This window comes from Pseudomonas salicis, from assembly GCF_057128705.1.
The window spans coordinates 398,745-513,151 of the sequence record NZ_JBSKHU010000001.1 but is presented as its reverse complement, the minus strand read 5'-3'; the positions used below and the strand labels follow the sequence as shown (position 1 = coordinate 513,151).

The following is a 114,407-nucleotide window of genomic DNA, read 5'->3' as shown; positions in this document are numbered from 1 at the left end:
GATAAAAATGCCGGTATCGCGGCAGTTTACTGGCAGTTGGACCGCCTTGCTCGGCTATCGATCCGTAACCGCTTGAGACAATTGCACGGGCCGACCTACAGCTGCCACCACGTCGGCAACAACTGCTGAATCTTGTGCTCGGCAAACCGGTCGTCGATCAGCATCACCACCCCACGATCATCCTGACCGCGAATCACCCGCCCTGCCGCCTGCACCACTTTCTGCAGGCCGGGGTAGAGATAGGTGTAATCGTAACCGGCGCCGAACAACAGGCTCATTCGCTGCTTGAGCTGTTCGTTGACCGGGTTGATCTGCGCCAGGCCGAGGGTCGCGATGAACGCGCCGATCAGCCGCGCCCCCGGCAAATCGATCCCTTCACCGAACGCGCCGCCCAGCACCGCGAAGCCAATGCCTTGGCTCTCAGGGGTGAAACGGTCGAGGAATGCCTGCCGATCACTTTCGGCCATGCCCCGTGACTGCTGCCACAGGGGCACGTCGGGGTGGCTGGCGCGCATCAATTCCGCCACCTGTTGCAGGTAGTCGAAGCTGCTGAAGAATGCGAGGTAGTTGCCAGGGCGCACCTGGAATTGCTCGGCCATCAGCGCCACGATGGGCGCCAGCGACGCCTGTCGATGGGTGTAGCGGGTGGAGATGCGGCTGACGATGTGCACGTCCAGTTGCGCCTTTTGAAACGGCGACTCGACATCGATCCACGCCGTGTTCTCCGGCAGACCCAGCAGGTCGCGGTAAAAATGCCGGGGGTTGAGCGTGGCCGAGAACAGCACCGTGCTGCGGGCGGCGGTGAGGCGCGGGCGAATGAATTCGGCAGGCACGACGTTGCGCAGGGTCAGTTTCGACAGCGCCTTGTTGCCCCTCGCCTCGCGCTTGCTGATGTCGAACAGGTAATGCTCACCGAACAGCTCGGCAATCCGCCCGAACTGGATCGCTTCGAAATAGAAGCTTTGCAGTTCGCCGTTGGCCGCGTGGGGATGATCGTTGAAATAATCACCGAACGCGGCGACGCACAGGTTGAGCGCCGAGAGGAATTTGCCAGGGGTCGCGGGATAGGCCTGGTACGGCGCGACCTGTTCCTTATGCAGCGCGTTCCACTCGCGATTAAGCCGTTGCAGGGATTTTTTCAAGGGCTCCGGCGCGCTCTGCCGGACCTGATTCAAAACGAATTGGTCGAGGCTCGCGCTGTACATCTGCCGAGCACGCTCGACCATGTTGTGTGCCTCGTCCACCAGCACCGCGACGCGCCACTGATTGAACTGGCACAACCCGAACAGCAAGGCGCTGAGGTCGAAGTAATAGTTGTAGTCGGCGATCACCACGTCCGACCAGCGCGCCATTTCCTGGCTCAGATAATAAGGACAGACGTCGTGCCGCAAGGCCACTTCACGCAACCCGGGCTGATCCAGCCAGCGGTGGGCCACAGCCTCGCTGCGGGCGGCGGGCAAGCGGTCGTAAAACCCTTTAGCCAATGGGCAGGAATCGCCGTTGCAGGCGTTGGCGGGGAATTCGCAGGCCTTGTCCCGCGCGACCATTTCCAGCACACGCACATCCAGCTCGGGGGCGCTGCGGGCGATCACACTCAAGGCATCCAGCGCCAATTTGCGGCCCGGGGTCTTGGCGGTGAGAAAGAACACCTTGTCGAGCTTTTGGGTCGGCGTCGCCTTGAGCATCGGGAACACCGTGCCGATGGTCTTGCCGATGCCGGTCGGCGCCTGCGCCATGAGGCAACGCCCGGTGCTGACGGCCTTGTACACCGACTCCGCCAACACCCGCTGGCCCGCTCGGAACGCACCGTGAGGAAATTTCAGATCGGTCAGCACGTCGTTTCGCGTTTGAACATGGGCCATTTCCTGACGTGCCCAGTGCAGAAAAATCTGACACTGCGCCTCAAAGAAGGCCTTGAGTTCATCAGCGCTGTGCCGTTCGCGAATCAGGGTTTCCTGCTCGTTGATGATGTTGAAATACACCAGCGTGACGTTCACTTCGGCCAGCTTCAACTGCTGACAAATCAACCATCCGTACACTTTGGCCTGGGCCCAGTGCAGCTGCCGGTGATTGGCGGGCATCTTGTCGAGGTCGCCGCGGTAGGTCTTCACCTCTTCCAACTGATTGAGCGCCGCGTCATAGCCGTCGGCCCGGCCTCGGACGTTCAATTCCTGGTAGGCGCCGGACAGGGAGACTTCCGCTTGATAGTCAATCCCGCGACGGGACGCCACCGTGCGATGTCCGGCGATCCCCTCTTGGGCCGTGGGCGATGGCGTGAAACGCAGATCAAGGTCTCCGACCTTGGCCGTGAACTCGCACAAGGCCCGCACCGCGATGGCATAGCCGTGCTGCGGATCGACCGCTGGCTGCACAGGCCCGGGCGGCGATGCATCCGGGTCGGCATCGACAGCGGGTTCGGGGGAAAGGATGGCGGTCACGGGAAGAGGCAACAGGCAGTCTGAATACTGGACGGGCATACAGATAGCAGGTGCGCGGTGGGTCTGGCAAACAGAAATGGATCGGCGGCGCCCTGGACCAGAGCACCGCCGCGAACTTGATCGTCCGCTACGAACGCCCTACCCCAACCGCTCCTGCACCAGCGCATTCCTGACATGCACCAGCATCGACTCGATGTTCTGGGTCCAGTCCGCTGCGCCGCTCAGGCACAGGCTCTGTTGGTGCAACCCGCGCACGCTGAACAGCTCACCGGGGGCGATGACGATGCGTTGTTCCAACAGCCGCTCGAACACCCGCCCCATGTCCACGCGATGCTTGCTTTCCAGCCAAATCGTCGCGCCGCCCTGAGGCCGTTCAAAGGTGACGTCGTCTCCCAGGAAGTCATCGATCATCAGCCCCAAATGCTCTACCCGCTGCTGCAAACACAGGCGCAAGGCGTGCAGGTGTTTGTCCAGTTGGCCCGAGTTGTACAGGCGGGCGATGGCTTTCTGTCGAATGGGTGGCAGGCGAAACGAGCGCAGCAACAGCTGGCGGTGCCACAAGGCGCGGGAATGGCGGGTCAGCAGGTAGCCGAACGGCGCCTCCAGGCCGATGGTCTTGTCGAAGGCGCCGACGATCAACAGCCTTTCCGGATCGATCAAATCCCGCAACGGCGTGAATTGCTCGTCGAAGCACAGGCCGCCCTGGCTGTCGTTTTCCAGCACCCAGACGCCGTGCCGATTCAGCACCTCGGCCAACCGTTGCCGCTGTTCCGGCGCCATGATCCGACCGCGCACGGTGTCCATTCGCGACGACAGCACCGCCATTTTTACCTCGCTGTGGCGCAATAAGCCTTCCAGCTCATCGGGATCGATCACGCCGTCGGCATCCGTACACAGCTCGATCACCCGAACGCCAAACGATTGCAGCGTGCGCAGGATATTCCAGCCACACGGCGACTCGACCAATACCGCGCAATCCCGCAATTGCAGCGCCTTGAGCACCGTCTTGAGCACGCCGGTCTTGTCCGGACCGATAAAAACGTTGTCCGGGTGCCAGCAATGCTCGGTGGACGACGTGTAATACGCGGCCAGCGCCGTGCGTAATTCGATGTCGCCAAACGGCTGATAGCGTGGGTCGGACTGGCAGGGATAATGCCGCATCAGGTCGCGCTCCACGCTCAGCAACGGGCCGTCCAGCGACTGCAACAGCGTGGGCTCATCGGCACCGAAAACGAACATGTCAGGGCGCCGCGTCCCGGCCTGAAACCGCGCCAGCAAATCTTCTCCCTCGCAGTGAACGTCGTTGCAGGGCTGAGGCAACGCGTAATAACCGGACTTGGGCACCGAACAGATCCGCCCTTCCTTCTCCAACAGCGAATACGCGTTTTGAACGGTTGAAATCGACACCCGCAGCCGTCGGGCCAGCAGTCGCAGGGACGGCAATTTGACGGCCGGGCCTTCGGGCAATTCGTGGGTCAGCCGCGACAGGTAGCGGTACACCATCTGGTAGGCAAAATCGGTCTTGTCGTTATTCATCGGACACACCCCATCCATGCGTAAAACGCAGGGTCAATGAAAGAAAATGCAGCCGCGCAGCAGGTCGCTCATGGCCTGCGACGCCCCCTTCAGCGGCCGGAAACCCGTTCCACCGCCGGTTGGCCCGTGGCGGGGTCGACGGTCGTCACCCAAGCCTTGTCCGGGTCGCTCGCGCGTACGCGGGCGATGATTGAGTGTTTGTCGCCAAAGTCCACGCGTGACCGCGCATAGAGGTTTTGCAGGCCTTGCAGGCTCAAGCCGCTGACGTCCACCAGCCACTGCACCACTTGATCGGGCGCCGGCTGACCCGACAACGCCCGGTGCAGATCGGCCTGCGCCACCAGCATGCCGGGATGACAAGCCCGCAAAAACACTTCCAGCTGCGCGCCCTCGTCGACAAAAGGTGCAAACAACAGGCACACCAGTTGAGCCTCATTGAGGCCGAACGCTTCTTGGGCGTAACCGTCCGCCAGAGTGCGTCGCAGGTCGACTTTTTCCGGCTCGTCATAGGCCGCCAGCGCTTGCTGAATGAGGCGCTTGGGCATGCGTTTGCGGCGCATCATTTCGGCGCCGAGCACCAGGTATTCGGCAATGCCCTCGGCGTATTCCCGGCCTTGAACGAATTGCGCCATGAGCCCGCGCATATGGGCCATGAGCAAAGGGTTCGCGCAATCGGATTCGCTGAAACTGAATGCCAGATCGTCGAAACGGAATCCCAGGAAATCCGTGAGCAACGCCCAATGCTCTTCAGTCTTGAAACCGATCAGATCCGCGACGGGCAAAAATGCAGGTCCCCTGTTCACGTGCGCAAATTCTGGCGCCTTCAGCATGAAATCCATGGGCATTGACTCCTCGCCATACAGCTCGCGGTAATACACGCGGCCGATACGGTCGATGGCGCTGATGGCCTGGCTGAAACCGAGGGGGTTCCAGCGTTCCACGTTCTGGCCGCTGCGCCCGCTCAAGCGCGCGATCCAGGTGGCGTATTGCTTTTGTTCTTTGAGGGTCTCGCCATTGACGACGGCGCTGACGCCGTCTCCCCAATTCGCCGCCCGACCCAGGCACTCGGCCATGCTCAGGTAACACGCGTTGCAAAAGGTGGTCCGGGCATCGCCCGCCGTCAGGTGCCCACCGAGCAGCATGTCGGATCGGTTCTGCTCACGTCCTGCCGCCGAAAAGGGCAAATCGGGTTCGAATGCCTGGACATACCGATGATCAACGACCAGCAACTCCACGCGAGGGTCGTCGTGAAGAAACAACGCCGAATAACAGCGGTGAATGTTGGCCATGACCGCGGACGTCATGCCCGCGTGGCGCATATTGACGACCCGCAACTTGAACGTGGCGGGCGAACGCCCCGCGATACTCAATTGCGCGGCCCGGAGCAACGCCACGGTATAGGCACTGTCCTTGCCACCCCCGAACGCCACCAGGACCCGATAGTTGCCAATCTGTTCGATACCACCAGCGGCAACGATCAGGCGTTGAATCAATAATTGCAGTGCCGTTCTCTCGGCCCGATTGAAATAACTCAACAACCGCTGCAGCACCTGTTGATAAACATAGTTCATCGCTTGTTCGTGAATGGAACTCATAACGTCGACACCTGAAATACTCAGTCCAGCCATAACATCCGAACTTTCCACGACGTTCCGCCGTCGAGGAAAAGCCAATAACCTGTGCCACAAGAACAGCTCGATCCTGGCTCAGGTCAACGATCAAGGGTTCCGAGCCCTGCCCCACAGCCGCCGGAGAGCGCGGGGACGGGCAGAAGACAGGGAAGGATTTCGAACACAGGCGCCCTGCACAAGGTATCGAAAAGGCGCAGCGGAAAGTGTGACATGACTCATTCCTTGAGTTGTATTGACTGAACTATTATCGGTGTCTCGATAATATTTACAAGGTACAGATACCGACTCGAATGGCGCCAGATTTAAACTTCCCTCGCGTTCTTTTAAACACAGTTGTTTATTCAAAACAGTATTCAGTCACAGCAACGGTGTCAGGCACGCGGCACTGACGAATGCAACAGGCTGTTTAATAACACGTCACCCATAAACAAAAAAGCCTTCCAGATCGCGTCAGGAAGGCTTTGTCGGGTGAAACATGGCCGGTAAAAAACGGGACGGGCACCTTGAACCGGCGACCGGATCCACTCATACGACGCTTGGCCACAGCGTCGATCATTCAGCCAGCGCGATGATTTGCGCTCAGGCAGACTCGACTTCCACCACTATGCGACCGCCTACAGGGCAGCCATCCATCAAGCGGTGCGCTTCGACCAGTTGATCGAACGCAAAGACCTTGGTGATCTGCGGGACCAGCACGCGGTCAGCGGTCAGTTGGTTGATGTCACGCAAGGCACGTTTCACGGCTTCTTCGTCTTGAGCGATACCCAGTTCGGGCTTGCCGGTGAAATTGCCCACACAGTGAACGAAGAACTGAATGTTTTTCTGGAACGCTGCACACGCCGGGAACGGCGTCTGATTGCCGCCCTGCAAGCCGTAAAGAATCAGGCTCCCACGGGGTGCAAGTACGTCGCCCAACATGGACATCTGCGGGCCGCCCAAACCGTCCAGGACGATGTCGACACCCCGATTGTCGGTGTACTTGTTGATCGCCATGAGCAGATCCTGCTCTTCGGTGTTCACGACCTTGTCGGCACCCAGCTTCAACAGGTATTCACGGCACGATTCGGTCTTGGTCGCGGCGATGACCTTGATACCCAGTGCCTTGCCCAGTTGCAGGAACGCAGGGCCCGCGCAATGGCTGGCATCGGTCACCAGGGCGGTCTGCCCCGGTTTGGCGCGAGCCAGGTCGACAAAGGCAAAGTACGCCATCAGCAGCGGCGTGTAATGTACGGCTGCCTCATTAGGCGTGAGAATTTCCGGATAACGGGTCACGGAAGTGGCGGGCAGTGTAATCAGCTCGCCATAAACCGGGTGCACGTTAGGGTCTGCAGAGGGGAAGCTGGCCACCTTGTCGCCAACGTTCAGATCAGCCACGCCATCACCGACAGCGGTGATCACGCCTGCCATTTCAGAGCCCAGACCGGCCGGCAGCCGCGCCTGAGAAGAAGCCAGATTCTGGCGCCACAGCACGTCGTACCAGGTAACGCCGATCGCCTGTACGCGCACTTGCACCTCGCCGGGGGCAGGCAACGCGACGGGCACCTCTTCTACCTTGAGTACCTCGGCCGGGCCGAACTGATGAAAACGGATCGTGCGGGACATTTCGAACCTCGCCTTATGAACCTTGATGCCATGAACTCTATCCGGGCTCTGCCGGTAACACTATCAGTGGCTATTAATAGTCGACATGCCTGTCATCGATTCTGTTGTTGAAAGGCGGCCATTAGATAACCATCGAATGCTCACGTATTCAAGGCGGACATTGTTCTTTTCTCACCCGGACTTTGCAACCCGATGCGCACATTCCGGATGAACGTCAGCATGACTGGCACGAAATCCCCCCGGGTCGGGTGGCTCGATCTCTCACGCCTCTTCAGTTGGGTGTCCTGAAATTGCCCAAGTTCAAGGCAAATTATCGATGGTCGTGATGGGTAACACGTTTGTATGCTTGCGCATGCATTCAAGGCTGATCAGAATCGGCATCATTCCGTAACATTCGTTCCCGAGCTGAACACTGGCAAGGCCTCTCTGGCCGCTCATAACCGACCATGTCCCTGAGACCCCCGTCATGAATCGCAACGACCTGCGTCGCGTCGACCTCAATCTGCTCATCGTGTTCGAAACCCTCATGCATGAACGCAGCGTGACCCGTGCAGCGGAAAAGCTGTTCCTGGGCCAGCCGGCGATCAGCGCGGCGCTCTCGCGTCTGCGCGGGCTGTTCGACGACCCGTTGTTCGTCCGCACCGGCCGCAGCATGGAACCCACGGCACGCGCCGTGGAAATCTTCGGCCTGCTGTCCCCTGCGCTGGACTCCATTTCCACCGCCGTGAGCCGCGCCGCCGATTTCGATCCGGCCACCAGCACTGCCGTGTTCCGCATCGGCCTGTCCGATGACGCCGAATTCGCGCTGCTGCCTTCGCTGCTCAAGCGCCTTCGCTCCGAAGCCCCCGGCATCGTGCTGGTGGTACGCCGCACCAACTACATCCTGATGCCTGCGCTGCTGTCATCCGGCGAGATTTCCATCGGTGTGAGCTACACCGATGATCTCCCGGCGAACGCCAAGCGCAAGGTCCTGCGCCGCAGCAAACCCAAACTGCTGCGCGCCGACTCGATGCCCGGCCCCATCACCCTTGATGATTTCTGCGCACGGCCCCACGCGCTGGTCTCGTTCGCGGGCGACCTGGGCGGCTTCATCGATGAATATCTGGAAAAGATCGGCCGCAAACGCCACGTGGTGCTGGCCGTCCCGCAATTCAACGGCCTGGCGACCCTGATCGCCGGCACCGACATCGTCGCCACCGTGCCCGACTACACCGCCGCCGTGCTCACCGCAGCGGGCGGTGTACGGGCTGAAGAATTGCCAGTGGAAGCCCGCACCTTCGAGCTGCACATGGCCTGGCGCGGTTCCCAGGATAACGACCCCGGCGAGCGCTGGTTGAGGTCGCGGATTCAGATGTTTTTCGGCGACCCTGACAGTCTTTAGGTTTCGTCGGGCAGGCTGTTTAGTTGATCATTTCTGGCTTTTCATAGGTCATGAAGGCCCATTCACTTCCAGACTATTGCTACATTGGTGGCATATCTGAGGGCATGCTTTGGATGGTTTGAAAAGGATGCCCCCACCTTTACGAGGCTATTGAGAATCGGTAAGCCGGTACTTTCCGGCCTCAATCTTCACCATGAGCTTCTGCCCACAGAGACTGCCTATCGCGCGGCCCGCAAGGCTCTCGATGGAGTCATCTAGGTCACTGGTTACCAACCCATCCCGCAACCATTGCACTACCTCGGATTTGGTGGCAACGGTCGCATCATTGCGCATCCGAAACTCGACGATCGTAGTGGCGAGGAATAGGACAGGGACTTCACTAATCCCATGCACTGGGTCATTAGAGCGCGGAAATTGAAAATTGCCGACCAGTGCGGCCACCTTGATTAAAGACTGCCCGCGCCTCATTGATCGCGCAGCACCCAATTCAACCGCCTGCTGGGCGACCTCAAAAACCTTGGCCTCGTCCAATGGCTCCGCGAGGCAAGTCAGACATGCGCCGTACATGTTATGCGGTGTCATCGTATTGCATTCGGTGCAGGGCTTGAGATAGCCCTCTGTCAGTTCATTACGCACAACGTCGATTCCAGCTATGGGAAGACCTGTCGATAGCGATATCCACCAGCCCCAAAGCTGAACTCCGCGATTGCTCCACCTGCCGCCGCCTTCATATACCCACCGCCTCCATCGGCTTGCGTAAACAAATCCTTCGCCGAAGATTTCGTGTCTTCCGTACAAGTCGCCGTATTTTCGCATTCTGTTAACGATAAATCGTGGGGCCGGAGCACGGGCATCCTGATCGAGCACTGATTTACGATCAATATTCTCCAAGCCTTTGCGCAGGAAATCTGATTTTACGCTGCTCTGACCCACAAGCAGTTCGATAGGTACGATGATATAGGCACGAGTGGTAGCTCGCCCGAGAGCGCAAGCCAATGTGATGTCATCCATTTCGAAGCCTGCTACGACGATGACGACTGGCGCCTCCATACCGCGATACGCCGAGATCGTGGAGCGTGGAACTTTGATCTCCCCAAGCGACGAGGAGAACTGACTTAGCACGATCAAGTCCTCGTTCATCACACCTGATTTAGCAAGGCTCGCCATCATGGTCTGGATTGTCTTGGAGACATCCCAGCTAATGCTTCTGGACAAGTCCTCCACGGAGATCGGCCGAGGGCAATTCACCTCATGTCGTGGCGGTAGCATCTCCATCATCGTCTGAGTGATGCCTCCGGGATTCCGGTAGACCGTTGCCAAATAGAAGAATCGCTCGCCATAGGTATCCTCCAGAAATCGATAGGAACTGCCTTTTTCGATCCCGGGTAGGACCTGGAGCTCATCAGCAAAAACGAACTTGCGTGCGTTGGCGAAATGGTCGCGCAGCGCCAAGTGATCGGCCTCATTGAGCGCCTGGGCCTCATCGACGATCAACGCCGCGTACTGTTGATCTACCGACCCATGCAGGGCTAGGTGATGCTCGTCATAGTTGGGCTCGCCGGAGCTGTTTTCCCTGTTCGGCTTGCCCTGGGACTCGCAGTAGGAATGAAAGGTTTGAACAGTCACCGCCCGGCCAAACTGGCTCAATTGAGCGGCCACCTTATGCGTAATCTGGCGGTTCTTCAGAAGGAACAGTACCTTGAGGTCCCGAGCGACAAACTGCTCAGCAAGAGAACGAGCTATCAACGTCTTGCCGCTGCCCGAAAACCCCGCGATCAACCTTTGATCAGAGTCGACGCACAATGCCACCTGATTCGCCTGCTTTTTGTCTAATTGAAGCCACAACTCGCTGTCCACAACGATTTTCCGGCCAAGAGCCCCTTCCCGTAATTCCCGCGGCCAGACGGAGTCGAGAAATTGTTTGATTTCATGGCTGAAATTATCCTTGATGTCGTAGTTTAGTGCGGACTTCCAGTGCGCCATCAATTGCATGATGCGCGAAGGCATGTCCTGACGGTGCTTTTGGAGGATTAGAATACCGTCGGGTAACTGCCGGTCGAGCGGCACGTATGCATTGGCGATTTGCGAGCTCTCCAGATCGAAGTCTGGAAAATGCACTGCATAACCGACTGGGCACTTCATCTGCCACGATTGCAACATATCGACGAGGACGAAAGCGTTGTCCTTGACCTGATTCAGAGGATCGATTTCATAACCGTCACGTTCGTGAATGAATCGAACGCCCGACGGCTGATACAAACCTGACTTCGTCTCTATGCAAAGCATACCCAGCCCCGCATGTAAGATTACGAAGTCCACCTCGCCAGACAGGTGCCTTCTCTCTAAGGAAACTCGCAGGTAGTCCTGCAGATCCTGCGAGTACACCCGCTTTGTCCGGCCGCGTAGCCAAGGTAGCGAATGGATGACGACAAACCCATCGTCAAGTGCCGCTAGTTCCCGAAAAAGCGTAAATTCGCCTTTGCTGCGGAATTCCGCATGATCGAGTGCTGGAAAGAATTTGGCCATTGATGGAAGAAACGCTATGTCAGTTGGGGCATAGTAAGGCACTGGGTGCACCCGTGTCCTCTCATCCACCAACCTATCAATGGTACCGCTCCGATCAGACCAGACCGGGCGGAAATAACGGAATCGATAGTCACGTTGTACCCTACCCACTTTGGGGTTCATCGTTCGGGAAATGGATTCGCTATCGAGCACGTTGGTGACTGGTTGCAAATCGACGAGACAACGTCGTCATCAAGGCTGAAACGGGTGGAGAAATCGAGTCGGTACCAATCGCAGACTTTAGGTCAGTGGCCCCACAGCACTGCGGACACAGTGAAAAGGATTTTCGTATGAATGAGTATTTGCTCCATGACCCCTCTTGGAATGGCCCACTGATAGTCGCCGTACAGCGAGCGATCACCGAGACGTTCTCCAAATTCGACTGGAATGAGATTGGGCACCTCACAGGGCTGCACGCCTATATCACCGGCCACAAGCGGCTTTTGCGGAGCCTCGACTGGCGAGACCCGGATTACAGTGACTGCGTGTTTGAAGTAATCACCCGTTTGCAGCATCACAACGGCCAGGCACTGGCGCTACTGATTGAGCATCCGAAGGTACTCCCCCTTTTAGAAGTATCCGTGCCGCACCATCTCCATCAATTAGGAATCAGCGTCGATCACGTCCGAGCAGTTGCGCCCTCGTTAAGCGCTTCTGAGGTTGTAAGGCGGGCGCTCACGGACGCTGATCAACTCATCGAGACGAATGGTGCACAGAGCGCCGTGGATCGCCTCCATACCGCAATGCACGGCTACCTGAAGGCCGAGTGTGCAACAGCCAACATTGCAATTCCCTCCGATGCAACCCTGACCCAGGCTTTCAAAGCACTCCGCACCAATCACCCGGCATTGGCTGATTTGGGTGCCCATACGACAGATGTTGCCAAAGTACTTCAGTCATTCGCCTCTGTACTGGATACACTGAACACCGTCCGCAACCACGGAAGCGTCGCTCATCCAAACGAACACCTCATCGAGGCGCCAGAAGCCTTCCTGTTCGTAAATGCGGTCAGAACGCTTTTTCATTACCTGAACAACAAGCTTGGACACTGATTCTGTGCACCGGTGAAGGCCGGTGGACCGGGCCACCCTCATTGAAAAGGACAACCATGAGTCAGAGATCGCCGGAGCTAATACCGCTCCTCGACTATTTGCGGATTCATCGTGTCATCCGCAGCGTGCTGGACTCGTGTCAGGCAGACACTGCTCACGCCTGCTGGTACTTCAGCATGGCGGGCGCTGCAATTCTCCGTAAGCACTATAGGAGGGAGGCTCACCCCCTCGCGGGCGCAATGTGCCTGATGACGAATGTCGAAGACTCGAAGGTCATGTGCTTCGCAACAATTGAAGATGGCGAAGCCCATAGCAGCACCAGCGCCTTCCACGCGATGGTTGCGTGCGACGGCTATCTAATCGATTTTATGAGCCCGATTTTTCCTGAGACGGCTAAATCTTCCCACCACGCATTTACCCCACCAGCCAAGTCCTTTCAGCGAAAATTCGACACCATGAATCCATCGCCCATGGAACTCGAACAGGCCGGTGATTTTTTCTTCGATCCGAATACAGTGCTGACCGACAAACTTGTGCGGAAAGTCCTGGAAAGCCGATTTCTCAGTGACGTGATAAATGGATGCTGTGACTGGTACAGGCGCCCCCCGAAAACAATCCCTCCGACTATCACGGTGGGTGATGAAGAAGGCCGGATGAGCACCGTGAAGCTCAAGGATGTGTCAGTAGTCGGTTCTTGGTAAGCAAAACAGGGTTGGGGCCATTCGCAAGGTGGTCCTCGCTGAGATGAACCCCACTCCTCCCACACTGCCCTGGCGACTTTCCGCGTAGCGAGCTACGCGCTCTGCCTGATTGAACAGCAAGGGCGAACAAGATCTCTACACCAGCTTCAAGACGGGGCTAGACGAATCACAGTTACGGGAGAAGGCAGACGGTAGGACGTCATCGCACCTGGCGCAAGCGGTTGCCATGTGCCACCACTCAAGTCAGAATGTGCTCAATGGAGTTTCGGTTAGGTCAGATTGAGCATGGAAAGGCTGCCAGCACGAGCGCAAAGTACAAGGGTGATCTTCGCCCTAGGTGTATCCGTCGCAGCGCCGCTCATCTCGCGCCTCCCCACTGGCATCAAACATCGCACCACGACTCCCCACTGCAGAAGCACCAACAACCGAGCTCCTTTCACTCCAGCGCGGCCCATGCCCTCATGCGAGAAAGCGGTCGAATCCCACGCGAATCTGTTCTTGTGCCGGCGGCGTTCCCACACGCTCACCCTGCACCATCAAGCCTTCACTCGCAAGACATGATGGCTCCGCAGGCAAGGGCTCGCAGCCACTCAGACGGCAATAGCCAACCACTACACATCAGGCGTTGCTTGTGGCGTATACGACCGCATCAGAAGGCGTTCGATAGACTCGGCTCGCCCCCATCTCAGGCCCAGCAGACCTGGGATGAACAACCTTGGAACATGGGCTGAATTATGACCTCTGTAGCAAGCAACGACTCCGCAGACCAAAAGAAAGATAGCGATCCCTACAGCGCTGGAGAACAGGGGCTGGGCTACATCTTCCAACCTCGCTTTGCACTGTACCAGGCATTAGAGCTTCCAGAGGACACCGCGATCCTCATCGAGAAGGAAGATGACCTCGATTTCCTGGAGTCCTCCGGAAAGAAGACACTGGCCTCTCTCAAGCACAAAGCTGTCGGTGAACGCCTGACTGACCTGTCTGTCGACTTCTGGAAGTCGGTCAATATCTGGCTAACTCGTTACCAGGCCAATGGGAGGGTTGAGTCTGACTATCAGTTTTTCCTGTTCACCACCTCGTCCGTCGCGCCGGATTCATTCTTGAAATTCTTTCTGTACGGCGCTGATACAACGCAGGCTCAGCCCAGCCTTTGGCAACTGACAGAGAACACACTCGCCACCAGCAAGGCGAAATCGTTCACCAAGATCAAGGAGTTGCTCTCGAAGCTGACAGCGCTGGAGAAAGAAGACTTCGTATCGAGAATCACGATTATTGACAGCACGCCTCGGATTGGCGATCTCCCAGCACTCATTAAGGCCCAGAAAATGCGGCCAATCCGTGCTGAGCACAGAGATGCAATCTTTGAGCGCCTGGAGGGGTGGTGGAATGACCTGATCATCCAGATGCTCTGCGAGCCGCAGAGCGAGCCCGCATATGCCCGGGACGTTTCGGAGAAGCTGTTCAACTTCAGTGAGGAGTACAAGGATGACAATCTTCCGATCACCTTCGAGGACGCGACACCCACATCCCCCATTGATATAAGCATCGATAACCGGCTGTTCGTAAGTCAACTCCGTGAGTTGAAACTGAGCCCCAGCCGCATTCGAAATGCGATCTTGGACTACTACCGAGCATTTGAGCAGCGCTCAGCCTGGGCAAGGCAGCGCTTGGTGGGCGCTGAAGAAATCATGAAGTATGAACGCCGGCTGACGAATGAGTGGGAGCGCACCAAAGACGTCCTATTCGACGATGATGCACTCGGTGCGTCAATCGAGGACTGCTCTGACCCGGAACTGATTGCCGTTGCCAAGAAGCTGTATACCTGGGCTGAGACAGAAGCCCAGAAGCTTGATCACCTGAAAATCCGGGCACGTGTGACAGAGCCTTACGTACTTCGCGGCAGCTTTCAGATTCTCGCTAACAAGCGCCCCTATCCCACCGTTTACTGGCATCCACAGCTTCTGGATCGCCTATCAAAGGCTGCTGGAGAGACCGAATGATTCGCTGGGACGAGCGTCCGTTCGAGACCAAAAATCTGTTCAACCCTGCCTTCTGCGCGATTGTCTTGATCCGTGCGCTCAAGGCCTATGCGGTGATAGATCCCAAGGGGATGCCCTTTTCGATGTCACTGCTTGTATTGCCGCTAAGCCTCCACCACGAATCTCGAAACGCACTTCTCAAGCACTACAAGGGCTACCTGCTCAAAACGGTAGAAACCTATCCCCAGATGCAAATCGGACTGGCAGAGAGGGTAACTGAAATGCTGCCGTTCACTTTCGAGGCATTTGCGTTGGCGCACTACACCGATTGCTTCGAGGTCACCACGCAGGGACGACTCCTCCCGAAAGCCAGGAGGGTTAAAGCAGACATCGAGGGCACCGAGGAAACAGTGGCGTGCCAACGTGCAGCGGCTCTGTTGGGGAGAGAGTTCGCCAAGATTGCAGACAGGGTTACGGTGTACACCGCTTTTGGAATTCGACCATGAAAATCAGCTCCATCCATGTATACAGCCACGATGGCCAGCGCCGCGATGTCAACTTCGAAGTCGACGGACTCAACATCATTACGGGCCGCTCGTCGACAGGTAAATCCGCCCTTTCGGATATCATCGAATACTGCATGGGCCAATCCAACTTCAACGTTTCGGATGGTGTTATCCAAGACAAAGTATCCTGGTTCGCAGTGATCTATCAATTTCCCGACGTGCAGGTCATGGTGGCGAAGCCGGCCCCACGGTCAGGCGGCGCGAGCTGCAGCCTGGCCATGACGCGTACCGGGGAGTTCGTGCAGCCCCTTGAGTTTTCCGAGCTTGTGGTCAACACGGACGACGTCGCCGTCACCTCGTTGCTGTCACGCCAACTTGGCATTCCGGAAAACCGCACAGAGGTTGCTGAGGAGCACACGCGTAACAGCTACGAAGCGTCCATCAAGCATTCGTACTACTACCTCTTCCAAAGGCAGGGCCTAGTCACCAACAAGGATCAGCTTTTCTATCGCCAGAACGAGCCGTTCCAACCCCAGGCGATCAGAGATACGCTTCCCATCCTGCTCGGCGCGTCAACCAATGAGCGATACGAGCTGCAGACTAGGCTGCGGACAGCTCAGCGAGACCTGAGAGCCCAGACAAAGCTGCTTGAGCAGGCGAACCAAGCCGTGGGCAACAACCGAAACCAGGCCATCGCACTACTGACTGAAGCCAAGTCCGTAGGAATACTCCCTCCAGAGTCCCCCATTGGGGAGGTCGAGGAGATTATTACCGCGCTCAAAACAGCAGCACAATGGACTCCCGCCAAACCGCACTCCCAGCCTGATGACAAGGTACCCAAGTTGGAAGTTGAGCTGGTCAAGCTGAGGAAAACCAAGCGCGAGGTCAAATCCAAAATTGAGGCCGGCCAAGTGTTCGAGCGGCGTGCCGGCGGCTTCCAGAGCGAGGCATCGGAACATATCGACCGCCTCTTATCCATCAAGTCGCTTCCGAAGAATGCAACAACAGGCGAATGGCAGTGGCCTTTTGCAGAAAAGAACTTGGCGATGGACACCCCGATAGCCCAAGCGCTCATCGGCGAACTGGCGTCTCTGGAGGCAGAAATGCAGACAGTGATGGGGCAACGTCCGCAGATTCAGGGCTACCTAGCGGAGGAAAACCAACGCCTTCAGGACACGACCAAGTCGATTGTCGAGAAGGAAGCGGAGCTGACAGCCGCCATCGCCGCCAATACGGTGCTGGCGAACGCACAGAAGCAAAGCGACGCCGCCAAGCATGTCGTGGGGCGCATCAGCTTTTTCCTTGAAGGCTTCGTCCCTGACAGTTCGCTGAAACAGCAAGAGGCTGACTATCGCCGTCGGGAAATGCGCGTTCAGGAGCTGGAAAAGGCGCTGGCAGATGTCGATCTGGATGACCGCCTGGCGTCGATCATGAACAGCATCTCGGCACAGTTCAATCTCTACAACAAACGATTCGAATCTGAATTCAGTGCCTATCCTGCCCGATTCGACCTGAAGAAGCTGACTATCATTTTCGACCGCCCTGAGCGCTCTGTGCCCATGGCTCGGACAGGCGGCGGCGAAAACTACCTGGCCTATCATCTCTCCGCGCTGCTCGCTTTGCATTGGTACTGCGCCAAGAGCAATCGACCCATGCCGCGCTTCTTGTTGATCGATCAGCCGACCCAAGTGTATTTCCCTTCAGAGGAATCCTACAAAGCGGTCGACGGTACGGTATTGAACACCGAGCAATCCGATGCCGATATGGACTCGGTATGCAAGCTATTCAACTTGCTATACCAATTCACGGTCGAAGACGTACCAGGCTTCCAGATCATCATCACCGAGCACGCCAATCTACGGGATGACTGGTTCCAGAAGTCTCTGGTCGAGGCACCTTGGAGCAAACCTCCGGCGTTGGTGCCTGAGGGCTGGCCACTCAAGAGTGAAGTGACGTTCTGACGAGCTGTTGAATGCGCCGCTTCTCTTGGCGATGGGTACCAAATGCATCCACTTGAGTTGCATCGAACCTAGGCAAAACCGAAAGCTTGAGTGAGTCCTGGCCCCTCGTGCTAGGACAGCCTTCCACTAGGAGTTGCCATGACCCGTCTCCGCTTCATCCCCATTCAACTGACACGCTACCCACACACGAACGAAGCGCTGTTCGCCATTGCCCTATGGCCCGTATTGTTCGCGATCGGCTGCTGGCGAACGCCACAAATCGTCCAGTTTCTGAACGGAACGCTCAGGGGGTTGAGATCAGCATGCTGCAGGTCTTTCTGGCGGGCTTTGGCGCCTAACAACACCAGCCTCAGCGAAGGTACCTGGCAAGGACACATCTTTCAGTATGCACGTTTCCAAACGTGGGCAGAGGTGCTGATTTTCCTGGTGGAGGTCTCTCTGCCGCTGCTGAAGATCAACCTAGTTGAGTGGGCAGCAGTGAAGGCAGACCAGGATTTTTTTTGTTCAATCTGTCACGGCTCTTCGCTGACGGTAGTGAGGCGGAAACCTGATCTTGGGCTTGCTAAGTATGAATGCGGGCAATGCACTCACAGCTTCTGGAGAGATGAAAAGGGGAGCGGATCCATTCTGACGACAGTAACCTTCATCGACGCATGAATCGACGCCAACTTGGTGGACTTGAGCGTTATCTTGATACACCACGGGATGGCGATTATACAGATAGATTCACGTCTATCCGACAATGACCAAAAATGACCACTAACGCTGGCGTGCTCATAGCAACAAGAAGTTAGGGTTACGATGACCTATGGAGCGGTTATGGACGAAGTATTTGCCACGTGCATCATCTGTAGAAATGAAAAAGCTCAGAAATGCTTTAACGACGAGCATGTAATCCCCGACTCTCTAGGCGGCTATTACCATATCCGCACAGTTTGCATGGATTGTAACTCCCGTGTCGGAAGAAAAGTTGACTCTCCCCTGGTCAATCACAAGCTTTCGGAACTCTACCGTTTCGGACAGGAAATAGAAGGCAAGAGCGGGAAAATACCCAACCCATTCGCTGGAACTTTTTCACAAAAAGACTCACCCGAAAAGAAGGCCCGGCTGGATGTAGGAAGCGATGGTAGCCTGAAACTTTATCGGCCACCTGAGCTGAAGTGGGGCGAAGAAGGTAGCAAGCTTATCCTTAGCATTTCTATAGACCCGAAAGATGAGAAAAAACTTGACGACATTGTCGCCAAGGCCCTTGCCCGCAAACAGATTTCACCTGAAACAGTTGCGAGGGGTGAGAAAACGCTTACGCTCGAGAAAGCCGCATACACATGCAGTTGGAAAATAGACGTACAGAATTTCAAACTTGGGTTGCTCAAAATCGCCTACGAATTTTCGGTCGATACCTTGCCTGATTATTTTCATGATGATACAGCGGTCACCATCTCTCAGATCTTGCGAGATGGACGCTATGAGGATGCTCTAGAGTACGTCAAGATTGGAAATGGACTTCAGGGCAAAATTTGGGATCCATTCAATCAATTCTTGGATTTGGATAGCAGAACTCACTATTTGGCATTGGCCTCAACTGACGATATGGGCTTGGTCTGCCTCATAAAGCTACATGACCTGTTCGCCATTGGCGTTATTCTTTCTCCAAAACGATATTTGGATGAAGGTGAAATGCATATAGGCATTAACTCCCTTGACAAAAGGAGCTTTATTCGGATAACCGGGCATGAAATGGTCAATCGATGCTTTGGCCCTCGACACTGCCGACCCTTGTTTGATCTAGGCCTGAACCCTATGCAGGATGCCATTAGCGAAATAACTAGCCTAAGTTTTGTGTACGAGGGGCAGGCTAACGAGCATGTGCCGCTGTACTCCCGCCAAGGGCATTTGATTTGTTACCTCAAAGAGGCGATTCTTCAAGCGCAAATCGAACACAAGGTTGAAGGGAAAATCAATACGGACACTTATTGGTTTGACCCGCGCTTAAAATATTTCGTGAAAGCCGTTAACACTGGAAATCTCTATCGCATCGTCGCGTACGAGATGGTTCGAGAGCAGATTAAGAAGCTGTGAGCAATAGCCTATAGATTAGTAACGCCTGCCTCCTTGGCGACTGCGTGGATCAGCGCGTCAGCCTCATGCCCTATCGCTTGCATCTCACTCACCAGAGATGCTAACTCCTGTAGGCAAACTCCGTAAGGCTTCGCATCGAGTCATCATCGCCTGGTCGGCGGAACGATGGAGATGCATCCGGTGACAAGTGGGTCGGCCAGAAGAAGGTGCCGAGCTGCTCCTCGTCATGTGAACCGAAGTGAGCGCGCGCGACATGGTCAACGCGATCTTGGATACGTGCACCTGTGCGCACCCAGCCATGCGCACGGGCTATACGTCGGGCCAGAACTGGGCTTTCGTCATTGACGACGCGGGAGATCATGCTCTGCAAAATCGGCGTATAGGCCGAATCGAAGAACTGATCAGAGCTATTCCCTTCCACCGCTTGGGCAGGATCCGTACCCCGATAAACCGGATAGCCCACGAGTTCGTATGGTACGTACTCCGCAGCGGCATCTACGGTGGCCACCTTCGCGTACTTTAGCTCCTGGAAAGAGCCAGCCGGATCATTGGCAGGCATCCCCTCCTCTCCTGCCACCACCTAACTGACCTGCTCCACCACTTCGATGACCTCGGCCACTGCAGCATCCGCTCTCATCCGAAACAAGAACCAAATCGATTGCACGCAGATGGAAGACTGCTGCCGGCGCATTGCAGCATAAAAATACTGCAACGCGCCGCGGAAGCAGGATGAGGACAGTCACAAGAACATTAAATACTGACTTCAGGGCGTACACTGAAAGCCAGCCAAAGCCACACTGGTTTTTATCAGGAATCGCCGTTCGCGATCGCTTGAACACCCGGTGCGAATGGGGGCAAAAATGGGGGCATAACTTGATTTTTTTAGCTGAAAGCACCGTCCTATAGCCAAGTCAAAATGTTTTTTGGCGATCCGGACAGTCTTTAACGCTGTTTGCTGGCCTGTCCGCTTACCGAAGCAGCCGGATATTCTCGTTGATACGGTGCTGAACCATCTGCCGGGTGGCCAAGGTAATGGCGTTCGGGTATTGCTTCTGTGCCAAGGCTTCGAACCCCGCTCCAACATCGCACACGCGATCAATCAGGGCAGCAGCGACGTCCGCCGCAAGCTCGGCTTCTCTGGCAAGACCGAGCATGGCCGCACGGTCGATCGCCAATGCCTCGCCCATGACGTCCATCTGGTGATACCCCCCGGGCCCTTCGCAAAACGTAACGTCGTAAGCGGGCGCCAGGGTCCAGGCGCCGGTTGATGACATCACGTACGCGAAATTCTTCGGGTGATCGTCCCGGTTGTTGAACACCACATTGAAGACGGCACGTTCGAATGCGAGCGCTTTCCCGCGCATGTCGTTGGTGCACAGTTGCGTCGCCCGAAGGAAGTTGACGTAGTCCAATGAGCCCGGCGATGTGAAATCTGCTCCCGTGAATGCCGCAAGGCTCTGCATCGGCACGCGCAGGCCGTTTTTTCGATCAAAGCGCCGACTGGCGAAAGCCGCGAGCCCGTTGGGCAGTTCGAAATACAGGGTATCGGGCGTCGAGATGCCACACATCCGCAGGCACTCGGCATACAACGTCTCAATCGCGCACACTTCGGGATGCTCGCCCCGTGCAGGAAACTTGACCAGCCAGGCCTCGAAGGCCGGATTGACCGCCGTTGTGAAGTGGCCGGTCTGCGGGTCGCGGTACACGAGGGCCTTGGGCCTGGCCCCCTGCGGAGAGCCACCCACGAGCATCAATTGCGCCAGAAACTCGCCACCGTCGCCATTGAGTACGTGCCGGACTTCAGCCGCCAGCGCGTCAAGCGAGACGTGTTGCCGGGCCTCCTCCCCTTCGGGTGCCACAGGCTCGAACGTCATCGCGCCCATCGCGTTGTCCCCTACGTACGCAAGTCGCTCCAGAGGCCCGATCCGGGCGGTGTTGAGATGGCGGCGCCTGAACAGCCGATCCATCAGCAGCATGCCCCAGCCATCGGGCAAGGCATCATAGACCGGGCCCGGCAGGCCTAGCTGATGAGGCGCAAACCCTTTGCGCAAGGTCTCGCCTTTAAGCGGGAGGGTGAATGAAGACAGCTCCAGCCCCCGCTTCTTCGCCTCCGCGCTGTATTCGAAAACGATCTGCGGACGCCCGTTGATCGCCGCCGTGGAGACCAGCGTGCCCCACAGCCAACGCTCGCCCCAACCTTCATAGAAAACATGCACTTGCTCAAGCATCAGTAGGTGCCCGCTTCACTCGTTGACGCCGCGTGCTGCGTTCATAACGGCGAATGTCATCAACACTTTCCAGGCGCGGCAGGAACAGCGCTTCGAGTTCCTTGCTTCGACCCAGCACCACAGCGATCCGGACAACGGTCTCCATGCCAACGTTGCGTCCGGCTTCAAGGTTCGACACAGTGGTGACCCCTACGCCAGCGCGCCCGGCCAGATCGCTCTGTGTCATCTGCTGGGCCAGACGTTCGGTGCGCAAGCGCTCGCACAGCTGTTTCACAATCTCGTCCGGTTTACTGAAGTTGAAATCTGACACGATCATGACTCCGCAGTGATAGATGCTTCAGCAAGGAGGATAGGAGGGTGTGCGCCACATATCAATTCTAAATCCATTATATTGGACCTTATGACGAATATTATGAGATAAGCGACACTATAATGGAGTTACCAAGCAGACCTTGATTGACTGCGATCAACGTGGCCATAGAACGACGCCCATTATCGTCCCAACCCCCGTCCCAGAGCCTTTGTAACCGGAAATATCATTCCCGCTGATATTTACCTTCGCCGTATTCGATTCGTGCAATAGAACCCCCGAGAACAGAATCCGCCCATCTCAATAACATCGGCGGATTTTCCCATGGTTCAGTCACTTACTCCCTTGCGCTATCCCCTTGCCGCGCTGGCACTGGTGGTGCTCAGCGCGTGTGGTAAAGGCCCTGAGACGGCAGCGCAGGCTCCGGCGGCAGCCAAGGTCAACGTGGCCAAGGTGCTTGAGCAGCCCGTCAACGAATGGGATGAAGTCACGGCGCGTCTGGAAGCTCCGGAAACCGTGCAGGTTCGTCCTCGTGTTTCGGGTCAGATCGATGCCGTTGCGTTCACCGACGGTGAGCTGGTGAAGAAAGGCGACCTGTTGTTCCAGATTGACCCGCGTCCGTTCGAAGCTGAAGTGCATCGCCTCGACGCCCAACTGCAACAGGCCAAGGCCGCATCGGTTCGCAGCAACAACGAAGCCCAACGTGGCGAGCGTTTGCGCACCAACAACGCGATCTCGGCGGAACTGGCCGACTCGCGGACCACCACCGCGCAGGAATCCAAAGCAGCTGTGGCGGCCATCCAGGCCCAGCTCGATCTGGCGAAGCTGAACCTGAGCTTTACCCGCGTGACCGCGCCGATCACTGGCCGTGTCAGCCGTGCAGAAATCACCTCGGGCAACATCGTCACCGCCGATCAGAGCATCCTCACCAGCGTGGTCTCCACCGACAAGGTGTACGCCTACTTCGACGCCGACGAACGTGTGTTCCTCAAGTACAACCAACTGGCCCGCGACGGCAAACGCGGCGCGACCAGCCCGGTGTACATGGGCCTGTCCAATGAAGCTGAAAACCCGCATCAGGGCCAGATGAACTTCGTCGACAACCAGGTCAACCCACGCACCGGCACCATCCGTGGCCGCGCCGTGTTCGACAACAGCAAGGGCGAATACACCCCTGGCCTGTATGCCCGTCTGAAGCTGGTCGGCAGCGGCACCTACACCGCGATGCTGATCAAGGACGAAGCCGTCGGTACTGACCTTGGCAAGAAGTTCGTGCTCGTTGTCGACAAGGACAACAAGGCCACCTACCGCAACGTCGACCTGGGTCCGAAACTCGAAGGCCTGCGGATCGTGCGCAGCGGCTTGCAGAAAGACGACCGCATCGTGGTCAGCGGCCTGCAACGCGTGCGTCCGGGCTCACCGATCGATCCGCAAGACACCCCGATGGCCAGCGCCGAGACGCTCGCTGCTCTGCAACAACAGCGCCAGGCACTTGAAGCCAGCAACCAACCGAAGCCCCAGTCCAAACTGGATGCCAAAGTTGCCGCTGCTACGCCACGCGGTTAAGGGACACACTCGATGAATTTTTCAAAATTCTTTATCACGCGACCGATCTTCGCAGCGGTGCTTTCGCTGTTGATCCTGATCGCGGGCGCCATCTCGCTGTTCCAGCTACCGATCAGTGAATACCCGGAAGTCGTGCCACCGACCGTCGTCGTGCGTGCCAACTTCCCCGGCGCCAACCCGAAAGTGATCGGCGAAACCGTGGCGGCGCCTCTGGAGCAAGCCATTACCGGTGTCGAGAACATGCTGTACATGTCCTCCCAGGCCACCGCCGACGGCAAACTCACCCTGACCATCACCTTCGCGCTGGGGACCAACCTCGACACCGCGCAGGTTCAGGTGCAGAACCGCGTCACGCGGACCGAGCCGAAACTGCCGGAAGAAGTGACCCGCATCGGTATCACCGTGGACAAGGCCTCCCCGGACCTGACCATGGTGGTCCACTTGACCTCCCCCGATCAGCGTTACGACATGCTGTACCTGTCGAACTATGCCGTGCTGAACATCAAGGATGAGCTGGCGCGTCTGAACGGTGTCGGTGACGTGCAGCTGTTCGGTATGGGTGACTACTCCCTGCGTGTCTGGCTCGACCCGAACAAGACTGCATCACGCAACATCACCGCGACCGATGTCGTCAACGCCATTCGTGAGCAGAACCGTCAGGTGGCCGCCGGTCAACTGGGTGCACCGCCCTCCCCGAGCGCGACCAGCTTCCAGATGTCGATCAACACCCAAGGTCGTCTGGTGACCGAGGAAGAGTTCGAAAACATCATCGTGCGTGCGGGCGAAAACGGCGAAATCACCCGTGTCCGCGACATCGCCCGTGTCGAACTCGGCTCCAGCCAGTATGCCCTGCGTTCGTTGCTGAACAACCAGCCGGCCGTGGCGATCCCGATCTTCCAGCGTCCAGGCTCCAACGCCATCGACATTTCCAACGAAGTGCGCGGCGAAATGGAACTGCTGAAGAAGAGCTTCCCGGAAGGCATGGACTACAGCATCGTCTATGACCCGACGATCTTCGTGCGCGGCTCGATCGAAGCGGTGGTTCACACCCTCTTCGAAGCGCTGATCCTCGTGGTCCTGGTGGTGATCCTGTTCCTGCAGACCTGGCGTGCCTCGATCATCCCGCTGGCCGCTGTGCCGGTGTCGCTGATCGGTACGTTCGCGGTCATGCACCTGTTCGGCTTCTCCCTCAATGCGCTGTCGCTGTTCGGCCTCGTACTCGCGATCGGTATCGTGGTGGACGACGCCATCGTGGTGGTCGAGAACGTCGAGCGGAACATCGAACTCGGCCATAAACCGATGGAAGCCACGCAAATCGCCATGCGAGAAGTGACCGGCCCGATCATCGCGACCGCGCTGGTGCTGTGTGCGGTGTTCGTACCGGCGGCCTTCATCTCCGGCCTGACAGGACAGTTCTATAAACAGTTCGCGTTGACCATCGCCATCTCGACGGTGATCTCGGCCTTCAACTCCCTGACCCTGTCGCCTGCACTGGCGGCGGTATTGCTCAAGGGCCACGACGAGCCGAAAGACGGGTTCTCGCGCTTCCTCGACAAGCTCTTGGGTGGCTGGCTGTTCCGTCCGTTCAACCGTTTCTTCGTCAAAGCCAGTAACGGTTACGTCGGCACCGTCGGCCGAGTCATCCGCATCAGCGGCGTGGCACTGGTGGTGTATGCCGGTCTGATCGTCATGACCTGGCTGGGCTTCTCGACCACCCCGACCGGTTTCGTGCCGCAACAGGACAAGCAATACCTGGTGGCCTTCGCCCAATTGCCGGACGCCGCGAGCCTGGACCGCACCGAAGACGTGATCAAACGCATGTCCGACATCGCGCTGAAGCAGCCTGGCGTCGAGAGTGCCGTAGCGTTCCCGGGTCTGTCGATCAACGGGTTCACCAACAGCCCAAACTCCGGCATCGTGTTTGTGACGCTGAAACCGTTCGAAGAACGCACGCTGGCGAGTGAATCCGCCGGTGCAATCGCCGGGGCGTTGAACGGCAAGTACGCGTCGATCCAGGAAGCCTACATGGCGATCTTCCCACCGCCGCCGGTACAGGGCCTGGGCACGATTGGCGGTTTCCGTCTGCAGATTGAAGACCGTGGCAACCTTGGTTACGACGAGCTTTACAAAGAAACGATGAACATCATCGGCAAGAGCCGCAGCGTGCCGGAACTGGCCGCACTGTTCACCAGCTACACCGTGAACGTGCCACAGGTCGATGCCGCCATCGACCGCGAGAAAGCCAAGACCCACGGCGTGGCCATCAGCGACATCTTCGACACCCTGCAGGTGTACCTGGGCTCGCTGTATGCCAACGACTTCAACCGTTTCGGTCGTACCTATCAGGTCAACGTTCAGGCTGAGCAGAAATTCCGTCAGGACGCCGAACAGATCGGTCAGCTGAAAGTGCGCAACAATCTGGGCGAGATGATCCCGTTGGCGACCCTGCTGCACGTCACCAACACCTCCGGCCCGGACCGCGTGATGCACTACAACGGCTTCATCACTGCCGAGATCAACGGTGCCGCCGGCCCAGGCTTCAGCTCGGGTCAGGCACAGGCCGCGATGGAAAAACTGCTCAAGCAGGAACTGCCGAACGGCATGACCTACGAGTGGACTGACCTGACCTACCAACAGATCCTGTCGGGTAACACCGCGCTGCTGGTCTTCCCGCTCTGCGTACTGCTCGCCTTCCTGGTACTGGCCGCGCTGTACGAAAGCTGGAGCCTGCCGCTGGCGGTCATCCTGATCGTGCCGATGACCCTGCTGTCGGCCATCGCCGGTGTGATCATTGCCGGTAGCGACAACAACATCTTCACCCAGATCGGCCTGATCGTACTGGTGGGCCTGGCCTGTAAGAACGCGATCCTCATCGTCGAATTCGCCAAAGACGAACAGGAGAAAGGCAAGACCCCGCTGGAGGCCGTACTGGAAGCCTGCCGCCTGCGTCTGCGTCCGATCCTGATGACCTCCTTTGCGTTCATCATGGGTGTCGTGCCATTGGTGCTGTCGAGCGGTGCCGGTGCCGAGATGCGGCATGCCATGGGTGTGGCGGTGTTCTCCGGGATGCTCGGCGTGACCTTCTTCGGTCTGCTGCTGACCCCTGTGTTCTATGTGCTGATTCGTAACTACGTGGGACGCAAAGAGGCGCGCAAGGCTGCCAAGGCCCAACGCGTCCAGACCATCGCTCCGGAGGCTCATTGATGAAGGCTGTAAAACTCTTCCTGCCGAGCCTGTTGGTCCTTGCGCTGGCGGCCTGTGCCGTCGGCCCTGACTACAAGAAGCCGGACACTGCGGCGGCCAATATTCAGGCGGCGGCACAGGGCACCTACGACCGCAACCGCACCGAGACCATCTGGTGGCAGCAGTTCGAAGACCCGACACTGAACCAGCTGGTGGCTCAGTCGCTGCAAGGCAACCGTGAACTGCGCGTCGCCTTCGCCCGCCTGAAAGCGGCCCGTGCCATCCGTGACGACATCAGCAACGACGCGATGCCGGTTGTGACCAGCCGCGCCAGCAGCCAGATCGGCCGCGCTCAGGTGCCGGGTGAAACCGAGCACCGGGTCAATCAGGAACGCTACGACCTGGGCCTGGACATGGCCTGGGAGATCGACCTGTTCGGCCGCATCCAGCGCGAACTGGAAGCCAGCGACGCTGATCAACAGGTGGCCGAGGCCAATCTGTATCAGCTGCAAGTGACCATGATCGCCGAGTTGGTGGACGCGTACGGTCAACTGCGTGGCGCACAACTGCGCGAACACATTGCCCGGGACAACCTGAAAAACCAGCAGGACTCGCGCAACGTGACCGTGCAATTGCGCGACGAAGGCGTGGGCAACGAGATCGACGTGGTGCGTGCCGATGCCCGTCTCGCGGCGGTAGAAGCCAGCATTCCGCAGCTGCAAGCCGAGCAGGTTCGTGAACGCAACCGCATCGCCACGTTGCTGGGCGAACGCCCGGACGCCATGACCGTGAGCCTGGCCCCGGCCAAGCTTCCGGCCATCTCCAAGGCGCTGCCGATCGGTGACCCGACCAAGCTCCTGGAAAACCGTCCTGACGTGCGCAGTGCCGAACGGCAACTGGCGGCGCAGACCGCGCGGATTGGCGTGCAGACCGCCGACCTGTTTCCACGGGTCAGCCTCAGCGGCTTCCTGGGCTTCACCGCCAGCCGGGGTTCGCAGATCGGTTCGGGTGCCGCCCAAGCCTGGGGCCTTGGCCCGAGCATCACCTGGGCCGCGTTTGACCTGGGCAGTGTGAAGGCGCGTATTCGTGGCGCCAACGCCGATGCCGAAGGCGCACTGGCCAACTACGAGCAGCAAGTGTTGCTGGCGCTGGAAGAAACCGAGAACGCGTTCAGCGACTACGACAAGCGTCAGCAGCGACTGGTGTCGCTGGTGCGTCAGAGCGAGGCGAGCCGTTCGGCAGCCAACCTGGCGAGCATTCAGTACAAGGAAGGCACCGCTGACTTCCTGGTCTTGCTGGATGCCGAGCGCGAGCGTCTGGCGGCTGAAGACTCTCAGGCCCTGGCCGAGATCGACCTGTATCGCGGGATCGTCGCCATCTACAAGGCGCTGGGCGGCGGATGGCAGCCTAACGCCTGATGACCGAAACAAGGGACAGCGTACCCCGCCGTCTTTTCGAAGCCCCGCACTCACAAGGTTCGGGGCTTTTTTGTTTTTCAGGGTTGAGGCATTGCCGCGCTCGTGAAGTCTGGTGAGACGCCTGACAATGGATACACCCTCACCCCAACAACTGACTCACCACAGCCCGCAATTTCCCCGGCTTGACCGGCTTGTTCAGCAGCGGCGCGTTCAGCCGCTGCAATGACCGTCGACACGCATCGGTGCGGTCCGCCGTGATCATCACGCACGGGATTTCCCGGCCGAAATGCGCCCGGAGGTCCGCGACCACGTCACAGCCCAACACCCCGTGGTCGAGATGAAAATCGAACAGGATCATCTCCGGCGCGCGCCCCTGCAGTACCCGGTAGCAGGCGGCCTGATCGGTGGCCGTCAAGACCTCGCAGCCCCACTGCCCCAACAACGCGGCCATGCTGTCGAGAATGCTGGTCTCGTTGTCCAGCACCAGCAGGCGACGTCCCGGCAGCGGGTTGCCCGTGCCTGGCGCTTGGTGGGCAGCGACGTTGATCGGCACCGGCACTTCCGCTGACAACGGCACGTCGATGGAAAACACCGACCCTTTCCCCGGCCGTGAACGGACCTGAATCCGACAGCCCAGAATGCGGCCAATGCGCTCGACGATGGCCAGTCCCAACCCGACCCCTTTACGATCTGCCGCACGGCCGACGTCCAGTTGGTTGAACTCCAGAAAGATCGACGTCAGCCGGTCGTCGGCAATGCCCCGGCCCGTGTCCCACACCTCGATGCGCAGCGCATCCCCTCGCCTGCGCGCCCCGAGCAAAATGCTGCCGTGATCGGTGTAGCGACAGGCGTTGCTGAGGAAATTGCGCAGAATCCGGGTGATCAGCCGCAGGTCGGTACGCACCGCAAACGGGCCGATACGGGCACGCAGGGCCAAACCCGCCGCCTCTGCCACGGGCTCAAATTCCGACACCAGCGGCGCCAACACTTCCTCAAGGCGATACAGCTCGATGTCGGGCTGAATCGACGCCCGGTCGAGCTTGGCAATGTCGAGCAAGTCGGTGAGCAGGTCCTCTGCCCCTTCCAGCGCCTGGTGGGTGCGCTCCACCAATGTCTGTTCGGCATCGGGCAAGTGACGCTCGCGCAGGGTCGAAATCAGCAGCCTCGCGGCGTTCAACGGTTGCAGCAAGTCGTGGCTGGCCGCCGCGAGGTATTTGTCCTTGCTGCGGTTGGCGGACTCGGCGGCGTCGCGGGCCTCACGCAGCTCGTCGGTGCGCGCCGTGACGCGCAATTCAAGCTGGTCATTGAGTTCCTGCAAACGCTTTTGCGCCAGCTTGCGCTCGGTGATGTCGGCCACAAAACCCTCGAACACGCCGTCTTCGTCGGGCTTGAGCAACAGGTTCATGAGCACGTCGACGTAGCTGCCGTCCTTGCGCCGCAACCGGGTTTCATAACCTTGCAGGCTCTGGTCCCGTTGCAGCGCCCGGGCGATGCTCTGCATTTCCGTCTGACCGCCGACGAACAGCGTGCTCCCCAGATCGTCGAGCACCCGCAGCACTTCGTCAGGATCGCGGTAGCCGAGCATGCGCGCCAGTGCCGGATTCGCCGCTCGCAGCCCCTCATGTAACCGCGCCTGAAAGATGCCGTGGACCGCGTGTTCGAACAGCCATTTATAACGGTTGCGCTCGTTTTCCAGCTCGGCGAGACGCAGGGTCAGCTCCGGATAATGGCTCTTGCGCGTCGAATGATTGCCCAGCCCGAGCAGCGCTGTCAGCGCGGACTGCTGGGTATCAGAGGGCTTCGCCATAGACCACTTCGACGTCGCGCTGGCTGGACGTGCGGGGGTTGGTGAGGATGCACGGATCGCCCATGGCATGCCGAGAAAGGAACGGGATATCCGCCGTGCTGACACCGTGCAATCCGAGGGTTTCGTGAAAGCCCATCTGGTGCTTGAGCGAGATCAGATGGTCCACCAATCGCTTGCTGATCGCCGCGTGATTCAGGCCTCGGCAATCGATGCCCAGGGTTTCGGCGATCACCTTGAAGCGGTCCGGCGCCGAGCTGTAATTGAATGCCACCACGTGTTCGATCAACACGGCGTTGCACAGGCCATGGGGCAGATCCAGAAAGCCGCCCAGGCTGTGGGACATGGCGTGCACTGCGCCGAGAATCGCGTTGGAGAACGCCAGCCCCGCCTGCATGCTGCCGAGCATGACTTTCTCGCGCAGGGCAATGTCCGTGGGGTTGGCAATCATCTGCACCAAATGGCCGTTGATCAGCCGCATGGCTTCCAGTGCGTGGGGGTCGGTCAGCGGGCCATGGCCGGTGGACACGAACGCTTCGATGGCATGCACCAGTGCGTCGATACCGGTGCAGGCCGACAGAAACGGGTCCATGCTCAGCGTGGTTTCCGGATCGATCAGCGACACGTCCGGCACCACCGCCTTGCTGACGATGGAGATTTTCATGCGTTCCTGGCGGTCGGAAATGATCACGAATTGCGAGACGTCCGCCGAAGTGCCTGCGGTGGTCGGGATCAGGATCAACGGCGGGCTGGGCACGCGGATGGTGTCCACGCCTTCGAATTCCAGGATGTTACGACCGTGGGCCACCGCGATGCCGATGGCCTTGCCGCAATCCATCGGGCTGCCGCCGCCCACCGCCACGATCACGTCGCAATGGTGTTCACGATAGAGGTCGGCGCCGAGCATCACTTCCTCGACGCGAGGGTTGGGCGACACGGCGCTGTAGATGAAATAGTCGAGGTCTTGCGCGTGCAGGCTGGCTTCGACGTCCGCGACCCAACCGGCGGCGATCACACCAGGGTCGCTGACCACCATGACCTTGCGCGCGCCGAAGGTCTTGGCGTAATTGCCGACGCTGTGACGGCTGCCAGCGCCGAAGATGATTTCCGGGGCCACGAACTTGCGCAGCATGTTGAGGCTCTGGCTCATATCAGGCGGTTTCTTGTTCTTATCGGGAATTGAGGGCCAGCCTAGAGCATCCGCAGGGGTTTGCAATAAGACCAAGGGCTGACGGTGTGGGCAGGCAGCCACGGGCGGCGATACCGGCCTGAAATCCGCGTGTCTCGGGGCGTTCAGCCGTGTCGGTGACGCATGGGTGGATCGAAATCGTTCAGACCGTCTACGACTTTGGTACTGCTTTCGCTCTCGATGGTCGCATTCACAAAGCAGCGCTACTGACGTGTAATGCCGCTCAGGGCCAACGACAGGCCAGACAATAAGAAAGGAAAGACGCCATGTACAAGATCCTGATTGCCGACGACCATCCATTGTTTCGCGAGGCGATTCACAACGTCATCAGCGACGGTTTTCCAGGCAGCGAAGTCATGGAAACCGAAGACCTGGACAGCGCACTGGCGATGACTCAGGGTCATGAAGACCTGGACCTGATTCTGCTGGACCTGAACATGCCGGGGATGCATGGGCTGAACGGCCTGATCAACCTGCGCAACGAGGCGCCGACCATCCCGGTGGTGATCGTCTCTGCCGAGCAGGACAAGCAGGTGGTGCTGCAAGCCATTACGTATGGCGCCGTGGGGTTCATTACCAAATCATCGCCACGCAAGCAGATGACCGACGCCATCGAGCAGATCCTCAACGGCAATGTCTACCTGCCGCCGGACATCATCCGCAGCCAGAAACCTGGCCACCGCAGCACCCCTCGCGACGCCCAGCAGCTCCAGCCTGAAATGCTCGAAGCGCTGACCCGCAAACAGTTGCAGGTGCTGGAGCGCATGACCAAGGGCGATTCCAACAAACAGATCGCCTTCACCCTCACCATCGCCGAGACCACGGTCAAAGCCCACGTCTCTGCGATCCTGCGCAAGCTCAACGTGCACAACCGGGTACAAGCGATTCTGAGCGCCGGGGATATCGACTTCGCGGCGTACTTGCGCCGGTAACTGCCCAAGTGCCCGCCATGGACTTCAGGCTCACGCTAATTCCTGTAGGAGTGAGCTTGCTCGCGAAGTCGGTCTGCCATTCATTCGGAGGATAAAAAATCGCCATCGCGAGCAAGCTCACTCCTACAGTTTTGCGCTACGTTAGCCCTGCCGTACCGCCCCTTCGAACGCCTCTTCAATGTCACTCATGCGAGTCGGCCTCACCAGTCGCCCGACTTCCTGCCCGTCGCGCATGAACACCAGTGTCGGCCACAGCTTCACCTTGAACGAGCGCCCCAACCTGCGGCCGCTGCCATCTTCGACTTTAACGTGGCGTACCTGCGGATACTCGGCAAACACCTCGCCGATCAACGGCAGGGCTGCCTTGCAGTGCCCGCACCAATTTGTGCCGAAATCGATCACGGACACCCCCGCCAGCGCATCCACTTCAGCACGGGTCAGGGTTTCGGGCAGATAAAGCGCTTCTGTCATCACCAGCCTCCTCTTAGGGTCCGGGCAGTGTAACGCCCTCCTCCACGCTGCCACACCCAGCCGCTTGTCACTTTCATAGCCATAGTGACTTGCATGATGAAAGTCACTTAGCTAGATTATAACCATAATTTTCTCCCGCACTGCCCTCGATAGCCCCGGAGGCTATGGCCATGAAGAAGAAAAGCTTTGCGAACATGCCCTGCCCGATTGCCCTCAGCCTCGAACACGTCGGGGACTGGTGGAACATCTTGATCCTGCGCGACCTGTCCTACGGTTTGTGCCGCTTCGACGAATTTGAAAAAAGTCTCGGTATTGCGCCCAGCACCCTGACACGACGCCTCAACGGCCTGATCGAGTCCGGGCTGGTCGAGCGTCACGCCTACACCGACAAACCGCTGCGTTATGACTACGTGCTCACCGAAAGCGGCCGCGACTTCCGCACCGTGGTGCTGAGCTTGATGAAATGGGGACACAAACACTTCTCCGGCGAGCGCTCGAACATTGAGTTGTTCGACGAGAACACGGGCGTGCCCGTCGATTTGGTGCTGACCGACGGCAATACCGGCAAACGTATCAACATGCACGACCACAGCCTTCGCTACAAAGGCGCGCCGGACAGCCTGTCCGCGTGGCGCCTTGAAACCGGCCGCCCGCGCCGCGACGCCTACCGCAAGACGCTTCCCAAACCCTCTTCCCAACCTCAGCAGAATCACAGGTAAACCGCGATGAACAACCCTCAAACCGTCACCGAGCCTGCCGTTGCGGCCGCACCGCCAAAACCCGCTCGGGGCAAACGTCTGATTCTGTTGCTGCTCGCGGTGGCCGTCGTGGTGGGCGCCGTTTTCTATGGCCTGCATTGGTGGACCGTCGGCCGTTTTCTGGAGTCCACCGACGATGCCTACGTCGGCGGTGATGTCACGGTGATCGGGCCGAAAGTGCCGGGCTACATCACAGAGCTAAAGGTGACCGATAACCAGATCGTCCACGCAGGTGACTTGCTGGTGAAGATCGACGACCGCGATTACGTCGCCGCGTTGAACAAGGCCGAGGGCGCCGTGGCGGCCGAAGAAGCGCTGCTCGCCAACCTCGACGCCACCGAACAGCTGCAACACGCGGTGGTCAGCCAGGCGAAGGCCGGGATCGATGCCGCCAATGCCGAAACCGTGCGTTCCAAGGACGATCAGGCACGCTACAAGGTGCTGTCCGGGCGCTCGGCAGTGTCCATTGAAAGCTTCCAGCGCGCCGACGCCACCTACAAGACCGCCCAGGCCAACGGCGCGAAGGCCCAGGCCTCGATGCTGGCCTCGCAACGCCAGCTGGACGTCATCGCCACCCAGAAACAACAGGCCCGCGCCGCCCTGGAACAGGCCAAGGCTGAACGCGACATGGCGCGGCTCAACGTCGGTTACACCGAACTGCGCGCCCCGGTGGACGGCGTGATCGGCAACCGCCGCGCGCGAGTCGGTGCTTATGCGGCAGCGGGCACGCAATTGCTCTCGGTCGTGCCTGCGACCGGGCTGTGGGTAGACGCCAACTTCAAGGAAGACCAGTTGGCCCACATGCACCCCGGCCAGGCCGTCACCATCGAAGCCGACGTGCTGCCGGGCCAAGTGTTCCACGGCCACCTCGATAGCCTCGCCCCGGCGACCGGTTCGCAATTCAGCGTGCTGCCGCCGGAGAACGCCACCGGCAACTTCACCAAAATCGTGCAGCGGGTGCCGGTGCGGGTTTACCTCGACGGCGAAGACGGCCACCTCGGCAAGCTGCGACCGGGTCTGTCGGTGGTCGCCGAAGTCGACACGAACGTCAACGGACAAAAAGACGCCCCGCAACCCAACGTCGCCAGCGCCGCTGACGGGAAAAAAGCCCCATGAGCACCGCCACCGCCAGCGCACCCGCCGCAAAACCCAAAGGTCCGATAGACGCCGCATCGATGGCCACCGGGGCCAAGATTCTCGCGTTCGCCAGCATGTGTGTGGGGATGTTCATTGCCTTGCTGGATATCCAGATCGTCTCGGCCTCGCTGCGTGACATCGGCGGTGGCTTGTCAGCCGGTTCAGATGAAACGGCGTGGGTCCAGACCAGCTACCTGATCGCCGAAATCGTGGTCATTCCGCTGTCCGGCTGGCTCGCCCGAGTATTCTCCACGCGCTGGCTGTTTTGCGCCTCGGCGGTGGGCTTCACCCTCACCAGCCTGCTCTGCGGACTGGCCTGGAACATCCAGAGCATGATCGCCTTCCGGGCGTTGCAAGGGTTCCTGGGCGGTTCGATGATTCCGATGGTGTTCACCTCGGCGTTCATGTTTTTCACCGGCAAGCAGCGGGTGATCGCGGCGTCCACCATCGGCGCCATCGCGTCTCTGGCACCGACGCTGGGACCGGTGATCGGCGGTTGGATCACCGACGTGTCGTCGTGGCACTGGCTGTTCTACATCAACCTGGTGCCGGGCATTTTTGTTGCCGTCGCGGTGCCGATGCTGGTCAACATCGACTCGATGGACCTCAAGCTGCTCAAAGGCGCCGACTACATCAGCATGGTGTTTCTGGCGCTGTTCCTCGGCTGCCTGGAATACACCCTTGAAGAAGGCCCGCGCTGGAACTGGTTCAGCGACCAGACCATCCTCACCACCGCCTGGGTGTCGGGCCTGTCGGCCATCGCCTTCATCAGCCGTACCCTGATGGTGCACAACCCGGTGGTGGATTTGCGCGCCCTCAAGGACCGCAACTTTGCGCTCGGCTGCTTCTTCTCCTTCGTCACCGGCATCGGCTTGTTCGCCACCATTTACCTGACGCCGCTGTTCCTGGGCCGCGTGCGGGGTTACAGCGCGCTCGAAATCGGGGAAGCGGTGTTCTCGACGGGCGTCTTTCAGTTGATGGCCATCCCGGTGTACGGCTTTCTCGCCAACCGCGTCGACCTGCGCTGGATCATGATGTTCGGCCTCGCGTTGTTCGGTCTGTCGATGTGGGATTTCTCGCCGATCACCCACGATTGGGGCAGCCATGAACTGCTGTTACCCCAGGCGATTCGCGGTTTCGCGCAACAGATGGCAGTGCCACCGGCCGTGACCCTGACCCTCGGCGGCCTGCACCCTTCGCGGCTGAAACAGGCGTCCGGGCTGTTCAACTTGATGCGCAATCTGGGCGGCGCCATCGGCATCGCGGCCTGTGCCACGATCCTCAACGACCGCACCAATCTGCATTTCACGCACCTGGCCGAGCACCTCAACTACAGCAACGAAGCCATGAACACCTGGCTCGCGACCGTGACCGGTAATTTCGCCGCACTGGGCCAGAACGCAGCCGACGCCAGCAATTCCGCGCTGCACCAACTGTGGCTGCTGACCTACCGCGAAGCACAGACCCAGACCTACGCCGACGCCTTCCTGTCGATCATGGTCTGCTTCATCGTCGCCGTGGCCATGGTGCCGTTGATGCGCAAGGTCGCGCCCCCGGCCGCACCGTCCGCCGATGCTCATTGAGAACGCCATGAACACCCAACGCCCACTTTCCGTTTCACGCTTCGAGGACAGCCCCATGATCACCCTGGCGTCTCGTTTCAAACGCACGGGCGTCTTTGCCCTGAGCGCACTCGTCATCGCCCTCGCAGGCTGTACCGTCGGGCCTGACTACCAGCAGCCGAAAAACACACTGACCGCGTCCTACCAGAATCAGACGCTGTTGCAGCAGCGGGTTGGCGACACCCCGGCCCCGGCGCTGGACACGTGGTGGACCGGCTTCAACGACCCGGAACTGACCCGCATCGTTCAACGTGTGCTGGATCAGAACCTTGACCTGGCGAAATCCTTCGCCCGTGTCGAACAGGCCCGCGCCGTGGCGCAACAGGCCGGTGCGATACGCTTGCCTCAGGGTGCGCTGGACGCCAAAGCGATTCGTCAACGCCAGTCCACCGAGAGCGCCCAAGGTCAGTTGGGCAGCGCGTTTCCGGGTTACGACCGCAACCAGACGCTGGAAACCTTCGGCGTCGGTGCCAGTTGGGAAGCCGACTTGGCGGGTGGTCTGAAGCGCGGCGAAGAGGCGGCAGTGGATGAAGCGCAGGCCGCCGAAGCCAGCCATGTGGGCGTGCGAATCTCAGTCGCGTCCGAGGCCGCCGATGCCTACTTCCGCATTCGTGGCGCGCAGCAACGGCTGGCGGTCGCCGAAGATCAGGTCAAGACCCAGAACGGTTTGCTGGACCTGATCAACGACCGCATGGGCAGCGGCCTGGCGACGAACCGCGAACAGGCCCAGGCCAAGGCGCTGGTGTTGCAGGCACGGGCGACAATTCCGCCGTTGCGCACCGAACTGGCGACCCAACTCAACCGGCTGGACGTGCTGATGGGCGCACAGCCCGGCACCTACGCGCTGGAAATGAAAAACAGCGCGCAGACCTACAGCGTGCCGACCATCAGCGATTCCGAAGGGCCCGCCGAGCTGCTGCGTCGTCGCCCGGACGTGATTGCCGCCGAACGCAAACTGGCGGCGTCCAATGCGCGGATTGGCGCGGCGATCTCCGAGTATTACCCGAAGGTCTCGCTGTCCGGCTTGTTGGGGTTCGACACGGCCCACAGCGGCCAGCTGTTCACCTCGTCAGCGTTCCAGCCCCAGGCGATTGTGGGCCTGCATTGGCGGCTGTTCGATTTCGGTCGCGTGGACGCCGAAGTCGCACAAGCCAAAGGCGCCAATGCCGAGGCGCTGGCCGAGTACCGGCAGGTGATGTTGAAGGCCACCGAAGACGTCGAGAACGCCATCGTCACGCTGGTGGAACTGGAACAACAGCGCACGGAAGTGAATGAGGAAGTCGCCGCGCACCAGACCGCACGGGACGCCGCGCAGGATGCCTACAAAGGCGGCGCGATCAGCCTGGTGGAAGTGCTGGATGAAGACCGGCAATTGCTGGTGTCGCGGGATCAACTGGCGCAGTTGCATGCCAATGATGCGAGGGCGGCGGTGTCGACCTTCCGCGCGTTGGGCGGCGGTTGGCCACAGAATAAGGTAATGACCCGCCGCTGACCTGTTGGAGCGTGGCTTGCCCCGTGATCGGCGGGGAACCCGTCGTAAACTCCGCGCGCACGGTGTGCCTGATCCACCCTGCGTCCCCCCTTTACGACTGCTGCGCAGCCGATCGCGGGACAAGCCGCGCTCCTACAAAATCTGTGCCTGATCAGCACTGTAGGAGTGAGCTTGCTCGCGATGCGTCAAGTCGGGTCACGCAACGGGTGGCTGAAAGACCGCTATCGCGAGCAGGCTCACTCCTACAGGGGTACTGGGCCGTTCAAAAATCGATAATTCAGCCCTTGATGAAACCCAACAGAATCTCGTTGATCTCATCGGCCTGCACGGTACACATGCCGTGCGACCCACCCTTCACCAAATGCAGCGTCGAGCTTTTCACCAGCGTGTGGCTCTTCTCGCCCGAAGCTACCAGCGGCACGATCTGATCGTCGTCGCCGTGGAGGATCAGGGTCGGCACGTCGATCTTTTTCAGGTCTTCGGTGAAGTCGGTTTCGGAGAACGCCTTGATGCAGTCATATTCGCCCTTGATGCTGCCGAGCATGCCGATGGACCAGAACGAATCGATAGCGCCCTGAGAGGTCTTCGCGCCATCGCGATTGAAGCCGAAGAATGGCACCGCGAGGTCTTTGAAGAACTGCGAGCGGTCAGCCGTGAAGGCGGCGCGAATGCCATCAAAGACATCGATGGGCAGGCCTTCCGGATTGGCGGCCGTTTTCAGCATCAGCGGCGGCACCGCGCCGATCAGCACGGCCTTGGCCACGCGGGACGAGCCATGACGTCCGATGTAACGCGCCACTTCGCCACCACCGGTGGAGTGGCCGATCATGATCACGTCTTTCAGGTCCAGCGCTTCGAACAGCTGCGCCAGGTCATCGGCGTAGGTGTCCATGTCGTTGCCTTCCCAGGTCTGTCCGGAGCGCCCGTGACCGCGACGGTCGTGAGCGATCACGCGGTAGCCTTTCTGGCCGAGGAACAGCATCTGCGCGTCCCAGGCATCGCCATCCAGCGGCCAGCCGTGGGAAAACACGATAGGCTGACCGGTGCCCCAGTCTTTGTAGAAAAACTCGGTGCCGTCTTTGAGGGTCAGGATAGACATGGGGCGCAATCTCCGGGAAAGGTGCTGGGAAGATTGAGCGTAGACCGGGTTGGCGGATGTGCCTTGTAGATATGTGCTGGTTTGAGGCCCCTGCGGATGGAAGATCGCACCCTTCTGGGCCGGGCCTCTATGGGAGCCAATACCTTCGCGAAAAATTTGCCTGCCAATCAAGATGCATCGGTTAGGCGGGCCATCTCAAGGACGCCACTAAGGCGGAAAAAACGTTAAAGCGTCATTCCGTCCCGCGCCACGATCACATGCCCCGGCAATTCCCTTTCATGGACCATCAACCACGCATCCAGCGCATGCCCCACATGGGTCAACACACCCTGCCCCGGTTGCAAATCCGCGATGATCTGCAACGCCAGATTCAGATCGTTGTGGTTGCGCGGCGTCTGGGGCTGAGGCGGCATCGAACAGTCGAGGATCAGCACGTCCAGCGCTCGCTCACGCAGGTACGCGGCGGTGTCGTTGGGCAAGCCCACGGTGTCGGTGAGGTACGCAATCCGGCGTCCGCCGCCTTCCAGCAGATACCCCAGCGTCGGTTTGGAATGCAATAACGGCAGCGCCGTGACGGACAGCTCGCCAAAGACGCGGGTTTCGAACGCGGCGAACGGTTGGCTGAAATCGAGAATGCCCGGGTGCTTGTAGAGGTCCGACAGCCCTTCCGGGTCCGCCGGGCCGTGCACCGGGATCACCAGTCCCTGCCCCCAGCGCAGATGGAGCAGCCCTTGCGCGTGGTCGGCGTGGTAGTGGGTCTGGAGGATGCCGCTGAGGCTGCGCGGCGGAAAACGTTCGGTGAGGTCAGGCAGCCCGCTGTCGATCAACCAGCGTTGCTCCCCCAGTTCAACCAGCGCCGAACACGGGCGTCGACGCAGGCGCGAATCGGCATGGGCCGCTTCGCATGCAGGGCACTCACACCCGTAGACCGGCACTTGTCGCGCATCCCCGGTGCCCAATAACGTCAGGCGCATGCGTGCTCCCGGTCGAGGCGTTGCAGCAAGCGGGCGACGGTCTGCTCCAGTGCGCCGGAGTTGTCCAGCAAGAGAATCGATGCGCCGTTCGCAGGCCCGGCAGCAGCCAGCAGGTCATCGGCAAACTGCGCGTTGCGCGACAGCCGTGCCTCGACCTCCTGCGCCGACTCACGGCCCCGCGCCAGCAACCGCTGGCGCAAGACCACCTGATCGACACTCAGCAACACCACCCACAAATCGGGATAACGCGCCCGCGCCTGTGGCAGATGCCCCCGCGAACCGTTGATCAGCACGTCGTGACCGTCGGCCAGCCATTGATCGATCTCGTTCGGGATACCGTAATGCAGGCCGTTGGCGAACCAGCTCAGGGCAAACGCGCCCTGAGCCTGCATCTCGGCGAATTGCTCGACGCTGACGGCCTGCGCCGCCTCGCCCTTGGCTTCCGCCGAACGGGTAATGACCCGGCGCACGATCCGGCAGCCCCGAGAGGCCAGGGGTTCGCGCGCGGCATCCAGCAGGCTGTCCTTGCCCGAACCGGACGGTCCGATGAGATAGATCAACCTGCCTGCCATCAGAAAACCCTCTTCGCTTGTCGCCAGACCTGCTGAATCACCGGCAGGTTGCCCACGGCACGGGCATGGATCAGATCGGCGCGCAGGCCGACGCGGATCTCGCCACGGTCCTGCAACCCCGCCGAACGCGCGGGCGCCAGGCTTACGGTGGTGACGGCTTTTGCCAGCCCTGCGCCCGTCTGCGGCTGATCGTCGTCCAGTTGCGCACCGAGGGTGAACGCGGCCTGCAACAGACTCGCCGGATAGTAATCGCTGGAGAGAATATCCAGTAGCCCTTCTTTAGCAAGGGTCGCCGCCGCGATGTTGCCGGAGTGCGAGCCGCCACGGACGATGTTCGGCGCGCCCATCAGCACGCTCATGTCCAGACGACGGCAGGCCTGCGCCGCTTCCAGGGTGGTCGGGAACTCGGCGATGGTCATGCCATAGCCTGCGGACTCCTCGACGTGCTCGACCGTCGCGTCGTCATGACTGGCCACCGACAGGCCACGCGCCAGGCAGATGTCGACGATGGCCTTGCGGTAACGGTCACTGTAAATCTTCGAATTGGCGACCTGCTCGACGATGAATTCATCCATCTGCTGATTGCTCAGGTGGTATTTGCCCATGTAGTACTCACGGTACTTGGATTCAAGGGCGAACTGACGCTGGCCCGGCGAATGGTCCATGGTCGACACCAGTTGCACCAGCGGCTGCTCCACCAGGTCGCGGAACACGCTCAGGGTGTCCGGGTGGCAGACTTCGCAGCGCAGGTGCAGGCGATGTTCCGCGCGGGTGGTGTCAGTGGCGTTGGCACGGGCGATGGCTTCGACCATCCCCGGCAGTTGCTGCATGCGCTTGCCCTTGGGGTTGACGTCGCCGATGGACAGCGCGTCGAACACCGTGGTGATGCCGGCCGCGATGATCTGCGCGTCGTGGCTGATCACCGCCGAGGCCGACGGCCAGTCCACGCCGGGGCGCGGGCTGAGGTGTTTTTCCAGGTTGTCGGTGTGCAGCTCGACCAGCCCCGGCAGCAGGTAATCGCCATCGAGGTTCTGCGCCTGCGGCAGATAGCTCACGCCGGTCTGCACGTCTCTGATCATCCCGTCACGCAGGACGACGGTGCCAGTGAACACCTGATCGGCGGTGACGATGCGGGCGTTGGTCAGGATCTGTTCGTTCAGCATTGCAGCAACTCCTTGGCCGTCAGGTGCTTGTCGGGCAGTTGTTGAGGGGTCATGTCGAGCACGCGGTCGGACACCGCTTCGCGGGCCAGGCGGTCGTGGAAGATGCCGATCAGGGCGGCACCGGCGTGTTTGGCTTCGTTGATCAGTTCCAGCACCACGGCCCGGTTGCTGTCGTCCAGCGACGCGGTGGGTTCGTCCAGCAGCATCACCGGCCACGGCACCATGAAACCGCGGGCGATGTTGACGCGCTGTTGCTCGCCGCCAGAAAAAGTCCCCGGCGCCAGCTGCCACAGGCTTTGTGGAATGTTCAGCCGGGCCAGCAGCAGTTCGGCGCGGGCCTTGGCCTCTTCGCGGCTCCAGCCACGGGCCAGGGCCGGTTCCATCACCACGTCCAGCGTCGCGACCCGGGGGATCACTCGCAGAAACTGGCTGACGTAGCCCAGCGTCTGTTGACGCACTTCAAGCACTTGCCGAGGCTCGGCACCGACCAGTTCCAGCCATTGGTTCTGATGCTTCACCCGAATGCTGCCGCCCGCAGGCAGGTAGTTGCCGTACAGCGTGCGCAGCAAGGTGCTTTTGCCCGCGCCGGAATGCCCGTGCAGCACCAGGCATTCGCCGCCGCGCACCGAGAAATTCAGGCCGCGCAGCACGTTGAGCACCACCCCGTTCTGCTGGTGCAGGGTGAAGGTTTTCGAGAGGTCCTGGACCTCGATCAGCGTGTTCATCAAAGCCACTCCAAAAGTCGGGTCAGGGCTGCATTCAAGGTTGCAGCACGGAAGAGACCAGCAACTGCGAATACGGGTGTTGCGGGTCGTCGAGGATCTGATCGGTCAAGCCGGTTTCGACGACGTGGGAACGGCGCATCACCATCAGCCGGTCGGCCAGCAGACGGGCCACGGCCAGGTCGTGTGTGACGATGACCACCGCCAGGTCAAGCTCACGCACCAGGCCGCGCATCAGGTCGAGCAAACGCGCTTGTACCGACACATCGAGGCCGCCGGTGGGCTCGTCCATGAACACCAGACGCGGGCCGGACACGAGGTTGCGGGCGATCTGCAAACGCTGCTGCATGCCACCGGAAAAGGTCCGCGGCAGGTCGTCGATGCGCGCCGGGTCGATCTCCACCTGATTCAGCCAGTCCAGCCCCGCTGCGCGCAGTTGCTGGTAATTGCGCACGCCCTGAGCCATCAAGCGTTCGCCGATGTTGGCGCCTGCCGAAACCGCCATGCGCAGACCGTCGCGAGGATTCTGTTCGACGAAGCCCCACTCGGTGCGCAGCAAGGTGCGGCGCTGGGCTTCGCTGGCGCTGTAGAGGTCCAGCCAATGGCCTTGCGTGTCGCGGTAATCGATGACGCCGCTGTCTGGCGGGCAACGGCCACTGAGCAGCGAGAGCAGGGTCGATTTGCCCGAACCCGACTCACCGACGATGCCCAGCACTTCGCCGGGATACAGGTCGAAACTCACGTCCTGGCAGCCCTTTTCCGGGCCGTACAATTTGCCCAGGCCCTTGACCTTGAGCAGCGGCTGGCTGCGATCGGTGATCGCCTCCGGTTGCACGTTTCTGGCAGCGATCATGGCTTCGCCCTCCCCTCGTTGACCCGTTGCGCGCAATAGTCGGTGTCGGAACAGACAAAGCTCTGGGTGCCTTGATCGTCGAGAATCAGCTCGTCGAGGAACGAGTCATGGCTGCCGCAGATGGCGCAGTTGTGTGTCCATTTCTGCACTTCAAAGGGGTGATCCTCGAAGTCCAGACTGGTGACGCGGGTGTACGGCGGAATGGCGTACAGGCGCTTCTCGCGACCGGCGCCAAACAGCATCAGTGCCGGGTTCATGTCGAGTTTCGGGTTGTCGAATTTCGGGATCGGCGACGGGTCCGTCACGTAGCGCTCGTCCACCATGACCGGGTAGGCGTAGGCCGTGGCGATGTGGCCGAAGGTGGCGATGTCTTCGTACAGCTTGACGTGCATCACCCCGTAATCGTTGAGCGCGTGCATGGTGCGGGTTTCGGTCTCCGACGGCTCGATGAAGCGCAGCGGTTCGGGAATCGGTACCTGCAAGACCATGATCTGACCGGCGTGCAGCGGCGTTTCCGGCATGCGGTGGCGGGTCTGGATGATCGTCGCGTCCGGGGTGCGCTCGGTGGTTTCGACGCCAGCGGTGCGGGCGAAGAAGCGGCGGATCGACACCGCGTTGGTAGTGTCGTCAGCGCCCTGGTCGATGACCTTGAGCACGTCTTCGGCGCCGAGGATTGCGGCGGTCAGCTGCATGCCGCCGGTGCCCCAACCATAGGGCAGTGGCATTTCACGGCCGCCGAACGGCACTTGGTAACCGGGAATCGCCACGGCCTTGAGCAGGCCACGACGGATCATGCGTTTGGTCTGTTCGTCCAGGTAGGCGAAGTTGTACGCCTCGTCGCGCTGCGGGCGAGGTTGTTGTCGAGGGTCAGTGGCGGCGTTCATTGGGCCGACTCCTTTGCAGGCGCGCGCAGCTTGCGGACCAGTTCCAGTTCGGCCTGGAAGTCCACGTAGTGCGGCAGTTTCAGGTGCGACACGAAGCCCGAGGCATCGACGTTGTCGCAGTGAGCGAGGACGAATTCTTCCTGTTGCGCGGGCGAGACGACTTCTTCGGCGTACTCCCCGGCGCGCAGCGAGCGGTCCACCAGCGCCATGCCCATGGCCTTGCGCTCGGCGTGGCCAAAGGTCAGGCCGTAACCCCGGGTGAACTGCGGCAGCTCGGTGGCCGAACCTACGAACTGGTTGACCATCTCGCACTCGGTGACCTCGATGGCGCCGATGGAAATCGGAAAGCCCAGTTCCTCCGGCTCGATCCACACCTCGACCTCACCGACACGAATCTCCCCGGCAAACGGGTGATTGCGGCCGTAGCCCCGTTGGGTCGAATAGCCCAGCGCCAACAGGAAACCTTCGTCGCCACGGGCCAGCGCTTGCAGGCGCTCGGCGCGGCTGGCCGGGTATTCCAGCGGCTCGCGGGTGATGTCGGCGACCGGCGCACCGGTGTCCGGTTCGTCCTTGATCAAGCCTTCTTTCGCCAACAGACCCGAGACCCGAGGACAGGCCTCGACAGTGGCGTCAGGGCGGGTTTGCGGACCGGGGAACACGCCTTCCGCCAGCAGGGTGAAATCCAGCAGGCGGTGGGTGTAGTCGAAGGTCGGGCCGAGCAGTTGACCGCCGGGCACGTCCTTGAAGGTCGCTGACAAACGACGGCTGATCTGCATCGCCGAGGTGTCGATAGGCAGGCTCGCGGCGAAGCGCGGCAGCGTGGTGCGATAGGCGCGCAGCAGGAAGATCGCTTCCACCAGATCGCCCGCTGCCTGCTTGATCGCCAGCGCGGCGAGTTCGGTGTCGTACAGCGAACCTTCGGTCATCACCCGAGCGACGGCCAGGGGCAGTTGCTGACGAATCTGTTCGACGCCCAGTTCCGCGACGGAGGTGTCACCCCGGCGCTTTTTTGCGAGCAACTTGTGAGCGTTGTCGATGGCCTGTTCGCCACCTTTCACGGCAACGTACATCAGACACCTCCATTCGACAGGACGTGGGTGCTGCGCGGCAGTCCCATCAACTCGCTGCCCGCAACGAAGAACACGTCGATGCCACGGGGAAAATCGTTGCGTGCGCTGCGCTCGGCCCAGAAGGCGTCCTGCAACGGCAGGCTGACGTGGTTTTTGCTTTCGATGCCCGGCCCTTGCCACGCCAACTGGCGACCGCCTTGCAGGCTCGGCAACTGAACCAGCAACGTGCAGGACTGATCGGGGTAGCGGTCGTTGCCCAGGTCGAAGCCGCTCAGGTCATGGAGCTGGCTGTCATCGAGCAAGGCAAAGCGTGCGTTCTGGCGGTCGCTGACGATGGGGCAACCGCAGTGAAAGGTCAGGTTGGCGCGAATCGCCTGGGTGTCGAATGTGGGGGCGAGCCACAGCGGCGTGTCGACGTCCAGCAAGGCAAGGCACAGGGCGTGACTGGCCGAGGCGAGGCCTTCGAGGTGCGGCGGGATTTGCGCCGAGGACAGGCTCTGGGCCACGCCCGGTCCGGCGAGGGCCTTGAGGGCAGCGCGGAAACTGCGCTGGGCGTCCAGCACCGGGTCGGCGAAGGCAGGCTGTAAAAGCGAAGCGGTGGCGAGCGTCGTGTTCATCAGTTTTCTCCTCGAACCAGCGTGAAGAAGTCCACCTTGGTCGCGGCGGTTTCGGCGTGTTGTTGGGACCGGCGTTCGGCGTGGGCCTTAGCCAGGGGTTCGATCAGTTCACGCAGCCAGTGGGCCTGTTGCGCGCCTTGCAGGTGAGCATCGGCCAGGGCGGCCAGTTCGGCGTGGGCCTTGTCGCGCCCGGCCAGGTAGCTGTAACCGGTGCGCCCGTCGCCGAGGCGCACCACGCAGCGGGTCACGGTCATCTCGCCGAGGTTGAACGCCGCCCCGCTGCCGCCCATGCGGCCACGGACCAGGGTCATGCCAATTTCAGGGGCGCGGATCAGCTGATACTCGACGTCGCGCAGGGCGTCTTCGTGAGGCTGCAAATCCTTGCGTTGCGTGCGGGACAACACGCCGATCCAGTGCTGGCGTGCTGCGTGTTCGGGGGGCGTGGTGAAAGCGGATGAAGCAGTCATCGAGGGCATCTCCATCAGGTGACGATCTGATACTGGAAGCGGTCGGAGCGGCTGGTGGAATGGGCAATCTCCACCGGGTGTCCGTCGGCATCACGGGAAAGGGTGAGCACCGTCAGCGCGGGCAAGTGGCGCGGCATCAGCAACACGCCGGCCTCTTCGCGGCTGGGCAGCCGGGCGCCGATCAGGCTGAAGGTGCGGGTCAACGGCAGGTCGCGGGACGCGAGGTACTGGCGCACCGAGCCGTTTTTGTAATCGGCCACCAGGGCGGCACGGCTGGCGCAATAGCGGTGGCGGATCAGGCTCACCGGCTGGCCGTCGAGGCGCCGCAGGGTTTGCAATTCGATCAGCGGCGCGTGTTCTTCAAGGCCCAGATGCTCGGCCTCTTCACGGGTCGCGACACAGTGACGGCGCTGCAGCAACACCGCCTCAACACCGTGCCCCAAGGCCGACAACGACTGGCTGTAGGCACTTTCGGCGGCCACCGGGTACACCAGCGGACGGCCTAGCACCTGCGTGCCTTTGCCCTGGCGGCGCAACAGGCTGCCTTCGCGCACCAATTCGTCGATGGCCCGGCGCACGGTGTGGCGGTTGACGTCGAAGCGCGCGGCCAGCTGGGTTTCAGCAGGCAGGAACTCACCGGCGATGTAGTGGTTCAGCTCGTTACGCAGGGTGTCTGCGAGTTCCCGGTAGACGGGTTCGGATTGTCTAGACAAGTGCATGGCTAAAAAAAGGGTTCGCACCCTCTCCTGTCGTGATCGTTAGATGAACTGCTTGCGCAGGCGCTGGGAGAAGATGTCGATGACGCTGACCACCACGATGATCACCAGCAGCACCGAACAGGTCTGGGTGAACTGAAACGCGCGGATGTTTTCCCAGAGGATCACGCCGATGCCACCCGCGCCGACCATCCCCACCACCGTCGCCGAGCGCACGTTGGATTCGAAGCGGTACAAGGCGTAGGAAATCCACAGCGGCATGACTTGCGGGATAACCCCGAAGATCACTTCCTGCAAGGCGCTGGCACCGGTGGCGCGCACCCCTTCCACCGGGCCTGGATCGATGGCTTCGACGGCCTCGGCGAAGAGCTTGGCCAGCACGCCCGTGGTGCTGATCCACAACGCCAGAACACCGGCAAACGGCCCAAGACCCACCGCGACCACAAATAGCATCGCGAAGACCATTTCATTGATGGAGCGGAACGAATCCATGACCCGGCGCAGCGGTTGATGAATCCACCACGGGGTGATGTTGTCGGCGCAGAGCACGCCCAGCGGCACCGAGCAGACGATCGCCAGCAGCGTGCCCCACAGGGCGATGTGCACCGTGACGATCATCTCTTGGAGGTACGAGCGCCATTCGTGGAAATCTGGGGGGAAGAAGTCGGCGGCGAAGGTCGCCATGTTGCCGGAGTCGCGGACCAGCGCCAGCGGGTTCATCTCGGCGCCGTGCCAGGCCCAGGCCATCATCGCGAAGAAGATGCCCCAGCCCAGGTATTGCGGCCAGGTGCGCTTGCCGACGGCGTCAGCGTATACAGCATGAGTGCTCATGACAGAGTCCCGGTATCTATGGGTTGCAGCAGACGCGACGGTTTGGCCACCGCGCCTGCCGATCGGCCGGTTAGCCGATTAGCCCGCCTTGGCGGTGTTCTGTTTTTCCAGCTCGGTGATGCGGTCTTGCAGCTCGGTCAGGCCGGCGTCGATCTCTTTCAGCTTCGCGCTCTTTTCATCGGCGCTCAGGCTGGTGCTGGCGGTGGTTTCGGTCTTCTGCTTGAACAGTTCCAGCTGGCGGATGGTCAGCAGCTGGTCGTCCGAGGACTTGAGGAACTTGCCCATCTGCATGTTCTTCAGCACAGCCTTTTCTTCGTCGGTATCGCCGTAATTGGCGAAGAAATCGCGGACCTTGTTTTTGGTCTCGTCGGACATGCCCTTGCGCCAGACCATCGGGTCGGCCGGGATGATTGGCGACTTCCAGATCACCTTGAGCTTGGCCGCGCTTTCCGGCTGCGTGACTTCCAGACGGTCCCAGCTCTCGGTGTTGAAGGTGGCGACGTCGAGCTGGCCCTTGGCGACGCTCAGGGCGTTCACTTCGTGGCTGGAGTTCAGGGTACGTTTGAAGGCAGTGGCGGCATCGACGTGGTTCTTGGCGAACACGTAATAGCCCGGCACCAGGTAGCCGGACGTGGAGTTCGGGTCACCGTTGCCGAAGGTCAGTTCCTTGGCGTGCTTGAACATGTCGTCGATGGAATTGATCGGGCTGTCCTTGCGCGCAATGATCACGCTCCAGTAACCCGGCGCGCCGTTGGCGGCAGCGGTCTGGGCGAAGATCTCGCCACCGGAACGGTCAACGGCTTCCATCGCCGCCTTGTTACCCAGCCAGGCCACGTCGACCTTGTTGAAACGCATGCCCTGAATCAGACCCGCGTAGTCGGAAGCGAAGGTGGCGTTGACTTTCAGGCCGGTCTTTTTCGACATGTCGTCGAGGAACGGTTGCCAGACGCTTTTCAGGTTCTGCGACGACTCGGTGGACATGATGCCGAAGTTGAGGGTGCTTTCATCTGCGTGCGCGGCGCCCGTCAGGCAGCCGGCAACGAGAGCGGCAGACGCGAACACGCGACCGATACGGTTCAACATGGAGAGCTCCTGGAACATGGGTTGAGGTGTTGTTGTGGGGTGCTGTTCTGTGATGAACAATCAGGCCCGGGCCAGCGCCAATCGCGGGGGCTGGCTGGGATTGCGGCCCTGATCGGCGAACATCAGGCTGGCGTCGGCATCGGCGCCGTAGAGGTCGTTGAGGAACTGACCGTTAAGGTCGGCGCCATTGCCGTCGAAATGAATGCGGCCACCCTTGAGCGCCACGGCCCGTGGGCAATAGCGCACGGCGTAGTCCACTTGATGAAGGGTGACGACCACGGTCTTGCCGTCCTGACGGTTGATGTCAGCGAGGATTTCCATGACCTTGCGGGCGGACTCGGGGTCCAGTGACGCGATGGGTTCGTCGGCCAGAATGACTTCGGCCTGCTGGGTCAGTGCGCGGGCGATGGCGACCCGTTGTTGCTGGCCGCCGGACAACGTCGACGCGCGCTGCTGAGCGAGGTCTGCCAGCCCGACGCGGTCCAGGTTGGCCATGGCGCGGGCTTTTTCCTCGGCGTTGAACATCCCGAGGCTGCCACGCCAGCGCGGCATGCGACCCAGGCAGCCGAGCAGGACGTTGTCCAGCACGCTCAGGCGGTTGACCAGATTGAATTGCTGAAAGATGTAGCCGATGTCGGCGCGCAGACGGCGGACTTGGCCATTGAGGCGACCCGCCGCCTGAACCTCACGGCCCAGCACGCGGACGCTGCCGCCGTTGTTGCGATCGCAGCAGGCGAGTCCGGCCAGATGTCGCAACAGGGTGGATTTGCCCGAGCCGGAAGCGCCGATCAGCGCCACCATTTCTCCGGGTTGTATAGACAATGCAAGGTCAACCAGAGCGGTTTTGCGGGCAAATGTCTTGTTCAAACGGTCGACATGGATAGCTGGGTTCATGGGGCTTCTCTTGTCATGTGTTTCGGTTCCGGCGTCCTGCCAGGGGTGAATGTCAGCCGCCCGGTCCGTCCTGGAGCGTGCTCGGTGCGACCGACATTAGAGAGACCATGTGGCATTTCCGTGACCCGTGGATGAACCTCGGATAACAGTTCGTTGACCATTTGATGCGAGATTTTTCGCGGCTTTTGTCGACATGTTCGCGCAAAGTGCCGGTTTAGGGCGCACGCGAAATAGACAACCGGCACGCGCCGGGGCACGCTGGTGAACCCTCACTTTCCGGCACGCTCCGATGAACTGGATGAAATCGTTGACCGTTATCGTGCTCGGCGCGCTGCCTCTGCTGGCAATCGCCGACCATCAGGAGACCCACCCCTTGGCTGAAATCGGCTCTGCCCACTACCGCTTCGAACGTCTGAACATCGACTCCCCCGATCATCAACGGCATTACCGGCTGGACATCGGCATCCCGCGCAGCGCACCGCCTGCGTCGGGCTACCCGGTGATGTACTTGCTGGACGGCAACAACGTCATGGCCGAGGTGCAGGACGACTGGCTGGGTGAATTGAGCGCAGGCGCCCCGCCGCTGCTGGTGATGATCGGCTACGACATCGACGGGACCTACGACGGCGAACAGCGCACACGGGATTACACCGGGGAGACGTCAAAAGCGTTTCTGGCGTTGATCCTCACGACAATCAAACCCGAGGTGCAGGCGCAGTACAGCGTCGATCTGAAACGGCAGACCTTGTGGGGGCATTCGTTCGGCGGGCTGTTCACACTCTATGCTTTGCTGCAGCGACCGGAAGCGTTCCAGACCTGGATCGCCGCCAGCGCCTCCCTCTGGTATCAGCCGATCACCTACGACAACGGCATGGCGCTGACCGCGTTTCCCGCTGGCACAACGCGCACGGTGCGGCTGGTCAAGGGAGAACGGGAAGGCAAACCGCCCATCGCGCAATTCGACGGGGGTTCCGAGGAAAGAAGAAAGGCCATGTCAGCGGTGCCCAAAGAGGCCAACCGCTTGTTGGCGGAACACCTGGCGCAACTGCCGGGGACCGAGGCGAGTTACCAGCCATTCAACGGCAGGAACCATGGACAGATGTTCGGCACAGCGTTGCATCTGGGATTGCGCAGGGCTGCCGGGTTGCCTGAACAGCTTTGAGTGAGAGCCCCCTGCAACACAGTTGGCAACACCACCTGTGGGAGCGAATTTATTCGCGAAGGTGGCACGGGCGACACCTCTCCATCGCCTGACGCCCCGCTTCGCGAATGAATTCGCTCCCACAGTTATTACGCGTACACCCGCCAAATACGGCGAGCCATAGCTCGTTAAATCCGAAACGTCCCCACCAGATGCTGCAACCGCGCCGCCTGATGTTCCAGGTGGGTACAGGCGTCCAGCGTTGACTTGAGGTTGTCGACCCCTTCCTGGTTCAGCGTGTTGATTTCGGTGATGTCGACGTTGATCGACTCGACCACCGCTGTCTGCTCTTCCGTCGCCGTCGCCACCGACTGGTTCATGCCGTCGATTTCGCCGATGCGGCGGGTCACGCTGTTGAGGCGTTCGCCGGCCTGGTTGGCGATGGTCACGCTGTTCTCACTCTGACGCTGACTTTCGGTCATGTTGACCACCGCGTCGCGGGCGCCGACTTGCAGCTCTTCGATCATGCCCTGCACTTGCTGCGCCGAATCCTGGGTGCGGTGCGCCAGGTTGCGCACTTCATCCGCCACCACCGCAAAGCCACGACCCGCTTCACCCGCACGCGCCGCTTCGATGGCCGCGTTCAGCGCCAGTAGGTTGGTCTGTTGGGAGATGCCGGTGATCACTTCCAGAATCTGGCCGATGTTGGCGGTCTTGGCGTTCAGCGTTTCGATGTTCACGCAGGATTCGCTGATCTTGTCCGACAGCTGATGCATCGCCTTGATGGTCTGGGTCACGACGCCCTGCCCTTCGCTGGCCAGTTGCGTGGCTTCGCTGGAATGCTGCGAGGCCAACGCAGCGTTCTGTGCGATTTCCTGCGCGGCGGCGCCGAGCTGGTTGATCGCGGCGGCCACGCTGCTGGTGCGGCTGGCCTGCTGATCGGAGTTGCCCATGGACGAGTTGGACGCGCCGACCACACGGGCCGCGACTTCACCCAACTGCCCCGCCGTGGACGCCACTTCGCGGATCGAGCCATGAATACGCTCGACAAACCGGTTGAACGACTGTGCCAGCGCGCCGAATTCGTCTTGCGACACGATCGACAGGCGTTTGGTCAGGTCGCCCTCGCCGTCGGCGATGTCCTGCATGGCGCGACCCATCTGGTGCAGCGGCTGCATCAGCACGCGAATCAACAAGCCCAGCAACACCATGATGATTGCTACGGCGATGACCATCGCGGTGATGGCCGAGGAACGGAATTCACTGAGCATCGAATAGGCGGTGTCCTGGTCGAGCACCAACGCCACGTACCAGTTCGCCGAGGACAGGCCTTCGACCTTGGTGAACGAGATGAACTGCGCCTTGCCACCGGACTCGATCTGGTACACGCCGGGCACGATTTTCGGTGCGCCGTTCGGATAGGCCTCGCTGACGTTCTTGAGCAGCAGTTTGCTGTCCGGGTGAATCAGGATTTTGCCGTCGGCGCTGACGATGTACGCATAGCCGTGCCCCCCGAAATTCAGCGAGTTGATGGTCTTGCTGATGGCGTCCAAAGCAATGTCTGCCCCTGCGACACCGATCATCTGACCCTGCTGACGCACCGGCGTGGCCAGGGTCACCACCAGCTTGCCAGACGACGCGGCAATGTAAGGCTCGGTCACGATGATGCCTTGCGCCGCATCCGCTGCTTTATACCAACCACGGGCGCGAGGGTCGTAATCGGCCGCACGGTTGCCCGCAGGCACTGAGAACATCAGGCCGTCCTTGCCGCCAAAATAGCTCAGCTGGAAATTGTCGCCGTACACCGGCAGGCCAACGATGCGCTGCAGGCTGCTCGCGGATGGACCGTCGGCCGCCACTTGCTGGGCCATGGAGTTGAGGAGTTGAGTCCGACTGTCCAGCCACGTCTGGATGTTTTGCGTGGTCAGACTTCCCAGTTGTTGTAATTCGGCGTCAACGTTGTTCTTGAGAGTTTCACGCTGGCGGTAATCGTTGACCAGGATGAAACAGCTAAAAGCAACAACAACTATCAGTGCAGCGGCCAGCAGGATCTTTCTGCTGAAACCCAGACTTTTGATCATACGATTGTGTCCATAACCAAGAATGACAGCGACGGGAATGCGTGGCCGGTCAGGCGCGCGCCGGGCTTTTTACGGGTTTAAGCGGAGAAAGGGAAGACGCGGCCTGAAATATACTTCGGCCGGTAATGAAAGGAGTTGAGACCGGTCGTCGATGAAACTTATCGGTCACTTTATAGACGTAGAAAGAACATCTTAAAACGCTGAGACATTCATCTAACGATGTTTAGGCGGGATCCAATTATCGCAAGTCTTGAGGTCTCGTTGAGTTCACTGTGGGAGCGAATTCGCTCCCACAGATCGTAGGGGGTCTCAAGACCCAGTTTCAAAGATTCATTTCGCAAACAACTGCCCGATGTCTTTGAACGCCTTGAACTCCAGCGCATTGCCGCAGGGGTCAAACAGGAACATGGTCGCCTGCTCGCCCACCTGGCCCTTGAAGCGCACGTAAGGCTCGATCACGAACTTGACACCCTGCCCCTTCAAACGCTCCGCCAGCGCTTCCCATTCTTCCCAGCCCAGCACCACACCAAAATGCGGCACCGGCACGTCATGGCCGTCCACCGCGTTGCTGCCGGCGTGGGCCTGGGAATCGGTTTTCGGGTGTTCATGGATCACCAGTTGGTGACCGAAAAAATCGAAGTCCACCCAGTGGTCGCTGGAGCGGCCTTCCGGCAGGTTGAACACGCTGGCATAGAAGTGTCGCGCAGCGGCGAGGTCGTACACGGGGATGGCGAGGTGAAACGGCGAGATCGTCCGGGTAGTAGCGGTCACGGTCAATGTTCCTCTTTTCGGGATGCGGCCATCTTTACCCATTGATTCCTTGATTGAAAGATCATAATTTTCGCGTCGAGCCACAATAATTTCGATCAGTGAGTTGCCATGATTCGCGAGCTGAAAACCTTTCTCACGGTCCAGCGACTGGGTACGTTCGTTGCGGCGGGCAATCAGATCGGACTGACCCAGTCGGCGGTCAGTGCGCAAATCCGAACCCTGGAAAAAGCCTTGGGCACGACGCTGTTCGACCGCAGTGGTCGCAGCGCCACGCTCAATGCTGCCGGGCAGCGCGCGTTGCCGATGGCGCAGGACATTGTCGAGCGGTTCGAACGCATGGCGGCGCCGACGGCTGATACCGGGTATTACGGCGAACTGGTGATCGGCGCCATCGCCACCGTGCAGACCGGGCTGCTGCCCGCCGCGCTGGTGCAGCTCAACACGCTGGCGCCGACCGTCGAAGCCAAGGTGGTGCCCGGCGTGTCGCAGACGCTGCTGAACCGCGTCGACGCAGGGGAAATCGACGTGGCGATCCTGATCCGACCGCCCTTTTCGCTGCCCAAGGAACTGCACCTTGAGGTCATCGAGCGCGAGCCTTTCGTCCTCATCGCCCCGGCCTCTGTAAAAGGAGATGACCCACTGCAACTGCTGCGCGAACGGCGTTTCGTGCGCTATGACCGGCATTCGTTCGGCGGACGCCGGGTGACCCGTTTCCTGCGTGAACAGAAGATCGAGACCCAAGCGGGCCTGGAACTGGATGAAGTGGACGCGATTGTGCGAATGGTCGAGGCAGGATTGGGGGTGTCGCTGGTGCCAAGGGCCGGGCTGTGGCTGGAGCGTGCGACACAGATCAGGGTCATCGACCTCGGCGCCCTGACCTTCTACCGCGAATTGGCCGTGGTGATGCGCCATGCCAATCGGCAATTGCCGTTGCAGCGATTATTTCGTGAGTGCTTGAACGTGGTGTAAAGCACCTGTAGCCGTCCGGCCTGGCGGGCAGCTACAGATAGCCCTGCGCGCTAGCGGAAGTTGGTTTTCGCCAATTCCAGCACCTGATCGGCCTTGCCGCTCATCACGGCCTTGAGCATGAACAGGCTGAAGCCCTTGGCCTGGGCCAGTTTGATTTTCGGCGGCAGGCCCAGTTCCTGTTTCGCCGTGACCACGTCCACCACCACCGGGCCCGGATGCTCGAAGGCTTTTTTCAGGGCGTTGGGCAGGTCAGCAGAGTCTTCCACGCGAATCCCCAGAATGCCCGCACCGATGGCGATGTTGGCGAAATTGGTAGCATTGAAATCGGTGTCATGGGGCACGTACCCGCTGGCCTGCATCTCCATTGCGACAAAGCCCAGCGAGCTGTTGTTGAACACCACGATTTTGATCGGCAGGTTGAGCTGGCGAATGCTCAGCAAGTCACCCAGCAGCATCGACAGGCCACCATCACCACACAGCGCCACCACCTGGCGTTGCGGGAACGACGCTTTTGCGCCCAAGGCCTGAGGCATGGCATTAGCCATGGAGCCATGATTGAACGAACCCAACAGCGAGCGTTGGCCGTTCATGGTCAGGTAGCGCGCCGCCCACAACGTCGGGGTCCCGACATCAACCGTGAAGATCGTGTCCGGATCGGCGTAGGCATCGACCATGCGCGTCAGGTACTGCGGGTGAATCGGCTCGCCGTGGGGCGAAGGCGTGGCCAGTTCGTCCAGTTCTTCGCGGGCCTTGGCGTAATGATCCAGCGCTTTGTCGAGAAACTTGCGGTCGGTGTGGGCTTTGATCCTCGGCAACAGCGCGACGATGGTTTCAGCGATCCCGCCTTCCAGCCCGAGCGTCAACGGCACACGACGACCAAGGGCCGCCGCGTCGATATCGATCTGAATGATGTTGGCTTTTTCCGGGTAGAAATTGCGGTACGGAAAACTGCTGCCCAGGACCAACAGCGTGTCGCAGGACATCATCGCGTGATAGCCCGAGCTGAAGCCGATGAGGCCGGTCATGCCCACGTCGAAGGGGTTGGCGTATTCGATGTATTGCTTGCCGCGCAGGGCGTGAACAACTGGCGCGGACAGCTTTTCGGCCAACGCGACGACTTGATCGTGTGCCTCGGCACAGCCAGCACCGGCCAGAATCGTCACGCTTTTCGACTTGTCGAGCAGCGTCACCAGTTGCTGCAAATCCTTTTCGGCGGGGATCACCCGCGCAGGGCTGACGTCGACCCACGCCGGCTTGGCTTCAGGCGCGGGCAACAGCGCGACGTCCCCCGGGATCACAATCACCGCGACGCCCCGCTCACTGATGGCCGCACGCATGGCCCGTTCCAGCACGCGAGGAAACTGCTCGGCGCTGCTCACCGCCTCAACGAAGTGACTGCACTCCTTGAACAGTTCGGTGGGGTGGGTTTCCTGAAAATAGTTGAGACCGATTTCCGAAGACGGGATCTGCGCGGCAATCGCCAGCACCGGCACGCGGCTGCGGTGGCAGTCATACAGGCCGTTGATCAAGTGCAGATTGCCCGGACCGCAACTGCCTGCGCAGACCGCCAGCTTACCGGTCGACGCGGCCTCAGCCCCGGCAGCAAACGCGGCGACCTCCTCGTGACGAGTGTGCATCCACTGGATCTTGCCCAGCCGTTCGAGGCTGTCGGTCAGCCCGTTCAGGCTGTCGCCGCTCACCCCCCATATCTTGGAAACGCCTGCGGCGGCGAGGGTCTGGGCGAGGTAATCGGCGACGGTTTTGCTGGACATGGGGCGGGTTCCTTGTCGAGTCGAAAAGTCGGCGCAACGCAAAAGGCTGCGTCGCGCATCGTTTCAAATCGACCCGCAGGGTGGGTCACAGTTCAGTGGGAATGGGGAACGAACGGCCAACTGCTACAGAGGAAGTCCAACAACCCTGCGTCACACCGGCGGCTGCACCACCGCCTTGCTCGGCGCAGCGATTTGCTGTTTCGGGTTGACCGGCGGCGTCGCGGGCGTGGCGTATTGCTGTTTGAGATGACCGTCCGAATCCAGCAGCCACGCATCAAGAATCTGCCGCACCACCGGGCCTGCCACTCGTCCACCCGCTTCGCCGTTTTCGATCATCACCGCCACCGCGATTTTCGGGTTGGCGGCGGGCGCAAAGCCGACGAACAAGGCGTTATCGCGATGGCGTTCCAGCGTTTTGTCGCGGTTGTAGCGCTCGCCCTGTTTGATCGCCACCACCTGGGCCGTGCCGCTTTTCCCGGCGATCCGGTATTGCGCGCCTTGGGCCGCCGCACGGGCGATGCCCCTTGGGTCGTGCATCACCGCCTGCATGCCGTTGTTGACCTGATCCCACTCGCGGGCATCGCGCAGCACGATGTTCGGCATCGGGTGCTCGTCCACCGGTGGCACGCCGCCGATTTCCTTGGCCAGATGCGGACGGTTCCACACGCCTTTGTTGGCGATCAACGTCGTGGCCTGGGCCAGTTGCAACGGTGTGACCTGCATGTAGCCTTGGCCGATGCCGAGGATCACGGTCTCGCCAGGGAACCACGCCTGACGACGGGTGATGCGCTTCCATTCCTTGGACGGCATCAGGCCCGCCGACTCTTCGAACATGTCCAGCGAGACCTTCTGACCGATGCCAAACATCGTCAGATAATCGTGCATTCGGTCGATCCCCAGCTTGTGGGCCAAGTCATAGAAATAGGTGTCGTTGGAACGCATGATCGCTGCGTACAAATCCACCCAGCCGTCGCCGCTGTGGTTCCAGTTGCGGTATTTGTGGTCGAAGTCCGGCAGCTGGAAATAGCCCGGATCGAACACGCGGGTGGACGGCGTGATGATGCCGCTGTCGAGCCCGGCAATCGCCACCTCAGGCTTGATGGTCGAACCCGGTGCGTACAGGCCGCGCAGCACGCGGTTGAACAGCGGCCGGTCCACCGAATCACGCAGCGCCGAATATTCCTTGAAGCTGATGCCGGTGACGAACAGGTTCGGGTCGAAACTCGGCTTGCTGACCATCGCCAGCACCTCACCGGTCGCCGGGTCGATGGCCACGACGGAACCGCGACGATCCCCCAGCGCTTCTTCGGCGGCTTCTTGCAGCTTGATGTCCAGGCTCAGGGTGATGCTTTTCCCCGCGACCGGGTCGTGGTGGTTGAGCACCCGCAATACGCGGCCCTGAGCGTTGGTTTCCACTTCTTCGTAGCCGACGTGACCGTGCAGCTCGTTTTCATAGAAGCGCTCGACGCCGGTCTTGCCGATGGACTGGGTGCCCCGGTACTCGACCTGGTCCAGCTGCGTTGCTTCTTTTTCGTTGATACGACCGACGTAGCCGATGGAATGGGCGAAATGTTCGGCCAACGGGTAATGACGAACGAACTGCGCCTCGACGTCCAGCCCCGGCAGACGGAACTGGTTCACCGCCAGCAGGGCGATCTGCTCTTCGGTCAGCTCATAGAGCAGGGTGACCGGCACGAAGCGATGGGGCGAGTTTTTCATCGCCTTGTCGAAAATGATCCGGTCTTCGTCGGGCAGGTTGAGGATCTGCATCAACTCGTCGATGACCGCATGCCAATCCCCCGCCCGCTCGCGGGTCATGGTCAGGTTAAAGCTGGGCCGGTTATCGGCGAGGATCACCCCATTTCGGTCGTAGATCAGCCCGCGTTCCGGCGGGATTGGCAATACGTGAACGCGGTTGTTTTCGGAAATCGTCGAGTGATAAGCGAACTGGGTGACTTGCAGGAAGTACATCCGGCAAACCAGGGCAACGCTGAGGATGACGACGAAAAGCGCACAGGCGATCAACCGCTTGTTGACCAGCCGGGTCTCCTTTTCATGGTCCTTCAAGGGGATTGGATCGGGCATTTCTACAGCTACTCGGTGAAAAGATGAACGGTGAACACAGCGTCCATTGGCGGTTCGCTGGACGCAAATGGCGTGCACGATACCAAGAAGCGTCCGGCGTCATGGGCCGTTCTTCATGAAAATCCTGTCATCTTCGCAGAAAGCGCGGAGGAGCATCGGTGAGGTGTCAGGCCGTTTTCGCATGGCGAGGTGTTAAAAAAGAATAATTTTGTTACGCAATGCTCATCAATGCTCGACCCACTCCCGGATCAGTCACTCCGATAAAAAACGGATCAGAATTCGCGGCTTTTTTTGCGTATTGAGGGTGGGGAGACGAAACCCTCCTAGCACAACGGTTACAGCGTTCTTGAACATTTGTGCGGTGGTTTGCGGGGAAACGCCGCACACCAAGATAAAAAACTTACTGTTGCAATATCAGCAACAGTCATTTGCAGAATTCACAGGATGCAACAGCCGGTAACACATCTATGATTGCGCTTCGCGTGGAAAAGATGACCGGCGGTCATGGCGATTCCCTGCTCAGCGTGCGCCTTTCGCCCGCCGGGCTGCCAGAGACCCAATGTCACACCCACCGAAGCAGTGATCCTCGGCACTAAAACAACTCGCCGAACCCAACCGTGAATACGTACGACGCCCCCCGACCGGACCCTCCTCGCGATGGCCCGCGAAGGTGCGTTCTCAGGAGCCTTGCATGACAGAAAAACCCAAGGGCCTCACCCGCCGCCAGTTGCTGAAGTCCTCGGCAACGACGCTGGCCGTGGGCGCTGCTGCCACGGCCAAGGCGGCCACCGTTGTCGGTGTGCCGGAGTGGGTCCCCTTCGACCACAACGGTCCGATGCATTACGACACCCCTGGCTGGCAGTTCTTCAGCGCCGCCGAAGCCAGCGCGGTGGAAGCCATCGTGGCGCGCCTGATCCCGGCGGACGAGTTGAGCGTGAGTGGCAAGGACGCCGGTTGCGCGGTGTTCATCGACCGCCAGCTCGCCGGTGAATACGGCACCTTCAGCCGTCTGTACATGCAAGGCCCGTTCGAGAAAGGCACCCCGATGCAGGGTGACCAGTCCGAACTCGTGCCCCGCGACCGCTACCGTCTGGGCCTGGCTGGCCTTGAAGGTTATTGCCAGAAACAGTTCCAGAAAAGCTTCGCCGCCCTCGCCCCCGAGGTGCAGGACAAAGTGCTGACGGGCCTGGAAAAGGGTGAGGTCGTCCTCGACGGCATCGACGCCAAGCTGTTCTTCCAGCAAGTGCTGGGCAACACCATGGAAGGCTTCTTCGCCGACCCGGTCTACGGCGGCAACCGCGACATGGTCTCCTGGAAAATGATCGGTTTTCCCGGTGCCCGGTACGACTACCGCCCCTACATCGCTCAGCACAACCAGAAGCTGAACCTGGTGCCGCTTTCCATTTCCGGTAGCACCGCCTGGACCAAGAAGGGTTAATTCGACATGGCCAAAAAACTACCTTCCACGGACGTCGTGGTTGTCGGACTCGGCTGGGCCGGGTCCATCATCGCCAACGAACTGGCGGATGAGGGGCTGAACATCATCGGTTTCGAACGTGGCCCGTGGCGCGACACCGCCGCCGACTTCAACATCGCGTCCGCCGCTGACGAACTGCGTTACAACCGTCGTCAGGACCTGATGCTGCGCACGCGCCAGAACACCACGACGATTCGCAACAACGTCACTGAAACCGCGCTGCCGATGCGCAGTTGGGGATCGTTCCACCCCGGTAACGGCACGGGCGGCGCAGGCAACCACTGGGCGGGCATCACCTTTCGCTTCCAGCCCCATGAGTTCCGTCTGCACAGCTACCTGACCGAGCGTTACGGCAAAGAGCTGTCGCCGGAGCTGACCCTGCAAGACTGGGGCACCGACTGGGACGAAATGGAGCCGTTCTACACCAAGTTCGATCGCCTCGCGGGCGTTTCGGGCAAGGCCGGCAACATCAAGGGCGTGATCCAGGAAGGCGGCAACACCTTCGAAGGCGCGCGTTCCGAGGAATACCCGAACCCGCCGACCGAGCAGACCTACGCGCCGACGCTGTTTGCCGAAGCCGCGAAAAACCTCGGTTACAAACCCTTCCCGGTGCCTTCGGCGCTGGTGTCGAAGCCTTACGTCAACGCCCTCGGCGTGGCGATGGGCCCGTGCACCTATTGCGGGTTCTGCACCAACTACGGCTGCGCCAACTATTCCAAGGCCAGCGCCATTACCACCGTATTGCCGGTGCTGATCCGCAAGCCAAACTTCACCGCGATGACCAACTGCGAAGTCCTGCGCGTGACCCTGGACAGCAGCGGCAAACGCGCAACCGGCATCGTCTACATGGACGCCAACGGTGACGAGTGGGAACAGCCCGCCGAACTGGTGGTGATCAGCGCATTCATCTTCGAAAACGTGCGCCTGATGCTGCTGTCCGGCGTCGGTCAACCGTACGACCCGGTCACCAACACCGGCACCACGGGCCGCAATTACGCCTACCAGACCGCCAACAGCGTGCGGATGTTCTTCGATGACAAGAACTTCAACCCGTTCATCGGCGGCGGCGCCATCGGCATGGGCATCGACGAGTTCAACAACGACAACTTCGACCACTCGGGTCTGGGGTTCGTCGGCGGCGGCAGCACCCGGGTTACCCCGATTGGCGCAGCGCCCATCGACTCGCGCCCTCTCCCGCCCGGCACTCCGGCGTGGGGTTCGGAATGGAAGAAAGCCACGGTCAAGAACTACGCCGCCAACATGTCCATCGGCTGTGAAGCGAGCAGTTACGCGACCCGCACCAACTACCTGTCCCTCGATCCGACTTACAAAGACCCGCTGGGCCGTCCGCTGCTGCGCATCACTTTCGACTTCCCGGAGAACGACCGCAAGATGGCGGCCTACGTCACGGGCAAGGTCGGGGAAATCGCCAAGAGCATGAACCCGCGTCAAATGGTGCCCAGCGCACAGACCGGCCACTGGAACAGCTCGCCCTATCAGTCGTCGCACATCGTCGGCGGCTTCATCATGGGCGCCGATCCGAAGAACAGTTCGGTCAACAAATACCTGCAAGTCTGGGGCGTGCCGAACCTGTTCGTGGTCGGTTCGTCGGCCTTCCCGCAAAACCCTGGCTACAACCCGACCGGCACCGTGGCCGCGTTGGCCTTCAAAGCCGCGGATGCCATTCGCACCCGCTACCTAAAGCGTCCAGGGGAGATGATCAGCGTATGAAGACGCTTCTGACTGCCTGTGCGGGCTTGATCGCACTGTCCGTTTCCCTGGCTCACGCCGAAACCGGCGCGGATTCCTACAATCTCGTGCAAAAAGGCCGCTACCTGGCCACGGTCGGCGACTGCACCGCGTGCCACACCCTGCCGGGCAAGCCGCTGTTCTCCGGTGGCGTGGTGCTCGACACCCCGTTCGGCAAACTGGCCGGCGCCAACATCACGCCGGACCCGGTAAATGGCATCGGTCGCTGGAGTTTCGACGACTTCCAGAACGCCATGTCCAAGGGCCACGGTCTGGATGGCAAACGCCTGTACGGCGCGATGCCGTTCACGGCCTACACCAAGGTCAAGCGTGAAGACAACCTGGCCATTTTCGCCTACCTGAAAACCGTCGATGCGTCGGACAACAAGGTCGAAACCAACCAGCTGCCCTTCCCGTTCAACGTGCGCACCAGCCTGATCGGTTGGAACCTGCTCAACTTCAAGGAAGGCGAATTCAAGGCCGATCCGCAGAAGTCCGAGCAATGGAACCGCGGTGCGTATCTGGTCGAAGGCCTGGGCCACTGCGGGACGTGCCACACGCCGAAGAACATCACCGGCGGTGACAAGGGCGATCAGTTCCTGACGGGCGCCAACCTGCAGAACTGGGTGGCACCGAACATCACCTCCAGCGGCCACGACGGTCTGCAGGCCTGGAATGAAAACGACATCGTTCAGTACCTGAAAACCGGCGCCAACCGCTTCGACATCGCTTCCGGGCCGATGGCTGAAGAGGTGGAGCACTCGTCGCAGCACTGGAACGATCAGGACCTGATGGCCGTTGCCGTCTACCTGAAAGACGGCGCCAAGCCGGTAGATGCGCCGAAACCGGTTGCGGCAACCGACGCCTCAATGGGCGCGGGCAAGGCGATCTACGCTGACCGCTGCTCGGCATGCCACACGCCGAACGGTGAAGGCGCTGCTCACCTGTTCCCGAAACTGGCCATGGCCCCGCTGATCAACAGCAACGACCCTTCGTCGCTGATCCGCGTTGTGCTGGCAGGCAGCCGCGCAGGCGCCACCGACGCGGCACCCACCGCGCCGGCGATGCCTGCGTTCGGCTGGAACCTGTCGGACGACAACGTCGCCGACGTCCTGACCTACGTGCGCAACACCTGGGGCAACGCCGCGCCATCGGTGTCCAGTGCCGAGGTGAAAGACGTGCGTGAGGCGTTAACGCCGAAGTAAGTGTCGACGCTGTGCAGCAAACGAAAAATGCCCGACCTCAGAGATGGGGTCAGGCTTTTTTTTGGATTCCAGTTTCTGCCGATGCGGGCGAGTGGCGCATTTTTGCCTTCAGCAAAAACCAACTCACCCTGCCCACGGTCTTCTGCTATCACTGATGCTCACGCTCCCATCACGCAGAGGCCACGACCATGCCGCACTTGCTCTACATTGAAAGCTCGCCCCGCAAACAACGCTCCGCGACGATCGAGGTCGCCAAGGCTTTCATCGATGCCTGGCAGGCGCAGCACACCATTGCCACGGTGGACACGCTGGACGTGTGGAATGAACCACTGCCCGCCTTCGACGGCGCAACGCTGGACGCCAAATACGCGGGCATTCAAGGCGTCGAACGCACACCTGAACAGGCGGCCGCCTGGGCCCGTATCAGTGAACTGGCCGAGCGTTTCGTCAAGGCCGACATCATTCTGTTCGGCGTGCCGATGTGGAATTTCGGCATCCCCTACACCCTCAAGCATTTGATCGACGTGGTCAGCCAGAAAGACCTGCTGTTCACCTTCGATGAACGCGGGTTGAACGGCCTGCTCGGCGGTCGCAAGGTGGTGGTCATCGCCGCCCGTGGTGCGCCGTTGGACCGCGCCGAACACCAGATTGCCTACATGACCACCTGGAGCGAAATGGTCGGCATCGACGAACAATTCAACATCGTCATCGAGAAAACCCTGCTGGGTCCGGACGTAGACGCCGAATCCCGCCAGACCGCGACCAAAGCCGCCATCGACCTCGCCGCCACTTTATAACGGCTCGGCCACTTCAACCCCGCGAGCCTCCCGCGCTTCCAGAATGCGCGGCAGGTTCTGCTCGATCCACGTGGTCAGGCCGTCGACCTGCAACGCCACTTCATTGCCCATGGGGGTCAGCGTGTATTCAACGTGAGGCGGCACGACGGGCAGTGCCTTGCGGTCCACAAAGCCGTCCTGCTCCAGACTTTGCAATGTTTGCGAGAGCATCTTCTCGCTGACCCCGCCGATCTTGCGCCGCAGCTCACTGAACCGGTGCATGCCGTCCAGCAGCACCACCAATACCAGCACGCCCCAACGGCTGCATACGTGATTGAGAATTTCCCGGGACGGGCAATCCCGGGCTAACACTTGGCCCATACGAATGCGCTCAAGCAAGGAAATGTTTTCGCTGGACGGCGCAGAAATATCGTTCATGACACTTACCTTTTTGTACGTACTTACGAAAGGTTAGCATGCCCTTTATGCTGAGCCCACATTCAACGTCACTGAGGAACACATCATGATCATCATTACCGGTGCATCGGGTCAGTTGGGCCATCTGGTTATCGCCGAACTGCTGAAAACAGTCCCCGCCTCGCAGATCGTCGCTGTCGCACGCAATCTCGAAAAAGCCGCCGACCTCGCCGCGAAAGGCGTGCAGGTCCGCCACGGCGACTACACGAAACCCGAGACGCTGGACAGCGCGTTCAAGGGCGCTGAAAAGGTCCTGCTGATTTCCTCCGACGCCGTGGGCACCCGCGTGCCGCAGCATCAGGCCGTGATCGACGCCGCCAAACGGGCGGGCGTGAAATTGCTCGGCTACACCAGCGTGCTGCACGCGGACACCTCGCTGCTGGGTCTGGCAGGCGAACACCGCGACACCGAAACCGCCCTCAAGGCCTCGGGCGTACCGTCTGTGGTGCTGCGCAACGGCTGGTACCACGAGAACTACACCGCCAGCATCCCGCCCGCCCTCGCCCATGGCCAATTGTTCGGCAGCGCCGGTGAAGGCCGCATCAGTTCCGCCGCCCGCGCCGATTACGCCGCAGCGGCCGCTGCGGTGCTGACCTCTTCTGACAATCAGGCGGGCAAGGTCTACGAACTGGCCGGTGATGCGTCCTACACGCTGACCGATCTGGCCGCCGAAGTGACTCGCCATGCGAACAAACCCGTTGCATACATCAATCTGCCGGAAGCCGACTACAAAGCCGCCTTGCTGAACGTCGGGTTGCCCGAATTCGTCGCCGAGCTGCTGGCCAACTCCGACGCGGCCGCTGCCAAAGGTGCCTTGTTCGATGACAGCCGTCAGTTGAGTGCGTTGATCGGTCGCCCAACCACGCCGTTCACTGAAGCCGTAAATCAGGCACTGACGCACTAAAGCTTTAGAACATCGTTTGCCTACGGCGTCTCGGCAGCCCGAATACCGGAGCCTTCCGACGCCGTGGGCAAGCGTGCTTACCAGGCACCCTGCGCAAAACGACTGAATGATCGAGGCCTCTTACGGTCGGACCTTATGACGGCGCATTACGCGCTGGATAAGGAGCTTCGAATGAACAGCAAATCGTTTATCGCTGGCCTGACGATCCTCGGCTGCGTGTCGCTCGCCAGTTTCGCGGTGCAGGCAGAAGACGCCCCTGCGCAAACCGTTCAATCGTCCAAGGACAATCTTCGCGACCTCGAAAAAGGCGACCGCGTGCCGGAGAAATTCCAGCGTCCCGGCGAAGCCATCAAGGACTGGAAAGCCAAAGGCCTCCACGCCCCCGCCGAACAGAGCCAGTGGGTGCGCATCAACAACAAATACGTGCAGGTCCAGACCACCAACGGCCAGATCACCGACATCGCACCGATGAAGAAATAATGCCCCACCCCGGTGCTCGAACCTCCCTCGGGCACCCTCCCCGCGCCAGCCGCTCTAGATCAGGCCTGTCATCCCGAAAAAATGTGTCCTGAGGGCGAGAAAGGTTGGACGCTAACGATTTCCGACTTTAATCTTTGCCGCTTGTTTCAAGCCTCCCTTCTGAGGGTTCTTTCAAACGCCAGGGCCGAGAGTCGATGTCTTCCGTTTTGAATGTTTTGCTGCCGATCTTCGCCTTGATTCTGGTCGGTTACCTGTGCCGACGCACCAACCGGCTCGGCCCGACCGCCGCCTCGGAAATCAACCGAATGGTGGTGTGGCTGTGTCTTCCCGCCCTGCTTTTCACCGCCACGGCCACCGCCACGTGGGAGCAAATCTGGCACCCCGGATTCGTGCTGGTGTTCACCCTCTCGACGATGGTCATGTTCGTCGTCACCTTGCTGTTACGGCGCAAGAAAGCCGGCCACTTTGCCGACGCCAGCATCGACGCCTTGAGTGCTTCCTACGCCAACACCGGTTACATCGGCATTCCGCTGTGCGTGATGGTGCTGGGCCAGAGCGGCCTTGAACCGGCGCTGATCGCGTCGTTGATCGTGGTCTGCGTGCTGTTCGGCATCACGTTGGTGTGCATCGAAATCGGCCTGCAAAGCGAAGCCCACGTGCACCGGATCGTGCTCAAGGTGTTGGGTGCGCTGGCGAAAAACCCGCTGGTGGTGTCGCCGATTCTGGGGGCGTGCTGGGCGTGGACGGGCATGCCGCTGCCGGGGCCGCTGGACAAATTCCTCAGCCTGCTGGGCGCGGCGACCACCCCGTGTGCGCTGATTTCATTGGGCCTGTTTCTGGCGCAAAAACAACAAGGCCCGCGCCATGGCACGAGCCTGTTGGTGTTGATCAAACTGATCGCTCATCCCTTGTTGACATGGTTCCTGGCGTTCAAGGTCTTCCACCTGCCGCCGCTGTGGGCGAACTCGGCACTGCTGCTCAGCGCCCTGCCCACCGGCACCGGGCCGTTCATGCTGGCCGAATACTACAAACGCGAAGCGTCGGTGGTCTCCAGCACAATCCTGATTTCAACCCTGGGTTCGCTGGTGACGCTGTCGTTGTGCATCTATTACATCAACGGGTGAGCGACCTGTCGTCAGACAAACATTCCGCCCGACGCCTCGATGCGCTGCGCGGTGATCCAGCGACCGCCCTCGCCCAGCAGCATCGAAATCGCCGCCCCGATGTCGTCCGGCAGACCGACGCGGCCCAAAGCGGTGTTGGACGCGACCCACGCATTCACATCAGCGTTGTCCCGCACAGTGCCGCCGCCGAAGTCGGTCTCGATGGCGCCAGGGGCCAAGGCGTTCACGGTGATGCCCCGAGGTCCCAGTTCGTTGGCCAGGTAGCGGGTCCAGACTTCGATACCGCCCTTCATCGACGCATACGCCGCGTAGCCCACCGGTGAGAACCGCGCCAGGCCGGATGAGATGTTGACGATCCGCCCACCGTCGGCGATCAGCGGCAAGAGTTTCTGGGTCAGGAAAAACGGCCCCTTGAAATGCACGTTCATCAACTGGTCGAACTGCGCCTCGGTGGTCTCCGCGCAGCTGGCGTACATGCCGATACCCGCGTTATTGACCAGAAAATCAAAGCGCTCCGCCTTGAAATAAGCACTCAGCAGCGCCGACACCTGCGTGGCAAACGTCTCGAAACGGCTGCTGTCGCCCACGTCCAGTTGCAGCATCTTGACCTTGCCACCGAGGCTTTCGATCTCAGCCACTACACGCTGCGCCTCGTCTTCACGGCTGTGATAAGTGCCGATAATGGCCACGCCTTCCCGAGCCAGATGCAGCGCTGCGCTTTTGCCCAGGCCGCGGCTGGCGCCGGTGATGATCGCGATCTTTTGACTCATGGTAATGCCCTCAATTGGCTGTATTCAGTCAGTGGCGACCACTGTATTGTTCGGCGTACCACCAGATAAACCCGCATTGATCGACATGACTGATCGACCACCACGAACAATAGGCCTCCCACGATGAACAAACTCGACCTGCTCAAGACCTTCGTCCGGGTCGCGGAACTGTCCAGTTTCACTTTGGCCAGCGATGCACTGGGGCTGCCGCGCTCCAGCGTATCGGAACAGATTCGTGCCCTCGAACAGTTGCTCGACACCCGGCTGCTTCAGCGCACCACGCGCAAAGTCCAGACCACACCGGATGGCCAGGCGCTGTACGAACGCAGCAAGGATTTGCTCGCACAGATGGACGAACTGGAAGGCCTGTTTCGTCAGGACAACGCCGTGCTCAGCGGTCGTTTGCGGGTAGACATGCCCACCGCCGTCGCTCGTCGGCTGGTCATGCCGCGGGTTCGCGAATTCATTGATCGGCATCCCTTGATCGAACTGGAGATCAGCAGCACCGACCGCCGCGTCGACCTGATACGCGAAGGGTTCGATTGCGTGATGCGGGTGGGTGAGCTGCCTGACACCACGTTGGTGGCGCGCAAGATCGGCCACTTCCAGATGGTTAATTGCGTCAGCGTCGAATACGCCGAGCGGTTCGGCATTCCCCAGACCCTCGACGACCTGCAGCAGCATCAGTTGATCAACTACGTGTCAGCGTTCGGGGCCAGCACGGCCACGTTCGAATACCACCGGGACGGCAAGGACCATCACGTGCCGATGCCCAGCAGCGTCACGGTCAATTACATCGAAGCCTACGAAGCCGCATGCCTCGGTGGGCTGGGCATCGTGCAGGTACCGCGACTGGCGCACGAGTACCAGTTCGAACGCGGCGAATTGGTGGAAGTCCTGCCGGATTACCTGCCCGCCCCGATGCCTGTCTCGCTGCTCTACGCCCACCGGCGGCACCTGCCGCAACGCTGTCGGGTGTTCATGGACTGGTTGTCGAACCTGTTGCTCGAATACGGTGTGGTGGGCTGATTTCAAGGTGACCAGAAGTTTTTTTAAAAAAATCTGCAGAGGGCCGTAACCGATTTCGAATCTCCAGCGAACTACCCCTCGAATCTGATGCACAGCATGGCTGTCATGCCGGTGCCGCGATTCTCTCATTCAAAAACCTGGAGATACCCCTGATGAAAACTCTTTCCCTCGCTGCTGTCGCTCTGGCTTTCGCTTCCATCGCTACTGGCGTCAGCGCTGCTGAAACAGGCTCCGCGCCTGCCATGGAAAAATGCTACGGCGTATCGATGGCTGGCAAAAACGATTGCAAGGCTGGCGCCGGTACCACCTGCGCAGGCACCTCCAAAACCGACTACCAGACCAACGCCTGGAAAAACGTACCCGCTGGCACATGCACCTCCATCAAGACCCCACACGGCACCGGTTCGCTGACCCCGATGTAATTCGTCAGACCTGAAAAGCTGAACGCTTGAACCATCGCAAGGGCAGACGTCGATCATGAACACCCCTTCTACACTGGGCGCGGGACTGGGCCTCAAGGCCGACCACTACGAGGCCGCACACGACTGCGCGGCCACCGGTTTGTGGTTTGAAGTCCACCCGGAAAACTACATGATCGACGGCGGCCCTCGCCTGGCATGGCTGGAAGCAATCGGCAGTCGCCACCCGCTTTCGTTGCACGGTGTTTCACTGTCGCTGGCAGCCGATTGCGTGCCAGACATCGAACACCTGAAACGCCTCAAGGCCCTTGCCGACCGCGTTCAGCCAGCCCTTATTTCCGAGCACCTCGCCTGGTCCACCTGGCGGGGTCAGTATCACCCCGATCTGCTGCCCTTCCCTCGCACCGAGGAAGCTTTGCAGCGCATCGCCGACAACGTGCACCGCACCCAGGCTTTCCTCGGGCGGCGGCTGGCCATCGAAAACCCCAGCCATTACCTCGCGCTGGACGGCCATGACTTCAGCGAAATCGACTTCCTTGCCGAACTGAGCCAACGCACCGGCTGCGGCATGCTGCTGGACATCAACAATGTTTTCCTGAGTGCCCACAACATGGGCTACGACGCCAATGCCTACGTGGATGCCTTTCCCGGTGAGGCCATTCTGGAAATTCACCTGGCAGGACACAGTGTCGATCCCGGCGGCGCGGCGCTGCTGATCGACTCTCACGATGCGCCGGTGGCCGAACCGGTCTGGGCCTTGTATGAACGGCTGATTCGGCGCATCGGCCCTCGCCCGACGCTGATCGAGCGGGACGATAATCTGCCATCGTTCACTGAACTGTTGCTGGAGCGGGACCGGGCACAAGCGCTGCTGGAGGCCGTGTCATGAAACTGCAAGCGTTCCAGGACGCGTTCGTTGAAGCCCTCTATGACCCCCACGCCGTAGCACTGTCGAGGGTGACGGAGCAACCGGGTTTCACGGTCTACCGCAACACCGTGATGAAAGGCGCGGTCGATGCACTGATCGCCAACTTCCCCACGGTCGAGCGCCTCGTGGGCAGTGACTGGTTGACGGCAGCAGCGTCGATTCATGCGCAACAAACGCCCCCTTCGGATGCGCGATTGATCCATCACGGCCGCGCATTCCCTGAGTTTCTCGATCAATTCGAACACACCCGCGACTTACCGTATCTGGGCAATGTCGCCCGACTGGATTTGCTCTGGACCCACTGCCACACCGCCCTCGACGAACCCGGTCTGGACATGAATCACATCGCCCGCCTTGCGCCGGAACAGCTCGCTTCATTGTTGCTGAAACCCAGGGCGGCCGCGGGTTGGACCTGGTTTGCGGACCAACCCGTTTTCAGCATCTGGCGCCATAACCGCGAGGGGCTGGCAATGCCGGAACAACTGGACTGGCGAGGTGAAGGCGCGTTGCTGGTGCGCAGCGAAGGCGCGGTCGGCTGGCAATCGCTGGACGTGGGCGGCTGTGGTTTTCTGGACGCCTGCGCCGCCGGACAGACGCTGGCGCAAGCCGCTGAACACGCCAGCGCCCTGCAACCTTCGCTCGACATTCTTGAACTGCTGACACGACTGGTCAGCGCCGATGTTTTCGCCGCCACTGACCCACATTGATCCATTGGAGGACGCCATGGACACGCTGCACACTGACACCTCGCAATCCCAAACTCTGCGCGGCGGCTGGAATCGCTTCGCTGATCGCCTCTCGCTGATGATCACCGACTCGGTGTTGTCGCTGGTGGCGCGCGTCGCCATCGCAGGCATTTTTCTGATGTCGGGGCGAACCAAAGTCGAGGGGTTTCTGACCATTACAGACAGCACCTACGAACTGTTTCGCAGTGAGTACAAACTGCCGCTGATTCCTCCGGAAATTGCCGCGCACTTGTCGGCGTATGCCGAGCACCTGTTTCCGCTGTTGCTGATTCTTGGCCTGTTCTCACGACTGTCGGCATTCGCCTTGTTAGGCATGACGCTGGTGATCGAAATCTTCGTCTACCCGGATGCGTGGGTTACCCACCTGAGCTGGGCTGGGTTGCTGCTGATCATCATCGGCAAAGGCGCGGGGCCGCTGTCGCTGGATCGGACATTCGGGATTCGGTGATGCCATAGCGCACACGGCTCGCTGGCGATGGTGCCTGAGAAATCGCCACCGCTGGCGAGCCGTGCTGCTACGACTGAACGCTTCGGCCTACCGGCCGAGAGGCGTCCGTTCATGTCAAACCGCCCGCGTATTCATCGCCTGCGCTATAAACTCCGCCTGCCGAATCGCCAACGTCACGATGGTCAACGTCGGATTCTCCCCCGCACTGGTGGTGAACTGGCTGCCATCCGAAATAAACAGGTTCGGAATCTCATGGCTCTGCCCATGCTGGTTGCACACCCCATCCTGCGGCTTTTCGCTCATGCGGCAGGTGCCCAGGTTGTGGGTCGAAGGGTACGGCGGAACGCGGAACGTCTTCACCGCGCCGACCGATGAATACAGCGCTTCACCTTGCTTGAATGCGTGTTCGCGCATCGCCAGGTCATTCGGGTGATCGTCGTAATGCACGTTGGGCACCGGCAGGCCGTACTTGTCCTTGATGCTGTCGTTGAGGGTAATCCGGTTGCTTTCCTGAGGCATGTCTTCGCCGACGATCCACATCCCTGCGAGCTTGCTGTACTGCTCCATCACATCGGTGAAATCCCGGCCCCACGCCCCCGGATTGAAAAACGCCGCGAGGAACGATGGCCCAAGGGAGATCGTTTCCATCTCATAACCGCCGACGAAGCCGCGATCCGGCTTGTGGTGAATCTCGTCGCTGACAATCCCGGCCATGATGGTGCCGCGGTAGAAGTGCACGTCCTCGGGAAACGACGCGAAAACAGTACCGGTGGTGTGGCGCATGTAATGTTTGCCGACCATCCCCGAGCCATTCGCCAGACCGTGAGGGAACTGACTGCTGGCCGAATTGAGCAATAACCGTGGGGTTTCGATGGAGTTACCGGCGACCGCCACCACCCGCGCCTTTTGCCGCTGTTCCTTGCCGAGCCCGTCGAAATACACCACCGCGTTGACCCGGCCCTTGTCGTCGTGCTCGATTTTCGCCACATGGCATTGAGTGCGCAGTTCCAGCTTGCCCGTGGCTTCAGCGGCGGGGATTTCGGTGTACAGCGTCGACCACTTCGCCCCCATCTTGCAGCCCTGGAAGCAGAAGCCCAGCTGCTGGCACCCGGCCCGATCGCCACGGGGTTTGCTGTTGATCGCCATGTGTCCTGTGGAGCATTCCTTGTAGCCCATCTTCTGCGCGCCGTTGTACAGCACCTTGAAGTTGTTGTTACCCGGCAATCCCTCGATGTTATGGGTGCGGGTCACGCCCATTTTGTCCTCGGCGCGGGCGTAATACGGTTCCATCTCGGCCAGAGTGATGGGCCAGTTCAAGAGATTGGCGCCCTGCACCTGGCCGTAGGTGTCCAGTGCGCGGAATTCGTGCTCCTGAAAACGCAGGCTCGCGCCCGCCCAGTGGGTGGTGGTGCCGCCAACGGTTTTACAGATCCAGGCGGGCAGATTGGGGAAGTCCTTGGCCACCCGCCATGAACCTGAAGTGGTGCGCATGTCACCCCAGGACAGTTGCGAAAAAGAAGGCCACTCGTCGTTGATGAACGTGCCCGTGGACTGCCGCGCCCCGGCTTCCAGCAACACCACCGACACGCCCTTTTGGCACAGTTCGTTGGCCAGCGTCCCGCCGCCCGCGCCCGAGCCAATGATCACCACGACCGAATCGTCATCCAGGTTGTACGTTGTCATGATTGCGCTCCTCAGGCAGGGACAGTCGGGCTGGCATCGACAGGCGGGTTGGGCAGCCATTTCAGGTCGTTGAACCCGCGATGGATGTAACCGCCTTTGGGGAAGGACGCGCCTTCATAGCCGAAGTGCTTGTACGCCAGCTCGTTGCTGTAAAGGCTGTTCACCGACACACCGCGCACCAGCGCGAAAAACGGCCCGGTCTGCACTTCCTTGAGAATGCCCACTTGCTTGTCTTCAGCAAGCGAAGCCCAGTCGCCGCCGGCGCGCTGGTCCAGATCGGCCAGACCCTGCTTCAGGGTGTCGGCGACGCTGGGGTCCGCGGAGGCTTTTTCATCAAGGGCTTTGACGGAAAACGCATAGACCGCGTCTTCCATGGTGTCGTGGGGGAAGATGCGCCGGATAACCAGCAAGAGCTTGCTGCCGGTGGCGCTGTCCAGTGTGTTCATCTCCAATGCCCAGGTCCGGCTTGGAGCAAGCAGTGCAACAGGGCCGGAACCGAACACCAGCGTTCCCAGCAACAGCCCGCCGCTTCCTTGCAAAAAGCGGCGACGATCGAGTATCAGGTCACTCATGGCTTTTGTCCTTGTTATTTTTTTTGTCGGTGCAATCAAGCTGAATTGATAGTAGTAGCGCCGTGGGGGGAAAGGTAATAGCGGTCTACTACGTGGTTATAAGCCTGGACAGGGTGCGTGTCGGCAAACGACAACCCGGTAGTAATCCGGTATTACCCGCCCCGCCCGCGGCCTTTCTAGACTGTCGGCTTCACTCATCACGAGCAGCCTGCCATGTCTTTCGTCAGCGAAACCCAACCCGGTGTGTGCCTTACGCCGGACGCCGTCACTCAGGATTACGTGTTCAACCACACGATGTTGCGGGTGAAGGACCCCGAGCGTTCGCTGGACTTTTACACGCGGGTGCTGGGGATGCGGCTGCTGCGCCAAGTGGATTTTCCCGAGGGGAAGTTTTCGCTGCTGTTTCTGGCGATGACCAAAGGCGAGGCAGTGCCGGAGGATGCGTCGGCGCGCATGAGCCATACCTTTAGCCGAGAATCGGTGCTGGAGCTGACCCACAACTGGGGCACTGAAAGCGACGACTCGCAGTACCACAACGGCAACAAGGACCCGCGAGGTTTCGGGCACATCTGCTTTTCAGTGCCTGATATTGAGGCGGCGTGCGCCCGCTTCGAATCCTTGGGCGTGCCCTTCGTCAAACGGTTGGACAAAGGCATGAAACACGTTGCCTTCATCAGCGATCCGGACGAGTACTGGGTCGAAATCGTGCAGGCGGACCTGTTGGGCAATCTGGGGCACTAAGCCGCCCTTTTCCGGGCGGCTTCATCGGCGACGTCGCTAGTCGAGCGCTGCCACCACCGCATCAAAAAACGCCAGCGGCGCGATGAGATTGCGGCGCAGCGGCTTGGGTTGATCGCCAAAGGTGACGATCACCACGTTGTGCGTCGGGTTGATGTAGATGTTCTGGCCCTGCATGCCGATGGCCGAGTAGGCGCCGTCCTTGATCGAGGCTTCGGTCCGGCCCGGCCACCACATGTAGCCGTAATTCAACGGGCTGCCGTCCTTGAGCACCTTGGGAGCGGTGGCTTCCTGAACCCAGCCTTGCGGCAGAATCGACTGGCCGGCGATCTTGCCGCCGTTCATGAAAAACAGCCCGAAACGCCCGAAGTCCCGCAGCGTCGCGCTGATGCCACTGCCGCCGATTTCCTGGCCATTGGGCGAATCCAGCCACCACTTGGCGTCGTGTTCCATGCCGAACGGTCGCCAGATTTTCTGCTCCAGATAGTCGGACAGCGGCATCTTTACGGCGCTGCGAATGACTTCTTCCAGCACTTGCGTCTCGCCCGTGCTGTAGTTGTTGACCGTGCCCGGTTCGGCCGCTTTCGGCAAACTCGCCATCAGCGTCATCGCCGCCCCCGGGGTCTGGGCAATCTGCGCCCGCAACAACGCGCGGCGGTCGGATGAAGGGTCGGTAAACGCTTCGCTCCATTTCACCCCGGACGTCATCGTCAGCACATTGCGAATCGTCACACCCTCGTAAGCGCTGCCCTTGAGGCGCGGCACATAGTCGACCACCGCATCGTCGAGGCTTTTGATCGCGCCGTCATGCAGCGCCACAGCCGCCAGCGTAGAGGTGACGGACTTGGCCATGGACATCGACATCCAGCGGGTCCTGTCGGTGTTGCCGCGCTGGTAGGTCTCGTAGGCGACTTTGCCGTCCTTGATCACCAGCATCGCGGTAATGCTGTCCACCGCGACGTAGTCGAACAGGTCGTACTTCTTGCCTTCGTAGGTGAAGTGGACGTTGTCCAGCTGTCGAGGCGCTTTCGGCAGGGCGTAAGGATGGTCACTGCCGTCGATCGTGCGCGTGGGAAATAGTCGATCGATGTTGCGGTAAGTGCTGACCGCGAGGTCAGGCAGCATCGTGCCTTCGTAAATCTGCTCGACGGTGCCGATGGGTTCGTGGGCGTGGGGGTACTCGTAATCGTCTTTGGCCCAGGCATCGGGCACGGCGCCGAGGGCGAACAGGCCAAGGGAAACGGTGAATGGCTGCAAGCGCAGAAAAGGACGGGAAACCGCTCGTGACAGCATAAAACATCCTTGCTTTTGCGTTGAAATCGGACCGATTGGCCACTGAATCGAAGGTGCGGTTTACCACGGTTCGATGACAGGATTCAAAATCAGGCGCAAAAAAAACCACCGCGCGAGGGCGGTGGCTTCTTTATCGAGCGTGGATCAGATCAGGCTCAGACCTTGACGACCCAGCCCGCCGGGCCTTCGATCTCACCAAACTGAATGCCGGTCAGCTCTTTATACAGACGCTGTGTCACCGGACCCACTTCGGTCTCGCTGTGGAACACGTGCAGCTTGTCTTTGTAGCTGATGCCACCGATCGGCGTGATCACCGCAGCGGTCCCGCAGGCACCGGCTTCCTTGAACTGATCCAGCTTGTCGATGAAGACTTCGCCCTCGGTCACTTTCAGGCCCAGACGGCTTTCAGCCAGCTCGATCAGCGACAGACGGGTGATGCCCGGCAGCACGGAAGGCGATTTAGGCGTGATGAACTGGTCATCGTGGGTGATGCCGAAGAAGTTGGCCGAACCGACTTCCTCGATTTTCGAGTGCGTCAGCGGGTCCAGGTAGATCGCGTCGGCGAAGCCGTTTTTCTTGGCTTCGCTGCCCGGCATCATGCTCGCCGCGTAGTTGCCGCCAACTTTCGCAGCGCCGGTGCCTTGTGGCGCGGCGCGGTCGTAGCTGGAGATCACGAAGTTGTGTGGCTTCATGCCGCCCTTGAAGTAAGGGCCGACCGGGATGCAGAACACCGAGAAGATGAACTCGGGCGCTGCACGCACGCCGATGTTGTCACCCACGCCGATCACGAATGGACGCAGGTACAGCGCGCCGCCCGTGCCGTAAGGCGGGATGAAACGTTCGTTGGCGCGGACCACTTCTTTACACGCTTCAATGAACTGTTCGGTCGGAACGTGAGGCATCAGCAGACGCGAGCAGCTGCGTTGCATGCGCGCGGCGTTCTGGTCCGGGCGGAACAGGTTGATCGACCCGTCCTTGGCACGGTAGGCCTTCAGGCCTTCGAAACATTGCTGGCCGTAATGCAGCGCGGTCGAGCCTTCGCTGATGTGCAGCACGTTGTCTTCGGTCAGGGTGCCTGTGTCCCACTCACCGTCGCGCCAGTGAGCCAGGTAGCGCTTGTCGGTCTTGATGTAGTCGAAACCCAGCTTGTCCCAATTAATGCTTTCGTTACCCATGACACCCTCTATTTCCTGGCCAGCGCGCCCGCAGGTGGGGGCTGGCGTTTCATCAATATGGTCGTGAAGGCTCGGCCGAGGGAACGGCCCCCACCGATGTTGCGCCATATTACTGATTTTTTGCCGGACAAACTGCCTTCAACGCTTAACAAGCAAAAAAGAGCACCAAACCGCCTTTAGGCCCTCTTCAAAAACCGCCGCCAAGCTGCGAACCTGACGCCTGTTGCCGTTGGTCCGCCGGCAGTTCGAGGCGGTGGCGGAACACGCAATCGACTCCACAGAGCCTCGTTCAGCAAGGAAAGCCATGACCGATCTGCCCAAACACGGCGCCGTCCTGTTCGCCAAAGACTTGCCCCGTGTCGCCGCGTTTTATCGCGAACTGCTGGACATGACGCAGACCGTCACTGAAAAACGGTTGATCGTGCTGGAGTCGTCGACCTACCAACTGGTGATTCATGGCATTCCGAAAGCGGTTTCCGACCGGGTCATCATCAGTTCTCCGCCGCAGCGGCGCGTGGACCTGCCCATCAAGCTGGTGTTTCCCGTGAAAAACCTGGCAGACGCCCGCGCAGCGGCGGTCGCGTTGGGTGGGCAGGTGGACGCGCCGGCCGGGCAGTTCACCGCCCGCGGCTTCACCGCCTGTGACGGGTTCGACCCGGAGGGTAATGTCGTACAGTTTCGCGAACCGGCGCCGTGATTGTCAGTAAATGGATGGACATCTGCAGGCGCGAATTCATTCGCGAGCGGCCGATGCGGCCGATAGATCTACATCGTCTGATACATCTTTCGTCGGTATGCCGCCCAGAATGAATTCGCTCCCGCAGGGACTGGGCGTCGCCATGCAGTGCGTCATTTGACGTTCCTGCAGGTCTCGGGGTGTCACAGGGTTCTGTGGATGCACCCGAGATTTCGTGCCGCCTGTATCAAAAGCTTCTCAACCGCCGTGCAGATTCGCCATTTTTGCCTATCGTTGGTAATTCATATGAAACAGGAGCACGTCCATGGGTATCGAGCAACTCTTCGCGGATTTGGGCAGTCTTCCGAGCATTCCCAAAGTGGCTCAAGACCTGATTCAACAGTTCGACAACCCGTCGTCGAACATTGAGAGCATCGCTCGCAACATCCAGAAGGACCCGGTGATTTCCGCCAAGATTCTGCGGCTGGCCAACTCGGCGCGGTTTCGCGGGGCGCGGGAGTCTTCAAGCATCGACGACGCGGCCATGCGCCTGGGCTTCAACACCCTGCGCACGCTGGTGCTGGCGTCGGCGGTGACCGGGGCATTCAAGGCGGGGCCAAGCTTCGACCTCAAGGGCTTCTGGCTGAAAAGCTTTCAAGTGGCGGGGATTTGTCGCCTGCTGGCCAAGCAGTCGGGCGCCGACGCGGAAATCGCTTTCACGTGCGGCGTGATGCATGACATTGGCGAGCTGCTGATCCAGACCGGCGCGCCGCAAGTGGCCGAGCGCATCAACAGCGTCACCAAGACCGGCACCACCAGCCGCGCCGCCATCGAGACCCTGCAACTGGGCTTCGGTTACCCGGAAGTGGGTGCGGAGCTGGCCCGTCGCTGGCAGTTGCCGCCGGTGATCCAGCAGGCGATTGCCTATCAGGCCCGCCCGATGCAGGCACCCGGCGACGCGACCCAAGCCCGGATCGTCGCCCAGGCGCTGACCGTGTCCGATGCGCTCGAAAGCAACGGCGGCGCGACACCGCAGGCGCAGCAGTCCATCGAAGGGCCGCTGTTTGAAGGCGTTGATCTGGATGCGCTGTTCACGGCATTGCCTGCGGTACTGGAGGCGGACAAAGCCTTTGCGGAGTTGCTGAGCTGATTCCCCCTCTCAGGTCTGACGAATGACCTGTGGGAGCGAATTCATTCGCGAATCGGCAGTACAGACGACGGAGAGGTTGCGCCTGTACGGGCCTTTCGCGAATGAATTCGCTCCTACAGAAAGCCCAATGTTCGTCTCGAAAACGGGCGCGCCGCTGAACCTGTAGGAGTGAGCTTGCTCGCGATTACGGTGGGTCAGCCAGATGGGTGATATCTGGCCCACTGCAATCGCGAGCAAGCTCACTTGTACAAAGAGCCATAGCATCGATTTCAAGGCAATACCTGCTCTGCACAAATCCTCCACCTCGTTTAGTATCAGTCCACCCACCACGCTGACGAGGCCCCGCGCATGTTCGATACGCCTGCCCTTTCCCACCTCGAATCCCTCCTGCACTGGATGAGCGGACGCTCGTTCACGGTGTTGACGGGCGCAGGCATCAGCACCTCGTCCGGAATCCCCGATTACCGTGACAGCGAAGGCGTGCGACGGGGTCGGCAGCCGATGATGTTTCAGGAATTCCTCAACGCCCCCGAAGCGCGCCGCCGGTATTGGGCGCGGGCCATGCTCGGGTGGCCTCGGGTGAGGGCCGCGCAACCGAATGCCGCTCACGCTGCATTGGCCGCGTTGCAACAACACGAACTGATCCGGGGCGTGATCACCCAGAACGTCGACACGCTCCATGACCGAGCGGGCAGTCATGACGTGATCGAACTGCACGGCAGCCTGCACTGGGTGCTGTGTCTGGATTGCCGTCAGCGCACCGAGCGCGACGTGATCCAGCTGACGTTACTGGAGCAGAACCCCTACCTGGCCGGTGTCGATGCGGTTCAGGCCCCGGATGGCGACACCTTGCTCGACCCCGCCTTTGAAGAACGCTTTCAGGTGCCCCACTGCCCTCATTGCGGCGGCGAACGCATGAAGCCGGACGTGGTGTTTTTCGGCGAGAACGTTGCGCCGCCCACGGCGGCCAAGGCCATGGACCGGGTGGAAACCTCGGACGGTTTACTGGTGGTGGGGTCGTCGCTGATGGCATTTTCGGCGTTTCGCCTGTGTCGGCGCATCGTCGAGCAAGGCAAACCGCTGATCGCCATCAACCTTGGCAAGACCCGGGCGGACGATGTGCTGGACCTGAAGATCGAAGCGTCCTGCGAAGTGCTGCTGCCCGAACTGGCGCAGCGGCTCATCGCGCATTGAACCGGCTCAGCCCTTGGCCAATGCCCGCGCGCTGAGCACCTGCGCCAACAGCAAGGTGCCGACGCACAACAGCGCGTCGCGCAAGCCGATGAAGTGCGCGGCAAAGCCGATCAGCGCCGGCCCCAGCAGAATCCCGCAATAACCGATTCCGGTGATGACCGCGATGCCCAACCCGGCGGGCATCGCTGTTTGCGCACCGACGATGGAACAGTAAACCGGGAACGTGTTGGACAAACCCAGACCGATCAACGCAAAGCCGAGCAAGAACAGCGGCCACGGTTGTAACAGCACCGCCATGGCAAAACCGAGCATGACCAGCAGGCCGCCGCCGATCAGCAGTTTCACCGCACCGAAGCGCTTCCTCAAGGCATCGCCGGAAAACCGGCCCGCTGCCATGGCAAGCGAAAACACTGCGTAAGCCCCCCCCGCGACCGACAGGTCAATCTGATGAGCACGGTTGAGAAACACTGCGCTCCAGTCAAGAATCGCGCCTTCCACCAGCAACGCAATGAAGCACAGCAGGCCGATGATCAGCACCTTCACCGTCGGCCATGAGAAAGGCGTCGAAGGGTCGTCCGCGCTGAACGGCAGCAAGTGTCGGGCCTGGCTCAGCAACGTGCCCGCGACGATTGCCACCATCACCGACACGGCGAATAACGGCGACGCGCCACTCCACAGCATCAACCCCATGGCGCCCGCACTGACGATCCCGCCCAGACTGAACAGCCCGTGAAACCCTGACATCAGCGGGCGCCGATGATCCTGTTCCACCATCAGTCCTTGCACGTTCATCGCCACGTCGATGCTGCCCAACCCCGCCCCGAAAACCGCCAGGGCCAAGGCGAGCGCAGTGAACGACGACAGCGTGGCAAGCAGCGGCAACATGCTGCAAATCAAGGCCCCGCCGATCAGCGCCACGAAGCGGCAGCCCTTGCGCGTGGTCAAGGCGCCAGCCAGTGGCATCGCCAGCATCGAACCTACGCCGAAGCACAGCAACAGCAACCCCAATTCGGCCTCTTCCAGCCCCGCACGGTCCCGGGCAAACGGCACCAACGGCGCCCACGCCCCGAGCGCCATGCCGGACAGCAGGAACGTCAGGCGGTAGCTCCAGAGGTGAATGAGGGTCGGTCTGTGAGCGGGTTGGGCGATGGACAAGGGAAGTTTCCAGAATATTGAGAGCAGTTCACATTGTGGGAAACGCCGGAGGTTACGACGGCAGCGAAAGCGGTGGATCAGTCACAGACAAACTGCCTGACAGTCCGCTTGGCCGCCGTCGTAATCTCCGGCGCCCCCCACAGGGTTCGCAGCGTTTACATCATCGGCGCCACCATGCTCACGACCCGCAACGCCAAGCCTTCGTAGGCATCCAGCGTAATGGTGAACTCACCCTCTTCCGTCAGATCGCCCTCGACCCGCTCGTTGATGATATCCACCACCGGCCCCGGTGCGATGCCCGGCAGGTGCAGGGTTTCGACGATGGATTCGGCGCTGAAGTTGAGCGCGGTGATCTGCGTGCCTTTCCCGGCCGGCAGTTCGTGGACCATGATCAGCAGGCCCGGATGCTCGACGTCAGGGATCATAATCTGGCGACTGGCGGCGATGTCGTAGGCGCGGCGCACGGCGAGGATTTTCTTCAACTGCGAGGCGAACGAGTCCGGCCGTTGCAGCTGTTCGACCAGGCTGCCGTATAGCGCGGTCGGACGCGGCATGCCGCCCGCTGAGGTTTCAGCGCTGGGGTCCAGGTCCACCAGATCGTAGGCGCCGCGATGAATCCAGCGGGTGTCGCCATCGCCCATCAGGTGCGCGACCTGCTCGGCGGGCAGCGGCAGCGCCCCCACCAAATCCCAGCCCGACAGCGCGAACACCCCCGGCTGCATGGCGTTGAACATCACCAGCAACAGGTGGATGTGCTGAATCTTGTTCACGTCGTCAGCGGTGATGGTGTCCAACTCACGAATGCCCAGCGCCGCTGTGATAATGCTGGCGGTGGTGCACGACACCCCATTGGTCACGAACTTGAGGTTGTAAGGCGCATGTTCGCCAGCGAGGCGTTCATACATCTCTTCGCGAATGTGCTCGCGCAGGATATTGCCGGGAAAGGTCTGGCCCATGTACAGGTATTGATCATGGGCGTGCAGCGTCCAGAAATGCACCAGCTCCAGGGTCAGCTCGTCGTGGTTCTGCAAAGCGTGGATCAGCGACGCGGGATCGATCCCGAAGTCATGGACCTGGCGCAGCATGAGCCGCAAAAACTCGGTGCGGCCGGTCAGCAGCGCGTGCTGGTAGGCCGGACGGGTGATGAAGTCATAGGACAGGTCGGCGCCGCCGTGGGACATGGCAGCGATGTCGTCGATGGTCAGGTTCAGCTCCTGAAAACTGAAGCCCCCGGCCTTGCGGATCGCGCCCGCCAGCAACTGGTTGCCGGTAATCGCCAGCGGATGGCTTTCCGACCACGCGGTGCCATCGGCCTTGCGCTCGACGCCAAGGAAGCCGTTGGCGTCGAGACGCAACACCCGCGCGCCCATCACGTCGATGGCGTGCAGCGCGTCGCCGATGATCATCTGTTGCGCGGCGAAGCTCGGGTCCAGCCAGTTCAGCGACGGTTGGCCTTCCTTGAAGTAATGCAGGTACACCCAGCGCCGGTCTTTGCCGTCCACGCCGGTGATGACAGGTGTGGTGCTCCAGTCGGTTTCCTTGACCCCCGGTTCGAAAAAGATCACCCGCTGCAGCTGACCGACGATGTAATGCTTGTCGCGCAAGGCATCCACGGTCGCGGGCGGCAGGTTGATGGCGTCGCGCCCAGTGGGGACGTCGGGCAGCAGCGACCAGTCTTCTTCTTTGATCTCGACCATGTGGTACAGGCCGGGATATTCCTCGTAGGCCAGCTCGGCCAGACGGAAATCCGCGCCTTTGCCGGTGTGGGACGGGATCACGTCATCGACGATCACCGCGTTGTGCGCGGCGGCGATGCGGCTGAGGCTGAGAAACTGCGCGTCAGTGCCCAGTTCGGCATCGACCTCGAAGCTGATGCGGTCGAAATTGCCGTCGATGCTTGGGGTTTTCTGCCGCCCCTTGAGGCCACCGGAGGCTTTGAGCGGGCCGTTGTGGATGCCTTGAATCCCAATCTCGGACAAGGCGTGCCAGAGCTTTTCATCCCCCAGTGCTTCCAGCACCGAGCCGCCTTCACGGGTGATGATCGACGCCGGGTAGGCGGTGAACCACACCGACGCAATCGCTGAAGCGTCCCGAGGGCGGGCCTGCGCGTAAGGCCGTTGCCAGAGCCGCCCCTGGCCGCCATAGAGCTTAGCGCGTTGTTGTGCGGCGTTGAGCATCGATTGCTCAACCAGCCATTCCACGTACTGCTTGTCCGGTGTGGTCATAGGGTCCAGGGTTCCGTCTTCAAAGGGATTTGGAGAGGTCGTCCCACACGCTCAAACGCGCGGCTGGGGACGATCCTGTCTACGCCGTTGCTTATGTCTATGAGCGCCCATGGACGTAAACGTTCGGTGTTTGAAGAACAGATGGCGCCTCGGTTCGGCTTACCCCCGCGCCGCGTTGACGATGAATTCGTGATACCCGGACACGATCACGAACACAGCGAAGTAACAGAAGATCGCTGCCGACACCCAGTACGAGTATTTCAGCAGCCGATCCCCCAACAATCGCCCGCCATGGCTGGCCGCGAAGCAGATGAACACGCACCAGGCCACGCCCGCGCTGAAGAAACCGGACAGAAAAAACGCGGTGCTGAGGGAGCCGTGTCCGCCCGCCCGCGAGATCAGCGTCCCGCCCACTGCCGCGAACCAGAGGATGGCCGTGGGCGACGACACCGCAAGAAACACCCCTCGCGAAAACTCCCTCAACCCAGAGCGATTGTCCGCCTCCCCGGCCACGGCCAGGCCACCGTGGCTGGACAACGCGGCAATCACCATCTTCACCGCGAAGCCGATCAACAGCACCGAACCCCCGAGCCATAACCCCCAGCGCACCCATTCGTATTGCAACAGCACGGTCATGCCCGCCAGCGCCAGAATGGCGTAGAACAGATCACCGAAACAGGTGCCCAGCCCCAGCCAGAACCCTTGCAGATAGCCCCGTTGCATCGCCAGCGTGATCATCGCGATGTTGGCCACGCCAATGTCCAGGCACAACGAAAGGCTCAGCAAAAAGCCGCTGGTGAACTCCATGTGTGATATCCGTCCGGCTGCATTTGAAAGGGGGTAAAAAAAGCAGCGGGCAGGATAGCGGGTTTGCCCTCAAACCGCAGGCCCCTTGCGAAACCCCACGGCCATGCGATTCCAGCAGTTGATGGTGGCGATTCCCACCGTCAGGTCCACCCGTTCCCGCTCAGAAAAATGTGCGCACAACGCTTCGTACAACGCCGCCGGTGGCCCCTCCGGTGACAACAACGTTACCGCCTCACACCACGCCAGCGCCGCCCGCTCTCGCGGCGTGAACAGGTCCGACGTGCGCCAAACCGTCAGCGCATGCAGACGCTGCGGGCTTTCACCGTTCAGACGGGCGTCGGTGGCGTGCATGTCGGCGCAGAATGCACAGTCGTTGAGCTGCGAGACGCGTAGCTTGATCAGCTCCATCAGCGGTCTTTCAATGCAGAGTTCGAAATTGGCCGCTTCCAGCAGGATGAGCGCTTTGAGCGCTGCCGGGGATGCGGTGTAGTAGTCCAGACGAAGCGCCATGGGAGCTCACGGTTTCTCAATGATCACGGCCCCCAGCCTAAGGGGCGGCGCGGACGGACGCGACGTCCAATCCCGAAGGTTTTCACCGCACCATTGCGCATCGGTCAGGAGACCAATTGCCGGTTTTTTCGCTGCGCAGCTATACCGCTTCCTCGCCCACTGACTAGAATTCCGGATCGTGGACGCTGAGCCTGGGAGCTGTGCGTGGAACTTCACATCGTCATTCAAGGCCGCAAGGACCTGGCGAATCAGCTGTACCAGCAACTGCGCGACAGCATCGAATCCGGGCGCCTGGCCGCCGGGGTTCAACTGCCTCCGAGCCGCCTGCTCGCGGCGCAATTGGGATTGTCCCGCAAGACCATTTCCGACACTTATAGCCGGCTGACCTACGAAAACTTTCTGGTGGGCAAGATTGGCAGCGGGACCTTCGTCAACACCCTGAGCGCTCAACCCCAACGCAGCTCGACTCGCTCGGACCTCGCCAGTCAAAAGGTGGTGAGAAAGTGGCAGGACATCTCGCTGCCCCTGAGACACCCCACGCTGGAGGGCACGCTGCGGTGCGACTTCATTGGTGGCGCCACGGCCAAGACCCAATTCCCCCATGACGACTGGCGACGCTGCACCCAGACGCCTTGCGGCAGATGTCCCAGGCCCGGGGTTTCTACAGCCAGCCAGAAGGCGTCGCGCCGCTGCGTCACGCCATCGCCGGACACATCGCGTTTGCCCGTGGCGTGAAATGCAGCGCCGACGACGTGGTGGTGTGCAACGGCGCGCAGCAGGCGCTCGACCTGATTGCCCGCGTCTTGATCGAGCCCGGTTGCACCGTGGCCATGGAAGACCCCGGCTACACCCCGGCGCGGCTGCTGTTCGCGGCACAGGGCGCGAATGTGGTCAGCGTGCAGGTGGACGAGGAAGGCATCGTCGTCGACGGCATTCCCGAGGACGCCCATGTGATCTACGTCACCCCGTCTCACCAGATGCCCCTGGGCATGCCCATGAGTGCGGCGCGTCGGGAAGCCTTGCTGGAGAAGGCCAGCCGTATCGGCGCGATCATCATCGAGGACGATTACGACAGCGAATTTCGCTACGAAGGGCGCCCCACGGATTCGTTGCAGAGCATGGATCGGTTCGGCGTCGTGGCGTACGTCGGGACCTTTTCCAAAACCCTATTGCCAGAGCTGCGGTTGGGCTATGCGGTGCTGCCGAGCGCCATTCTGGAGGCCGTGATCAAGGCTAAACAGCTGACCGACTGGCACACCAGCACCCTGCCCCAATGGGCCTTGGCGAAATTCATCAGCGAGGGGTTGCTGAACAAGCACATCCGCCGCTGTCACGGGATCTATGCTGGGCGTCGCGAGCGGATACTGGCGCGTCTGGCGGGCGACCTGTCGCCCTGGCTGGAAGCGATTCCGTGCACGGCGGGCTTTCACATGGCAGTGATGTTCAAGGTGCCGATCAACCTGCGGCTGTTGGTGGAGTTGGCGCGCAAGGTCGAGATCGGGCTGTACCCGCTGACCGGTTTCTATCACAGCGCCCCAACCCGGGATGGCCTGATGCTGGGGTTCGGTGCCATCGAAACCCTCGACATCGACCCGGCGCTGGACCGGTTGCGGGATGTGCTGGGGCAGATTGCGTAGGACGCCCGGCCGTCAGCGGAAACACACTGTCAGCCGGTTCCAACTGTTTACGGTGGCAATCAACAACGTCAGGTCCACCCGTTCGGCTTCGCTGAAGCGCTGCGACAGTTGGTCATAATCGGCGTCGGGGGCGTGGCTCGCAGCGATTCGGGTGATGTACTCGGCCCAGTTCAACGCCGCCTGTTCGCGGTCGCTGAACAAGGGAGATTCACGCCACACCGCCACGGTGTAGAGCCTGCGCTCGGACTCTCCTTGCAGACTCGCCTCATGGGCGTAGCGATCCACCGATGCCGCGCACCCGTTGAGCTGCGAGACCCGCAGTTTCACCAACGCCACCAGCGACGCTTCCAGGGGCAAATGACTCACAGCCTGCTCCACGGCTTGCATGGCCTTCATGGCCGTGGGTGATGCCTGATGAATATCGGTTCGGGACGGCATGTCGATGCTCGGAATCGTGGGCAGATGGCGAGGTTATGCGTTGGACGCTGCGGGTAAAACGGCCAATTTGGTGAAAGCTCAGGGGGCCATTGTCGGCGGCGCCCGCAGGATCGCCGCGTTCGGCAAGCCCGCCTGCTACAGGGCACGACGGCGCGCCGGGATCTCGCGTCTGGCCTCGATCTTCTGTGGGAGCGAATTCATTCGCGAAAGGGCCGGTTCAGCCGCTACATCTCCACCGCCTGTCCCCCCTTTGTCGGAATGCAGCCCAGAATAAATCCGCTTCCACAGAGGTTTGCGGCGTGCTGCCATGCTGCGAACGACACAACCCATGCCGCTACCCTTGCGTGTCGGCATCCAACCGGAATCGCCCCTTCCCTTGCGGCCACAAAAATGCAGTTGTATGATGACTGTCAACTTGCGATGACCCGCCCGGCGTTATCGGCGGCACGCTTCACGCACTTTTACCGATTCCTCGTCAGACACCTTGTCCGACCGTTTCGACCCAACAATAACAGGAGAAGCAGATGCCTAATGTTCTCGGCCAGAACTTCATCGGCGGCGCCCGCAGCGGCCTCGGCGAAGCACGCCACAAGAGTCTGGATGCCACTACTGGCGAAGCCCTGCCTTACGCTTTCCATCAGGCCACGGACGGCGAAATCGACGCTGCCGCCCTCGCTGCCAAAGACGCTTTTCTCGACTACCGCCAGTTGAGCCCGGCTCGCCGCGCTGAGTTCCTCGACGCTATTGCCGACGAGCTGGATGCATTGGGCGATGACTTCGTCGCACTGGTCTGCCAGGAAACCGCGTTGCCTGCGGGTCGTATCCAGGGCGAGCGCGGCCGTACCAGCGGCCAGATGCGTCTGTTTGCCAAAGTCCTGCGTCGCGGCGACTTCCTCGGCGCACGTATTGACCAGGCCCTGCCGGATCGAAAACCGCTGCCTCGCGTCGACCTGCGCCAGCTGCGCATCGGCGTCGGACCGATTGCTGTCTTCGGTGCCAGCAACTTCCCGTTGGCCTTCTCCACTGCCGGCGGCGACACCGCTTCTGCATTGGCGGCCGGTTGCCCGGTGGTGGTCAAGGCCCACAGCGGCCACATGGCAACCGCTGACCTGGTCGGTCAGGCCATCGTGCGTGCCGCCGACAAAACCGGTATGCCGAAAGGTGTGTTCAACATGATCTTCGGCAGCGGCGTCGGCGAAGGTCTGGTCAAGCATCCGGCGATTCAGGGCGTGGGTTTCACCGGTTCGCTGCACGGCGGCACCGCCCTGTGCAAACTGGCCGCCGAGCGTCCACAGCCGATTCCGGTGTTTGCCGAAATGTCGAGCATCAACCCGGTGGTCTTGTTGCCTGGCGCTCTGACAGCCCGTGGCGCGACCATTGCCGGTGAGCTGGCGGCGTCCGTCGTGCTGGGCGCAGGCCAGTTCTGCACCAACCCGGGCGTGGTCATCGGCATTCGCTCCCCTGCCCTGACGGCGTTCACCGAACAGTTAAAAGAGCACATGGGTGGCCAGGCGCCACAGACCATGCTCAACGAAGGCGGCCTGCGCAGTTACGGCAAGGGCGTGCAGAAACTGCTGGCGCACCCGAGCGTCACGCACTTGGCGGGCAAACCGCAGGAAGGTCGTCAGGCGCAGCCGCAGCTGTTCAAGGCGGACGTGAGCATGCTGCTGAACGGTGACGAACTGCTGCAGGAAGAAGTCTTCGGCCCGACGACGCTGCTGATCGAAACGGCAGACGACGCCGAACTGAAAGCGGCGCTGCAAGCGTTGCGCGGCCAACTGACCGCCACGCTGATCGGTGAAACCGCTGACCTGCAGACATACCAATGGCTGGTGCCGGTGCTGGAAGAGAAAGTCGGCCGCATCCTGGTCAACGGCTACCCGACCGGTGTGGAAGTGTCCGACGCGATGGTCCATGGTGGCCCGTTCCCGGCTACTTCCGACGCACGGGGCACCTCCGTCGGCACCCTGGCGATCGACCGCTTCCTGCGTCCGGTCTGCTACCAGAACTATCCGGACAGCCTGCTCCCGGCTGCGCTGCAAAACGCCAACCCGCTGGGCCTCAAGCGCCTGGTGAACGGCGAGTGGAGCAGCGACGTCATCGCGTGATGATCGCTTGATCCGCTAAACGAAAACGGCGCGTCTCTCGCAGGACGCGCCGTTTTTTATGCCCCCCAAAGGGTCATCCGGGGGGAGTTGAACGCGTGTCCGCAAATCCGTCCTCTGTGGGAGCGAATTTATTCGCGAATAATCTTCCAGACGATAGACAGGTGTCGGATGTACCGCCCTCTCGCGAATGAATTCGCTCCCACAGTGAACCCCGTCGCGCTGATGAATATTGCCAGCCATGCCCCACGCCATTAGCATCGCCGCCTGCTTCGGTTTCCACGAGAAAGACACCATGAACGACGAACTCCAGATCATCGACCTGCAAGAAGGCACCGGCAAAGTGGCGGTCAAGGGGGCGCTGATCACCACGCAATACACCGGCACGCTGGAAGACGGCACCGTGTTCGATTCCTCCTGGGAACGGGGCAAGCCGTTTCAGTGCGTGATCGGCACAGGTCGAGTCATCAAGGGCTGGGACATCGGAATCATGGGGATGAAAGTCGGCGGCAAGCGCAAGTTGCGGGTGCCGTCCCGCTTGGGTTACGGCGAACGCAGCATGGGAGCGCACATCACGCCGCATTCGAATCTGATTTTCGAGATTGAATTGCTGGAAGTGCTGACACGGGAGGATTGAAACACACCGCACCAACGATCAATAACTTTTTACCTGACACGCCGCATGACCAGATTTTGCTGCCGCTTCGCGACAGATCGCGAGCAAGCTACGCTCCCACGGCCTGCGGCCAGAAGCAGGTCGCGGGTTGCGTTCTACGACGCCACGCCCGCCCCATTCTTCGTCAACACATTCGCCAACTTGCGCGCCAGTTCTTCTTCCTTGTAGGGCTTCTGCACGATCAGTTGCTGATCGACGTCAAGGATGTCGATGTCGGCGAACCCGGTGATGAACATGATCGGCAGCCCCGGATGGTCGCGCCTCACGATCTCGGCCAGTTCGGCGCCGGTCATGTTGGGCATGGCGAAGTCGGTCAGCACCAGCTCGATGCCGCTGTCGATTTTCTTCAGCGCTTCATCGCCATTTTCCGCTTCGACGACCGAATACCCCAGCGAACTGAGCATCATGGCGGTCACCGAGCGCACTTCGGGGTCGTCGTCCACCAGCAGGATCGTGCGATGCAGGTCGTCGGCGTCGGCGTGGCCCGGCATGTCGGACACGCTGACCATCGGTATCGCGGTACGAGCGATGCTCGGCAAGAACACTTTGATCGTGGTCCCGGCGTTTTCGGCGGTGTCGATGCTCACGCCACCTCCGGACTGCTTGGCGAAACCGAACACCTGCGCCAACCCCAAACCGGAGCCTTTGCCCACCGCCTTGGTGGTGAAGAACGGTTCGAAGGCCTTGGCCAGCACCTCTTCACTCATGCCACAACCGGAGTCGCTGACCGACAGCACCACGTAAGCGCCGGGGTCCGGGTCTTCGGGGCGTTGCGGCAAGCGGTAGACGATCTCGTTCCAGGTGCTCAGGCGCAATTGCCCGCCCTGAGCCATGGCGTCCCGGGCGTTGATCGCGAGGTTGAGGATGATCATCTCCGTCTGCGTCGGGTCCACCAGCGCACTCCACAGGTCATCCGCCAGTTCGGTCTCCACCCAGACACTGCCGCTCAAGGCCCGGGCCAACAACTCGCGCATGCCGCCAATGGTGTCGTTGAGGTTCAGCGCCACCGGCTCCAGCCGCTGACGGCGCGAGAACGACAGCAACTGGCTGGTGAGCTTGGCGCCCCGCTCGCCCGCCGAGCGAATGTTTTGCAGGCGTTGGGGCGATTTGGTGAACACGCCTTTTTCCAGGTCGCGGGCGAGGAAATTGGCGCTAGTGAGGATCACCGTCAGCAAATTATTGAAGTCATGGGCCACGCCCGCCGTCAACTGGCCCACCACCTCCAGACGTTGCATCTGCTGCAACGCCGCTTCGACCCGCTCGCGCTCACGAATCTGGTCACGCAAACGTTTGTTGGTGGCCGCCAGTTCATCGACCACCGCCCGTTCGCTGGTGATGTCCCGCACGGCGGCATACATCAGGCCCTCGTCAGGCACGATGGTCCAGGACAGCCAGCGGAAACTGCCGTCGGCGTGGCGCATGCGATTGACGAAACGGGTGGTGACATTGCCTTGGGCAACGCTGGCGGTCTCGCGCAAGGTCGCTTCGAGGTCGTCGAGGTGAATCAGCTCGCCCAGCGATTGCGCGTGAAAATCAGCGCGGGTCCAGCCCAGCGTCGCTTCCCAGGCAGGATTGAGCGCGATAGGCGTCATGTCGAAGCGCAACACGCCAAGCAATTCCCGGGACAGTTCCCAGGTGCGGTCGCGTTCACGGGTGCGCTGGACCACGCGCTCACCGAGAATTTCATTAAGCTGATGCAGCGCCTGCGTCGCCTGCTTGCGTTCGCTGATGTCCTGCATCACCCCGGTGAAACGCACGCATTTACCGTCTTCGAACAGCGAGCGACCGTTGGAAAACACCCAACGCTCGGTGTCTCCCTCGACCAGCAGGCGGTGTTCGATCTGGAAGCCGGTATCGGCGGCAAGGGCTGCCATGACCTTGCTTTGCAGCAGGTCGCGGTCATCGGGGTGGCAACGGGAAAACATGAACGCCATGCTCACCGGCGCGTCGGCCGGGACGTCGTAAAGCGCCTTGCAGCGCTCGTCCCACAGGAGGGTCTCGGTACGCGGGTCGTAGGTCCAGACGCCCATTTCCGCCGCTTCAATGGCCAGATGAGCACGGACCTCGGCATCCTGCAACGTCGCCTCGGCGCGCTGGCGTTTTTCCCGTTCGTGGACCTCGGAGACCGCACGAATCACGGCCTTGGGCAGCATTTTCAGGTTTTGCTTGAGCACGTAATCGATGGCGCCCATGCGCATCATCTCGACCGCGTGCTGTTCACCAAAGATGCCGGAAAGAAAAATGAAGGGCGTCTGCGGCGCAAGACGCAACGCGCTATTGAGCACTTCGGGCCCGGAGGAACCAGGCAGCAGGTAATCGCTCAGGATCAGGTCGAAACGGCGGACCAACAGTTCCCGCTCCACCTCCTGGTGGTTGTAGACCAGGGTGGCGTCGATTTTCAGCCCACTGCTTTCCAGCGTGAGCAAGGTCAGTTCGGCGTCGTGCGGACTGTCTTCAACCAGCAGCAGTTTGAGAAGCGATAGCGGCATGAATAGTCGTCGTGTATTGCGCAAAAAACCATCGCCGCCAGCATTTCGCGGGACAGATCAGGCCATGGGAACGGGTGAATCAAGACCCCGGACGGCGTGTCAGTCGCAGTGAGCCAGGCGGCGGCTCGTTGAGAACGGCCCAGAAAATCCCGAGATCAGAGATGGCTGAGACGAATTCCTTGAATTCGACCGGCTTGACCACGTAAGCGTTCACTCCCAACGCGTAGGCGCGTTGCAGATCGGGTTCTTCGCGGGACGAGGTCAGCATCACCACGGGAATGCTGCGCAAATCCTCGCTCTCACGGATGGCCTTGAGCACTTCAAGACCGTCGAGTTTCGGCAGCTTCAGGTCCAGCAGCAGCACAGCAGGATTGCCGGCGACGCGATCACTGTAGGCATTGCGGCGGAAGAGATAGTCCAGTGCCTCGGCGCCATCGCGCAGGACGATCACTTCGTTGGCCAACTGGGTGCGCTCCAGCGCGACGAGGGTCAACTCCAGATCGTTGGGGTTGTCTTCTACCAGAAGAATGGGTTTCAACATTGGGCGTCTCCTCGGACACTCAAAGGGTTACAGAGAGGCTGCGCTTGGGTAGCGCAAAATAGAATGTGGCGCCCTGCCGGAGCTCGCCGTGCGCCCAGACCGAACCGTCATGCCGTTCGATGATACGCCGCACGCTCGCCAGGCCGATCCCCGTGCCTTCGAATTCTTCCATCCGGTGCAGCCGCTGGAACACGCCGAACAGTTTGCTGGCGTATTGCATGTCGAAGCCCACACCGTTATCGCGGATGTACACCACGACTTTGTCGTCTTCTTCGTAGCTGCCGATCTCGATCACCGCCGCACTCTGGTTGCGGGTGTACTTGATGGCGTTGGACAGCAGGTTGCGCATCGCGAGATGCAGGAACGCCGCGTCGGCGATCACGACCGGCAAGGGCTCGGGAACGTGCCATTGCAGGTCACGGTCCTGGTAATCCGGCAGCATCTCGCGGCGGATCGCGTCGACCATCGCGTTCAGATCGACTTCCGAATAGCGCATCGCCGAACGGCCCATCTGCGAAAAGCTCAGCAGGTTGTCCACCAGCGTCCCGGCAAACCGCGCGGACTCACCGATGTTTTCCAGAAACCGCACGCCCCGCTCGGACAGCTTGCTGCCTTCGATGTCGCCCAGCAGCTCGGCGTACCCGGCGATATGCCGAAGCGGTGCCCGCAGGTCATGGGAAACGCTGTAGGAGAAGGCTTCGAGTTCCTTGTTGGACTTTTTCAGTTCGTCCGCAAGTGCCGCCATTTCTTCGGCTTTTCGCAGCACGATGCCGAGCACGGCGGCCCGCAGTTCGACGACGCCTTCGGTGTCCAGCTCATCCCATGGACGGGAGAAGCCGCGCACGGTTTCCTGCCAGAGCGCAAAGCTGTGACGAGGGCTCAAGGAGCCGCTGTCGCTGACGGATTTTTCCGGTTTGCCCGCCCAGTTCACCACGCGGGTCTGTTCAGGGCGGAACCAGATAATGTAGTTCGAATGCAGCTCGGAAATCGCCATGGCCAGCACGCCGCTCACCGACTCGGCGAGTTTCGGCAGCTCTGGAATATCACGTCCGACATTGTCCGACTGGAACACGTCGTGGGTGCCGCGCTTGCTCAGCCATTGGGTCAGGGCCTGGATCTGTTCGCGTTTCGGGGTTTCGCCGTAGACGTCCAGCGTCGATTCGGAAATCACCGCGGCCCCGCTCGCCTCGACGAACGCCAGCAGCACATCGGGCATGGCGCGCAAGCCGCCGATGACGCTGTCCAGATCGGCCATGGCCGCCAGCATCTGCACGATCTGCCGACGCAGAATGAGCATGCGTTGGTTCTTCGCCTGGGCCTCTTTGGTTTCGATCTGCAGGGACAGCACGCTGCCGAGCAATTCGCAGGCGGTGCGGGTCTGGAAACTCACGGCGCGAGGAGTCAAATGGTGACAGGAAATCAGGCCCCACAACTGGCCACGCACAACGATGGAAATCGACATCGACGCCAGTGTCTGCATGTTGCGCATGTACTGCAAATGCACTGGCGAGACGCTGCGCAACGTGGCAAAACTCAAATCCAGCGGCGCACCGGTGACGGGGTTGTTGACCGGCACGAGCGGCGACGCTTGATAGTCGGCGTCTTCGATCACGCGAATGCGGTTGGCCAGGTACAACGCCCGCGCCTGAGCGGGAATGTCAGTGCCTGGAAAGCTCAGCCCGAGGTAGCTCGGGTAGCCTTCATCGGCGACTTCGGCATTGACCAGCCCGTTACCGTCGGCATCGAATCGGTAGACCTTGACCCGACCAAAACCGGTGATGCGCTTGACCTCTGATACCGAACGCAGGCTCAGCGCTTCGATGGTCTCGGTCTCTTCCATCTGGCTGATGAACGTGCGCATCAGCGGATAGACGTTGCCGTAGGCAGAGCCCATGTCGCTCGCAGGTTCGAATTCGGCGATCAGCACCCGGTCGTGGCGGTGCACCATCATGGCCGTCGGCTTGCCGGCACGGGAGCCTTCAAGGAAGGACACATCACCGACATGGAACGGGTTCTGGTCGTCTTCAGGCAGTGCGGCCAACCGGTCCAGCAGGCTCGGGCAATCATCGAAGATGCGGGGCAACGCCATGCCAATCAGGGATTCAGGCGCCATGCCCAGCCACGTGCTGACATTGGCGCTGACCTGAACGATGGTCATCGCCGCTTCGTCGATCACCAGCAGAAAGCCCTGGGGCTGAATGCTGCCAGGAATCTGGATGGGTTCACGGGCGCAGTTGTCGATTGCGCTCTGGTGAAGTTCCGGACTAAGGGTCAAAACAGGTTCTCCTTCACCTTCCGCACAGATGCTCGACGAAGGTGGGCGCCAAACGGATAGCGTCTGACACTCAAATGAATTGGCGTAAACAGTAACAAAAATCTACACCGCATTGGTCGCTCGTTGCGAAAAACGGTGAAAAAACAACGCTTCACCCGTCCAGCATCGACCTCACTTTGCCGAGGAAGTCCACCAACTGAAACGGCTTGGTGATCATGTCCATGCCGTCTCCCAGGAAATGCTGCCGGTTCAGCGCATTCTCCGCATACCCCGTCATGAACAGCACCGGCACATTCGGCCTCCAACTGCGCAGCCGTTGAGCCAGCTCACGGCCATTCATCTGTGGCATGCCGACGTCAGTCAGCAGCAGGTCGATGGACGGGTCGTGTTCAAGCAATTGCAGCGCCGTGGCAACGTCTGCCGCCTGTGTGCAGCGATACCCGGCGTCGCTGAGGATTTCGTTGACGAACATGCGCACCGACGCCGTGTCCTCGACGATAAGGACATGCTCCCCTGCGCCGAGTTCGGCGTTCTCGACGACCGCCGCCGGCTCCACGGTCTGATTCATCGCAGCGGGCAACATGAGCGTCACTTCGGTTCCGTGGCCGACCACGCTGCGAATATTGACGTCGCCGCCGGACTGCCGGGCAAAACCGTAAATAGTGGACAGCCCCAACCCGGTGCCCTCGCCGATGGGTTTAGTGGTGAAGAACGGATCGAACACCTTGTCGACCAGGTGGTGTTCGATACCCACGCCGTCATCGCGCACGGTCAGCGCGATGTAGGGCCCATCCGCCAGGCGCGAATTGCCTTGGGAATAGGCCTCGTAGGTACTGATCCAGACGTTGCCGCCTTCCGGCAAGGCATCCCGGGCGTTGATCACCAAGTTCAGCACCGCGCTTTCGAGCTGCCCGGCATCGACCATCGCGACGGCACCGCGTGACGTCAGTTCAAGGGTCAGGCCGATGCGCTTGCCGATGGTCCGGCTGAGCAAGTCTTCGAGGGAGCGAACGTACTGATTGACGTCCGTCGGGCGCGTGTCGAGAGGTTGCTGGCGAGCGAAGGCCAACAGCCGATGGGTCAGGCTCGCCGCGCTTTTTGCCGAAGCCAGCGCGGCGTCGGCATAGGTCAGGACTTTTTCGGGACGCTGGTCCTCGGTGCGCTTCTTGATCAGTTCCAGGCCGGTGACGATGCCCGTCAGCAGGTTGTTGAAGTCGTGGGCGATGCCGCCGGTGAGCTTGCCGATGGCATCCATTTTCTGTGCTTGCAGCAGTTGCGCTTCGGTGCGGGCACGCTCGGCCACTTCGTGGGCCAATTGCGTGCTGACCGTGTCGAGTTTTTGCAGGTGCGACTGCTCGCGACGCCGGTGTTCGGTCACGTCTTCGATAAACACCAGGCTCAAGCCTTCGACGCGGTACGGCGACACTTGCCACTCGGTCTCGCGCACATCGCCCTGCACGCGCATGCTCAGCACGCCTTTCCAGCGCTCATCGGCATTCAGCGCGTCCCGCAGTCCGGCGATGGCCTGATCCTGATCGTCGGCGAAGCAGCTCAGCACGGCGTTTTGCGCCGAGCCGGTGGCGATCAAACGGGCGAATGCGTGGTTGCATTCGTGGACCTTCAGCTCGCCATCCATGACCGCAATGGGGGCCGAGACGTTGACAAAAATCTCGCGAAAACGGTCTTCGCTGTCACGCAGGGCAAATTCGGTGTCGCGCACCCGCAATAGCGTGCGCAGGGTCGCCAGCAGCACGTCCGGGTCCACCGGGTGGACGAGATAGGCGTCTGCCCCAGCTTCCAGCCCGGTGACGATATCGCCGGTCTGGATCGACGCTGCGGACACGTGCACCACCGGCAGCAACGCGGTGCGCGCCTCGCTGCGCAACTGTCGCACGATGTCGAAGCCGCTCATGTCCGGCAGGTTGACGTCGAGGATCAGCGCGTCCGGCACCTGGGCGGCGATCAGCGCCAGGCCTTCGGTGCCGGTGCCCGCCTCCGCCACGATAAAACCTTGTCGCTCCATGCGTCGGCGCAAGGCGTAGCGGGTCGCGGCGTTGTCGTCGACGATCAACAGCCGGGTGTCAGCTTTCATCGCCGTGCTCCTGCGCCAGCGCCAACGGGATCACCACATAGAACGTCGAACCCACGCCCGGCTGGCTTTCCAGCCCCACGCGGCCGCCCAACAGCTCGGCAAACCGTTTGCACAGCGACAACCCCAGGCCGGTGCCACGCAAGCGTTTTTGCAACGGTGAATCGACCTGGGCGAAGTCTTCGAACAACGCGCCGTGCAGCTCCGACGGAATGCCGATACCGGTGTCGGTCACGGCGAAGCGCACTTCCCGCTCGCTTTCGAGGCGGGCAGACACACGCACTTCACCACGCTGAGTGAACTTCAATGAATTGGAAATGAAATTGCGCAGGATCTGCGCGAGCTTCTTGTCGTCGGTGTACAGCCTTGGCAGACCTACCGGCTCCTCGAAAATCAGGTCCACCGCCGAGGTGTCGACGATGGGCCGGAACATGCCACGCAGCGCTGAAAACAGGTCGAACATGTCGAACCAGGCGGGGGAAATACTGATCCGTCCCGCCTCGATCTTCGCCAGGTCCAGCAAATCGTCGACCATGTCGCTCAGCTCGCGGGCGGCCGTGCTGACGAAGGTCACTTGTTTGTGCTGTTCCGGGCTAAGGGGGCCGTCGAGTTCGTCGCTCAGCAGGCTCGCGATGCTCAGGATCGATCCCAGCGGCGTGCGGAACTCGTGGCTCATGTACGACAGAAAGCGGCTTTTCAGATCGGAGGCTTGGCGCAGTTGCTCGGCCTGGGTGTCCAGTTCGGCGTACAGGGCGAGCACGCCCTGATTGGTCTCATCCAGTTCAGCACGCAACGCGGCGGCCTCGTCGCGCACTTGCTTCAGTTCCGCTGACTCTTCGGGAGCGCCGTGGGCAGGGTTGTCAATCATCGAGCGTCTCCAGAGCCATCACCAATACCGTTACGTCATCCCTGCCGCGGCAGAAATCGCGGTGCAGCACCGCCGCGATAATGGCCGGGTGTCGATACATCAGACCCGGATAATCGCGAAGATTCCAACGCGATTGCAGGCCGTCGCTGTACATGATCAAAAGCTGTCCGGCGCTTTGAGGGTAGCCCACCGGCGGCACCTTCCGGTATTGCAGCCCGACGATGCCGGGGTGCGACGCCAGCCCTCGCGGTTTGTCCTCGCCAATCAGCGTCGCGCCGATGTTGCCGATGCCAATGAAGCGCAGACGGTCCTGTGCTCCATCGAATTGCGCGATCGCAATGGCCCCGCCACGGGTTCCGCGCATCTCGTGGTGAATCTCCTCAAGCAGCAGGGTCGGATCGGCAAACGGTTCGCGGCCAAATGCGAGGGTACCCGCCTTCGCCGCGCTTTCAGCCTCCGGGCCGTGGCCAAGGCCATCGATCACCAGAACGCTGAGCTGCTGCCCTGTGATCGCCACTTCCCAGGCATCGCCACAGGCCGGGTCGTCGTGCAGCGAATGTTGGGAGACGCCGAGCCGCACGTCCTTGACGGTCGCCTGACGCGGGTAGAACCGGGTAAGCACCACTGTGCCCCGGTTATCCGAATGCACATCGAACACCTGAGCCTGACGCAGCATGGCGCCGAGGCCGATGCCTTGGGTGCCCCGGGTGGAAAAGCCGTCGGCCATGCAATCGTCCAGGTCGAAGCCTTGCCCTCGGTCGATGGCGATGACTTCGACACCCGGCACAGCACCCGGCAGCGCACGCAGGTGCAGCTCGCCGTTGCTGGCGTGCTTTAGGATATTGCTGGCAACTTCCGTGACGACCAGCGCCACGCGACCGGAATCCGTGGCGTCGAAGCCCAGCTGTTCGGCGAGTTTTTGCGCGATGCGCCGCGCGTGCCCCACCTGACTCGTGTCTTCGATCGCCAACACGCGGGTCAGGCTGCTGTGCAGCCTCAGGTCCATTTACAGATCATCACCCGAGTGCCCGCGCCGGGCGCCGTGTCCAGCTCGAAATCGTCCACCAACCGTTTGGCGCCGGTCAGCCCGAGGCCAAGGCCACCGCCCGACGTCCAGCCGTCGGTCATCGCCAGTTTCAGGTCGGGAATGCCGGGGCCTTCGTCGCGAAAGGTCAACCTCAGGCCGGTGCGGGCGCCGTCTTCGACGATCTCCCAGTCCATGTCGCCGCCACCGCCGTAGACCATGGTGTTGCGCGCCAGCTCGCTGACCGCCGTTACCAGTTTGGTCAGGTCGATCAGGCGCATGCCGCATTCCTGCGCCAGCTTGCGCGCCAGTTGCCGCGCCAGCACCACATCCTGTTCGATCTGAATGCCTTGGGTGCCGCTGCTGCGCACGCTCATTGGGAATAAGCCCGCTCGCGCAACAGCGTCATGCCGCGCTCGACGTTGAGCGCCGTGCTCACACCCGGCAAGGTCATGCCCAGTTCCACCAGCGTGATCGCCACCGCAGGCTGCATGCCGACCAGCACGGTTTCGGCGTCCATGATGCGGGACAGGCCGGAAATCATGCCGATCATGCGGCCGATGAACGAATCGACCATGTCCAGCGCCGAGATGTCGATGAGCACGCCTCGGGCAGAGGTCTTGCTGATGCGCTCGGACAGGTCGTCCTGGAGCGTCAGCGCCAATTGGTCGTGCATGTCCACTTGAATGGTGACCAGCAGGAAGTCACCCATTTGCAGAATCGGAATCCGCTCCATGGGCTTATACCGCCTTGGTGACGGTCAGGCCCAGACGGCGCAGGGCCAGCGCCAGCGCGTCGGCAAGGTTGGCCTTGGTGACCACGCCTTGCAGGTCCAGACCCAGATGGACGATGGTCTGGGCGATCTGCGGACGCACGCCGCTGATGATGCAATCGGCGCCCATCAAGCGAATCGCGGTCACGGTTTTCAGCAGGTGCTGGGCGACCAGGGTGTCGACGGTCGGCACGCCGGTGATGTCGATGATCGCGATTTCGGAACCGGTGTCGACGATGCGTTGCAGCAGGGACTCCATGACCACTTGGGTGCGCTGGGAATCCAGAGTGCCGATCATCGGCAGGGCGAGCACGCCGTCCCAGAGTTTGACCACAGGGGTGGACAGCTCCAGCAATTCTTCTTGCTGACGCTTGATCACCGACTCGCGGGATTTCTGATAGGTGCGGATGGTGTGCATGCCCAGCACGTCCAGCAGTTGCGAGATTTCCCAGAGTTGTTCGGCCAGCGCGACCGGGCTGTCGGCGTATTGCTTTTGCAGCAGCGTGAACACGGGGCCTTTGAGAGCAAAAATAAAACTGGCCGTCTGCTGGGAATCCTGCCCGGCCAACGCGCGCTGGTGGGACAGTTTTTCGAGGAACTGACGGGCTTCGTCCCAATCAGCCGTGGTGATGTTCTGCGAGCCGCCCTTTTCCAGCACGGCGATGAGAAGGCGCAAAAACTCTTTGGTCTGCTGGTCGACATCGTCCGCTTTCAGATTGCGCGTAGCGCCGCTCGTCTCCAGATCGGCGCGCCAGCTGGAAGCCAGCTCGGCTTCGGCGCGTTTTAGAGAATCCACGGTGGTTTGCTGCAGTACTGCCATGAGGTTGGCTCCTGAAGGTGCGCTCGTCGGGTCCGATAGAGTGAGGACACGACGACGGGCGGACACACGAAAATGAGTCAGGCGCGGATTCGGCAATCGAATCGGGGCCTAACTGGTTCAATATAAAGCGCTTTTACTACGGCGAGCGGGTGCGACGAATAACCCGCCGCCCGCTTGGTGTCAAGGTAACATCACCGTACACGAAAGGTTCCGTGGCCGGTGAAGATAATAGACCACGCGGCGGATGGCGCTTTTCAGAGCCCCCCGCTGGCAGCGGCGAAGCGTGTCGGGGTCGAGCCGAAGGGCGTGCGGGTGGTGCGCAAGTCGTAGCGCAATTCGGCAACCAGTTCGGCCACGGCGCGCATGGTGTTGATATTGGAAATGGACACGTTCTCGACCTGCATGGCGACGGTACCGGTGGTGGCGTCGTAGATTTTCACCAGCAGGCCGCCGCCGGGCATGAGGGTGCATTCACAGGCCAAGGGCAGAAACGCGCTTTCCAGGGTCCTGCGCAGTTCCGGGGTAAACAGCATCACACCACCTCCATGTTGATCAGGCCGGGCACCGGTGTGCCTGCCTTTCCGGGCCGATGATGGAGTGTAGGTCGGGATTGACGAGGGCCCGGCTCGCCCAGCGGAAATTGCGGGCTTGATCACAGATTGATCTTGGCGCTGATAGGCAGAACATGCGTGTATAACCCCACGCACGCGTCCAAAGGGCAAACACAGCTTGCAACTGTGGGAGCGAATTCATTCGCGAAGGTTGTACATCCGACGCAGATGTGTTGTCTGCCAAATGCTTTCGCGAATGAATTCGCCCCACAGTTTGGCCAACTGTACGGCTTCTCTAAAACGCCATATCCGTCGTCTGCGCATAAATCGAAAACGCGCCCAGCAAAAACCAGAACCCACTGAACAGCCACGGCGTGCGCATCGAGAACATCAGCGACTTCCGATAGCCCTTCTCGCTCGACTCGTGCTCACTGAACAACGGCGAATCGTCATAGGCCAAGCCCATGGCGGGCTGGCTGTGCAGCAGCTGACTTTGCTTGAAGTGCCAATGATCGATGATCTCGTAGGCCGCGCGAATCCCCGGCCAGGCGTGCATCGAGCTGATCAGCCCCAGGAGCGTCAGAAACGGCGGCACGACCAGGGTGAACAGCTTGCCCCACTCCGGGTTCAAGTTCGCCATCGACGAGGCAAACGCGATCACCAGAAATGACTGGGCCGACAAATAGGCGTTGGTGCGGTTGGACAGGATAGCCGTCTCGTACTGGATTTCCTTTCGGTAGAAATCCAGCCGTTCCTTGGGGGTGCCAAACAGCATCGTCTCGGCGGTTTCGACGTCGGAAATCGGCACGCTGCTGGTGATAATGCCGGGTGACACGGTTTCACGCTTCACAGCCAAAAGCTCCCTGATTCACAACGATAAAAGGCCGGAGCGGACATCGTGTTCGCTCCGGCGCAGATACAGGTTTGTTAACGCAGATCATCGGACAGCGGCGTCGGCTCGTCGGGCGGAGGCACCGGAGTGGCGGCCGGCGGCTCATTCCAGTCCGGGGGACGCGGCGCGTCGGGCTTTTGCCAATCCTCGGGTCGCGCTTCAGCACTCTCCTTTTTGTCCTCCTCGAAGTCTTCGTCATCCTTGGCATCGGGATCGAGGTCCTGATCCGCGGTCGGCAGCTCTTCGGGGCGGGTGATCGGCGTGGTGGGATCGACTGACATAAGCACCTCTCTCGGCTGAGCCCAACGATCGGGCTGTCTCAGGTTCGAAGCAGTCGACGCCCAGAGGTGCCACGAATATGACCAGCGGTCGCCTCTACGGCCGTTGCTTTCATTTCAACGCGCCCGACGCCCGCGCCATGCAGCGCACGCGACGCTCTTCGACCCGTTGCGCGAACCAAGCTGTGGTCAGCTTGCGGGTGATCTTCGGGCTTTCCAGCACAATGCCCGGCAAAATCGCCCGAGGCAGCGGCTTGCCTGCCGCCTTGTCCGCCAGGGCGAACACCTGTTTGTAGAGATCGGTGTCTTCGAACTCAAGCGTCTCGCCTTTTTCCAGCGCGCTGCGAATGGTCGGATTGCGCATGCCCAATTGCGTGTGCAGGCTGCGCACGGCCAGTTCGGTCTGCCCCAGCGAAGGGCCGAAACCGTAGCTGATCAGGTCGCCATCCAGCGCCAGGCGCTTGCCAGTCAAGCGCGCGACTGCACTTTGGAACGCAGCGTTGCGGCTGGCGTACCAACCGGCGTTGAAGTCGGCGAAACGGTAAATCGGCTTGTCGTAGCTGACCGGGTAGCCGAGCAAATGGGCGATGCCGAAATACACCCCGCCACGACGGCTGAACACTTCATGGCGAATCGAATCCTCAACCGGGTAGGGATAGCCCCGCGCCTGCTGTTCGGCGAATTCGATGCTGACCTGCATCGGCCCCGCCGTGTGCACCGGGTTAAAGTTGCCGAACAACGTGCGACCCAAAGGCACCATGCCAATGAAGTCGTCGAAGATCGCACTGAGGTCTTTTTCGGTGCGGGCCGCGCTGAGGCGTTCGTTGTAGGTTTTGCCGGTGGGCGAGCGGATGTCCAGCGCACTGCGCACCAGCAGATTGGGGATGTGGGCCTTGCTGGCGCGACGGTCAATCTCGTCTTGGGCGATCTTGCCCATGCCGGGCACGGCCGGGTCGACCTGATAGTTGGATTCTTGCTCCGCCACCGCCAGCACCGAACAGAGGTTTTCGACAGTGGGGTCGATTTTCTGCGCATCGAACGCGGTGTAGATGTCGGTCGCCCAGCCTTTGCGATCAGGGACGCTGGCGGGCAACAGCCGCACGATTTCGCTGCGCACCACGTCGGGCGGGGGTGGCGGCGCCTGAGTCCGCTGCGAGCCGCACCCGGCCAGCAACGCCAGCAGCAGCGCGGCGGCAAGGCCATGGGCGTGGCGAGTGAGTCCGTTCATGAGCATGAAATGTCGGTCTTCCAGAAGAGAGCTGTCGCGTTGGACAGCGCGGGGCGTCGAGTGACTCATGATTCAACCACGGGATGACACCCCCTGCGAGCCAACGCCGTATTTGGTGCGGTATTCGCTGGGAGCCAGTCCTGTGATTTTTCTGAAGGTCGAGCGGAAAGCCGCAGGGTCCTGATAGCCCACGGTCCAGGCGATGTGGTCGACCGTGGAGGTGGTGAATTCCAGCATCTCCCGTGCCTTGCCCACTCGCAGATGCTGGCAATACTCGGTGGGTCTCAGGCCCGTCGCGGCCCGAAAGCGTCGCAGAAAAGTGCGCTCCTCCAGCCCGGCGCGCCGCGCCATCTCATCGACCGACACGTCCACCGCACCGACGCTTTGCAGCCAATGCTGGACCTTCAACACCGAGGCATCGCCGTGGTTCAGAATCGGCGCAAAGTTGCTGCCGTATTCCTGCGCGCTTTCGCTGTGTTCGATCACCAGAAAACGTGCCGTCCGGGAGGCGATCCCAGGGCCGAGCAATCGGCTCACCAGACGCAACCCCAGGTCGGACCAGGCCATCAGCCCCGCCGTGGTGATGATGTCGCCGTCGTCGATGATGGGCTTGTCGACATTCACCTTGATGTTGGGAAAGCGTTCACTCAAAGGACTCGCCTGACTCCAGTGGGTGGTCGCGGCACGACCGTCGAGCAGCCCCGTCTGCGCAAGGACAAAAGCGCCCAGGCACACCGTGCCGATGGTCGCTCCGGCCCCATGCTGGGCCAGCACCCAGCGCGAAAGGCCGTCCATGGCCTCCGTTCCCGGTAGCCCCATCAACGAGGGCGGAATCAGCACGGCGGCCAACGGTCCCTGCCCGTCCGAGGCAAACGTCTCAAACACCCGCTGCGGTTCGCATTGCGCATCAACCTGCCAGTGACTGACCCGCAGCCGTGGCAGTTGCGAAGACTGCTGTTCGTCGGCCATGCGGTTGGCGACTTCGAACAGGTCGGTCAGCCCATGCACCGCCGCCATTTGCGCGCCGGGGTAAATCAGCACCCCGATGTCGGCCACCGCCCGTTCAACGCTCATTGTCAGTTTTCCCTCGCCATATGTCGGTGCTGACAATCCTCCTGCGCGACAGAGAGGTCAATACTGAACGCCACATCACACACATCCCACCGAGGAAACAGACATGTCCCACACAGCACTCATCGTCGTCGACATCCAGAACGATTATTTCCCTGGCGGCAAATGGCCGCTGACGGGTGCCGATGCCGCCGTCGACAACGCCGCCCGTGTCGTTCAGGCGAGCCGTGATGCAGGCCACCCGGTGATCTTCGTGCGCCACGAATTCACCAGCACCGACGCCCCGTTTTTCGTGCCGGGCTCGGAGGGCGCGCAGTTGCACCCCAAAGTGGCGAATCAGGGGCAGGAGTCAGTGGTGCTCAAGCATTTTCCCAATGCCTTTCGCGAGACCGGCCTGAAGGCGCTGCTGGACGAACAGGGGATCGAGGACTTGGTGGTGATCGGCTCGATGAGCCACATGTGCATCGACGCTACGGTTCGTGCAGCAGCGGATCTGGGTTACAAGGTCAACGTCATCCATGACGCCTGCGCGACCCGCGACCTGGAATTCAACGGCACGACCGTCCCTGCCGCACAGGTGCATGCAGCGTTCATGTCAGCGTTGGGGTTTGCCTATGCGGAGGTCATTTCGACTGAGGCGTTTTTAGGCTGAGGCGGTAGGCCTTCTCGCTGCCGTCGTAACCTCCGGCGTCTCCTACGAGATCAGTGTCGAACTCAAAATGTGTGATCGACGCTGAATGGCAAAACAGCATCAGGCCGAACATGCAAATTCGACGCAGAATCGGTGGCAGACGCCGGAGGTCACGACGGCAGCGAAGCTGATCGCGCAGACCTTCTCTACCACCTGGCCAGCGACAAACGGCCCTTGATTCACCGGAGCACAACGGTACGATTGCAGGACGTTGTACGATGACGTATAACGAACGCTTCGTATTGAGTTGCTTTCCAACGTAAATCACGAGCCTCTAATAAAAATGAACACACACACGATTTTCCGCCTTGCATCCCACGTTGGCTGGGCCTTTACGCCCGACCGCTCTTCTCCCAATCAGTCTCCCAATCCGTCTCCCGGCACAGCATAGCCCTGGGCAGGTTGAATCTGCCTTTTCTACATTCGGCTTTGAATCAGCCCTGTCGTCCTACAACGACCTGTGACTGTGTAGCCCACTCACGCCCGCATTACCTTCCACGCGCCCTGAAAAAGGGGAACGGAGCGAACATGGACCCAAGAATAACAATCATCCTGTGCTTGACCGCCGGCTACTTCGTGGTCATGTCCTACATCGGCTACAGCGTGCGCAAACACGCGAAAAGCAGCGACGGTTTCACCGGTGGCGGCCGCAGCTTTCCACCCTTTTTGATCGGTGCCCTGCTGCTCTCCGAGTTCATCGGCAGTTCAGTGAGCATCGGTACAGCACAAAAGGGTTTTGAAGCCGGGATTTCCGCGGCCTGGAACTTGGTCGCGCTGTCCCTCGGCTTTCTATTGCTGGCCTTGGTACTGGCGAAGAAATACCGCGAGACCGGCCTGAACACGATCTCCGGCATCCTCGCGCAGAACTACGGCCAAGGCACACGCTACGCCGCTTCGGTGCTGACCATCTGTGCGCTGAGCATCGTTTCCGTGGCGCTTTACGCCAGCGGCGGCGCGGTGTTGGCGGCGGTGCTGAACATCGACAAGACCCTCGCGATCCTGTTGGTGGGCGTGATCACCGTGTTCTATGTCAGCGTCGGCGGCATGCGCTCGGTGGTCTACACCAACTTCGTGCACGCCGTGATCAAATACATCGGCATTGCCCTCGCGCTGGCGTTCGCCCTGAGTGCAAGCGGTGGCATCGGCGCGCTGCAAGCCAAGCTGCCTGCGACCATGTTCGATTTCACCGGCGTGGGCTGGGGTCAGATCTTCGCGTGGATGATCGGCGGTGTTGGCTCGATCTTCGCCACTCAGTACGTGATTCAAGCGCTGGTCAGCACCAAGGACGAAAAGACCGCCAAGCGCGCCTGCTTCTATGTGTCTTCGCTGATGATTCCTTTCGGCCTGATGGCGGCGCTCATCGGCATGTGCAGCGCCTACTTGTACCCCGGCATCAAATCCATCGACGCCTTCCCCGCGCTCATCGCCCACATGCCGACCTTCTCGGCGAGCCTGGTGGTGATCGGTCTGGCGGGCGCGCTGTTCGGTGGTATCTCGGCCAACACCCTCGCCTCCGCAACACTGGCGATGAAGGACTTCTATGACCCGTTCTTCAACAAAGAGAAAAATGACCGTAAATCGGTGGTGTTCATTCGTCTGGCAATTATCGTCATCGGCTTTCTGCCGTTGATCCTGGCGCTGTTCGCCGACAAGATTCTGCTGATCGCCTTCCTCGGCAAAGCCCTGCGGGCCACGCTCGCGGTGATCGTGCTGATGTGCTTCTACGCGCCAAAATTCGGCAGCGGTCGCGGCGCACTGGCAGGCGTGATCCTGTCGGTGTTCTCGACCATCGGCTGGTTTCTGGCGGGCAATCCATACGGCATCGACAGTTCATACTTCGCGCTTTTCGCCCCGCTGCTGACGATGGCCATCGCCGAACTGCTCAAAACCGGGCGTTCCGAACCGCAACCTGTGTTAAACAAGAACGGCTGAAACGTTTTTCGATGCTGTCACCCAGGCGCGCCTCGGTCAGAGGGCGCGCCGCAAGGAGGAAACAATGAGCGACAAGAAAGCCGACGTGCTGGTCTGGGGTCCGGTGCATGCCGCACTGACGCAAGACCTGGAACGTGACTTCACCGTGCACAACCGCTGGGAGATCAAGGACATCGACGCCTGGGCCGCTGAGCATGGCGCCAAGATTCGCGGCGTGGTCACCAGCGGCGTCTACGGCACCGACAACGCGTTGCTCGACAAGCTGCCAAACCTGCAAGTGGTCAACAGTTTTGGCGTGGGGTACGACCCTATCGACACCGCCTACCTGGCGAAACGCGGCATCCCACTGAGTAATACCCCCGATGTCCTGAACAATGCCGTGGCCGAAACCGCCTTGGCCCTGATGCTGGCCGTATCCCGTCGTATCGGTGAAGCCGAGCGCTTCGTGCGGGCCGGCAAATGGCTAAACGCCAAACTGCCGCTGGGCAACAGCCTCAATGGCAAGACCTGCGGCATTGTCGGCCTCGGCAAGATCGGTAAGACGATTGCCAAACGCGCCGCTGCATTCGACATGGACATCGCCTATTACCGTCGTGGTCAGGCCTATCCGGATGTTTCCTACACCCACTACGGCAATCTCATCGAGCTGGCCAAGGCGTCGGATTATCTGATCCTGATTGTGCCGGGCGGGGCTGACACGCAGCACATGGTCAACGCCGAAGTATTGAAAGCCCTGGGGCCGAAATCCTTCCTGATCAACGTTGCCCGTGGTTCTGTGGTCGATGAGAAGGCGCTGGTCGCGTCGTTGCTGGAGTCGGGCATCGCGGGCGCAGGTCTCGACGTGTTCGAAGACGAGCCCAATGTTCCAGCCGAGCTGCTGACCCTCGACAACGTGGTCCTGACGCCGCACATCGGCAGCGGCACACACGAAACCCGTCAAGCCATGGCCGATCTGGTTTTCGCCAACGTCAGCGGTTTCTTCGACGAAGGTAAGCTAGTGACCCCGGTTTCTGTGTAAACCGGCCGCTGTTGCTACAAGGCCTACAGCCCAGTGCGTGATCATATTCGCCTTGGTCTGTAGGCCGATGCCTGCATGACCGTAGGTCAGTGTTCCCCCCTCCCCGCCAACTTTTCTGGATAATGCCGGTCCAACCGCCCCGAACATGAACACGGGAGAATCCTGTTTGAACATTGCAGGCGTCATTTTCGACTGCGACGGAACCCTGGTGGACAGCGAACGGCTGGCTGCGGGGCTTTTGCGCGACATATTGCAGGAACACCGGGTCACCCTGACCCTTGATGAAGTGCTGGAACGCTTCCGTGGCGTGCAATTCGCGCTGTGCATGGAAGGCCTGTGCCGCGATTACCCGTGGCTGCCCAACCTCGAAATCGTCAACAGTTTCCGGGCGCGCACCCTCCCGCTGTTGCAGGCTGAACTCGAAGAAATGCCCGGTGCGGTGGACTTCGTGCGCAGCCTGTCCCTGCCCAAATGCGTGGCATCGAACGGCCCGCGCAGCAAGATCGAAACCTGCCTGAGCACGGTCGGCCTGCTGGACGTGTTTCATGGCCTGATCGTCAGCGCGTACGAAGTGGATGCGTGGAAACCGTCGCCCATTCTTATCGAGCATGCGGCCGATTTGCTGGGCCTGAAACCGGAGGAATGCCTGTTGGTGGAAGACAGCATCCCCGGCGTCATGGCAGGGCTCGGCGCGGGGGCTCAAGTGGCCGGGTATGGCGACACGGATTTCTCGGACTTCGAAGACCACGTCAATTTTCACCCGGTGAAAAACTTCGGTGAGCTGCGGGAATTGGTGCAGCGGATCAGCTAAGCACTTCCGAAGTGCTATGCAAATATCTTCTGTGGGAGCGAATTCATTCGCGAAGCGGTGGTTCAGGCGATGGAAAGGCGTCGGCAATGCCGCCCGCTCGCGAATGACTTCGCTCCCACCGCTACATCGGCACCTGAGAGAACGATCGCGGTCCGGCCTTTTCGGTCACCCGGATGCCTCAGAACCCCCTCATCCCTTCAATCGGCCCTTGTTGATTGTCGCGGAACTCGATACTGTACATAAAACCAGTATCGAGAAATCCCATGCAGCTGATCGACAAGCTCAGCATCCTCGCTGACGCCGCCAAATATGACGCTTCCTGCGCCAGCAGTGCCGCGCCCAAGCGCAGTTCCGAGGGCAAATCCGGGATCGGTTCCAGTACCGGCATGGGCATTTGTCACAGCTACACGCCTGACGGGCGCTGCGTCTCGCTGCTGAAAATCCTCCTGACCAACTTCTGCCTTTACGACTGCCAGTACTGCGTCAATCGCCGCTCCAGCGACGTGCCCCGCGCACGGTTCAGCCCGGAAGAGGTCGTGACCCTCACCCTGGATTTTTACCGCCGCAACTGCGTCAGCGGGCTGTTCCTCAGCTCCGGGATCATTCGCTCGGCGGACTACACGATGGAGCAACTGGTGCGCGTCGCCAAACTGCTGCGCGAGGAACACGAGTTTCGCGGTTACATCCACCTCAAGACCATTCCCGAAGCCGACCCGGCCCTGATCGAGGAAGCCGGGCGTTATGCCGACCGCTTGAGCGTGAACATTGAGCTGCCCACCCAACTCGGCTTGCAAACACTTGCCCCCGAGAAGGAAATGGGCTCGATCAAGCAGGCCATGCAGACCATTTATACCGGCCAGCAGACCATCCTGAACGAGCCCAAGGGCCCGCGTTTCACCCCGGCCGGGCAAAGCACACAGATGATTGTCGGCGCCGATGACACTGACGACAGCACCCTGCTGCACACTGCTGAATCCTTGTATGGCGATTACCGGCTCAAGCGCGTCTATTACTCGGCCTTCAGCCCCATCCCCAACAGCCCGAAAAGCGTGCCTTTGGCGGCCCCGCCGCTGATGCGCGAACACCGGCTGTATCAGGCGGATTTTCTGCTCCGGGGTTACGGCTACAGCGCCAACGAGCTGCTGAGCGGACCGGGGCACCTGGCGCTCGACATCGATCCGAAGCTGGCCTGGGCCCTGGAACACCGCGATATTTTTCCGCTGGACCTCAACCGCGCAGAACCGGCGATGATCGCGCGCATTCCCGGCATCGGTATCCGCACCACCAAGCGCCTTGTCGAACTGCGTCGCCAACGGCGGATTCGCTATGAAGACTTGACCCGCCTGCGCTGCGTGCTGGCCAAAGCCAAGCCTTTCATCATCACCAGCGATTACCACCCCCGACAGGCAGAAAGCTCCAGCGTCATGCTGCGCGAGCAATTGCGCGACCGCCCGCAGCCTCAACAGATGGCGCTGTGGGCATGATCATTCTCGATTGCGACGACCTGTTCGAGACCTGGCGACAGCAAGCCCGCTGGCTGCTCAGTCATCAGATCAATCCGGATCAGGTCAGTTGGACTGTACGCGAAGAGGCGGACCTGTTTGCCAGCGAACACGACTACCCTGATCACCCCGGCCCGTTTCAGGCGCGGGTGCCTTTGGAGCTGATTGAACTGCTGCAAAACGCAGCGCAATATCGCGGCGAACAGCGCTGGAGTGTGTTGTATGAGGTGTTGTGGCGCGTCGTTCATGGCGACCGCACGGCGATGCTCGCAGGCGACAAGCTGGGCAGCGAGCTTCACCGGAGACTGAAGCAGGTCAGCCGCGAAGCCCATCACCTGCATGCGTTTCTGCGCTTTATCGCCTTGCCCGTCGATCCGAACCCGAAGGACTTAGCCGTCAAGGCAGCACTGCTGGAAACCCGGTCATTGCCGGAATACGTGGCGTGGCATGAACCCGCCCACGACATTTTGCGCACCGCCAGCGAGCATTTCATCGGCCGTCTGGGCCGTCATCGCTGGATGATCGCGACGCCCCAGGACGGCGTGTTCTACGACGGTCAGCAACTGATCCATAAGCGCCAATGCCCCGAAGCCTGGCAAGCGTTGGCGGGCAACGCCGACGATCCCCACGGCGAGCTGTGGTTGACCTATTACAGCCACATCTTCAACCCCGCGCGGCTCAACCCCAAGGTCATGCAGGGCCACCTCCCTGCCCGCTTCTGGAAAAACCTGCCCGAAGGCCCACTGATCCCCGCATTGATCAGCGAGGCACGTACGGGGAAGCAGCGGGACGGTCAAGCGAGGAAGATTGGGGAGCGTCAGGGGAAAGTGATCAGAGCGAGATAGGCGCTGGATGCGATCCAACTGTCGGAGCGAATTTATTCGCGAATGGCCTTCACAGACGATGCATCATCAGCGTCTGGCCAATCTTTCGTGAATGAATTCGCTCCCACAGTAGAGTCCGCGTCTGCTCGCATTTCGCGGCGCAGGGATACATCTGTGGGAGCGAATTTATTCGCGAATGGCCCTCACAGACGATGCATCTCCAGCGTCTGGCCAATCTTTCGCGAATGAATTCGCTTCCGCAGGGGCCCTTGAACGCGCAAGTGGGCGTTAATGCACCGCCGCCTGCTGCATGCCTGCCGTGCTCAACGGCGTACCCAGAGTCGAACCGAAGAACTCCACCGCCTCACTGCTCAAATTGCGATGAATGTCTTCGCGGTCCACGCCCACGGCGTCGGTGCACAGCCCCGGCTGGGTGGCGCGCTGCATGTCGTCACACGGCGCCATGAACACGAAGTGCCCTGCCCCGGCCAACAGCTTGAAGTTCGACACGTCCGGCAGCTTGCGCGCCAGCGCTTCGGCATTTTTGTCGATGGCCAGCAGCTCATCGCCATCGCCGCTATACAGCAACACCGGCACGTGCACATCCGCCAATGTCTGACGCCCGAACATGATGCCCAGGGGTGCCATCAACATCAGCGCGCCGACGCGAGGGTCCGCCTGGGCATGCAAGTCCTCACGATCCACCAGCAATTCGCCTTGAGTCTTGCAGGCGTCAATGTCTTGCGGACGCTCGACACAGTACTGGCGAAGGCGTTTGAGGTCAGGTTTGGCCCCCGCGAGAATCAACGCGGTCTCGCCCCCGGCGGAATAGCCGATGACGCCCACGCGGCGGGCGCTGATGTAAGGCGAAAGCATCGGGTCAAGCAACGCCGCGCTGATCGCTTCCGAGATCTGCAACGGTCGCCCATACAGATTGCTCAGGCTGCCAAGGCGGCTGTGATCGAGGTAGTTATCACCGGGGTGAAAGACCGCCACCACCACGAAGCCTTTACGGGCCAAAGACGTGGCCAGGTCGTGTTGAGCGAGTGGAGTGCCGGTGTTGCCGTGTGACAGCATAAGCATCGGGAACCGGCCCATGGCGATGGTCGCGTCCTCGGTGGCCCGGATCGGATAGCCCTGAACCCGGGTTACGCTGTCCGGGTCGGTGGACGGATAAAAGGCGTAGGCGTGCATCGGCTGGGAATCCAGCGGATCGAGAAACGTCAGCTCATGAAAGCCGACGCTCCAGTTTTCCGATTCACTGGCCTGCACTGAAATCAGGCCGCTGAACAGGCTAATCACCATCACTGCACAAAGACGCATCATCGCAATGCCCCTCACCTTCTCAATCCGTGGCCGTCGAATCAGACCCGATGGGCCTGAACTCCTTGTAAACCGCAGCCTGTCGCTATCTGACCGGTAAAGATCGATAACATTCGGTGCGATGCTTAGATCGATATTGCACAAGGCGGGCCAAGCTCGGAAATATGAGAAAAGCTGGCCATTTGTAATCAATAAGCGGCCGGTTACGGCAATTTTAGCGCTATCCGGAGAAGCTTACCCGCAAAGAAATCGCAAAGTCTGTCGCCCGGCTGAACGCGCGTGATTCCACCAGGCCTGAAACGACAAAAGCCCCGGCATCGATGGGATGACGGGGCTTTCGACAGCGTTGTGGCAGCGGACAAGCGGCGTCCGCGATCGAGGAGTTACGCGAACAGCGTTTCTTCGATGTGCTTCTGGGCGGCAGTCAGTGCGGCGGCACGAGGCTCGTCGCCATAGGCCAGGCCGTGAGCGGTGACGAATTCCAGGTCAGCAACGCCCAGGAAGCCGAACAGCACCTTGAGGAGCGCGTCATGGCCTACACCGGTAGGTTGACCCACGTGCAGGCCGCCCGACGTGGAAACGATGATGACTTTCTTGCCTTTGCACAGACCTTCGGGACCGGCTTCGGTGTAACGGAACGTGCGGCCGGCGACAGTGATACGGTCGATCCAGGCTTTCAGTTGGCTTGGGATGGTGAAGTTGTACATCGGCGCGCCGATGACCACGACGTCAGCCGCCAGGAATTGCTGCAGGGTCGCTTCGTTGGTGTCCACTTCCAGGTTCTGAGCGGTGTCGCGGCCCTCAGCCGGTGTGCCCGCAGCGGCCAGCGCCGCGCCGGAGAAGTGACCCAGTGCTTCGCTGGCCAGATCGCGATAGACCACGTCGGTGCCAGGGTGAGCGGCGACGTAGGATTGAACGACGCTGCGGCTCAATTGGCGCGAAGCGGAGTGATCGCCGAGGATGCTGGAATCGATGTGCAAAAGAGTCATGAATGTGCTTCCTGAGTGGGAATCGCCGCTTGGCGATCAAGTGACGATAATCCTACCCGGTAAGCCAATGGCTGATTAGTCGGCAAAAATGCGATAGTTCGTCCCACTCACAGGACAATCGAGTTCATCATGCAAGATCTCAACGACCTTTATTACTTCGCCAAGGTGGTCGAATGCGGCGGTTTCGCGGCAGCCGGGCGTGCGCTGGGTATTCCCAAGTCGCGCTTGTCACGGCGGATTGCCGAGCTGGAAATGCGCCTCAACGCCAGCCTGCTGCAGCGCACCACCCGCAAACTGGCGCTCACGGCGGTGGGCGAACGTTACCTGCAACACTGCCAGGCGATGCTGCTGGAGGCTGAAATGGCCGATGAGGCGGTGGCGTCGCTGTCGGCCGAACCGAGGGGGCGCCTGCGGGTGTCCTGCCCGGTCGGCATGACCCACTGGAACCTGAGCAACGTGGTCACGGAGTTTTTGGCGCGCTACCCCCAGGTCCAGCTGGAGCTGCTGCTGGTGAACCGTAGGGTCGATCTGGTCAATGAAGGCATCGACGTCGCCCTGCGCGTGCGCGACATCGGTGATGAAGACCCGAACCTCATCGTCCGTCAACTGGTGCCGGCGTTTGCAGCGCTGGTCGCCTCTCCTTCGCTGATTGCTGGAATGGACATCCGCACCCCCGACGACTTGAGCGCCCTGCCTGTGCTGGGCGCCATCGAGGCCGACCGCAAGGTGCACTTCCTGCTGATTCACGAAGACGGCCGTCGCCAGGAAGTGGTGCTCGACGCGCGACTGGCCGTGGATGATTTCAACATCCGCAAGGCGGGCGCACTGGCAGGGCTGGGCATGACCATGCTGCCGATGATGAATTGCAAGGACGCCCTGGCCGACGGGACGCTGGTGCGGTTGCTGCCGGACTGGTCCATGTCGACCGGCAACCTGCAGGCGGCCTACACCCAGCGACGGGGCGCGTTGCCCGCCGTGCGCGCATGGCTCGACCACGTGACCGAGGGTTTCAGCCAGTTCGCCTCGGCGTGCCCATGAGCCAATCCTGACGTTTCTGGCGGTTCACGTCAGATTCAGCGGCGCGGCGCCGGTGAAATGTCGGTACAGCACGACAGAACGGAGCATCACCGTCGCCCGGCGCTCATAGGCACTGGGCGCGCACTTGGCGTATTCCTCCAGCTCACGCCGCACCCGACCCTCGACGTCAGTGGCCGGGGTTTTCACGGCACGATCGGCGCAGGCCGGCAGGGAGTTGCGCAGGCGCACGTTGACCAACAGCTCTTCCGCCGCACCCTCGCCCGCAGGCACGGCAGCAAGGCTTCTGGTCCAGTACTTTTCCAGCCAGCTCTGAAACAGCCAGCGTTGCCCGGCCTTGGTGCGCAGCGCCGCGCGGATGAAGGTCCGGAACGTTTGCCAGTCCAGGGACGTCAGCGACGGGTTGCGGTACTTGTCGCAGTAGCTGGGGTAATGGGGGTTTGAAAAGTGCTTGAACGCGGCGCCTTCCAGGTCCGCCTCGATCTGCACCGGCGCACATAAACCCGCTGCTCG

100 protein-coding genes and 2 pseudogenes (1 of these 102 only partly in view) are annotated in these 114,407 nt (G+C 60.8%); 44 read left to right on the top strand and 58 right to left on the bottom strand.

Going from position 1 to position 114,407, the window contains the following annotated elements:
* Positions 1–95: 95 nt before the first annotated feature.
* The 4 genes from ACWKWE_RS02360 to ACWKWE_RS02345 all read right to left on the bottom strand — a co-directional run bounded on the left by ACWKWE_RS02360 (position 96) and on the right by ACWKWE_RS02345 (position 7,207).
* A complete protein-coding gene (locus tag ACWKWE_RS02360) occupies positions 96–2,372 on the bottom strand; it encodes an ATP-dependent DNA helicase (protein WP_483849969.1) in 2,277 nt (758 codons plus the stop codon).
* 204 nt (positions 2,373–2,576) lie between these two features.
* Complete coding sequence (locus ACWKWE_RS02355; RefSeq protein ID WP_483849490.1) at positions 2,577–3,974, bottom strand: aminotransferase-like domain-containing protein; 1,398 nt, start codon at positions 3,972–3,974, stop codon at positions 2,577–2,579.
* Positions 3,975–4,063: 89 nt separating this feature from the next.
* Positions 4,064–5,569, bottom strand: a complete 1,506-nt coding sequence (locus ACWKWE_RS02350; protein ID WP_166597797.1) for a hypothetical protein — start codon at positions 5,567–5,569, stop codon at positions 4,064–4,066.
* A 615-nt stretch (positions 5,570–6,184) separates the two neighbouring features.
* Positions 6,185–7,207 (bottom strand): zinc-dependent alcohol dehydrogenase family protein, encoded by a 1,023-nt coding sequence (locus ACWKWE_RS02345; protein WP_483849489.1) that lies wholly within the window; start codon positions 7,205–7,207, stop codon positions 6,185–6,187.
* A gap of 466 nt (positions 7,208–7,673) precedes the next feature.
* Between ACWKWE_RS02345 and ACWKWE_RS02340 the strand changes: the two genes are divergently transcribed.
* Positions 7,674–8,588 carry a LysR family transcriptional regulator gene (locus tag ACWKWE_RS02340; RefSeq protein ID WP_166597795.1) on the top strand — a complete coding sequence of 305 codons (915 nt, stop codon included), beginning with the start codon at positions 7,674–7,676 and terminating at the stop codon, positions 8,586–8,588.
* Positions 8,589–8,735: 147 nt separating this feature from the next.
* Here the strand turns inward: ACWKWE_RS02340 and ACWKWE_RS02335 are convergent, their stop codons facing one another.
* On the bottom strand, positions 8,736–11,156 hold the full coding sequence (locus tag ACWKWE_RS02335) for an NERD domain-containing protein/DEAD/DEAH box helicase (RefSeq protein WP_483849488.1): 2,421 nt from the start codon (positions 11,154–11,156) through the stop codon (positions 8,736–8,738).
* Between the two features lie 287 nt (positions 11,157–11,443).
* Between ACWKWE_RS02335 and ACWKWE_RS02330 the strand changes: the two genes are divergently transcribed.
* From ACWKWE_RS02330 to ACWKWE_RS02300, 7 genes are all read left to right on the top strand, one after another.
* Positions 11,444–12,205, top strand: coding sequence for an abortive infection family protein (locus ACWKWE_RS02330; RefSeq protein WP_483849487.1), 762 nt, complete (start codon positions 11,444–11,446; stop codon positions 12,203–12,205).
* Positions 12,206–12,261: 56 nt separating this feature from the next.
* Positions 12,262–12,906 (top strand): DUF2026 family protein, encoded by a 645-nt coding sequence (locus tag ACWKWE_RS02325; RefSeq protein WP_483849486.1) that lies wholly within the window; start codon positions 12,262–12,264, stop codon positions 12,904–12,906.
* A gap of 734 nt (positions 12,907–13,640) precedes the next feature.
* On the top strand, positions 13,641–14,906 hold the full coding sequence (locus tag ACWKWE_RS02320; RefSeq protein ID WP_483849485.1) for an ABC-three component system protein: 1,266 nt from the start codon (positions 13,641–13,643) through the stop codon (positions 14,904–14,906).
* Entirely contained in the window at positions 14,903–15,391 is a 489-nt protein-coding gene (locus tag ACWKWE_RS02315) for a three component ABC system middle component (RefSeq protein ID WP_483849484.1), read from the top strand. Before ACWKWE_RS02320 ends, ACWKWE_RS02315 begins: the two co-directional genes overlap by 4 nt.
* A complete protein-coding gene (locus ACWKWE_RS02310) occupies positions 15,388–17,352 on the top strand; it encodes a DUF3732 domain-containing protein (RefSeq protein ID WP_483849483.1) in 1,965 nt (654 codons plus the stop codon). The genes ACWKWE_RS02315 and ACWKWE_RS02310 overlap by 4 nt, the downstream gene beginning before the upstream one ends.
* 138 nt (positions 17,353–17,490) lie before the next feature.
* Positions 17,491–18,009 carry a hypothetical protein gene (locus ACWKWE_RS02305; RefSeq protein WP_483849482.1) on the top strand — a complete coding sequence of 173 codons (519 nt, stop codon included), beginning with the start codon at positions 17,491–17,493 and terminating at the stop codon, positions 18,007–18,009.
* Positions 18,010–18,171: 162 nt separating this feature from the next.
* The gene (locus tag ACWKWE_RS02300; protein WP_483849481.1) at positions 18,172–19,431 is read left to right on the top strand and encodes an HNH endonuclease; all 1,260 of its coding nucleotides are present in this window, start codon (positions 18,172–18,174) and stop codon (positions 19,429–19,431) included.
* A 100-nt stretch (positions 19,432–19,531) separates the two neighbouring features.
* Here the strand turns inward: ACWKWE_RS02300 and ACWKWE_RS02295 are convergent, their stop codons facing one another.
* The 3 genes from ACWKWE_RS02295 to ACWKWE_RS02285 all read right to left on the bottom strand — a co-directional run bounded on the left by ACWKWE_RS02295 (position 19,532) and on the right by ACWKWE_RS02285 (position 21,975).
* Entirely contained in the window at positions 19,532–19,990 is a 459-nt protein-coding gene (locus tag ACWKWE_RS02295; RefSeq protein ID WP_483849480.1) for a DUF3320 domain-containing protein, read from the bottom strand.
* Positions 19,991–20,399: 409 nt separating this feature from the next.
* On the bottom strand, positions 20,400–21,659 hold the full coding sequence (locus ACWKWE_RS02290; RefSeq protein ID WP_483849479.1) for a type II toxin-antitoxin system HipA family toxin: 1,260 nt from the start codon (positions 21,657–21,659) through the stop codon (positions 20,400–20,402).
* Entirely contained in the window at positions 21,652–21,975 is a 324-nt protein-coding gene (locus ACWKWE_RS02285) for a helix-turn-helix domain-containing protein (RefSeq protein ID WP_483849478.1), read from the bottom strand. Before ACWKWE_RS02285 ends, ACWKWE_RS02290 begins: the two co-directional genes overlap by 8 nt.
* A gap of 318 nt (positions 21,976–22,293) precedes the next feature.
* Here ACWKWE_RS02285 and mexE point away from each other — a divergent pair, with 318 nt between their 5' ends.
* The 3 genes from mexE to ACWKWE_RS02270 are packed head-to-tail and all read left to right on the top strand — an operon-like array spanning position 22,294 to position 28,136.
* Positions 22,294–23,535 carry a multidrug efflux RND transporter periplasmic adaptor subunit MexE gene (mexE, locus tag ACWKWE_RS02280; protein ID WP_166597792.1) on the top strand — a complete coding sequence of 414 codons (1,242 nt, stop codon included), beginning with the start codon at positions 22,294–22,296 and terminating at the stop codon, positions 23,533–23,535.
* Positions 23,536–23,547: 12 nt separating this feature from the next.
* On the top strand, positions 23,548–26,739 hold the full coding sequence (locus ACWKWE_RS02275; RefSeq protein ID WP_166597791.1) for an efflux RND transporter permease subunit: 3,192 nt from the start codon (positions 23,548–23,550) through the stop codon (positions 26,737–26,739).
* Positions 26,739–28,136 carry an efflux transporter outer membrane subunit gene (locus tag ACWKWE_RS02270; RefSeq protein WP_166597790.1) on the top strand — a complete coding sequence of 466 codons (1,398 nt, stop codon included), beginning with the start codon at positions 26,739–26,741 and terminating at the stop codon, positions 28,134–28,136. The genes ACWKWE_RS02275 and ACWKWE_RS02270 overlap by 1 nt, the downstream gene beginning before the upstream one ends.
* Positions 28,137–28,275: 139 nt before the next feature.
* Here ACWKWE_RS02270 and ACWKWE_RS02265 read toward each other — a convergent pair whose 3' ends face one another.
* Both ACWKWE_RS02265 and ercA read right to left on the bottom strand, forming a co-directional pair.
* The gene (locus tag ACWKWE_RS02265; RefSeq protein ID WP_483849477.1) at positions 28,276–29,943 is read right to left on the bottom strand and encodes a PAS domain-containing hybrid sensor histidine kinase/response regulator; all 1,668 of its coding nucleotides are present in this window, start codon (positions 29,941–29,943) and stop codon (positions 28,276–28,278) included.
* Complete coding sequence (ercA, locus tag ACWKWE_RS02260) at positions 29,927–31,090, bottom strand: alcohol dehydrogenase-like regulatory protein ErcA (RefSeq protein ID WP_166597788.1); 1,164 nt, start codon at positions 31,088–31,090, stop codon at positions 29,927–29,929. The genes ACWKWE_RS02265 and ercA overlap by 17 nt, the downstream gene beginning before the upstream one ends.
* A 305-nt stretch (positions 31,091–31,395) precedes the next feature.
* Here ercA and ACWKWE_RS02255 point away from each other — a divergent pair, with 305 nt between their 5' ends.
* Entirely contained in the window at positions 31,396–32,061 is a 666-nt protein-coding gene (locus ACWKWE_RS02255; RefSeq protein WP_483849476.1) for a response regulator, read from the top strand.
* A 141-nt stretch (positions 32,062–32,202) separates the two neighbouring features.
* Here ACWKWE_RS02255 and ACWKWE_RS02250 read toward each other — a convergent pair whose 3' ends face one another.
* Positions 32,203–32,532, bottom strand: a complete 330-nt coding sequence (locus ACWKWE_RS02250; RefSeq protein WP_166597786.1) for a thioredoxin family protein — start codon at positions 32,530–32,532, stop codon at positions 32,203–32,205.
* A gap of 170 nt (positions 32,533–32,702) precedes the next feature.
* Here ACWKWE_RS02250 and ACWKWE_RS02245 point away from each other — a divergent pair, with 170 nt between their 5' ends.
* The 4 genes from ACWKWE_RS02245 to ACWKWE_RS02230 are packed head-to-tail and all read left to right on the top strand — an operon-like array spanning position 32,703 to position 37,541.
* Complete coding sequence (locus ACWKWE_RS02245) at positions 32,703–33,251, top strand: winged helix-turn-helix transcriptional regulator (RefSeq protein WP_166597785.1); 549 nt, start codon at positions 32,703–32,705, stop codon at positions 33,249–33,251.
* 6 nt (positions 33,252–33,257) lie between these two features.
* Positions 33,258–34,406, top strand: coding sequence for an HlyD family secretion protein (locus ACWKWE_RS02240; protein WP_166597784.1), 1,149 nt, complete (start codon positions 33,258–33,260; stop codon positions 34,404–34,406).
* Complete coding sequence (locus ACWKWE_RS02235) at positions 34,403–36,010, top strand: DHA2 family efflux MFS transporter permease subunit (RefSeq protein ID WP_166597783.1); 1,608 nt, start codon at positions 34,403–34,405, stop codon at positions 36,008–36,010. Before ACWKWE_RS02240 ends, ACWKWE_RS02235 begins: the two co-directional genes overlap by 4 nt.
* A 7-nt stretch (positions 36,011–36,017) precedes the next feature.
* Positions 36,018–37,541 carry an efflux transporter outer membrane subunit gene (locus ACWKWE_RS02230; RefSeq protein ID WP_256665368.1) on the top strand — a complete coding sequence of 508 codons (1,524 nt, stop codon included), beginning with the start codon at positions 36,018–36,020 and terminating at the stop codon, positions 37,539–37,541.
* Between the two features lie 277 nt (positions 37,542–37,818).
* On the opposite strand, the gene ACWKWE_RS02225 is transcribed toward ACWKWE_RS02230, so the two are convergent.
* The 14 genes from ACWKWE_RS02225 to phnC all read right to left on the bottom strand — a co-directional run bounded on the left by ACWKWE_RS02225 (position 37,819) and on the right by phnC (position 49,486).
* Positions 37,819–38,640 (bottom strand): alpha/beta fold hydrolase, encoded by an 822-nt coding sequence (locus ACWKWE_RS02225; RefSeq protein ID WP_483849475.1) that lies wholly within the window; start codon positions 38,638–38,640, stop codon positions 37,819–37,821.
* 224 nt (positions 38,641–38,864) lie between these two features.
* Positions 38,865–39,614 carry a phosphonate metabolism protein PhnP gene (gene phnP, locus ACWKWE_RS02220; RefSeq protein WP_483849474.1) on the bottom strand — a complete coding sequence of 250 codons (750 nt, stop codon included), beginning with the start codon at positions 39,612–39,614 and terminating at the stop codon, positions 38,865–38,867.
* Positions 39,605–40,186 (bottom strand): phosphonate metabolism protein/1,5-bisphosphokinase (PRPP-forming) PhnN, encoded by a 582-nt coding sequence (gene phnN / locus ACWKWE_RS02215; protein ID WP_166597780.1) that lies wholly within the window; start codon positions 40,184–40,186, stop codon positions 39,605–39,607. The genes phnP and phnN overlap by 10 nt, the downstream gene beginning before the upstream one ends.
* Positions 40,186–41,349 (bottom strand): alpha-D-ribose 1-methylphosphonate 5-triphosphate diphosphatase, encoded by a 1,164-nt coding sequence (locus ACWKWE_RS02210; protein WP_483849473.1) that lies wholly within the window; start codon positions 41,347–41,349, stop codon positions 40,186–40,188. Before ACWKWE_RS02210 ends, phnN begins: the two co-directional genes overlap by 1 nt.
* Entirely contained in the window at positions 41,343–42,074 is a 732-nt protein-coding gene (gene phnL, locus ACWKWE_RS02205; RefSeq protein WP_483849472.1) for a phosphonate C-P lyase system protein PhnL, read from the bottom strand. The genes ACWKWE_RS02210 and phnL overlap by 7 nt, the downstream gene beginning before the upstream one ends.
* Before the next feature lie 34 nt (positions 42,075–42,108).
* Complete coding sequence (gene phnK, locus ACWKWE_RS02200) at positions 42,109–42,924, bottom strand: phosphonate C-P lyase system protein PhnK (protein WP_483849471.1); 816 nt, start codon at positions 42,922–42,924, stop codon at positions 42,109–42,111.
* Positions 42,921–43,808 carry an alpha-D-ribose 1-methylphosphonate 5-phosphate C-P-lyase PhnJ gene (locus ACWKWE_RS02195; protein WP_483849470.1) on the bottom strand — a complete coding sequence of 296 codons (888 nt, stop codon included), beginning with the start codon at positions 43,806–43,808 and terminating at the stop codon, positions 42,921–42,923. The genes phnK and ACWKWE_RS02195 overlap by 4 nt, the downstream gene beginning before the upstream one ends.
* Positions 43,805–44,878 carry a carbon-phosphorus lyase complex subunit gene (locus tag ACWKWE_RS02190; protein WP_166597775.1) on the bottom strand — a complete coding sequence of 358 codons (1,074 nt, stop codon included), beginning with the start codon at positions 44,876–44,878 and terminating at the stop codon, positions 43,805–43,807. Before ACWKWE_RS02190 ends, ACWKWE_RS02195 begins: the two co-directional genes overlap by 4 nt.
* On the bottom strand, positions 44,878–45,495 hold the full coding sequence (gene phnH, locus ACWKWE_RS02185) for a phosphonate C-P lyase system protein PhnH (protein WP_483849469.1): 618 nt from the start codon (positions 45,493–45,495) through the stop codon (positions 44,878–44,880). The genes ACWKWE_RS02190 and phnH overlap by 1 nt, the downstream gene beginning before the upstream one ends.
* The gene (gene phnG, locus ACWKWE_RS02180; RefSeq protein WP_166597773.1) at positions 45,495–45,962 is read right to left on the bottom strand and encodes a phosphonate C-P lyase system protein PhnG; all 468 of its coding nucleotides are present in this window, start codon (positions 45,960–45,962) and stop codon (positions 45,495–45,497) included. Before phnG ends, phnH begins: the two co-directional genes overlap by 1 nt.
* A gap of 14 nt (positions 45,963–45,976) precedes the next feature.
* A complete protein-coding gene (gene phnF, locus ACWKWE_RS02175; protein ID WP_166597772.1) occupies positions 45,977–46,681 on the bottom strand; it encodes a phosphonate metabolism transcriptional regulator PhnF in 705 nt (234 codons plus the stop codon).
* Between the two features lie 39 nt (positions 46,682–46,720).
* Positions 46,721–47,509, bottom strand: a complete 789-nt coding sequence (gene phnE, locus ACWKWE_RS02170; RefSeq protein WP_166597771.1) for a phosphonate ABC transporter, permease protein PhnE — start codon at positions 47,507–47,509, stop codon at positions 46,721–46,723.
* Positions 47,510–47,587: 78 nt separating this feature from the next.
* Positions 47,588–48,592 (bottom strand): phosphonate ABC transporter substrate-binding protein, encoded by a 1,005-nt coding sequence (gene phnD, locus ACWKWE_RS02165; protein ID WP_483849468.1) that lies wholly within the window; start codon positions 48,590–48,592, stop codon positions 47,588–47,590.
* A 60-nt stretch (positions 48,593–48,652) separates the two neighbouring features.
* Positions 48,653–49,486 carry a phosphonate ABC transporter ATP-binding protein gene (phnC, locus tag ACWKWE_RS02160; protein ID WP_166597769.1) on the bottom strand — a complete coding sequence of 278 codons (834 nt, stop codon included), beginning with the start codon at positions 49,484–49,486 and terminating at the stop codon, positions 48,653–48,655.
* A gap of 289 nt (positions 49,487–49,775) precedes the next feature.
* Between phnC and ACWKWE_RS02155 the strand changes: the two genes are divergently transcribed.
* Positions 49,776–50,648, top strand: a complete 873-nt coding sequence (locus tag ACWKWE_RS02155; protein ID WP_483849467.1) for an alpha/beta hydrolase — start codon at positions 49,776–49,778, stop codon at positions 50,646–50,648.
* Between the two features lie 167 nt (positions 50,649–50,815).
* Here the strand turns inward: ACWKWE_RS02155 and ACWKWE_RS02150 are convergent, their stop codons facing one another.
* The 3 genes and pseudogenes from ACWKWE_RS02150 to ACWKWE_RS02140 all read right to left on the bottom strand — a co-directional run bounded on the left by ACWKWE_RS02150 (position 50,816) and on the right by ACWKWE_RS02140 (position 53,479).
* Positions 50,816–51,580, bottom strand: a complete 765-nt coding sequence (locus ACWKWE_RS02150) for a methyl-accepting chemotaxis protein (protein WP_371928611.1) — start codon at positions 51,578–51,580, stop codon at positions 50,816–50,818.
* Positions 51,581–51,673: 93 nt separating this feature from the next.
* A pseudogene (locus tag ACWKWE_RS02145) lies at positions 51,674–52,708 on the bottom strand (HAMP domain-containing protein); the annotation flags it as partial.
* 330 nt (positions 52,709–53,038) lie between these two features.
* The gene (locus ACWKWE_RS02140) at positions 53,039–53,479 is read right to left on the bottom strand and encodes a VOC family protein (protein ID WP_341964375.1); all 441 of its coding nucleotides are present in this window, start codon (positions 53,477–53,479) and stop codon (positions 53,039–53,041) included.
* Positions 53,480–53,587: 108 nt separating this feature from the next.
* On the opposite strand from ACWKWE_RS02140, the gene ACWKWE_RS02135 reads away from it, so the two are divergent.
* The gene (locus ACWKWE_RS02135) at positions 53,588–54,448 is read left to right on the top strand and encodes a LysR family transcriptional regulator (protein WP_483849466.1); all 861 of its coding nucleotides are present in this window, start codon (positions 53,588–53,590) and stop codon (positions 54,446–54,448) included.
* A 50-nt stretch (positions 54,449–54,498) separates the two neighbouring features.
* Here the strand turns inward: ACWKWE_RS02135 and poxB are convergent, their stop codons facing one another.
* On the bottom strand, positions 54,499–56,220 hold the full coding sequence (gene poxB / locus ACWKWE_RS02130; protein ID WP_483849465.1) for a ubiquinone-dependent pyruvate dehydrogenase: 1,722 nt from the start codon (positions 56,218–56,220) through the stop codon (positions 54,499–54,501).
* A gap of 150 nt (positions 56,221–56,370) precedes the next feature.
* Entirely contained in the window at positions 56,371–58,305 is a 1,935-nt protein-coding gene (gene mrdA, locus ACWKWE_RS02125; RefSeq protein WP_166597763.1) for a penicillin-binding protein 2, read from the bottom strand.
* 691 nt (positions 58,306–58,996) lie between these two features.
* Here mrdA and ACWKWE_RS02120 point away from each other — a divergent pair.
* From ACWKWE_RS02120 to ACWKWE_RS02105, 4 genes are all read left to right on the top strand, one after another.
* The gene (locus tag ACWKWE_RS02120) at positions 58,997–59,743 is read left to right on the top strand and encodes a gluconate 2-dehydrogenase subunit 3 family protein (RefSeq protein WP_483849464.1); all 747 of its coding nucleotides are present in this window, start codon (positions 58,997–58,999) and stop codon (positions 59,741–59,743) included.
* A gap of 6 nt (positions 59,744–59,749) precedes the next feature.
* A complete protein-coding gene (locus ACWKWE_RS02115) occupies positions 59,750–61,513 on the top strand; it encodes a GMC family oxidoreductase (RefSeq protein WP_483849463.1) in 1,764 nt (587 codons plus the stop codon).
* On the top strand, positions 61,510–62,736 hold the full coding sequence (locus ACWKWE_RS02110; protein ID WP_483849462.1) for a c-type cytochrome: 1,227 nt from the start codon (positions 61,510–61,512) through the stop codon (positions 62,734–62,736). Before ACWKWE_RS02115 ends, ACWKWE_RS02110 begins: the two co-directional genes overlap by 4 nt.
* Before the next feature lie 188 nt (positions 62,737–62,924).
* A complete protein-coding gene (locus ACWKWE_RS02105; RefSeq protein WP_483849461.1) occupies positions 62,925–63,533 on the top strand; it encodes an FMN-dependent NADH-azoreductase in 609 nt (202 codons plus the stop codon).
* Here ACWKWE_RS02105 and ACWKWE_RS02100 read toward each other — a convergent pair.
* Positions 63,528–63,950 carry a winged helix-turn-helix transcriptional regulator gene (locus ACWKWE_RS02100; protein ID WP_483849460.1) on the bottom strand — a complete coding sequence of 141 codons (423 nt, stop codon included), beginning with the start codon at positions 63,948–63,950 and terminating at the stop codon, positions 63,528–63,530. The genes ACWKWE_RS02105 and ACWKWE_RS02100 overlap by 6 nt on opposite strands.
* An 85-nt stretch (positions 63,951–64,035) precedes the next feature.
* On the opposite strand from ACWKWE_RS02100, the gene ACWKWE_RS02095 reads away from it, so the two are divergent.
* The 3 genes from ACWKWE_RS02095 (at position 64,036) to ACWKWE_RS02085 (ending at position 66,497) form a co-directional block, all read left to right on the top strand.
* Positions 64,036–64,893, top strand: coding sequence for an SDR family oxidoreductase (locus ACWKWE_RS02095; RefSeq protein WP_483849459.1), 858 nt, complete (start codon positions 64,036–64,038; stop codon positions 64,891–64,893).
* 171 nt (positions 64,894–65,064) lie between these two features.
* Positions 65,065–65,373, top strand: coding sequence for an RcnB family protein (locus tag ACWKWE_RS02090; protein WP_401146862.1), 309 nt, complete (start codon positions 65,065–65,067; stop codon positions 65,371–65,373).
* 194 nt (positions 65,374–65,567) lie between these two features.
* A complete protein-coding gene (locus ACWKWE_RS02085; RefSeq protein WP_166598109.1) occupies positions 65,568–66,497 on the top strand; it encodes an AEC family transporter in 930 nt (309 codons plus the stop codon).
* Between the two features lie 11 nt (positions 66,498–66,508).
* Here ACWKWE_RS02085 and ACWKWE_RS02080 read toward each other — a convergent pair whose 3' ends face one another.
* Positions 66,509–67,267 (bottom strand): SDR family NAD(P)-dependent oxidoreductase, encoded by a 759-nt coding sequence (locus ACWKWE_RS02080; protein WP_483849458.1) that lies wholly within the window; start codon positions 67,265–67,267, stop codon positions 66,509–66,511.
* Positions 67,268–67,390: 123 nt separating this feature from the next.
* Here ACWKWE_RS02080 and ACWKWE_RS02075 point away from each other — a divergent pair, with 123 nt between their 5' ends.
* The 5 genes from ACWKWE_RS02075 (at position 67,391) to ACWKWE_RS02055 (ending at position 70,837) form a co-directional block, all read left to right on the top strand.
* A complete protein-coding gene (locus ACWKWE_RS02075; protein WP_166598107.1) occupies positions 67,391–68,296 on the top strand; it encodes a LysR family transcriptional regulator in 906 nt (301 codons plus the stop codon).
* A gap of 152 nt (positions 68,297–68,448) precedes the next feature.
* Positions 68,449–68,718, top strand: coding sequence for a BufA1 family periplasmic bufferin-type metallophore (locus ACWKWE_RS02070; RefSeq protein ID WP_166598106.1), 270 nt, complete (start codon positions 68,449–68,451; stop codon positions 68,716–68,718).
* 55 nt (positions 68,719–68,773) lie between these two features.
* Positions 68,774–69,604 (top strand): MNIO family bufferin maturase, encoded by an 831-nt coding sequence (gene bufB / locus ACWKWE_RS02065; RefSeq protein ID WP_483849457.1) that lies wholly within the window; start codon positions 68,774–68,776, stop codon positions 69,602–69,604.
* Positions 69,601–70,350 (top strand): HvfC/BufC family peptide modification chaperone, encoded by a 750-nt coding sequence (locus ACWKWE_RS02060; protein WP_483849456.1) that lies wholly within the window; start codon positions 69,601–69,603, stop codon positions 70,348–70,350. Before bufB ends, ACWKWE_RS02060 begins: the two co-directional genes overlap by 4 nt.
* Positions 70,351–70,366: 16 nt before the next feature.
* The gene (locus ACWKWE_RS02055) at positions 70,367–70,837 is read left to right on the top strand and encodes a DoxX family protein (protein ID WP_166598103.1); all 471 of its coding nucleotides are present in this window, start codon (positions 70,367–70,369) and stop codon (positions 70,835–70,837) included.
* A 114-nt stretch (positions 70,838–70,951) separates the two neighbouring features.
* On the opposite strand, the gene ACWKWE_RS02050 is transcribed toward ACWKWE_RS02055, so the two are convergent.
* Together ACWKWE_RS02050 and ACWKWE_RS02045 are read right to left on the bottom strand one after the other, a co-directional pair.
* Complete coding sequence (locus ACWKWE_RS02050) at positions 70,952–72,520, bottom strand: GMC family oxidoreductase (RefSeq protein WP_166598102.1); 1,569 nt, start codon at positions 72,518–72,520, stop codon at positions 70,952–70,954.
* Between the two features lie 11 nt (positions 72,521–72,531).
* Positions 72,532–73,092 carry a tat (twin-arginine translocation) pathway signal sequence gene (locus ACWKWE_RS02045; protein ID WP_483849455.1) on the bottom strand — a complete coding sequence of 187 codons (561 nt, stop codon included), beginning with the start codon at positions 73,090–73,092 and terminating at the stop codon, positions 72,532–72,534.
* A 213-nt stretch (positions 73,093–73,305) separates the two neighbouring features.
* On the opposite strand from ACWKWE_RS02045, the gene gloA reads away from it, so the two are divergent.
* Entirely contained in the window at positions 73,306–73,833 is a 528-nt protein-coding gene (gloA, locus tag ACWKWE_RS02040; protein ID WP_483849454.1) for a lactoylglutathione lyase, read from the top strand.
* 36 nt (positions 73,834–73,869) lie between these two features.
* Here the strand turns inward: gloA and ACWKWE_RS02035 are convergent, their stop codons facing one another.
* Together ACWKWE_RS02035 and ACWKWE_RS02030 are read right to left on the bottom strand one after the other, a co-directional pair.
* Positions 73,870–75,123 carry a serine hydrolase domain-containing protein gene (locus tag ACWKWE_RS02035; protein WP_483849453.1) on the bottom strand — a complete coding sequence of 418 codons (1,254 nt, stop codon included), beginning with the start codon at positions 75,121–75,123 and terminating at the stop codon, positions 73,870–73,872.
* Positions 75,124–75,278: 155 nt separating this feature from the next.
* A complete protein-coding gene (locus tag ACWKWE_RS02030) occupies positions 75,279–76,298 on the bottom strand; it encodes a branched-chain amino acid aminotransferase (RefSeq protein WP_166598098.1) in 1,020 nt (339 codons plus the stop codon).
* Between the two features lie 304 nt (positions 76,299–76,602).
* On the opposite strand from ACWKWE_RS02030, the gene ACWKWE_RS02025 reads away from it, so the two are divergent.
* From ACWKWE_RS02025 to ACWKWE_RS02015, 3 genes are all read left to right on the top strand, one after another.
* Complete coding sequence (locus tag ACWKWE_RS02025; RefSeq protein WP_483849452.1) at positions 76,603–76,995, top strand: VOC family protein; 393 nt, start codon at positions 76,603–76,605, stop codon at positions 76,993–76,995.
* 304 nt (positions 76,996–77,299) lie between these two features.
* On the top strand, positions 77,300–78,124 hold the full coding sequence (locus ACWKWE_RS02020; protein WP_483849451.1) for an HDOD domain-containing protein: 825 nt from the start codon (positions 77,300–77,302) through the stop codon (positions 78,122–78,124).
* Positions 78,125–78,520: 396 nt separating this feature from the next.
* Entirely contained in the window at positions 78,521–79,318 is a 798-nt protein-coding gene (locus tag ACWKWE_RS02015; RefSeq protein WP_483849968.1) for an NAD-dependent protein deacetylase, read from the top strand.
* A gap of 6 nt (positions 79,319–79,324) precedes the next feature.
* Here the strand turns inward: ACWKWE_RS02015 and ACWKWE_RS02010 are convergent, their stop codons facing one another.
* The 4 genes from ACWKWE_RS02010 to ACWKWE_RS01995 form a co-directional block, all read right to left on the bottom strand.
* Entirely contained in the window at positions 79,325–80,473 is a 1,149-nt protein-coding gene (locus ACWKWE_RS02010; protein WP_483849450.1) for an MFS transporter, read from the bottom strand.
* Positions 80,474–80,628: 155 nt separating this feature from the next.
* Positions 80,629–82,698 carry a maltose alpha-D-glucosyltransferase gene (gene treS / locus ACWKWE_RS02005; RefSeq protein WP_483849449.1) on the bottom strand — a complete coding sequence of 690 codons (2,070 nt, stop codon included), beginning with the start codon at positions 82,696–82,698 and terminating at the stop codon, positions 80,629–80,631.
* Between the two features lie 159 nt (positions 82,699–82,857).
* The gene (locus ACWKWE_RS02000; RefSeq protein WP_483849448.1) at positions 82,858–83,505 is read right to left on the bottom strand and encodes a LysE family translocator; all 648 of its coding nucleotides are present in this window, start codon (positions 83,503–83,505) and stop codon (positions 82,858–82,860) included.
* 69 nt (positions 83,506–83,574) lie between these two features.
* Positions 83,575–84,015 carry a carboxymuconolactone decarboxylase family protein gene (locus ACWKWE_RS01995; protein ID WP_483849447.1) on the bottom strand — a complete coding sequence of 147 codons (441 nt, stop codon included), beginning with the start codon at positions 84,013–84,015 and terminating at the stop codon, positions 83,575–83,577.
* Between the two features lie 204 nt (positions 84,016–84,219).
* Here ACWKWE_RS01995 and pdxR point away from each other — a divergent pair.
* Positions 84,220–85,652 (top strand): annotated as a pseudogene (gene pdxR, locus ACWKWE_RS01990) (MocR-like pyridoxine biosynthesis transcription factor PdxR).
* A 12-nt stretch (positions 85,653–85,664) separates the two neighbouring features.
* Here pdxR and ACWKWE_RS01985 read toward each other — a convergent pair.
* Positions 85,665–86,090 carry a carboxymuconolactone decarboxylase family protein gene (locus tag ACWKWE_RS01985; protein ID WP_483849446.1) on the bottom strand — a complete coding sequence of 142 codons (426 nt, stop codon included), beginning with the start codon at positions 86,088–86,090 and terminating at the stop codon, positions 85,665–85,667.
* 524 nt (positions 86,091–86,614) lie between these two features.
* Between ACWKWE_RS01985 and ACWKWE_RS01980 the strand changes: the two genes are divergently transcribed.
* Both ACWKWE_RS01980 and ACWKWE_RS01975 read left to right on the top strand, forming a co-directional pair.
* Positions 86,615–88,198, top strand: a complete 1,584-nt coding sequence (locus ACWKWE_RS01980; protein ID WP_483849445.1) for an aldehyde dehydrogenase (NADP(+)) — start codon at positions 86,615–86,617, stop codon at positions 88,196–88,198.
* A gap of 292 nt (positions 88,199–88,490) precedes the next feature.
* Positions 88,491–88,832, top strand: a complete 342-nt coding sequence (locus tag ACWKWE_RS01975) for an FKBP-type peptidyl-prolyl cis-trans isomerase (RefSeq protein WP_166598088.1) — start codon at positions 88,491–88,493, stop codon at positions 88,830–88,832.
* Positions 88,833–88,966: 134 nt separating this feature from the next.
* On the opposite strand, the gene ACWKWE_RS01970 is transcribed toward ACWKWE_RS01975, so the two are convergent.
* From ACWKWE_RS01970 to ACWKWE_RS01905, 14 genes are all read right to left on the bottom strand, one after another.
* On the bottom strand, positions 88,967–91,360 hold the full coding sequence (locus ACWKWE_RS01970) for a response regulator (RefSeq protein WP_483849444.1): 2,394 nt from the start codon (positions 91,358–91,360) through the stop codon (positions 88,967–88,969).
* A 79-nt stretch (positions 91,361–91,439) separates the two neighbouring features.
* On the bottom strand, positions 91,440–91,901 hold the full coding sequence (locus ACWKWE_RS01965; RefSeq protein WP_483849443.1) for a response regulator: 462 nt from the start codon (positions 91,899–91,901) through the stop codon (positions 91,440–91,442).
* Positions 91,902–91,920: 19 nt separating this feature from the next.
* On the bottom strand, positions 91,921–94,176 hold the full coding sequence (locus ACWKWE_RS01960) for an ATP-binding protein (protein ID WP_483849442.1): 2,256 nt from the start codon (positions 94,174–94,176) through the stop codon (positions 91,921–91,923).
* 151 nt (positions 94,177–94,327) lie between these two features.
* Complete coding sequence (locus ACWKWE_RS01955) at positions 94,328–96,268, bottom strand: response regulator (protein ID WP_483849441.1); 1,941 nt, start codon at positions 96,266–96,268, stop codon at positions 94,328–94,330.
* Entirely contained in the window at positions 96,258–97,133 is an 876-nt protein-coding gene (locus ACWKWE_RS01950; protein WP_483849440.1) for a sensor histidine kinase, read from the bottom strand. The genes ACWKWE_RS01955 and ACWKWE_RS01950 overlap by 11 nt, the downstream gene beginning before the upstream one ends.
* On the bottom strand, positions 97,126–98,139 hold the full coding sequence (locus tag ACWKWE_RS01945) for an ATP-binding protein (protein ID WP_483849439.1): 1,014 nt from the start codon (positions 98,137–98,139) through the stop codon (positions 97,126–97,128). Before ACWKWE_RS01945 ends, ACWKWE_RS01950 begins: the two co-directional genes overlap by 8 nt.
* Positions 98,130–98,534: an anti-sigma regulatory factor gene (locus ACWKWE_RS01940; RefSeq protein WP_166598081.1), complete on the bottom strand. Its 405-nt coding sequence runs from the start codon at positions 98,532–98,534 to the stop codon at positions 98,130–98,132. Before ACWKWE_RS01940 ends, ACWKWE_RS01945 begins: the two co-directional genes overlap by 10 nt.
* Positions 98,531–98,893 (bottom strand): STAS domain-containing protein, encoded by a 363-nt coding sequence (locus ACWKWE_RS01935; RefSeq protein WP_062381930.1) that lies wholly within the window; start codon positions 98,891–98,893, stop codon positions 98,531–98,533. Before ACWKWE_RS01935 ends, ACWKWE_RS01940 begins: the two co-directional genes overlap by 4 nt.
* 4 nt (positions 98,894–98,897) lie before the next feature.
* Positions 98,898–99,749, bottom strand: a complete 852-nt coding sequence (locus tag ACWKWE_RS01930; RefSeq protein WP_341964336.1) for an STAS domain-containing protein — start codon at positions 99,747–99,749, stop codon at positions 98,898–98,900.
* A 254-nt stretch (positions 99,750–100,003) separates the two neighbouring features.
* Positions 100,004–100,282 (bottom strand): DUF1652 domain-containing protein, encoded by a 279-nt coding sequence (locus ACWKWE_RS01925; RefSeq protein ID WP_483849438.1) that lies wholly within the window; start codon positions 100,280–100,282, stop codon positions 100,004–100,006.
* Positions 100,283–100,595: 313 nt separating this feature from the next.
* Positions 100,596–101,075 (bottom strand): hypothetical protein, encoded by a 480-nt coding sequence (locus tag ACWKWE_RS01920; protein WP_166598114.1) that lies wholly within the window; start codon positions 101,073–101,075, stop codon positions 100,596–100,598.
* A gap of 152 nt (positions 101,076–101,227) precedes the next feature.
* On the bottom strand, positions 101,228–101,473 hold the full coding sequence (locus ACWKWE_RS01915) for a hypothetical protein (protein ID WP_166598078.1): 246 nt from the start codon (positions 101,471–101,473) through the stop codon (positions 101,228–101,230).
* Between the two features lie 109 nt (positions 101,474–101,582).
* Positions 101,583–102,698, bottom strand: coding sequence for a DUF1615 domain-containing protein (locus ACWKWE_RS01910; RefSeq protein ID WP_483849967.1), 1,116 nt, complete (start codon positions 102,696–102,698; stop codon positions 101,583–101,585).
* 72 nt (positions 102,699–102,770) lie between these two features.
* Positions 102,771–103,772, bottom strand: a complete 1,002-nt coding sequence (locus ACWKWE_RS01905; protein WP_483849437.1) for a GlxA family transcriptional regulator — start codon at positions 103,770–103,772, stop codon at positions 102,771–102,773.
* 103 nt (positions 103,773–103,875) lie between these two features.
* Between ACWKWE_RS01905 and ACWKWE_RS01900 the strand changes: the two genes are divergently transcribed.
* From ACWKWE_RS01900 to ACWKWE_RS01875, 6 genes are all read left to right on the top strand, one after another.
* Complete coding sequence (locus ACWKWE_RS01900) at positions 103,876–104,421, top strand: cysteine hydrolase family protein (protein ID WP_483849436.1); 546 nt, start codon at positions 103,876–103,878, stop codon at positions 104,419–104,421.
* 567 nt (positions 104,422–104,988) lie between these two features.
* On the top strand, positions 104,989–106,392 hold the full coding sequence (locus ACWKWE_RS01895; RefSeq protein ID WP_166598075.1) for a sodium:solute symporter family protein: 1,404 nt from the start codon (positions 104,989–104,991) through the stop codon (positions 106,390–106,392).
* Between the two features lie 64 nt (positions 106,393–106,456).
* Positions 106,457–107,410, top strand: coding sequence for a 2-hydroxyacid dehydrogenase (locus ACWKWE_RS01890; protein ID WP_483849435.1), 954 nt, complete (start codon positions 106,457–106,459; stop codon positions 107,408–107,410).
* Between the two features lie 166 nt (positions 107,411–107,576).
* Positions 107,577–108,221 carry an HAD family hydrolase gene (locus ACWKWE_RS01885; RefSeq protein ID WP_341964331.1) on the top strand — a complete coding sequence of 215 codons (645 nt, stop codon included), beginning with the start codon at positions 107,577–107,579 and terminating at the stop codon, positions 108,219–108,221.
* Positions 108,222–108,484: 263 nt separating this feature from the next.
* Positions 108,485–109,705, top strand: a complete 1,221-nt coding sequence (locus ACWKWE_RS01880; protein ID WP_483849434.1) for a putative DNA modification/repair radical SAM protein — start codon at positions 108,485–108,487, stop codon at positions 109,703–109,705.
* Positions 109,702–110,568, top strand: coding sequence for a TIGR03915 family putative DNA repair protein (locus ACWKWE_RS01875; RefSeq protein WP_483849433.1), 867 nt, complete (start codon positions 109,702–109,704; stop codon positions 110,566–110,568). Before ACWKWE_RS01880 ends, ACWKWE_RS01875 begins: the two co-directional genes overlap by 4 nt.
* A gap of 267 nt (positions 110,569–110,835) precedes the next feature.
* Here ACWKWE_RS01875 and ACWKWE_RS01870 read toward each other — a convergent pair whose 3' ends face one another.
* Together ACWKWE_RS01870 and ACWKWE_RS01865 are read right to left on the bottom strand one after the other, a co-directional pair.
* Positions 110,836–111,873, bottom strand: coding sequence for an alpha/beta hydrolase family protein (locus tag ACWKWE_RS01870; protein WP_166598070.1), 1,038 nt, complete (start codon positions 111,871–111,873; stop codon positions 110,836–110,838).
* A 380-nt stretch (positions 111,874–112,253) separates the two neighbouring features.
* Entirely contained in the window at positions 112,254–112,859 is a 606-nt protein-coding gene (locus ACWKWE_RS01865) for an FMN-dependent NADH-azoreductase (RefSeq protein ID WP_483849432.1), read from the bottom strand.
* 129 nt (positions 112,860–112,988) lie between these two features.
* Here ACWKWE_RS01865 and ACWKWE_RS01860 point away from each other — a divergent pair, with 129 nt between their 5' ends.
* A complete protein-coding gene (locus ACWKWE_RS01860; protein WP_483849431.1) occupies positions 112,989–113,897 on the top strand; it encodes a LysR substrate-binding domain-containing protein in 909 nt (302 codons plus the stop codon).
* A gap of 24 nt (positions 113,898–113,921) precedes the next feature.
* Here ACWKWE_RS01860 and ACWKWE_RS01855 read toward each other — a convergent pair whose 3' ends face one another.
* Positions 113,922–114,407: the 3' end of a hypothetical protein gene (locus ACWKWE_RS01855; protein WP_483849430.1), read on the bottom strand. 600 nt of this gene lie beyond the right edge of the window; 486 of the gene's 1,086 nt are visible here — the last part of the coding sequence; the start codon falls outside the window, past its right edge; its stop codon occupies positions 113,922–113,924.

Excerpts from the sequence above, each read along its gene's own strand:
- ACWKWE_RS02355 (WP_483849490.1), bottom strand. The coding sequence starts at position 3,974 with ATGAATAACGACAAGACCGATTTTGCCTACCAGATGGTGTACCGCTAC.
- ACWKWE_RS02350 (WP_166597797.1), bottom strand. The coding sequence starts at position 5,569 with ATGAGTTCCATTCACGAACAAGCGATGAACTATGTTTATCAACAGGTG.
- ACWKWE_RS02345 (WP_483849489.1), bottom strand. The coding sequence starts at position 7,207 with ATGTCCCGCACGATCCGTTTTCATCAGTTCGGCCCGGCCGAGGTACTC.
- ACWKWE_RS02340 (WP_166597795.1), top strand. The coding sequence starts at position 7,674 with ATGAATCGCAACGACCTGCGTCGCGTCGACCTCAATCTGCTCATCGTG.
- ACWKWE_RS02330 (WP_483849487.1), top strand. The coding sequence starts at position 11,444 with ATGAATGAGTATTTGCTCCATGACCCCTCTTGGAATGGCCCACTGATA.
- ACWKWE_RS02325 (WP_483849486.1), top strand. The coding sequence starts at position 12,262 with ATGAGTCAGAGATCGCCGGAGCTAATACCGCTCCTCGACTATTTGCGG.
- ACWKWE_RS02320 (WP_483849485.1), top strand. The coding sequence starts at position 13,641 with ATGACCTCTGTAGCAAGCAACGACTCCGCAGACCAAAAGAAAGATAGC.
- ACWKWE_RS02315 (WP_483849484.1), top strand. The coding sequence starts at position 14,903 with ATGATTCGCTGGGACGAGCGTCCGTTCGAGACCAAAAATCTGTTCAAC.
- ACWKWE_RS02310 (WP_483849483.1), top strand. The coding sequence starts at position 15,388 with ATGAAAATCAGCTCCATCCATGTATACAGCCACGATGGCCAGCGCCGC.
- ACWKWE_RS02305 (WP_483849482.1), top strand. The coding sequence starts at position 17,491 with ATGACCCGTCTCCGCTTCATCCCCATTCAACTGACACGCTACCCACAC.
- ACWKWE_RS02300 (WP_483849481.1), top strand. The coding sequence starts at position 18,172 with ATGGACGAAGTATTTGCCACGTGCATCATCTGTAGAAATGAAAAAGCT.
- ACWKWE_RS02295 (WP_483849480.1), bottom strand. The coding sequence starts at position 19,990 with ATGCCTGCCAATGATCCGGCTGGCTCTTTCCAGGAGCTAAAGTACGCG.
- ACWKWE_RS02290 (WP_483849479.1), bottom strand. The coding sequence starts at position 21,659 with ATGCTTGAGCAAGTGCATGTTTTCTATGAAGGTTGGGGCGAGCGTTGG.
- ACWKWE_RS02285 (WP_483849478.1), bottom strand. The coding sequence starts at position 21,975 with ATGATCGTGTCAGATTTCAACTTCAGTAAACCGGACGAGATTGTGAAA.
- mexE (WP_166597792.1), top strand. The coding sequence starts at position 22,294 with ATGGTTCAGTCACTTACTCCCTTGCGCTATCCCCTTGCCGCGCTGGCA.
- ACWKWE_RS02275 (WP_166597791.1), top strand. The coding sequence starts at position 23,548 with ATGAATTTTTCAAAATTCTTTATCACGCGACCGATCTTCGCAGCGGTG.
- ACWKWE_RS02270 (WP_166597790.1), top strand. The coding sequence starts at position 26,739 with ATGAAGGCTGTAAAACTCTTCCTGCCGAGCCTGTTGGTCCTTGCGCTG.
- ACWKWE_RS02265 (WP_483849477.1), bottom strand. The coding sequence starts at position 29,943 with ATGGCGAAGCCCTCTGATACCCAGCAGTCCGCGCTGACAGCGCTGCTC.
- ercA (WP_166597788.1), bottom strand. The coding sequence starts at position 31,090 with ATGAGCCAGAGCCTCAACATGCTGCGCAAGTTCGTGGCCCCGGAAATC.
- ACWKWE_RS02255 (WP_483849476.1), top strand. The coding sequence starts at position 31,396 with ATGTACAAGATCCTGATTGCCGACGACCATCCATTGTTTCGCGAGGCG.
- ACWKWE_RS02250 (WP_166597786.1), bottom strand. The coding sequence starts at position 32,532 with ATGACAGAAGCGCTTTATCTGCCCGAAACCCTGACCCGTGCTGAAGTG.
- ACWKWE_RS02245 (WP_166597785.1), top strand. The coding sequence starts at position 32,703 with ATGAAGAAGAAAAGCTTTGCGAACATGCCCTGCCCGATTGCCCTCAGC.
- ACWKWE_RS02240 (WP_166597784.1), top strand. The coding sequence starts at position 33,258 with ATGAACAACCCTCAAACCGTCACCGAGCCTGCCGTTGCGGCCGCACCG.
- ACWKWE_RS02235 (WP_166597783.1), top strand. The coding sequence starts at position 34,403 with ATGAGCACCGCCACCGCCAGCGCACCCGCCGCAAAACCCAAAGGTCCG.
- ACWKWE_RS02230 (WP_256665368.1), top strand. The coding sequence starts at position 36,018 with ATGAACACCCAACGCCCACTTTCCGTTTCACGCTTCGAGGACAGCCCC.
- ACWKWE_RS02225 (WP_483849475.1), bottom strand. The coding sequence starts at position 38,640 with ATGTCTATCCTGACCCTCAAAGACGGCACCGAGTTTTTCTACAAAGAC.
- phnP (WP_483849474.1), bottom strand. The coding sequence starts at position 39,614 with ATGCGCCTGACGTTATTGGGCACCGGGGATGCGCGACAAGTGCCGGTC.
- phnN (WP_166597780.1), bottom strand. The coding sequence starts at position 40,186 with ATGGCAGGCAGGTTGATCTATCTCATCGGACCGTCCGGTTCGGGCAAG.
- ACWKWE_RS02210 (WP_483849473.1), bottom strand. The coding sequence starts at position 41,349 with ATGCTGAACGAACAGATCCTGACCAACGCCCGCATCGTCACCGCCGAT.
- phnL (WP_483849472.1), bottom strand. The coding sequence starts at position 42,074 with ATGAACACGCTGATCGAGGTCCAGGACCTCTCGAAAACCTTCACCCTG.
- phnK (WP_483849471.1), bottom strand. The coding sequence starts at position 42,924 with ATGATCGCTGCCAGAAACGTGCAACCGGAGGCGATCACCGATCGCAGC.
- ACWKWE_RS02195 (WP_483849470.1), bottom strand. The coding sequence starts at position 43,808 with ATGAACGCCGCCACTGACCCTCGACAACAACCTCGCCCGCAGCGCGAC.
- ACWKWE_RS02190 (WP_166597775.1), bottom strand. The coding sequence starts at position 44,878 with ATGTACGTTGCCGTGAAAGGTGGCGAACAGGCCATCGACAACGCTCAC.
- phnH (WP_483849469.1), bottom strand. The coding sequence starts at position 45,495 with ATGAACACGACGCTCGCCACCGCTTCGCTTTTACAGCCTGCCTTCGCC.
- phnG (WP_166597773.1), bottom strand. The coding sequence starts at position 45,962 with ATGACTGCTTCATCCGCTTTCACCACGCCCCCCGAACACGCAGCACGC.
- phnF (WP_166597772.1), bottom strand. The coding sequence starts at position 46,681 with ATGCACTTGTCTAGACAATCCGAACCCGTCTACCGGGAACTCGCAGAC.
- phnE (WP_166597771.1), bottom strand. The coding sequence starts at position 47,509 with ATGAGCACTCATGCTGTATACGCTGACGCCGTCGGCAAGCGCACCTGG.
- phnD (WP_483849468.1), bottom strand. The coding sequence starts at position 48,592 with ATGTTGAACCGTATCGGTCGCGTGTTCGCGTCTGCCGCTCTCGTTGCC.
- phnC (WP_166597769.1), bottom strand. The coding sequence starts at position 49,486 with ATGAACCCAGCTATCCATGTCGACCGTTTGAACAAGACATTTGCCCGC.
- ACWKWE_RS02155 (WP_483849467.1), top strand. The coding sequence starts at position 49,776 with ATGAACTGGATGAAATCGTTGACCGTTATCGTGCTCGGCGCGCTGCCT.
- ACWKWE_RS02150 (WP_371928611.1), bottom strand. The coding sequence starts at position 51,580 with ATGGGCAACTCCGATCAGCAGGCCAGCCGCACCAGCAGCGTGGCCGCC.
- ACWKWE_RS02135 (WP_483849466.1), top strand. The coding sequence starts at position 53,588 with ATGATTCGCGAGCTGAAAACCTTTCTCACGGTCCAGCGACTGGGTACG.
- poxB (WP_483849465.1), bottom strand. The coding sequence starts at position 56,220 with ATGTCCAGCAAAACCGTCGCCGATTACCTCGCCCAGACCCTCGCCGCC.
- mrdA (WP_166597763.1), bottom strand. The coding sequence starts at position 58,305 with ATGCCCGATCCAATCCCCTTGAAGGACCATGAAAAGGAGACCCGGCTG.
- ACWKWE_RS02120 (WP_483849464.1), top strand. The coding sequence starts at position 58,997 with ATGACAGAAAAACCCAAGGGCCTCACCCGCCGCCAGTTGCTGAAGTCC.
- ACWKWE_RS02115 (WP_483849463.1), top strand. The coding sequence starts at position 59,750 with ATGGCCAAAAAACTACCTTCCACGGACGTCGTGGTTGTCGGACTCGGC.
- ACWKWE_RS02110 (WP_483849462.1), top strand. The coding sequence starts at position 61,510 with ATGAAGACGCTTCTGACTGCCTGTGCGGGCTTGATCGCACTGTCCGTT.
- ACWKWE_RS02105 (WP_483849461.1), top strand. The coding sequence starts at position 62,925 with ATGCCGCACTTGCTCTACATTGAAAGCTCGCCCCGCAAACAACGCTCC.
- ACWKWE_RS02100 (WP_483849460.1), bottom strand. The coding sequence starts at position 63,950 with ATGAACGATATTTCTGCGCCGTCCAGCGAAAACATTTCCTTGCTTGAG.
- ACWKWE_RS02095 (WP_483849459.1), top strand. The coding sequence starts at position 64,036 with ATGATCATCATTACCGGTGCATCGGGTCAGTTGGGCCATCTGGTTATC.
- ACWKWE_RS02090 (WP_401146862.1), top strand. The coding sequence starts at position 65,065 with ATGAACAGCAAATCGTTTATCGCTGGCCTGACGATCCTCGGCTGCGTG.
- ACWKWE_RS02085 (WP_166598109.1), top strand. The coding sequence starts at position 65,568 with ATGTCTTCCGTTTTGAATGTTTTGCTGCCGATCTTCGCCTTGATTCTG.
- ACWKWE_RS02080 (WP_483849458.1), bottom strand. The coding sequence starts at position 67,267 with ATGAGTCAAAAGATCGCGATCATCACCGGCGCCAGCCGCGGCCTGGGC.
- ACWKWE_RS02075 (WP_166598107.1), top strand. The coding sequence starts at position 67,391 with ATGAACAAACTCGACCTGCTCAAGACCTTCGTCCGGGTCGCGGAACTG.
- ACWKWE_RS02070 (WP_166598106.1), top strand. The coding sequence starts at position 68,449 with ATGAAAACTCTTTCCCTCGCTGCTGTCGCTCTGGCTTTCGCTTCCATC.
- bufB (WP_483849457.1), top strand. The coding sequence starts at position 68,774 with ATGAACACCCCTTCTACACTGGGCGCGGGACTGGGCCTCAAGGCCGAC.
- ACWKWE_RS02060 (WP_483849456.1), top strand. The coding sequence starts at position 69,601 with ATGAAACTGCAAGCGTTCCAGGACGCGTTCGTTGAAGCCCTCTATGAC.
- ACWKWE_RS02055 (WP_166598103.1), top strand. The coding sequence starts at position 70,367 with ATGGACACGCTGCACACTGACACCTCGCAATCCCAAACTCTGCGCGGC.
- ACWKWE_RS02050 (WP_166598102.1), bottom strand. The coding sequence starts at position 72,520 with ATGACAACGTACAACCTGGATGACGATTCGGTCGTGGTGATCATTGGC.
- ACWKWE_RS02045 (WP_483849455.1), bottom strand. The coding sequence starts at position 73,092 with ATGAGTGACCTGATACTCGATCGTCGCCGCTTTTTGCAAGGAAGCGGC.
- gloA (WP_483849454.1), top strand. The coding sequence starts at position 73,306 with ATGTCTTTCGTCAGCGAAACCCAACCCGGTGTGTGCCTTACGCCGGAC.
- ACWKWE_RS02035 (WP_483849453.1), bottom strand. The coding sequence starts at position 75,123 with ATGCTGTCACGAGCGGTTTCCCGTCCTTTTCTGCGCTTGCAGCCATTC.
- ACWKWE_RS02030 (WP_166598098.1), bottom strand. The coding sequence starts at position 76,298 with ATGGGTAACGAAAGCATTAATTGGGACAAGCTGGGTTTCGACTACATC.
- ACWKWE_RS02025 (WP_483849452.1), top strand. The coding sequence starts at position 76,603 with ATGACCGATCTGCCCAAACACGGCGCCGTCCTGTTCGCCAAAGACTTG.
- ACWKWE_RS02020 (WP_483849451.1), top strand. The coding sequence starts at position 77,300 with ATGGGTATCGAGCAACTCTTCGCGGATTTGGGCAGTCTTCCGAGCATT.
- ACWKWE_RS02015 (WP_483849968.1), top strand. The coding sequence starts at position 78,521 with ATGAGCGGACGCTCGTTCACGGTGTTGACGGGCGCAGGCATCAGCACC.
- treS (WP_483849449.1), bottom strand. The coding sequence starts at position 82,698 with ATGACCACACCGGACAAGCAGTACGTGGAATGGCTGGTTGAGCAATCG.
- ACWKWE_RS02000 (WP_483849448.1), bottom strand. The coding sequence starts at position 83,505 with ATGGAGTTCACCAGCGGCTTTTTGCTGAGCCTTTCGTTGTGCCTGGAC.
- ACWKWE_RS01995 (WP_483849447.1), bottom strand. The coding sequence starts at position 84,015 with ATGGCGCTTCGTCTGGACTACTACACCGCATCCCCGGCAGCGCTCAAA.
- ACWKWE_RS01985 (WP_483849446.1), bottom strand. The coding sequence starts at position 86,090 with ATGCCGTCCCGAACCGATATTCATCAGGCATCACCCACGGCCATGAAG.
- ACWKWE_RS01980 (WP_483849445.1), top strand. The coding sequence starts at position 86,615 with ATGCCTAATGTTCTCGGCCAGAACTTCATCGGCGGCGCCCGCAGCGGC.
- ACWKWE_RS01975 (WP_166598088.1), top strand. The coding sequence starts at position 88,491 with ATGAACGACGAACTCCAGATCATCGACCTGCAAGAAGGCACCGGCAAA.
- ACWKWE_RS01970 (WP_483849444.1), bottom strand. The coding sequence starts at position 91,360 with ATGCCGCTATCGCTTCTCAAACTGCTGCTGGTTGAAGACAGTCCGCAC.
- ACWKWE_RS01965 (WP_483849443.1), bottom strand. The coding sequence starts at position 91,901 with ATGTTGAAACCCATTCTTCTGGTAGAAGACAACCCCAACGATCTGGAG.
- ACWKWE_RS01955 (WP_483849441.1), bottom strand. The coding sequence starts at position 96,268 with ATGAAAGCTGACACCCGGCTGTTGATCGTCGACGACAACGCCGCGACC.
- ACWKWE_RS01950 (WP_483849440.1), bottom strand. The coding sequence starts at position 97,133 with ATGATTGACAACCCTGCCCACGGCGCTCCCGAAGAGTCAGCGGAACTG.
- ACWKWE_RS01945 (WP_483849439.1), bottom strand. The coding sequence starts at position 98,139 with ATGGACCTGAGGCTGCACAGCAGCCTGACCCGCGTGTTGGCGATCGAA.
- ACWKWE_RS01940 (WP_166598081.1), bottom strand. The coding sequence starts at position 98,534 with ATGAGCGTGCGCAGCAGCGGCACCCAAGGCATTCAGATCGAACAGGAT.
- ACWKWE_RS01935 (WP_062381930.1), bottom strand. The coding sequence starts at position 98,893 with ATGGAGCGGATTCCGATTCTGCAAATGGGTGACTTCCTGCTGGTCACC.
- ACWKWE_RS01930 (WP_341964336.1), bottom strand. The coding sequence starts at position 99,749 with ATGGCAGTACTGCAGCAAACCACCGTGGATTCTCTAAAACGCGCCGAA.
- ACWKWE_RS01925 (WP_483849438.1), bottom strand. The coding sequence starts at position 100,282 with ATGCTGTTTACCCCGGAACTGCGCAGGACCCTGGAAAGCGCGTTTCTG.
- ACWKWE_RS01920 (WP_166598114.1), bottom strand. The coding sequence starts at position 101,075 with ATGCTGTTTGGCACCCCCAAGGAACGGCTGGATTTCTACCGAAAGGAA.
- ACWKWE_RS01915 (WP_166598078.1), bottom strand. The coding sequence starts at position 101,473 with ATGTCAGTCGATCCCACCACGCCGATCACCCGCCCCGAAGAGCTGCCG.
- ACWKWE_RS01910 (WP_483849967.1), bottom strand. The coding sequence starts at position 102,698 with ATGAACGGACTCACTCGCCACGCCCATGGCCTTGCCGCCGCGCTGCTG.
- ACWKWE_RS01905 (WP_483849437.1), bottom strand. The coding sequence starts at position 103,772 with ATGAGCGTTGAACGGGCGGTGGCCGACATCGGGGTGCTGATTTACCCC.
- ACWKWE_RS01900 (WP_483849436.1), top strand. The coding sequence starts at position 103,876 with ATGTCCCACACAGCACTCATCGTCGTCGACATCCAGAACGATTATTTC.
- ACWKWE_RS01895 (WP_166598075.1), top strand. The coding sequence starts at position 104,989 with ATGGACCCAAGAATAACAATCATCCTGTGCTTGACCGCCGGCTACTTC.
- ACWKWE_RS01890 (WP_483849435.1), top strand. The coding sequence starts at position 106,457 with ATGAGCGACAAGAAAGCCGACGTGCTGGTCTGGGGTCCGGTGCATGCC.
- ACWKWE_RS01880 (WP_483849434.1), top strand. The coding sequence starts at position 108,485 with ATGCAGCTGATCGACAAGCTCAGCATCCTCGCTGACGCCGCCAAATAT.
- ACWKWE_RS01875 (WP_483849433.1), top strand. The coding sequence starts at position 109,702 with ATGATCATTCTCGATTGCGACGACCTGTTCGAGACCTGGCGACAGCAA.
- ACWKWE_RS01870 (WP_166598070.1), bottom strand. The coding sequence starts at position 111,873 with ATGATGCGTCTTTGTGCAGTGATGGTGATTAGCCTGTTCAGCGGCCTG.
- ACWKWE_RS01865 (WP_483849432.1), bottom strand. The coding sequence starts at position 112,859 with ATGACTCTTTTGCACATCGATTCCAGCATCCTCGGCGATCACTCCGCT.
- ACWKWE_RS01860 (WP_483849431.1), top strand. The coding sequence starts at position 112,989 with ATGCAAGATCTCAACGACCTTTATTACTTCGCCAAGGTGGTCGAATGC.